Origin of the sequence: Lysinibacillus sp. NPDC093216 (assembly GCF_050280325.1) — a bacterium.
Taxonomy (GTDB): domain Bacteria; phylum Bacillota; class Bacilli; order Bacillales_A; family Planococcaceae; genus Lysinibacillus.
In genome coordinates, this window is the sequence record NZ_JBNNVB010000022.1 from 1 (window position 1) to 100,574 (window position 100,574).

Annotated in this window: 90 protein-coding genes, 1 rRNA gene, 1 pseudogene and 1 other annotated feature; of the genes and pseudogenes, 71 read left to right on the forward strand and 21 right to left on the reverse strand. The window is 36.5% G+C overall.

Going from position 1 to position 100,574, the window contains the following annotated elements; all coding sequences use genetic code 11:
* Positions 1 to 93 (forward strand): 5S ribosomal RNA (gene rrf, locus ACQKOG_RS19920); the annotation flags it as partial.
* 625 nt (positions 94 to 718) lie between these two features.
* Here the strand turns inward: rrf and ACQKOG_RS19925 are convergent.
* Both ACQKOG_RS19925 and ACQKOG_RS19930 read right to left on the reverse strand, forming a co-directional pair.
* On the reverse strand, positions 719 to 1,267 hold the full coding sequence (locus tag ACQKOG_RS19925; RefSeq protein ID WP_370077024.1) for a GNAT family N-acetyltransferase: 549 nt from the start codon (positions 1,265 to 1,267) through the stop codon (positions 719 to 721).
* A 220-nt stretch (positions 1,268 to 1,487) separates the two neighbouring features.
* Positions 1,488 to 2,201: a hypothetical protein gene (locus ACQKOG_RS19930; protein ID WP_402872918.1), complete on the reverse strand. Its 714-nt coding sequence runs from the start codon at positions 2,199 to 2,201 to the stop codon at positions 1,488 to 1,490.
* A 239-nt stretch (positions 2,202 to 2,440) separates the two neighbouring features.
* Between ACQKOG_RS19930 and ACQKOG_RS19935 the strand changes: the two genes are divergently transcribed.
* A complete protein-coding gene (locus ACQKOG_RS19935) occupies positions 2,441 to 3,622 on the forward strand; it encodes a PDZ domain-containing protein (protein ID WP_370076688.1) in 1,182 nt (393 codons plus the stop codon).
* The gene (locus ACQKOG_RS19940; protein ID WP_370077026.1) at positions 3,622 to 3,852 is read left to right on the forward strand and encodes a DUF2198 family protein; all 231 of its coding nucleotides are present in this window, start codon (positions 3,622 to 3,624) and stop codon (positions 3,850 to 3,852) included. Before ACQKOG_RS19935 ends, ACQKOG_RS19940 begins: the two co-directional genes overlap by 1 nt.
* A gap of 52 nt (positions 3,853 to 3,904) precedes the next feature.
* On the opposite strand, the gene ACQKOG_RS19945 is transcribed toward ACQKOG_RS19940, so the two are convergent.
* Positions 3,905 to 4,231, reverse strand: coding sequence for an AzlD domain-containing protein (locus ACQKOG_RS19945; RefSeq protein ID WP_370076690.1), 327 nt, complete (start codon positions 4,229 to 4,231; stop codon positions 3,905 to 3,907).
* Positions 4,228 to 4,959 (reverse strand): AzlC family ABC transporter permease, encoded by a 732-nt coding sequence (locus tag ACQKOG_RS19950; RefSeq protein WP_370076692.1) that lies wholly within the window; start codon positions 4,957 to 4,959, stop codon positions 4,228 to 4,230. The genes ACQKOG_RS19945 and ACQKOG_RS19950 overlap by 4 nt, the downstream gene beginning before the upstream one ends.
* Before the next feature lie 124 nt (positions 4,960 to 5,083).
* Between ACQKOG_RS19950 and ACQKOG_RS19955 the strand changes: the two genes are divergently transcribed.
* Complete coding sequence (locus ACQKOG_RS19955) at positions 5,084 to 5,635, forward strand: helix-turn-helix domain-containing protein (protein WP_370076694.1); 552 nt, start codon at positions 5,084 to 5,086, stop codon at positions 5,633 to 5,635.
* Between the two features lie 11 nt (positions 5,636 to 5,646).
* Positions 5,647 to 6,276: a TVP38/TMEM64 family protein gene (locus tag ACQKOG_RS19960; protein ID WP_370076696.1), complete on the forward strand. Its 630-nt coding sequence runs from the start codon at positions 5,647 to 5,649 to the stop codon at positions 6,274 to 6,276.
* 318 nt (positions 6,277 to 6,594) lie between these two features.
* Here the strand turns inward: ACQKOG_RS19960 and ACQKOG_RS19965 are convergent, their stop codons facing one another.
* On the reverse strand, positions 6,595 to 6,921 hold the full coding sequence (locus tag ACQKOG_RS19965; RefSeq protein ID WP_427448110.1) for a hypothetical protein: 327 nt from the start codon (positions 6,919 to 6,921) through the stop codon (positions 6,595 to 6,597).
* Positions 6,922 to 6,968: 47 nt separating this feature from the next.
* Between ACQKOG_RS19965 and addB the strand changes: the two genes are divergently transcribed.
* The 6 genes from addB (at position 6,969) to ACQKOG_RS19995 (ending at position 19,141) form a co-directional block, all read left to right on the forward strand.
* Positions 6,969 to 10,478, forward strand: coding sequence for a helicase-exonuclease AddAB subunit AddB (gene addB, locus ACQKOG_RS19970; protein WP_427448112.1), 3,510 nt, complete (start codon positions 6,969 to 6,971; stop codon positions 10,476 to 10,478).
* A 1-nt stretch (position 10,479) separates the two neighbouring features.
* Positions 10,480 to 14,196 (forward strand): helicase-exonuclease AddAB subunit AddA, encoded by a 3,717-nt coding sequence (gene addA / locus ACQKOG_RS19975; protein ID WP_427448114.1) that lies wholly within the window; start codon positions 10,480 to 10,482, stop codon positions 14,194 to 14,196.
* A gap of 99 nt (positions 14,197 to 14,295) precedes the next feature.
* Entirely contained in the window at positions 14,296 to 15,462 is a 1,167-nt protein-coding gene (locus ACQKOG_RS19980) for a DUF418 domain-containing protein (protein ID WP_415732745.1), read from the forward strand.
* Between the two features lie 303 nt (positions 15,463 to 15,765).
* Positions 15,766 to 16,668, forward strand: a complete 903-nt coding sequence (locus ACQKOG_RS19985) for a fumarylacetoacetate hydrolase family protein (RefSeq protein ID WP_427448116.1) — start codon at positions 15,766 to 15,768, stop codon at positions 16,666 to 16,668.
* A gap of 184 nt (positions 16,669 to 16,852) precedes the next feature.
* A complete protein-coding gene (locus ACQKOG_RS19990; RefSeq protein WP_370076708.1) occupies positions 16,853 to 17,218 on the forward strand; it encodes a YisL family protein in 366 nt (121 codons plus the stop codon).
* Between the two features lie 456 nt (positions 17,219 to 17,674).
* On the forward strand, positions 17,675 to 19,141 hold the full coding sequence (locus ACQKOG_RS19995; protein WP_427448118.1) for an alpha-amylase family glycosyl hydrolase: 1,467 nt from the start codon (positions 17,675 to 17,677) through the stop codon (positions 19,139 to 19,141).
* Between the two features lie 95 nt (positions 19,142 to 19,236).
* Here the strand turns inward: ACQKOG_RS19995 and ACQKOG_RS20000 are convergent, their stop codons facing one another.
* Complete coding sequence (locus ACQKOG_RS20000; RefSeq protein ID WP_370076712.1) at positions 19,237 to 20,094, reverse strand: DegV family protein; 858 nt, start codon at positions 20,092 to 20,094, stop codon at positions 19,237 to 19,239.
* A 679-nt stretch (positions 20,095 to 20,773) separates the two neighbouring features.
* On the reverse strand, positions 20,774 to 21,583 hold the full coding sequence (locus ACQKOG_RS20005; protein WP_402872939.1) for a Cof-type HAD-IIB family hydrolase: 810 nt from the start codon (positions 21,581 to 21,583) through the stop codon (positions 20,774 to 20,776).
* Between the two features lie 120 nt (positions 21,584 to 21,703).
* Between ACQKOG_RS20005 and ACQKOG_RS20010 the strand changes: the two genes are divergently transcribed.
* Entirely contained in the window at positions 21,704 to 22,468 is a 765-nt protein-coding gene (locus ACQKOG_RS20010; RefSeq protein WP_370076716.1) for a prolyl oligopeptidase family serine peptidase, read from the forward strand.
* A gap of 53 nt (positions 22,469 to 22,521) precedes the next feature.
* On the forward strand, positions 22,522 to 22,830 hold the full coding sequence (locus ACQKOG_RS20015; protein WP_370076718.1) for a metal-sulfur cluster assembly factor: 309 nt from the start codon (positions 22,522 to 22,524) through the stop codon (positions 22,828 to 22,830).
* Positions 22,831 to 23,384: 554 nt separating this feature from the next.
* Here ACQKOG_RS20015 and ACQKOG_RS20020 read toward each other — a convergent pair.
* The gene (locus tag ACQKOG_RS20020; RefSeq protein WP_370076720.1) at positions 23,385 to 24,071 is read right to left on the reverse strand and encodes a Crp/Fnr family transcriptional regulator; all 687 of its coding nucleotides are present in this window, start codon (positions 24,069 to 24,071) and stop codon (positions 23,385 to 23,387) included.
* A 267-nt stretch (positions 24,072 to 24,338) separates the two neighbouring features.
* On the opposite strand from ACQKOG_RS20020, the gene ACQKOG_RS20025 reads away from it, so the two are divergent.
* A complete protein-coding gene (locus ACQKOG_RS20025) occupies positions 24,339 to 26,465 on the forward strand; it encodes an ATP-dependent Clp protease ATP-binding subunit (protein ID WP_427448122.1) in 2,127 nt (708 codons plus the stop codon).
* A gap of 48 nt (positions 26,466 to 26,513) precedes the next feature.
* Here the strand turns inward: ACQKOG_RS20025 and ACQKOG_RS20030 are convergent, their stop codons facing one another.
* Complete coding sequence (locus ACQKOG_RS20030; protein ID WP_370076723.1) at positions 26,514 to 26,708, reverse strand: YjzD family protein; 195 nt, start codon at positions 26,706 to 26,708, stop codon at positions 26,514 to 26,516.
* Between the two features lie 1,076 nt (positions 26,709 to 27,784).
* Here ACQKOG_RS20030 and ACQKOG_RS20035 point away from each other — a divergent pair.
* Together ACQKOG_RS20035 and fabF are read left to right on the forward strand one after the other, a co-directional pair.
* On the forward strand, positions 27,785 to 28,723 hold the full coding sequence (locus tag ACQKOG_RS20035) for a beta-ketoacyl-ACP synthase III (RefSeq protein WP_370076725.1): 939 nt from the start codon (positions 27,785 to 27,787) through the stop codon (positions 28,721 to 28,723).
* Positions 28,724 to 28,754: 31 nt separating this feature from the next.
* Entirely contained in the window at positions 28,755 to 29,996 is a 1,242-nt protein-coding gene (fabF, locus tag ACQKOG_RS20040) for a beta-ketoacyl-ACP synthase II (protein WP_427448125.1), read from the forward strand.
* A gap of 855 nt (positions 29,997 to 30,851) precedes the next feature.
* Here fabF and trpS read toward each other — a convergent pair.
* On the reverse strand, positions 30,852 to 31,841 hold the full coding sequence (trpS, locus tag ACQKOG_RS20045; RefSeq protein ID WP_402872946.1) for a tryptophan--tRNA ligase: 990 nt from the start codon (positions 31,839 to 31,841) through the stop codon (positions 30,852 to 30,854).
* Between the two features lie 104 nt (positions 31,842 to 31,945).
* Positions 31,946 to 32,179 (reverse strand) — a binding site (T-box leader).
* A gap of 638 nt (positions 32,180 to 32,817) precedes the next feature.
* On the opposite strand from trpS, the gene spxA reads away from it, so the two are divergent.
* The 6 genes from spxA (at position 32,818) to ACQKOG_RS20075 (ending at position 40,438) form a co-directional block, all read left to right on the forward strand.
* Entirely contained in the window at positions 32,818 to 33,213 is a 396-nt protein-coding gene (gene spxA, locus ACQKOG_RS20050) for a transcriptional regulator SpxA (protein WP_024362527.1), read from the forward strand.
* 435 nt (positions 33,214 to 33,648) lie between these two features.
* Positions 33,649 to 34,317: an adaptor protein MecA gene (gene mecA / locus ACQKOG_RS20055; RefSeq protein WP_370076731.1), complete on the forward strand. Its 669-nt coding sequence runs from the start codon at positions 33,649 to 33,651 to the stop codon at positions 34,315 to 34,317.
* Positions 34,318 to 34,497: 180 nt separating this feature from the next.
* Positions 34,498 to 35,607 carry a competence protein CoiA gene (locus tag ACQKOG_RS20060; RefSeq protein WP_427448128.1) on the forward strand — a complete coding sequence of 370 codons (1,110 nt, stop codon included), beginning with the start codon at positions 34,498 to 34,500 and terminating at the stop codon, positions 35,605 to 35,607.
* Positions 35,608 to 35,655: 48 nt separating this feature from the next.
* A complete protein-coding gene (gene pepF, locus ACQKOG_RS20065; protein ID WP_427448130.1) occupies positions 35,656 to 37,467 on the forward strand; it encodes an oligoendopeptidase F in 1,812 nt (603 codons plus the stop codon).
* Positions 37,468 to 38,068: 601 nt separating this feature from the next.
* On the forward strand, positions 38,069 to 39,757 hold the full coding sequence (locus ACQKOG_RS20070; RefSeq protein WP_427448132.1) for an MFS transporter: 1,689 nt from the start codon (positions 38,069 to 38,071) through the stop codon (positions 39,755 to 39,757).
* Positions 39,758 to 39,847: 90 nt separating this feature from the next.
* On the forward strand, positions 39,848 to 40,438 hold the full coding sequence (locus tag ACQKOG_RS20075) for a TetR/AcrR family transcriptional regulator (protein ID WP_427448134.1): 591 nt from the start codon (positions 39,848 to 39,850) through the stop codon (positions 40,436 to 40,438).
* 257 nt (positions 40,439 to 40,695) lie between these two features.
* On the opposite strand, the gene ACQKOG_RS20080 is transcribed toward ACQKOG_RS20075, so the two are convergent.
* The 4 genes from ACQKOG_RS20080 to ACQKOG_RS20095 all read right to left on the reverse strand — a co-directional run bounded on the left by ACQKOG_RS20080 (position 40,696) and on the right by ACQKOG_RS20095 (position 43,534).
* A complete protein-coding gene (locus ACQKOG_RS20080; RefSeq protein ID WP_370076741.1) occupies positions 40,696 to 41,505 on the reverse strand; it encodes a DsbA family protein in 810 nt (269 codons plus the stop codon).
* The gene (locus tag ACQKOG_RS20085) at positions 41,498 to 41,905 is read right to left on the reverse strand and encodes a globin (RefSeq protein ID WP_132363931.1); all 408 of its coding nucleotides are present in this window, start codon (positions 41,903 to 41,905) and stop codon (positions 41,498 to 41,500) included. The genes ACQKOG_RS20080 and ACQKOG_RS20085 overlap by 8 nt, the downstream gene beginning before the upstream one ends.
* 216 nt (positions 41,906 to 42,121) lie before the next feature.
* The gene (locus tag ACQKOG_RS20090; RefSeq protein ID WP_415732759.1) at positions 42,122 to 42,910 is read right to left on the reverse strand and encodes a lytic transglycosylase domain-containing protein; all 789 of its coding nucleotides are present in this window, start codon (positions 42,908 to 42,910) and stop codon (positions 42,122 to 42,124) included.
* Between the two features lie 39 nt (positions 42,911 to 42,949).
* Positions 42,950 to 43,534: a CYTH domain-containing protein gene (locus tag ACQKOG_RS20095; RefSeq protein WP_370076745.1), complete on the reverse strand. Its 585-nt coding sequence runs from the start codon at positions 43,532 to 43,534 to the stop codon at positions 42,950 to 42,952.
* A gap of 611 nt (positions 43,535 to 44,145) precedes the next feature.
* On the opposite strand from ACQKOG_RS20095, the gene ACQKOG_RS20100 reads away from it, so the two are divergent.
* The 6 genes from ACQKOG_RS20100 (at position 44,146) to ACQKOG_RS20125 (ending at position 49,552) form a co-directional block, all read left to right on the forward strand.
* Positions 44,146 to 44,529: a hypothetical protein gene (locus ACQKOG_RS20100; protein WP_370076747.1), complete on the forward strand. Its 384-nt coding sequence runs from the start codon at positions 44,146 to 44,148 to the stop codon at positions 44,527 to 44,529.
* Between the two features lie 62 nt (positions 44,530 to 44,591).
* A complete protein-coding gene (locus ACQKOG_RS20105; protein ID WP_370076749.1) occupies positions 44,592 to 45,263 on the forward strand; it encodes a GTP pyrophosphokinase in 672 nt (223 codons plus the stop codon).
* Complete coding sequence (locus tag ACQKOG_RS20110; protein ID WP_132363921.1) at positions 45,260 to 46,054, forward strand: NAD kinase; 795 nt, start codon at positions 45,260 to 45,262, stop codon at positions 46,052 to 46,054. Before ACQKOG_RS20105 ends, ACQKOG_RS20110 begins: the two co-directional genes overlap by 4 nt.
* 1 nt (position 46,055) lies before the next feature.
* Complete coding sequence (locus ACQKOG_RS20115) at positions 46,056 to 46,964, forward strand: RluA family pseudouridine synthase (RefSeq protein WP_402873017.1); 909 nt, start codon at positions 46,056 to 46,058, stop codon at positions 46,962 to 46,964.
* Positions 46,965 to 47,720: 756 nt separating this feature from the next.
* The gene (gene mgtE / locus ACQKOG_RS20120) at positions 47,721 to 49,097 is read left to right on the forward strand and encodes a magnesium transporter (protein WP_370076751.1); all 1,377 of its coding nucleotides are present in this window, start codon (positions 47,721 to 47,723) and stop codon (positions 49,095 to 49,097) included.
* Positions 49,098 to 49,150: 53 nt separating this feature from the next.
* Positions 49,151 to 49,552: a hypothetical protein gene (locus ACQKOG_RS20125; RefSeq protein ID WP_370076753.1), complete on the forward strand. Its 402-nt coding sequence runs from the start codon at positions 49,151 to 49,153 to the stop codon at positions 49,550 to 49,552.
* Positions 49,553 to 49,616: 64 nt separating this feature from the next.
* Here the strand turns inward: ACQKOG_RS20125 and ACQKOG_RS20130 are convergent, their stop codons facing one another.
* Entirely contained in the window at positions 49,617 to 50,141 is a 525-nt protein-coding gene (locus ACQKOG_RS20130; RefSeq protein ID WP_132363913.1) for a CotY/CotZ family spore coat protein, read from the reverse strand.
* Between the two features lie 134 nt (positions 50,142 to 50,275).
* Here ACQKOG_RS20130 and ACQKOG_RS20135 point away from each other — a divergent pair, with 134 nt between their 5' ends.
* The 6 genes from ACQKOG_RS20135 to ACQKOG_RS20160 all read left to right on the forward strand — a co-directional run bounded on the left by ACQKOG_RS20135 (position 50,276) and on the right by ACQKOG_RS20160 (position 53,579).
* Positions 50,276 to 50,680 (forward strand): YhcN/YlaJ family sporulation lipoprotein, encoded by a 405-nt coding sequence (locus ACQKOG_RS20135; protein WP_370076756.1) that lies wholly within the window; start codon positions 50,276 to 50,278, stop codon positions 50,678 to 50,680.
* Complete coding sequence (spoVAC, locus tag ACQKOG_RS20140; protein ID WP_370076758.1) at positions 50,680 to 51,135, forward strand: stage V sporulation protein AC; 456 nt, start codon at positions 50,680 to 50,682, stop codon at positions 51,133 to 51,135. Before ACQKOG_RS20135 ends, spoVAC begins: the two co-directional genes overlap by 1 nt.
* Entirely contained in the window at positions 51,129 to 52,124 is a 996-nt protein-coding gene (locus tag ACQKOG_RS20145; RefSeq protein WP_370076760.1) for a stage V sporulation protein AD, read from the forward strand. The genes spoVAC and ACQKOG_RS20145 overlap by 7 nt, the downstream gene beginning before the upstream one ends.
* A 16-nt stretch (positions 52,125 to 52,140) precedes the next feature.
* Positions 52,141 to 52,500 (forward strand): stage V sporulation protein AE, encoded by a 360-nt coding sequence (gene spoVAE / locus ACQKOG_RS20150; protein ID WP_370077030.1) that lies wholly within the window; start codon positions 52,141 to 52,143, stop codon positions 52,498 to 52,500.
* Positions 52,501 to 52,565: 65 nt separating this feature from the next.
* Positions 52,566 to 52,769, forward strand: a complete 204-nt coding sequence (locus ACQKOG_RS20155) for a YjcZ family sporulation protein (RefSeq protein ID WP_427448140.1) — start codon at positions 52,566 to 52,568, stop codon at positions 52,767 to 52,769.
* 561 nt (positions 52,770 to 53,330) lie between these two features.
* Entirely contained in the window at positions 53,331 to 53,579 is a 249-nt protein-coding gene (locus ACQKOG_RS20160) for a stage VI sporulation protein F (protein ID WP_132363905.1), read from the forward strand.
* A 279-nt stretch (positions 53,580 to 53,858) separates the two neighbouring features.
* Here the strand turns inward: ACQKOG_RS20160 and ACQKOG_RS20165 are convergent, their stop codons facing one another.
* The 3 genes from ACQKOG_RS20165 to ACQKOG_RS20175 all read right to left on the reverse strand — a co-directional run bounded on the left by ACQKOG_RS20165 (position 53,859) and on the right by ACQKOG_RS20175 (position 55,605).
* Positions 53,859 to 54,287: a GNAT family N-acetyltransferase gene (locus ACQKOG_RS20165; RefSeq protein ID WP_370077032.1), complete on the reverse strand. Its 429-nt coding sequence runs from the start codon at positions 54,285 to 54,287 to the stop codon at positions 53,859 to 53,861.
* A gap of 1 nt (position 54,288) precedes the next feature.
* Entirely contained in the window at positions 54,289 to 54,804 is a 516-nt protein-coding gene (locus ACQKOG_RS20170) for a YjcG family protein (protein WP_370076764.1), read from the reverse strand.
* Between the two features lie 81 nt (positions 54,805 to 54,885).
* Positions 54,886 to 55,605 carry an alpha/beta hydrolase gene (locus tag ACQKOG_RS20175; protein WP_370076766.1) on the reverse strand — a complete coding sequence of 240 codons (720 nt, stop codon included), beginning with the start codon at positions 55,603 to 55,605 and terminating at the stop codon, positions 54,886 to 54,888.
* 112 nt (positions 55,606 to 55,717) lie between these two features.
* Here ACQKOG_RS20175 and ACQKOG_RS20180 point away from each other — a divergent pair, with 112 nt between their 5' ends.
* The 3 genes from ACQKOG_RS20180 to ACQKOG_RS20190 all read left to right on the forward strand — a co-directional run bounded on the left by ACQKOG_RS20180 (position 55,718) and on the right by ACQKOG_RS20190 (position 58,998).
* Positions 55,718 to 56,299, forward strand: a complete 582-nt coding sequence (locus tag ACQKOG_RS20180; protein ID WP_370076768.1) for a phosphatidylglycerophosphatase A family protein — start codon at positions 55,718 to 55,720, stop codon at positions 56,297 to 56,299.
* Positions 56,300 to 56,897: 598 nt separating this feature from the next.
* Complete coding sequence (locus ACQKOG_RS20185) at positions 56,898 to 57,515, forward strand: thermonuclease family protein (protein ID WP_370076770.1); 618 nt, start codon at positions 56,898 to 56,900, stop codon at positions 57,513 to 57,515.
* 952 nt (positions 57,516 to 58,467) lie between these two features.
* Positions 58,468 to 58,998 carry a hypothetical protein gene (locus tag ACQKOG_RS20190; RefSeq protein ID WP_370076772.1) on the forward strand — a complete coding sequence of 177 codons (531 nt, stop codon included), beginning with the start codon at positions 58,468 to 58,470 and terminating at the stop codon, positions 58,996 to 58,998.
* Between the two features lie 270 nt (positions 58,999 to 59,268).
* Here the strand turns inward: ACQKOG_RS20190 and ACQKOG_RS20195 are convergent, their stop codons facing one another.
* Positions 59,269 to 59,502, reverse strand: coding sequence for a hypothetical protein (locus ACQKOG_RS20195; protein ID WP_370076774.1), 234 nt, complete (start codon positions 59,500 to 59,502; stop codon positions 59,269 to 59,271).
* Positions 59,503 to 59,975: 473 nt separating this feature from the next.
* Between ACQKOG_RS20195 and ACQKOG_RS20200 the strand changes: the two genes are divergently transcribed.
* From ACQKOG_RS20200 to ACQKOG_RS20230, 7 genes and pseudogenes are all read left to right on the forward strand, one after another.
* On the forward strand, positions 59,976 to 60,653 hold the full coding sequence (locus ACQKOG_RS20200) for a response regulator transcription factor (protein WP_370076776.1): 678 nt from the start codon (positions 59,976 to 59,978) through the stop codon (positions 60,651 to 60,653).
* 400 nt (positions 60,654 to 61,053) lie between these two features.
* Complete coding sequence (locus ACQKOG_RS20205; RefSeq protein ID WP_370076778.1) at positions 61,054 to 62,085, forward strand: siderophore ABC transporter substrate-binding protein; 1,032 nt, start codon at positions 61,054 to 61,056, stop codon at positions 62,083 to 62,085.
* 19 nt (positions 62,086 to 62,104) lie between these two features.
* A complete protein-coding gene (locus ACQKOG_RS20210; RefSeq protein WP_370076780.1) occupies positions 62,105 to 63,121 on the forward strand; it encodes an ABC transporter permease in 1,017 nt (338 codons plus the stop codon).
* The gene (locus tag ACQKOG_RS20215; protein ID WP_370076782.1) at positions 63,118 to 64,182 is read left to right on the forward strand and encodes an iron chelate uptake ABC transporter family permease subunit; all 1,065 of its coding nucleotides are present in this window, start codon (positions 63,118 to 63,120) and stop codon (positions 64,180 to 64,182) included. The genes ACQKOG_RS20210 and ACQKOG_RS20215 overlap by 4 nt, the downstream gene beginning before the upstream one ends.
* The gene (locus tag ACQKOG_RS20220) at positions 64,179 to 64,931 is read left to right on the forward strand and encodes an ABC transporter ATP-binding protein (RefSeq protein WP_370076784.1); all 753 of its coding nucleotides are present in this window, start codon (positions 64,179 to 64,181) and stop codon (positions 64,929 to 64,931) included. The genes ACQKOG_RS20215 and ACQKOG_RS20220 overlap by 4 nt, the downstream gene beginning before the upstream one ends.
* Positions 64,932 to 65,242: 311 nt before the next feature.
* Positions 65,243 to 65,563 (forward strand): annotated as a pseudogene (locus ACQKOG_RS20225) (thermonuclease family protein); the annotation flags it as partial.
* A gap of 332 nt (positions 65,564 to 65,895) precedes the next feature.
* Entirely contained in the window at positions 65,896 to 66,660 is a 765-nt protein-coding gene (locus ACQKOG_RS20230) for an SDR family oxidoreductase (protein ID WP_370076786.1), read from the forward strand.
* A 249-nt stretch (positions 66,661 to 66,909) separates the two neighbouring features.
* Here the strand turns inward: ACQKOG_RS20230 and ACQKOG_RS20235 are convergent, their stop codons facing one another.
* A complete protein-coding gene (locus ACQKOG_RS20235) occupies positions 66,910 to 68,067 on the reverse strand; it encodes an MFS transporter (protein ID WP_370076788.1) in 1,158 nt (385 codons plus the stop codon).
* A gap of 93 nt (positions 68,068 to 68,160) precedes the next feature.
* Between ACQKOG_RS20235 and ACQKOG_RS20240 the strand changes: the two genes are divergently transcribed.
* The 3 genes from ACQKOG_RS20240 (at position 68,161) to ACQKOG_RS20250 (ending at position 71,092) form a co-directional block, all read left to right on the forward strand.
* Positions 68,161 to 68,535: a MerR family transcriptional regulator gene (locus ACQKOG_RS20240; protein WP_370076790.1), complete on the forward strand. Its 375-nt coding sequence runs from the start codon at positions 68,161 to 68,163 to the stop codon at positions 68,533 to 68,535.
* Positions 68,536 to 68,840: 305 nt separating this feature from the next.
* Positions 68,841 to 69,821 (forward strand): aldo/keto reductase, encoded by a 981-nt coding sequence (locus ACQKOG_RS20245; RefSeq protein ID WP_370076792.1) that lies wholly within the window; start codon positions 68,841 to 68,843, stop codon positions 69,819 to 69,821.
* A gap of 14 nt (positions 69,822 to 69,835) precedes the next feature.
* Complete coding sequence (locus tag ACQKOG_RS20250) at positions 69,836 to 71,092, forward strand: MFS transporter (RefSeq protein ID WP_370076794.1); 1,257 nt, start codon at positions 69,836 to 69,838, stop codon at positions 71,090 to 71,092.
* 185 nt (positions 71,093 to 71,277) lie between these two features.
* Here the strand turns inward: ACQKOG_RS20250 and ACQKOG_RS20255 are convergent, their stop codons facing one another.
* Positions 71,278 to 72,150 carry a glycine betaine ABC transporter substrate-binding protein gene (locus ACQKOG_RS20255; RefSeq protein ID WP_370076796.1) on the reverse strand — a complete coding sequence of 291 codons (873 nt, stop codon included), beginning with the start codon at positions 72,148 to 72,150 and terminating at the stop codon, positions 71,278 to 71,280.
* A gap of 1,314 nt (positions 72,151 to 73,464) precedes the next feature.
* On the opposite strand from ACQKOG_RS20255, the gene ACQKOG_RS20260 reads away from it, so the two are divergent.
* The 24 genes from ACQKOG_RS20260 (at position 73,465) to ACQKOG_RS20375 (ending at position 99,940) form a co-directional block, all read left to right on the forward strand.
* Positions 73,465 to 74,958 carry a helix-turn-helix domain-containing protein gene (locus ACQKOG_RS20260; protein WP_370076798.1) on the forward strand — a complete coding sequence of 498 codons (1,494 nt, stop codon included), beginning with the start codon at positions 73,465 to 73,467 and terminating at the stop codon, positions 74,956 to 74,958.
* Between the two features lie 36 nt (positions 74,959 to 74,994).
* Entirely contained in the window at positions 74,995 to 76,293 is a 1,299-nt protein-coding gene (locus tag ACQKOG_RS20265; RefSeq protein WP_370076800.1) for a protoglobin domain-containing protein, read from the forward strand.
* Between the two features lie 15 nt (positions 76,294 to 76,308).
* Positions 76,309 to 77,307, forward strand: coding sequence for an HD domain-containing phosphohydrolase (locus ACQKOG_RS20270; RefSeq protein ID WP_402873006.1), 999 nt, complete (start codon positions 76,309 to 76,311; stop codon positions 77,305 to 77,307).
* Between the two features lie 435 nt (positions 77,308 to 77,742).
* Positions 77,743 to 79,461 (forward strand): methyl-accepting chemotaxis protein, encoded by a 1,719-nt coding sequence (locus ACQKOG_RS20275; RefSeq protein WP_427448149.1) that lies wholly within the window; start codon positions 77,743 to 77,745, stop codon positions 79,459 to 79,461.
* A gap of 211 nt (positions 79,462 to 79,672) precedes the next feature.
* The gene (locus ACQKOG_RS20280) at positions 79,673 to 80,242 is read left to right on the forward strand and encodes a manganese efflux pump (RefSeq protein WP_370076806.1); all 570 of its coding nucleotides are present in this window, start codon (positions 79,673 to 79,675) and stop codon (positions 80,240 to 80,242) included.
* Positions 80,243 to 80,491: 249 nt separating this feature from the next.
* Positions 80,492 to 81,097, forward strand: coding sequence for a heme uptake protein IsdC (isdC, locus tag ACQKOG_RS20285; RefSeq protein WP_370076808.1), 606 nt, complete (start codon positions 80,492 to 80,494; stop codon positions 81,095 to 81,097).
* Positions 81,097 to 82,566: an NEAT domain-containing protein gene (locus tag ACQKOG_RS20290; protein ID WP_427448152.1), complete on the forward strand. Its 1,470-nt coding sequence runs from the start codon at positions 81,097 to 81,099 to the stop codon at positions 82,564 to 82,566. Before isdC ends, ACQKOG_RS20290 begins: the two co-directional genes overlap by 1 nt.
* A 265-nt stretch (positions 82,567 to 82,831) precedes the next feature.
* Entirely contained in the window at positions 82,832 to 84,106 is a 1,275-nt protein-coding gene (locus ACQKOG_RS20295) for an NEAT domain-containing protein (protein WP_370076812.1), read from the forward strand.
* Between the two features lie 15 nt (positions 84,107 to 84,121).
* The gene (isdE, locus tag ACQKOG_RS20300) at positions 84,122 to 85,039 is read left to right on the forward strand and encodes a heme ABC transporter substrate-binding protein IsdE (protein ID WP_427448154.1); all 918 of its coding nucleotides are present in this window, start codon (positions 84,122 to 84,124) and stop codon (positions 85,037 to 85,039) included.
* 132 nt (positions 85,040 to 85,171) lie between these two features.
* Positions 85,172 to 86,137: a FecCD family ABC transporter permease gene (locus tag ACQKOG_RS20305; RefSeq protein WP_427448156.1), complete on the forward strand. Its 966-nt coding sequence runs from the start codon at positions 85,172 to 85,174 to the stop codon at positions 86,135 to 86,137.
* Between the two features lie 6 nt (positions 86,138 to 86,143).
* Positions 86,144 to 86,914, forward strand: a complete 771-nt coding sequence (locus tag ACQKOG_RS20310) for an ABC transporter ATP-binding protein (protein ID WP_370076818.1) — start codon at positions 86,144 to 86,146, stop codon at positions 86,912 to 86,914.
* 12 nt (positions 86,915 to 86,926) lie between these two features.
* Positions 86,927 to 87,685, forward strand: coding sequence for a class B sortase (srtB, locus tag ACQKOG_RS20315; protein ID WP_402873014.1), 759 nt, complete (start codon positions 86,927 to 86,929; stop codon positions 87,683 to 87,685).
* 387 nt (positions 87,686 to 88,072) lie between these two features.
* On the forward strand, positions 88,073 to 88,600 hold the full coding sequence (locus ACQKOG_RS20320) for a YceI family protein (protein ID WP_370076822.1): 528 nt from the start codon (positions 88,073 to 88,075) through the stop codon (positions 88,598 to 88,600).
* A gap of 143 nt (positions 88,601 to 88,743) precedes the next feature.
* Positions 88,744 to 89,670 (forward strand): NAD-dependent epimerase/dehydratase family protein, encoded by a 927-nt coding sequence (locus ACQKOG_RS20325; RefSeq protein ID WP_427448159.1) that lies wholly within the window; start codon positions 88,744 to 88,746, stop codon positions 89,668 to 89,670.
* A gap of 377 nt (positions 89,671 to 90,047) precedes the next feature.
* Positions 90,048 to 91,331, forward strand: a complete 1,284-nt coding sequence (locus ACQKOG_RS20330; RefSeq protein ID WP_370076826.1) for an AAA family ATPase — start codon at positions 90,048 to 90,050, stop codon at positions 91,329 to 91,331.
* Positions 91,332 to 91,467: 136 nt separating this feature from the next.
* A complete protein-coding gene (locus tag ACQKOG_RS20335; protein ID WP_370076828.1) occupies positions 91,468 to 92,043 on the forward strand; it encodes an RloB family protein in 576 nt (191 codons plus the stop codon).
* A 672-nt stretch (positions 92,044 to 92,715) separates the two neighbouring features.
* Positions 92,716 to 94,359 (forward strand): glycerol-3-phosphate dehydrogenase/oxidase, encoded by a 1,644-nt coding sequence (locus ACQKOG_RS20340; RefSeq protein WP_427448162.1) that lies wholly within the window; start codon positions 92,716 to 92,718, stop codon positions 94,357 to 94,359.
* A 56-nt stretch (positions 94,360 to 94,415) separates the two neighbouring features.
* Positions 94,416 to 94,979, forward strand: coding sequence for a glycerol-3-phosphate responsive antiterminator (locus ACQKOG_RS20345; protein WP_370076832.1), 564 nt, complete (start codon positions 94,416 to 94,418; stop codon positions 94,977 to 94,979).
* Positions 94,980 to 95,135: 156 nt separating this feature from the next.
* Positions 95,136 to 95,939 carry an MIP/aquaporin family protein gene (locus tag ACQKOG_RS20350; RefSeq protein WP_370076834.1) on the forward strand — a complete coding sequence of 268 codons (804 nt, stop codon included), beginning with the start codon at positions 95,136 to 95,138 and terminating at the stop codon, positions 95,937 to 95,939.
* 130 nt (positions 95,940 to 96,069) lie between these two features.
* Entirely contained in the window at positions 96,070 to 97,566 is a 1,497-nt protein-coding gene (gene glpK / locus ACQKOG_RS20355) for a glycerol kinase GlpK (RefSeq protein ID WP_427448165.1), read from the forward strand.
* A gap of 576 nt (positions 97,567 to 98,142) precedes the next feature.
* Positions 98,143 to 98,409 carry a hypothetical protein gene (locus ACQKOG_RS20360; RefSeq protein ID WP_370076838.1) on the forward strand — a complete coding sequence of 89 codons (267 nt, stop codon included), beginning with the start codon at positions 98,143 to 98,145 and terminating at the stop codon, positions 98,407 to 98,409.
* 97 nt (positions 98,410 to 98,506) lie between these two features.
* Complete coding sequence (locus ACQKOG_RS20365) at positions 98,507 to 98,767, forward strand: hypothetical protein (protein ID WP_370076839.1); 261 nt, start codon at positions 98,507 to 98,509, stop codon at positions 98,765 to 98,767.
* A 128-nt stretch (positions 98,768 to 98,895) separates the two neighbouring features.
* Positions 98,896 to 99,177, forward strand: coding sequence for a hypothetical protein (locus ACQKOG_RS20370; protein WP_427448167.1), 282 nt, complete (start codon positions 98,896 to 98,898; stop codon positions 99,175 to 99,177).
* A 547-nt stretch (positions 99,178 to 99,724) separates the two neighbouring features.
* Positions 99,725 to 99,940, forward strand: a complete 216-nt coding sequence (locus ACQKOG_RS20375; protein ID WP_427448169.1) for a hypothetical protein — start codon at positions 99,725 to 99,727, stop codon at positions 99,938 to 99,940.
* Positions 99,941 to 100,574: the final 634 nt, after the last annotated feature.

Below are 100,574 nucleotides of genomic sequence, written 5' to 3' on the forward strand. Positions count from 1 at the left end.
CACACCCGTTCCCATACCGAACACGGAAGTTAAGCTCTTTAGCGCCGATGGTAGTTGGGGGCTTCCCCCTGTGAGAGTAGGACGTCGCTAGGCACCTGAAAAAGCCGAGGATTTATTCCTCGGCTTTTTTATTTGCAATTTTTCAGCAGATTAACCCAAATAATACCATGAAATGGTTGTGGTTTCTGCCGACTATCTAGCCGAAGGTGAAAAATAGACGATGGAGCAAAATATCAAGCACCAGCTGACGAAGATGCAGGACCTAGAGATTTGTTTGGAATAAAGTTTGATTAAAATGCTTTCTTTTCCGGTAATTTAGTATACGGATTTTATAAATAAGTTTGATTTTTATTTGTAGTTCTTGTTGGACTAAAGAGCGGCATAAGGATACTCTGCCTTTTTAACCTCAAGCGTGTGAAGAGCGCTAGCCCAACGGTAGGTGGGAGATGAATTTCGGTTTAGCATAGCCAAAAACTTTTGATAACTAGCTATATGAAGTTCTTGGATCACTCGATATATGAGGTTGCTGGAAAGAAAATAGAGTGCGAAAACCAAGCGATTCGGTTCCTGTGTAAAATATCTAACGTACCAAAAGAGCGTCCACACGTTGGACATCTAGGGTCAGAACACTCCGAAGTAACGCTCAGGGAGACAAAAGGTTGCTTTCGTCGTGGAACTGGGAAGCTCTCACTTTAAGCTTTGCTAAGTGGCGAGCAGTTCACATTCGTTTGAGGTCTCCTTTAATGATTGAGTACATATATAAATCATCAAATTTTCCACAAGTATATTCATAATGCCTCAATAAACCTTCTCTTTTAAAGCCCTGATTTTCTACTAATTTTTGTGATGATAAATTCGCAGGATCAATTAGCGCCTCAATTCGTTCCATTTCAAAATGTTTATAGCCATATTTAATAACAGCTTCTAAAGCTTCACCAGCTATTCCTTGGCCCCAATATTTTTTATTTAATTCAAACCCTATTTCAGCTCGATAATGTTTAGGGTGCATATTAAGAAAGCCGCAACTACCTATAACAACACCAATATTTTTCTGTGTAATTCCCCACCTTATACCTGTACCTTCTTCCAATATAGATTTATACCATCTTATTTCGCTCAAGACGTCATTTGGGGATTCGTATGGTTCTAACCCCATATATTTAACAACGTCTTTATCTGATAGGTATTTATACATATCGTTAGCATCCTCTGGTGTCACTTCTTTTAAAATTAACCTTTCTGTTTCTATGATCGGAAATTTACTCATCATACAGTCTCCCTTTATAAATATTGGATTTAATAATCTTATAATATATTCTATTCTAGAATTTCTCACTTACATTATGACCAAACTATGCCCTTACGCAGCTAAACTGCATCGTTAGTAAAAAGCATCTCAAGTTGTAGAAACAACTTTGATAGCGCAATATGAAAAATAGCGACTTCTACAACTCAAGATTGTAGGAATTTTTATTATATTACTGGTATTATTTTTTTAGATTTGATAATTCATAGTTAATAACTTCCTTTATCTTATCGTTTCCAATTGCTCCATTATGGAATGTATTAGAATCGCTCCAGTAAAGCTGTCTAAATGAAACACCATTATTAAGTTCAATCCCCAAAAATATACGTGTACCTTCTAGCTTACCTACATCAATTAATGATTGTACATCTTCTAATTTTAATTCATAAAATGCGGCTAGGAACGTATCCTTGGAAGACTGTGAGAATGTGTGTATTCTCTTGCCATCTTCAGTGCTTTCAAAATAGATATTCTTCACCAACTTATCCATAGGGTAAAGTTCTCCTGCTGTTTTTGCCATTTTATTTGTGTTGGCTACATAAACATCATCATTTGCAGCAACAATCAAGGAAGTTGGATATCCTTTTATTTCAGAAATGATTGTTCCTTCTTTTAAATATGTCGCATCACCATTTTGCATCTTGTGATTACTGCATGCACTGTCAGCCATCTTATATGTCACTTTACCAAGTTCTTTACCTTTTTCAATCGTTATAGGGAGATTTTCATTTGCTGGCTCTGGAAAATAATGGGCATACTCTATATCATTAATCATCAGCACATCCACCCATTCAATTATCGCATCAGGACATCCTTTATGAAAAGTGAAGTTACTGCAAGAAGATAACAACAAAGCAAATACAGAAATCAATAGCATATTTTTAAAAACTTTCAACATAACACCTCCTAGTTATTAGACACTTATCACAGATTTAAGTTACAATTAAAGTGGGAATATTCAGATTTAATCTTAGGGATGGAAATCGACACACCTGCAACGTTTTAACTTAAAATCCGCTGAATACGATAAAAAAATAAGAATAGAAAGCTTTCTACTAGATTGTACTACGCAAGAGTGTAGTCGTTTGATACAATAAAATCATAGTATTCAAGATAGAAACGGCGGGTGTTCGTATGGTTAGTGATATTTTAATAGAAATTGTAACAGCGATTGGCCGCTTTTTAATCAACCCATTAATGTATATCGCAATTTTATTTGCGGTTTTATTAGGTTATAGTCGTGTAAAGCAGGAGCGGAAATTTTTTAATAGACGTATTATTTGGGGTTGGACAGAGCTAATTGGTCAATGGAAATATGGGTGGCTAAATGCCCTCCTCATTTCACTAATAAGTGTTGGGTTAGGTTTAACAGTACCTAAAGCCTTTTTAATGATTTTAATCGCTATTTCTGCGTTGGCATTATTATTGTTCTTCATTAATGCACTTTCACCTATTTATACAATGGGGCTTGCGACATTAGCAATGTGGTTGATGTACCATTATAATTGGACATTTTCTTGGTGGAAAATCTCTTTAGAAGGTGTAAATTTACTTGATGGTTCCATTATAACGATTACGATTTTAGCAGGTCTATGTGTGATTGCTGAGGGTATGTTAATTCGCCGAACAGCAATGAAGATAACGACACCGAGAGTTGAAAAGACGAAGCGAGGTATGCAGGCAATTGTCTATCGTTCAAGAAATGTATGGGTATTGCCAATTTTCTTTGTAATACCTGGTGATATTATTCCGGTAGATTTCCCTTACTGGCCGCAATTTACATTAGGAGAGAGTACCTTTTCACTCGTACTATTTCCACTTGTTATAGGCTTTTCAAAGCTTACTAGAAAAGAATTACCGACTTTGCAATTGCCTAAAATTGGCAGAGTAGTGCTAATGCTAGGTCAGTTAATTTTAATAGGTGGACTTGCTGCAGCGCTGGAGCCATTTATTGGCATTATCACGTTGGCAATTGGTGCAGTGATTCGTATCATTATTTCGATCTTCTATGCTATGCAAGATAAAAAGGACATTTATGCGGTTGCACCAAATTCAAAGGGTGCTATTATTGCGGCTGTCTTACCTGATTCACCTGCTGAAAAAATGGGCTTACTGGCAGGAGAATGTATTCGTAAAGTAAACGGTCAGGCCATTTTTACAGAAAATGATTTATACGAGGCTTTGCAATTAAATGCTGCACATTGTCGCCTAGAAGTAATAGATCGTAACAATGAAATACGCTTAACACAGCATGTTATATATAGCAATGATCATTATCGTATTGGATTGTTATTAGCTGAGCCGAGGGATATATGATGGATGTTTTCGGGAAAATGATGTTAGCGTTATTTTTACCAGCATTACTCGTATTATTGTTTACTAGAATTACGTATAATCGGTATGTTGCATTAATATTGGCGATTGCGCTTATTGCGGCATCTATCTATGCAGGTTATACTTCGCCACCTATTATCTTCGTAATCGATGCATTTTCGTTAACAGTAGGCTTTTGGCTAGCAAGTAAAATGAAAAAAAACAAAAATTAATATAAAAGGTCAGTCAAAAGTGATAGCTTTCTCACTTTTAAGACTGACCTTTTTACATGAAAAACCTTACGGCTGCCATAATGATAACCCCTGCTACAACTGTAATAGATAAGCTTTTGGTAACAAGTGCAATCATAAGCGTTGGCACAAAGGTAATAAATACGGGCCAATTGAGTGTAACAATTTTTCCGCTTTCTGTATCCAATAAGTTTTCGATGACAAGAGCACTCAAAATACAAACTGGGATAAAGCTTAGCCATTTTAATACAACCTCAGGTAGCTTCACATTTCGGACGAATATAAACGGAATAATACGTGGTAGCCAGGTGACAAGTGCACAGCCAATGATGAGCCATACCATAGTAGCAGTTGTCGTCATTTATCTGTCACCACCCCTATAGTTGCTACAATAACTGTTGAAAGAAGAACAGCCACATGCGAAGGCATAATATAAGAAAGACCATACATAATAACAACCATATAGCCGATTAACATAAGATAATGCATTATTTTACTTTTACCTACACTGTTAAGCTGGAGAACAAGAAGTGCCACAAACATAGCAATCAATGCGAAATCTAAGCCCCATTTTTCAGGAGTTGCTACCCATTGTCCTAAATATGCACCAGTTACACAAGATAGAATCCAAAATGAGTAAGCAGTTATGTTCAGCCCATCCATCCATTTGCCATGTAATTTACCGGTTTGCATTTGCTTTGTAACGGCTACACCAAATGTTTCGTCCGTCAATAATGTGCCGAAACCAACATTTCTTAGCATGGAATAGCGTGTAAAATGAGGAGCTAATGTTAAACTCATTAATAAATGGCGTAGATTTACGACAAAAATGGTTACAATAATAGCAGAAGCAGGGCTATTCGTTAAAAGAAGTGCACAAAAAATAAATTGTGCGGAGCCTGCGTAAATGAGTATCGTTAAAAGCGCAATTTCGAGTACAGATAACCCAGAAGCGGAACCTACAACACCGAAAGCGAGTCCTATGCTAATATATCCGAGTAAAGTGGGGACACAATCTTTAACGCCTTGTAAAAAGCTATCGTCTGGCGTGTTTGCTGTTTCATTCTGAAAATCGGTTGTACTTGTCATAAATAGATCGTCCCTTCTTATAAATTTCCATGTATAATAATGGTGGAATAGTCTGATAGTTCGTGATGTTTATTAAAGTATACATATGTCTTATAAAATAAACAATAGAAATTGGTGAATAAAAATGGAGCAAATGAGTCGAAATTTGGCATTTCAATTAAAGAGGATCCGGCAGCAACGTCATTTAAGCTTAGATGATGTTGCCAAAGCTACAGGGGTAAGTAAAGCTCAACTTGCCCAAATTGAAAAAGGAGAGGCAAATCCTACAGTATCAACGATTTGGAAAATTGCTGCAGGAATGCGCACTTCATTTTCTTCATTATTACAAGCACCAACAGCACACTTTATGAAATATAGTAGTAAGGATGCGCCACGTGTAGATGAAGATGAGGGACGATATCGTGTGTATTCCATTATTCCTTATAATCCAGATCGTGGCTGGGAACTTTATAGGGTTGAAATGGAGCCCGGTGCTTTCAGGAGAAGTGAAGCCCATACAGAAGGGGTAGAAGAAACTGTGACTGTAATCCAAGGGCAGGCCATTATTTCTGCTGGTGAGATGCATGAATTACTAGAAGAAGGGGATACACTAGTATTCTCAGGACATCAGCCACATGAGTATAAAAATACTTCGGAAAAGTTAACGATTTTACATTTAATTTTGCAATATAAATAGAGGTGTCGATTTTGAGTGAATGGTTTACTGTAGATAATATTGAGCAAATTGCGGCACAATATCGAACGCTTGGCCCAATCATTGGTTTATTTTTAACGTTTATAGAGGCGTTTTTTCCGTTTTTACCTCTGGTCGTGTTCGTTGTCGCCAATGCGAGCGCATTTGGTTTATGGTTAGGTTTTTTATTATCATGGATAGGATCTGTAGCGGGGTCATATGCAGTATTTTTGCTTGTCCGACATTTTGGCAACCATCCAAGGCTTCGATTTGTAACAGGCAGTAAAAAAGTAGAGAAGCTAATTAAATGGGTAGATATGAATGGTATTAGCCCATTATTCGTGTTACTTTGTTTTCCTTTTACACCCTCAATCATTGTAAATATTGTAGCGGGGCTGTCCCATATTCATAAAAAGTATTATTTTGTAGTGTTATTGGCTGGGAAGTTCGTTATGATTTTAGGAATGAGCGTGCTTGGTTACGATTTGAAATCGCTCCTAACAAGTCCTGTAAGACTGATTATTGCTGCTGTTGCGATTGTCTTGCTTTGGTGGGTTGGCAAGTTTATGGAGAAACGATTAAATGCGCGTGTAGAGAAAGACTTAAAACATGCGAGAAAATTGACGAAAAATCATCAACGTTAAAAGTTGAATATGCACATCTTACCCCTTTTATCATGTAAAATGAGAGAAGGGGTTTTTTATCTTCATTAATAAAGGTAAGGCAATGCTCGAAAAACATTGAGTAGCGCTTAGATAAAATATTTTAAAATGCATAGGTAGAGTAGCAAAGTGATCAGGTCAGTGCGAAAAGTGATCAGGTCAGTGCGAAAAGTGATCAGGTAGAACAGCAAAGTGATCGGGTCAGTGCGAAAAGTGATCAGGTAGAACCGAAAAGTGATTGGGTCGGTGCGAAAAGTGATCAGGTAGAACCGAAAAGTGATCGGGTCAGTGCGAAAGTGATCAGGTAGAACCGAAAAGTGATCGGGTGAGTACGAAAGTGATCAGGTAGAACAGCAAAGTGATCGGGCCAGTGCGAAAAGTGATCAGGTAGAACAGCAAAGTGATCGGGTCAGTGCGAAAAGTGATCAGGTAGAACAGCAAAGTGATCGGGTCGGTGCGAAAAGTGATCAGGTAGAACAGCAAAGTGATCGGGTCAGTGCGAAAAGTGATCAGGTAGAACAGCAAAGTGATCGGGTCAGTGCGAAAGGTGATCAGGTAGAACAGCAAAGTGATCGGGTCAGTGCGAAAACAGCTCAGGTAGACCAGCAAAGGCCAGGTGTTCCACAACAACAATCACTTTTTAAAATAGATAATTAACAGGAGGGGAAAAGTACATGACATTGCGTATCGTATCAGGACGTTCAGGGACGGGTAAATCAACGTTTATTCATCAAGAGATTGTCGAGCAATTAAAAACAGAGCCGTTAGGTCATCCAATTTTTGTAATTGTCCCCGACCAAATGTCGTACTCAACGGAGTATGAGCTAACGAATAAGCATGGCTTGCAAGGCTTAATTCGTGCACAGGTCATGACATTTAAACGATTGGCATGGCTAGTGTTACAGGAAACGGGTGGTATTGCTCGAAAAGAAGTAAATGGCTATGGTTATCGAATGCTTATCCGTAAACTTTTAGAGGAACAAAAAAGTGAGTTTTCGTTATTTCGACAAGCAGCTGGGAAACGAGGCTTTACAGAAGAAATTGAAACGCTATTACGAGAGTTTAGTCGTTATAGTGTAAATAGTTCGGTGTTAGCTGAAGTGACAGCGTCTTTGCAGGCCATTGATGCGCCTAATACATTGCAAGCGAAGGCTAATGATTTACAAGTAGTTTTGCAAGCTTTGGAGGAACGACTTGGCACGACATATGTCGATAGTGAGGGGTATTATCCGATTTTAACCGAGCAACTAAAATGCTCCGAGACGATGAAGCAGGCGTCCATTTATATAGATGGTTTTACAGCATTTACGGTAAGAGAATTAGAGCTTGTAAAAGAGTTATTGAAGGTGACGAAACAGGTAACGGTAGTTCTTCCCTTTGACCATATCGATGAAGTTTATGATGAGCAATCTTTATTCCATGAAGCCGCTTCTACGAATCAACGTTTACACGACATTGCATCTGAAGAAGGCATTGAAGTTGAAGCACCACTGCACTTCTATAATACGTATCGTTTCCAGTCTAGTGATTTACAACATATGGAAACTCGATTTGCTGATATGGTGCCTCAAGCGAAAGAAACTTCAGGTGATGTAATGGTGCTTGAAGCATCTAATCGACGTGCGGAGATACATGCCATTGCCCGGGAAATAACAAAGCTGACGAGAGAGAAGGGGTATCGTTATCAAGATATAGTACTTCTTTATAGACAAGCAGAAGTTTATGACCCGCTCATTACAACGATTTTCCAACAATACGAAATTCCTATTTTTACAAATTCGAAAAAGACGATGCTGCATCACCCTTTAATTGAACTTAGTCGATCTGCTTTAGAGGTTATTACTTCTAATTGGAAATATGAACCGGTTTTTCGTAGCGTGAAAACAGATTTATTTTTCCCGTTACATGCTGAATTAAATGTTTGGCGTGAGCGAGCGGATCGTTTAGAAAACTACTGTTTAGCACAAGGCGTCTTTGGAGAGCGCTGGTTTGAGGAAGCTCGATGGTTTTTCAAAAAGTATCGCGGACTTGAATTCCATTCACGCGTACAAACGGACGAAGAACGTGCTATGCAGGCAGAAATCGAGGCTATTCGCGACGAAATTCGGCAGCCGCTTAAATCATTACAGGACAAGCTGGAAGTGGCGACAACAGGTAGAGAAGTAGCGACAGCTTTATTTGAGTTGATTGAGCATTTAAATGTTTATGAAAAGCTTCAAGCAATGAAAGATCGTGAACTAGATCGAGGCGATGCATTAGCTGCAAGTGAGCATGATCAAGCGTGGAAAGAATGGATTGCAGTGCTCGATCAGTTTGTGTATATGTTTGGTGAGCAGGAGATGTCCGTGGAGGAAGCGGCGAAAATTTTAGATGAGGGCTTTGATACATTAGAATTTTCGCGTATCCCGCCTACATTAGATGAGGTCATGGTAGCGACAGTTGATTTAGCTCGTTTATCGAATATAAAAGTCGCTTTTGTCTTAGGAATGAATGATGGAGTCTATCCAACTCGTATGGATTATGAGGGATTGCTGTCAGATAACGAACGTGAATGGTTTAGTCAAATTGGCTATGAGCTAGCGCCGACGTCTAAAAATCGTTTACTGCAGGAAAATTTCTTGCTATATCGAGCTTTAACTACGCCATCCGATAAATTATATATGTCCTATCCAACGGCAGATGAAGAGGGCAAGGCACTACTGTCTTCACTCTATATAAAGAAAATTATCGGCAATGATAAAACGGCTGGCCTTTTGAGTGGTGTCGAGGTCGAGCGAGTTGTAATCGATCCAATTGAACTACTGGATGAAAGTGCATTACCGTATTTACGCCATCCACGTACAGCTTTAGCACATTTAATGGTGCAAAAACGCCAAGCTGAACATAGTCGTGAGCTAGCGCCAGAGTGGCTTGCTTTACAAAAATTTTATAGACAGGACCCTTATTGGGCACTTATTTATGATCGAGTTTTACATCCAATCACTCATAAAAATGAAGCTGAGCCCTTAGAAAACTACATCACTCAGGAATTATATGGTCAAAAGCTAACATCTAGCGTGTCTCGTGTTGAGAAATATTTCCGTTGCCCATTCTCGCATTTTACAACGTATGGGCTTCATCTTGAAGAGCGGGCAGAGTACAGACTAGAAACATTTGCAATGGGCGATTTATTCCATGAGGCATTGAAATGGATTACGGAGGAGACACACCGTCTGCAACTATCATGGATACGTTTAACAAAGCAGCAAATTAAACAATTAGCACGTCAAGCCGTAGAGCAAATTGTGCCGGTATTTTCTCATCAAATCTTACTATCTAGTGCACGTTATCGTTACATTCAACGCAAGCTTATACGTATTGTCGAGCGAACAATGACGGCACTTACGCAGCATGCGAATGTATCCCACTTTAAGCCAATTGCCATTGAGGCATCATTTGGACCGGGACAAAATGAACAGCTTCCTCCACTTGAAATAGATTTAACAGGTGGTAAGAAAATGTTTATGCGGGGTCGTATTGATAGGGTAGATAGTGCGTCTATTGATGACCGCTCTTATTTACGGATCGTCGATTATAAATCATCCGCTCGTGATTTAGATTTGAATGAGGTTTATCACGGTTTGTCTCTACAGGTACTAACGTATCTAGATGTGGCGATGGAAAACGCTTCTTATTGGCTGCCAGGTGAGGCGGAGCCAGCTGGGGTTCTTTATGTACATGTCCACAATCCAATGCTAAAGCTTGATAAGGATTTAAGCGACAGTGAAATTGAAGAAGACCGTTTAAAACAATACAAAATGAAAGGTCTTTTGTCGGAAAATGCGGAGGCCATTTTATCGATGGACGAGCAATTAGAGGAATCGAGTGGGCATTCAAAAATTATTCCTGTCTATATGAAGAAAGATGGGACACCATCAGAATCTCAGTCACGGGTTGTACCTGTAAATGATATGAAAAATCTACAGCATTTTGTACGGCGCAAGCATCAAGAGGCTGGTGATGGAATTTTAGCAGGGGATACGTCCATTAGTCCTTATAAACTTAAAACAAAAACAGCATGTGATTACTGTCAATTTACGGCGGTTTGTCAATTTGACCCATCTGATGGCAAGCAAAGCTACCGTCAGTTACAGCAAGCAAAACCGAATGATATCGTTGAGATAATTCGGAAGGAGATGAAGTAAGTTGGTACAAAAAATACCTGAAAAGCCAGCGGAAGTGACATGGACTGATGACCAGTGGAAGGCCATCTATGCAAGCGGCCAGGATACACTTGTATCGGCTGCGGCAGGCTCTGGTAAAACGGCAGTTCTCATTAATCGTATGATTGAAAAGGTAGTGGCGACAGAGAATCCCATCAATGTCGACGAGCTACTTGTCGTAACATTTACAAATGCATCCGCTGCTGAGATGCGTTACCGTATGGCGGAGGCGCTTGAAAAGGCTATTGCAGAAAATCCAACTTCCAACCATTTGCGACGCCAGCTAAGTCTTGTCAATAAAGCACAAATTTCAACGCTGCATTCTTTCTGCTTAGCTATTGTGAAGCAGTACGCCTATATGCTAGATATTGATCCAGGCTTTCGTATAGCAAATGAGGCAGAGGTCGCTTTGTTAAGGGACGATATATTAGCAGAAGTATTAGAAGATGCTTACGATTCTGAGGATGAAGCACAGGTTCAAGCAATCTACCGTCTTGTTGATAGCTTTACATCGGATCGTGATGATCAGGCTATTGAAACATTAATAAGCAAGCTTTATGATACGTCTCGTGTTCATGCAGAGCCTCAAAAATGGCTTCGTAGTTTACCAGAGACATATGACTTAGCAGCGGACGTGACCATTGACGATTTAGAGCTGTCGAAATATGTAAAGTTAACCGTCAAGCATAGTCTTGAGGAGGCATTCGTCTTAATTTCTGAAATGCGTGCCATTACGCTACAGCCCGAGGGACCTGCACCATATGCTGAAACTGCAGAAATGGATTTTGCCATGATTCAGGAAGGCATTCGCATTAGTCGTGAAGGAACGTGGCAAGAACTCTTTGATTATTTTGGTACGGTGAAATGGTCAACTTTAAAGCGTGTATCAAAGGATGCTTTAGTGGATGTGGAGCTACAAGATCTTGCTAAGAAAAAACGTGAGGCAGCAAAAAAAATTGTGAACAAGCTTAAGGAGACTTTTTTCGTTCGGACTCCTGCACGCTTGTTAGAAGAGATTCGATTAATGGGTCCGACGATAGGAACATTAGTCGAATTGACGAATGTTTTTAGTGAACAGTTCCGCATGGCAAAATTAGAACGAGGAATTATCGATTTCTCGGATTTAGAGCATTTCGCATTGCAAATTTTAACTGTAGAAGTTGAAGGTGAATTACAGTCTTCACCGGTTGCACTAGATTTGAAAAAACGTTTTAAAGAAGTACTTGTTGATGAATACCAAGATACAAATATGCTTCAAGAAACAATATTGCAGCTTGTGAAAACAGGTAGTGAGCAAGAGGGAAATCTGTTTATGGTTGGGGACGTCAAACAAAGCATTTACCGTTTCCGTTTAGCAGAACCGAAGCTTTTTATGCGAAAATATAGCGAGTTTCTAGAGACCCCAGATTTAACGGGAATGCGTATAGATTTAAACGCTAATTTCCGTAGTCGACAAGAAGTGTTGAACGCTACAAACTATGTATTTGCACAAATTATGGGTGAGCGTGTAGGGGAAATTCTTTATGATGAAAATGCTTCATTAAAGCCAGCAGCGCCGTATGATGATAAAGAAGTTCCGGTAGAGCTAGTCATCATGCATCCTCCTGACGAAGAGGCGTTGGACGAAGAGGCGGAAGACATTGCAAGCGACGCCTCTGAACTAGAGGAATTAAAAAAATCACAGTATGAGGCACGTTTTATCATTGAGCGTATTCGGCAGATGATGGAGGATGGGACAACCGTATTCGATACAAAAACGAAGACAGAACGGCCATTAAAATATAGTGATATTGTGATTTTAATGCGTTCAATGACATGGTCAACTGATTTAGTTGAGGAATTTAAGCTTGCGGGAATCCCTCTCTATGCGGAGTCCTCTAAAGGATATTTTGATGCGCTTGAAGTTATGATTATGCTGAATGTACTAAAGGTTGTCGATAATCCATATCAGGATATTCCTTTAGCTTCAGTGCTACGCGCACCATTTGTTGGCTTAACAGAAAATGAGCTAGCAAAAATACGGTTAGCAGATAAAAAAGCGCCATTTTATGATGCATTAAGGCAATTTATTCGAAGTGATGGACATGGTGTGCAATCAGACACTTTTGTGAAGCTTCAACGATTTATGCTAGCATTTGAAAACTGGCGAGATTTAGCACGACGTGGTTCACTGTCAGATTTAATTTGGAAAATTTATTTAGACACGCATTATTATGAGATGGTTGGTGCTATGCCAAATGGTAAGCAGCGTCAGGCCAACTTACGCATTTTACATGACCGTGCTTTAATGTATGAGAAAACAGCCTTTCGAGGACTATTTCGCTTTTTACGTTTTATTGATCGTATGCGTACGCGTGGAGATGATTTAGGAACAGCTAAATCGATTGGAGAAAAGGATGATGTTGTGCGTCTTGTAACGATCCACTCTTCAAAAGGTTTGGAATACCCTGTTGTCTTTGTTGCAGGGATGGGGAGACCGTTTAATAAAATGGATTTCCACAATCCGTATTTATTCGATCAAGATTTTGGCCTTGCAGTGAAGGCAATTGATCCAGAAAATCGTATTACGTATACATCTCTACCATTTTTAGCGCTAAAGGAGAAAAAGGAGCTTGAAATGCGGGCTGAGGAAATGCGTGTATTGTACGTAGCGATGACACGTGCGAAGGAGCGACTTATTTTAGTAGGCTCCGTGAAAAATTGGAGTAAAACGCTCGATAACTGGCAGGATGCTCAAAGTTTACCGGTGGATGCCCCATTACAAGAGTATTTACGCGCGAGAGCTAATAGCTACTTTGATTGGCTTGGGCCTGCAGTTGCTAGACATGCAGATTTTGCAAAAATTGCTTCTTCTTCCTATAAGGCATCTGAAGATGTATCACATTGGTGGGTACGAGCTGTAGAAACAAGCCATTATGCGTATGACATACAGGCGTTAGAGGATGAGATACAGCCATTGCTAGAAACGCCAGAGGACGAAGCTTTGCTGTCGGAAATTACGATGCGTTTTCAAACACATTATGCATTTCAGAAATCAACACAAAAACGCTCTAAAACATCTGTAAGTGAAATTAAGCGTATAGAAAATCTACAGCGGCAGGAGGAGCCTGAATATTACTTTTCAGTACCTTCTAAGCAAAAAATGACGACTATTGCGCCCCGTCCAACCTTTTTACAGGACAAACAGATGACAGGTGCAGAAATAGGAACAGCTGTCCATACGGTCATGCAGCATGTACCTCAAAACGGCTTTACGGATGTACAGGAGGTTAAGGAGTTTGTCGCTCATTTAGTGGCAAGGCAGCTTCTGACCGAGGCTGAGGGCAAGGTTGTTCCATGGAAAAAAATATATAATTTCTTTACAACAGATATTGGACAACGCTTTAAAAAAGCAAAAACAATCCGAAGAGAACTGCCATTTACGATTAGTAGGGTAGATGAAGACGGCGACGCTCAAATTGTACAAGGGATTATTGATTGCTTATTTGAGGATGAGAATGGTGAATGGATTTTGCTTGATTATAAGACAGATCGTATCCAATCGCATTTTGCAGAGGAACCAGCGCTAACGAAGGAACTTTTAGACCGATATGGTGTTCAGCTCAGAGTTTATAGTGAGGCGATAGAATCTATCCTTCAAATCAAAGTGAGTGATAAAGTTCTATATTTATTCGATATTGAACGGTCTTTACATTCATAAGTGAACGAGGTGAAAACAGGGCTATCTGATATAGTTTCATAATAAGGGAATGAATTTAGAGAGCCCTGTTTTCGCCATATACATAGAGGAGGCTATTTTGTGGAGTTAAAACCGACAATGTTGCAGGAACGCATCGCAACATTAGATATTTTACGTGGTATTAGCTTACTAGGCATTTTACTCGTTAATATGTTTGCCTTTTATTTGCCAATGCCATATATTGATTTGGCATCATGGTTTACAACACCGTCAGATATGGTGTGGCAGCAAAATTTAGATATTTATGTACAAAGTAGCTTTTATCCACTGTTTGCCATGTTATTTGGCTATGGACTCGCTATGCAATGGCAGAAAGCACAAAGCCGTGAACAAAATTTTTATAAGATAGGACTGCGAAGACTTTCTGTATTGTTTGTATTTGGTTTAATACATGCTGTGCTCATTTGGTGGGGCGACATTTTGATGATGTATGCATTTTGCGGCGTTTTTTTATTGCTTTTACTACGTCTACATCCTATTTGGTTATTGTCAATCGGTATTATGATTAACGGTGTTATGCAAGTTTTTATGTTATTTATTGTAGGGTATATTAATTTTAATACGAAAATTGATGAGTATTTAGATATCACTTCGGTAGAGCAGGCGATAACTGCTTACGGGACGGGCAGTTGGATGGATGCATTTATGCAACGTTTAACCGATTTATCTGTTCAGGCGGGAATCGGCATGTGGTTTGTGGTATTATTTACAATTTTACCATTTATGTTAATTGGTGCTGCGGCTTCTAAATGGCGTTTAGTGGAACGAGCGAAGGAGCTAAAATGGCTTTGGCTGGCATTAGCAATAGCTGGATTAGCAGTTGGTATTTTCATCAAGAGCTTACCGATTATGTTTACACGTACGTATTTATTAGACTACATGAAAGTTTACATAGGTGGTCCAATTTTAGCAGTAGGCTACATTGGGCTCATCGTTTTACTTTGTTTATTTCCAACTGTATCAAAGTTGCTTAGTCCTTTTGCCAAAATGGGACGCATGTCGCTAACGATGTACATACTTCAATCGATCATTGGAACATGTTTATTTTATCAATTCGGATTTGGCTGGTATGGAAAAGTGAGCGTCGCAACAGGCGTGTTAATAGCAGTCAGTATTATTATTATCCAAATGATTGTGGCAGAAATTTGGCTAGCGAAATGGCAACAAGGTCCGTTAGAGGCTTTATGGCGCAAGTTAACGTATAAAGAGAAAACTAAAGTAAGTTAATTGTATTCAGCGTGTCGGCAACATATAGTTAATGAATACGTCTTGTATAATAAGAATAATTAATCGTGACTTGGCTCATTATTAAAAGTTGCGATAGCATTTGTTAAAACGTATGTTATGTATACAAGTTGATTGTAGTGGAGGATGGACGCCCCCAGGAAAGCGCCCATCCGGAACGGAAATCAACCCACGTTATGGTGATGAGCCCACGATTTAATAGGAATAAAAATAGTTATCGCAAAAGTAAGGCAATTCCTATAATATTGTTGTATCATGTAGAAAAAAGAAGGAGCTCTGAAAATCATGAAAATTTTATCATTTAAATTAGGTGGACATGTAAGCTTTGGACCAAAAGTAAAAAAAGAAGAAGCGGTATGGGATGTACTCGCTATTCAAAATGAACTTCAAGTTCTCCCTTCTTTTTCAAGTTCAATTGTAGATGGCATTGCACTAGGCTTTGATTTTGTTGAACAGATTCGTAAATTAGTAGAAGCCGCTGAAAAATCAGATCGCGCTAATAGCTTCAAACGTGAATTTACAGCGATCGAGTGGTTATCACCGATTCCACGTACACCAAAAAACATTATGTGTATAGGGAAAAACTATGATGAACATGCTAAAGAAATGGGTGCAGAGGCAGCTCCAACAGATTTAATGGTATTTACAAAATCTCCGACTGCTATTGCTGCTGATGGCCAAACAATATCTATCCATGCCAATCTTTCATCTAAAATGGATTATGAAGGCGAATTAGCTGTTGTCATTGGTAAACGCGGTAAAAATATTCCGAAAAACTTAGCATACGATTATGTATTTGGCTACACGATTGCCAATGATCTAACAGCTCGTGATTTACAAGAAAAACATAAGCAATTCTTCTTAGGAAAAAGCTTGGAAGGAACTTGTCCACTTGGACCTTACCTTGTAACAAAAGATGAAATTCCGAATCCACAAGATTTAACAGTGGTAACAAAAGTGAATGATGAAGTACGCCAAAACGGCTCAACAAAAGATATGATGTTCACTGTAGAATCATTAGTATCGATTTTATCTCAGCATGTAACATTAGAGCCAGGTGATGTTATTTTAACGGGTACTCCAGCGGGTGTTGGTAAAGGCTTGAATCCGCCACAATTTTTAAAAGCTGGGGATACTGTGAAAGTGTCCATTCAAGGCATCGGTACTTTAGTGAATCATTTTGAATAATTTTTTCAAATCCGCGTGAGTTTACCTCCGCGGATTTTTAACTTCTTTCAGTAGATTCCGGACACAATTATGCAGAGGCATAATTGATGTATATTATATGAACACTATTGTAATGTTTGAAACCCTTTCCATCACATGGTAGGATAGAGTTTGATAGAAAAAAGAATATGAGGTGGGGACAATAATGGATTTCTTAACTAGCCGAACGGATGCGCATATTACTACTTGGGTAGTTGCAATCGTAATCTTTTTAATTGCAGCATTAATGGGCAAGCAGTCAAAAGGCTTACATATGACATTACGTTTATTCTACATTTTAATTATTATTACTGGTGGGGCACTATTCTTTAAATACCAAGCTGGAGATCCAATGCTATATGGTCTTAAATTCTTAGGCGGTATTTTAGTCATTGGTATGATGGAAATGGTATTAGTTCGTCAAAAGAAAAATAAACCAACTGGCCTGTTTTGGATTTTATTTGCAGTATTCTTATTCATTACATTATTTTTAGGCTTCAAACTGCCAATGGGAATAAATTTCTTGGCATAATTATTTTGAAAAGTCGTGAAGATTTCGCTTCACGGCTTTTATTTTTGGGGGGAAGTTAAATCGCTCAGGTAGCTTGAAAAACTGCTCGGGTAAGCCGGAGAAGTGATCAGGTAGGTCGGAAAACTGCTCAGGTATGCCAGAAAAGTGAACGGGTAAGCCGAAGAAGTGATCAGGTAGCCCAGAAAAGTGAACGGGTAAGCCGAAGAAGTGATCAGGTATGCCAGAAAAGTGATCGGGTAAGCCGAAGAAGTGATCAGGTAAGCTGAAGAAATGCTCAGGTCCCCAAAAAAATGCTTGGCTCCCCCGACCAAGCCCCAAATGAATTGATTAGGAGAAGTTGACACCTTTTTGTCGTAATTAATTTTGCATTTTCGGAAAATATTTTTAAATGATAGCGACGTGACTATTTTATTTGGTAAAATGACGATGGATTGGTTTGAAAGAGAGGGAATAATAGTGAAATTCAAGAAGTGGATAAGTGCGACAGCTGCATCGCTTTTACTAGCAACTACATTAGTGAGTGCTACACCAGTTGCACATGCTGATGAAGCAACGACAAGAACGATTGCAGAAGAAAGCATCTATGATTTACTCGTTGACCGTTTCTTTAATGGTTCGGGCACTAACGATTTTGATACAAATACGCAAGACCCTACTAAGTTTGCAGGTGGCGATTTTGCAGGTTTACAGGATAAACTAAAATTTATCGGAGAGATGGGCTTTACAATTGTTTCGATTGGCCCTGTTTTTGCCACTGAAAAATATGATGGATCGATGCCGACGAGCTACTCTACAATTGAGCGTCATTTTGGGACATCTGAGGAGTTCCAAAGCGTCATTGAGACCTATAAAGCTAAAAATGTATCGATCATGGTTGATTTCCCGCTAAACAATGTAAGTCCGAATCATGAGTGGGCAAAAGATCCAGCGAAAAAGGATTGGATTACTTCAACAAATAATGGACAAGTACAATGGGACTTAAAAAACAAAGATGTACAAGAAGCACTTATTAAATCTGCAACAGATTTTGTCTCTACATATGATGTTGGTGGGGTGCGTTTAACAAATATTGCTGGTGCCGATACAGGATTTATCAATGCAGTGATTAAGGCATTAAAAGATTCGAAAAAATCGCTCTATGTGATTTCTAATGAAGAAAGTGATGCAAACTTTGATGCAAGCATTTCACCGGCTACAGCTGATATTTACCGTAATATATTTAAAAATGTTGATATGGATTCTTCTAAGTTGATGGACCCATTAAAAGGTGAAAAGCCAACTCAAATTATGGTGGATTCGCTAGAAACACGTCGTTTTACATTTGATTCTGCAGCTGAAAATATGTTCCCACCAACGCGTTTGAAAATGGCTATGGGTGCTTTATTTATGATGCCAGGGATTCCAGTTGTGCAATATGGTACAGAAATTGCGATGAACGGGGAAACAAAGCCAGATACGCACCAAATTTTCAACTTTAAAACAGATGATGAGTTAATCGAATATATTAAAAATGTTCAATCGTTACGTAATAAATCTGAGACATTACGAAATGGTGATTTTGAAGTTATTACAAATGAAAATGGCCTACTTGTATTTACACGAACATCTGATAAAGAGAAATGGGTCATCATGGTTAACAACACTAGTAAAACACAACGCGTTGATTTAACACCTGCTCAGCTTGGGGAAGGTAAAATGCTAAATGGTATTATACATGAAGAAAAAGTTCGTATTAATGAAAAAGATGTGTATCCGGTTATTTTAAATCGTGAAATGGTAGAGATTTATCAAGTTAGAGATGATGAAGGATTAAATGTACCTTATATGGTAGCACTAGGATTAGTATGGGTTATATTCATAGGATTTGTAGTTGTTATTATTAGACGAGGTAAAGTACGTCGTAAGGAGCAAGATGCTCAATAATTTTAATCAGGGAAGGTTTTTTCATCCCCACTGATTATTGTCTTCAACAATCGAGTAAACCCCCTCAACACTTTTAAGTGCGGAGGGGGTTTTTGTTAAGCTTGATAGCTTTTATTCGTAAAGAAGATGGCAATTGTACCTGGTCCAACGTGTGAGCCGATTGCTGAGCCAATCATTGTTACTTGAATGGCTTTTGGCGAAAATCTTTTTTGGATAGAAGCCTTTACTTCGTTGGCAAAGTCCACATCATCACTATGACTAATACCAATAATTTTCTCAGAAAAATCATCGCCGCGTTCTTGCATTAAATCTAACATGCGAGTGATGGCTTTTTTGCGTCCGCGAGATTTTTCAATCGGCACAAGTTTACCGTCCTCTACATTTAAAATTGGTTTAATGCTTAGGAGCCCTCCAAGAAATGCGCTTGCCTTTGATACACGCCCACCTTTAGCAAGGTAATCTAAATCCTCAACTGTAAATAAGTGTTCCATTTGTGGGGTAAGAGCTGTGATTTTTGCTTCGATTTCTTCCAATGAAGCACCTGTATTTCGAAGTCGAACCGCTTCTTCGACTACTAGACCAAAACCAAGTGAAGCACATTTAGAATCGATGATCGCTAATTTAAGGGAGGGATATTGCTCCTGCACTTGATTGCGAATCATGACTGCCGTATTATAGGTGCCTGATAATTCCGATGAAAAGGCAATATAGATCCCTTCCTCTTCATTCTTTGCTAGATTTTCGAAATGGTTGAGAAAAATCTCTGGTGATACTTGGGATGTTTTTGGGCGAGCTCCTTGACGAATAGCATCGTAAATTTCTTTGGAATCAATTGAAATGACATCATCATATTCATTATTGTTCAATTGCACTCGTAGTGGAAGAAGTTCAACATTGTTTTCTTCATAGTAAAACTTTGGTAAATCACATCCACTATCAGTAAAAATTTTCATCATTTGTCCCCCTAATTTAATATTCTATATGAGAAGTTTTCAAATACCTATACTACATAACAGGTGAACAAGTGTCGAGCTTTCACTTTCCACTTTATGTTTCTCTAAACTATTTCTAATGAAATATTATATAGATATATTATCATATCGAGTTTCAGTATAATTGCAACCCAGGATTTTTAACTTTATTCAATAAGTACCTATCGAATAAAGAGTACTTCTGAATAAAGTTAAAATGAAAAAATGACTCATTACCATAACGTGGTTGATTTCCGTTCCGACTGGGCGCTTTGTCGCTGACGCTTCGCTTTCGCGCAGATAAAACATTTGACGCTGACGCTTCGCTGACGCTTCGCTGACGCTTCGCTTTCGCGCAGATAAAACATTTGACGCTGACGCTTCGCTTTCGCACAGAGCAAAGCTTCCTCGGGGCGTCCGATGAGCCGCTTGGGCCAACAGATGTTTTTTGCACGAAAGCGTAGTGCTAACGTAGCGGTAGTAGCACCGATGTTGGTCACGAAGGCGTTATCATAGGACGTGATGGTTTTAGCCTTCGTTCCTCTGTTGCTAATCCCCAAGGAGTCGCCCAATCTCCACTCCAATCAACTTGGTATACGTTTCAACAGGTGTCATCCACAATTTTTGGTGATGATCCAGAAAATGGGGTATCACTACTTAACTAGGTTAATTTCAAGCGATCGATGAGTATTTTAGCAATGCCATCGTCATTATTGGTTGTGGTAATTTCATTAGCAATATTTTTTAAAGTAGGAATGCCATTGCCCATTGCTACACCGATGCCGGCGTAATCGATCATTTCTAAATCGTTATCTTCATCACCGAATGCAATAATACGCTCGCGTGGAATACCTAAATCTTTTGCTACATGAGCGATTCCCACTGCTTTATTTAAGCCACGGCGAACAATCTCAATTATGTGAAGTGGAGCACCCCAGCGACGATGTTCAATGACCTCTGCATGAACAGCCTGTAAATGATCACGGATAATCGTGGAATTTACTTCATTCGCTTGAATCAGTAAACTAGTTGGGTTATCAAGTAAATGGGTATAGAGGTCTCCAAGAGTAATTTTTGGATTCCCCATATTAAAAATGTTTAATATCCGTTCATTCTCTGTATGCACATAAATATCGTCCTTAACTTCTGCAATGATATTTTCGTATTGATAGCTATTGATGGAATCAACGACATCATGCACTACGCCTAAATCAATAGGAGTATGCTTAGTCTGCCAAGCAGCATTTTTCGGGTGGTGGACGTAAGCACCATTAAAATTCACGATGGGCGTTGTAAGGCCAAGTTCGTGATAGTATATATCACTCGCACGATAAGGACGACCTGTAGCAATCATCACTTGATGACCTTGTTCCTTTGCCTGCAATAATGTTTTTTTAGTTTTGGCTGAAATTTGTTGTTGGTCCGTTAATAACGTACCATCTAAGTCTAAAACGATTAAATGCGGTTTCATAGCTCATTGCCCCTTTCCTATAATTTGAATAGTATCTCTTTGTAAACCATACGTCAAAATTTTGTCACATAGAGAAAAGTTTGCTAACATAAAGATAGACAAAAGTTGGGAGTGACAAAGATGATTGTTGAAAAAGAATTGTGGGGAGATATTCCTTTATTACATATACATACAGAAAATATGAATGAAAAAACCCCAGTAGTTATTTTTTTACATGGTTTTATGAGCGCAAAAGAACATAACTTACATTATGCATACCAATTAGTAGGCAACGGGGTGCGTGTCCTATTACCAGATGCAAAATTACATGGCGACCGTAGTGAAGGACTATCTGAGATGAAAATGAGCTTACATTTTTGGGATATTGTTTTAAATTCTATTCATGAAGTTGAACAATTATATAATGAATTAAAGAATAAAAAATTATTAGTGGATGATAAAATTGGCGTTGCTGGTACATCGATGGGTGGAATTGTAACATCAGGCTGTTTAAAGCGTTATGACTGGATTAAAACAGCAGCAGTATGCATGGGTGCACCAGGGTTTCTTAAATTAGCGGAGTATCAATTACAGCAATTCGCTAAAAGCGGTGTGAATTGGCCAATGTCAGAAGAAGAAGTACAACAAACGAATGAACTTCTTGCTAAATATGATGTCAGCCTAACACCAGAAAAATTCGCAGGACGACCTGTGTTATTTTGGCATGGGGAATTAGATAAAACCGTTCCTTTTAATGAAACGTATAATTTTTATTTAACTTTACGCAATTATTATGAAACAAATCCAGAAGACTTAAAGTTCTTAGCTAATAAAAGAGCGGGCCATGCTGTGTCACGAGATGGTATGTTAGCAGCAACTGAATGGCTTGCACAGCATTTGGCATAATAAGATGCATCTGCTATGATTAAGTTAACACTGTGACGGAAGGAGAAATACAGATGGATCAAGATATGAAAGACAGCATGTTCGGTGCATTAGAAAATGTAATTGACCCTGAGCTTGGTATTGATATCGTCAACTTAGGTTTAGTATATGATGTAGAGTTAGATGAAGAAGGTGTAGCAACCGTTACAATGACGCTAACGTCTATGGGCTGCCCAATGGGACCTGTTATTGTTGATCAAGTGAACACAGCTTTAGGTGAGCTTCCTGAGGTAAAAAGTACAAATGTCAACATTGTATGGAATCCACCTTGGTCAAAAGATAGAATGTCACGCTATGCCAAAATGGCATTAGGTGTACGCTAAGTCCACTTAAAGCACGATAAAAAATCCCCGCTTATAACACATAAGCGGGGATTTTTTCTGTTTTTGAAATACAAAATAGTTAAAGTAATCTTTGTGACTGTGGCGTGCTTTAAATGAAGAAGATTTCTGTTCCAAGCTACTCATCATAAAACAACAGAAGAAACTTATAATAATGACGCTATTGTATATCTGGTGTTGCTGACGCTTTACTATCTGAAATACAACAATTGTTGCTGTCGCTTCGCTTTCGCACAGACAAAACATTGTTGCTAAAGTTTTTTGTTGTATCACTATGAATTTTAGTAACATGCAAGAAGATACACGCTATGTGATGTGGTTGATTGGAGTGGAGGCTGGGCGACTCCTCGGGGATCAGCGTCACAGATGAGACCCTGCAGCGCAGCGAAGCGGCTCATCGGACGCCCCCAGGAAAGCGCCCAGTCGGAACGGAAATCAACCCCTCGCTTTGCAGAAGAGTCTTACTTTATTTCTTTACATAATAGAACACAAAATCCCCACTTATAACTCATAAGCGGGGATTTTGCATGTTGCTATTAATCAATACGACATATTTGTAACGGACAATTTTCACAGGCGATTTCATCCTTTAAAAATTGTAAATCGTGAATGGTAATATAACCTTTTTCGAAGGATATGATATTTTGCTTCTTTAAGTCATTAAGCATGCGATTAATCATTTCTCGACTCGTCGCACATAAATTAGCGATTTCTGTATTTGTTAATGGGAGATCAATATAAATAGTGTCATTTTCTAAAGGCTTACCATAAGTATTTGAAAGGCGGATAAGTGTTGAAAATAAAGCGCCCTTTTTACCATTTAAAACTAAATCGCGCAAACGACTTTGATGTTTTAAATTTTCTGTTTGCAACCACTTCATATATTCCACCATTAAATTAGGTTGTTCCACTAGTAAAAGTTCCAATGATTCACGGCTTAGTACATATAAACTAGAGGGTTCTAAAACTTTAGCAGTCATAGAATTATACGTAAGGTTACAAAATAATGAGCTTTCTCCAATAATACTGTCTGGACCACAAATACGAATGGTTAATTCTTTCCCATTCTCTGTTTCCTGACTAATCGAGATTGCTCCTGTTTTTATATAATAAATTTCTTTCGCACGTTCGCCCTCTAAAAAAATTTTACTATCCTTATTCACTTTAATAAAAACACCGTGTTTTTGAAAAAGATCGTGAAATTTTTCTTGTATATTATCCATAATAGTCATATCTTCAACACATCTCTTTCTTTTTACGTAAAAATTGTTTAATTATTACAAAATAAGGTGAACAATTTACTAAATCTAAGAAATATACTTTTATTATAACGTAATTTTCCAGTTATAAGTGAAGAAATTTTAGGACTATTTCTTTGCTATGATTTGTAGTGTTGTAAAATAAAGTTAGTCAAAAAAGGTCAAACATTTTTAATGAAACAGAATGGCGAACGGGATTCCGCTTAACATTATTGAAAAGGAGTGCTAAATATGCAATTTCAACAAACAAATGACAAAAAACCATTAGAACAATTTGGACGTAATTTAATTGAAGAAGTAAAAAACGGTAAAATGGACCCGGTAATCGGTCGTGATGAAGAAATTCGGAATGTTATTCGGATTTTAACACGTAAAACGAAAAATAATCCTGTCTTAATAGGTGAGCCTGGGGTTGGTAAAACAGCTATTGTAGAAGGATTAGCCCAACGTATCGTAAAGGGCGATGTGCCTGAGGGGTTAAAGGATTGCATACTGTATGAGTTAGATATGAGTGCCTTAATAGCAGGTGCTAGTTATCGAGGACAATTTGAAGAGCGCTTAAAGGGTGTTTTAAAAGAGGTAAAAGACTCAGAGGGGCGCATTATTTTATTTATAGATGAAATTCATACGATTGTTGGCACTGGTAAAACGGAAGGTGCGATGGACGCTGGGAATATGCTAAAGCCAATGCTTGCACGAGGTGAGCTACATTGTATCGGAGCTACAACATTAGATGAATACCGTATGTATATTGAAAAAGATCCTGCTTTAGAGCGTCGTTTCCAACAAGTGCTTGTACGTGAGCCATCTATTGAAGATACAGTTTCCATTTTACGAGGCTTGAAAGAGCGCTTTGAGTTACATCATGCAGTACGCATTCATGACCGTGCGATTGTAGCGGCAGCAGAGCTTTCAGATCGCTATATTACAGAGCGTTTCCTGCCAGATAAGGCCATCGATTTAATCGATGAAGCATGTGCGATGATTCGAACAGAAATTGATTCCATGCCACAGGAATTGGATGCAGTAAAACGCCGTATTATGCAACTTGAAATTGAGGAACAAGCACTACGTAAAGAAAAGGACGAGGCAAGCAAAAAGCGACTAGAGCAACTCAGTGATGAATTAACAAAGCTGAAAGAATCTTCTGAGGGTATGCTTAAACAATGGGAAACCGAAAAAGAGGCGTTACATGGCATTCAGAAAAAACGTGAAAAACTAGATAAATACCGTCGTGACTTAGATGAAGCAGAAAGTAAATATGATTTAAATAAAGCGGCCGAACTACGTCATGGGAAAATTCCTACGCTTGAAAAGGAAATTCAAGAGATGGAAAAACAATTAGAGAATGGTACGGAATCACGTATTTTACGTGAAGAGGTAACAGCCGAAGAAATCGCCTCTATTGTTTCACGCTGGACAGGTATACCAGTGACGAAATTAGTAGAAGGTGAGCGTGAAAAATTATTGCGCTTAAAAGATACATTGCATGAGCGTGTAGTCGGACAAGATAATGCTGTACAACTTGTTACAGAAGCGGTATGGCGTGCTCGAGCTGGTATTAAAGACCCAAATCGACCAATTGGTAGCTTTTTATTCCTAGGGCCAACAGGTGTTGGTAAAACAGAGCTTGCGAAGGCACTAGCGGCACAGCTGTTTGATTCTGAGGATCATTTTATTCGCATTGATATGAGTGAATATATGGAGAAGCATAGTGTATCACGTCTTGTAGGGGCACCTCCAGGCTATATTGGTTATGAAGAAGGTGGACAATTAACAGAAGCTGTTCGCCGAAATCCATATTCAGTAGTATTATTAGATGAAATTGAAAAAGCTCACCCTGATGTTGCAAATATTTTACTGCAAATTTTAGATGATGGACGCATTACGGATAGCCAAGGTCGTATGGTCAACTTTACGAACACAGTGGTTATTTTAACTTCTAACATTGGCTCAAACTATTTAATGGAAGCAAAAGAAGAAGATGTAGCAGTTGAGGATTTAGTGATGGCTGCACTTCGTCAACACTTTAAACCAGAGCTGTTAAATCGAATGGATGATATCATTATGTTCCATGCACTATCGGATGAGCACTTCACAGCGATTGCTTGGAAATATGTCGAACAGCTTATCAAACGAGTTGCAGAGCAAGAAATTACTTTACAAGTAGAACAAAATGTAATTGACTGGGTTGTAGAACAAGGAGCAGATGCTCAGTTTGGCGCAAGACCACTAAAACGCTTCGTGCAACGTTATATTGAAACGGCAGTTGCAAAAGAATTACTTCGAGGTGAAGTATTGCCAGGAGAAACATTGCACATTAGAATGCATGATGGTCAATGCATCGTTGAAAAATAACAAAAAAACCTGTTCCGCATTGAGCGAAACAGGTTTTTTCTAGTTGAATTAATGATTGTCTGCAGCTTCTGGAGTTGACTCGTTTGGAATAACTGCACCGATGATGAAAACAAGAATTGTAAATACAACTGATGTGACAACAGCAGTTTGGAAATCAAAATCTGCACCAAGTACAGCGCTTACTACGTAGTTTACCATTGAAACTAGTAGGAATGACCATATGAATGTTACGATATATTGCATTAATTTCACCTCAACCGAACTTTTTTATATCATTATCATATCATAACATAAATCGAAAAAAAAAGAACCTTTTCTGTGAAACATGGCGAATTTGTAACAACGATAATCATCAATTGAGAACATTTTAGATGGCAAAATATTCGATTGGTTCATATCTATTTTCGATTTCCTGCTGTTTCCGGAAGTGTATCTTTTCTTAGCTACTACATTAATGTGGAAACATGATTTTTTCCATTATTGTTGGCAGGTATGAAATTATAGAGCAAAAAGGCTAATGTTGTAGTTCTAAGTTATCTCATACCGAGGTGGCTTATTTGGGTCATCTGTGATGCGTTGGTCATTATTAATTTGAAACTTTTCTACGTTCCATTCGTATTATAACTAGACAATTCTAATTTTATAGAACTGAATAAAAGGAGAAATGAATTTTTTGAACCATTGAATGAAACAATTACTTTTTGTGATTTACTTGATTACCATTGCGGATGCGTATTACTCAACGTTGTTTATTGAATCAAAAACACCACCGCAACACCAGACGATTAAAGCGTCAGCCATTACGTTGGCACAACTACGGTAGCAAACCTAACAAAAAGAAACGTACAACACGTCGTTTGAAACCTTCTGTGTTGCAACCCATCAAGCGATTTCTTCAGAGCCCTAAGTGTTCCAAAGAAAACGTGATCCTTAACGACCTATTAGAGAATAGTTTGGACGTACGCAGATTCATGCGAGAGCCACCTTTCATCTTTTTACGATATCGACTTTTACGATGTTGATAATAGCAATTGTTAGACTAAAGCTGCAGATCTATTTGCAGCTTTTTTCATTAACCACCATTATTAAATTTTTCAGCGTCACTTATCCTCAAAAATACGCTTTTTCCTGCATTAGTTCTAAAAGTTGTAGATGACATTTGTTAAATCGTATGGCATGTATATAAGTTGATTGGAGACCATTGATACTACTAGTTTTAAGACGTTAAATTTAATTCATCTTGCACCTCTCCTTCATTATGAGTTATAATTATGACCAGTTACTAATAATTGATAGTAAGAAAGCAGAGGGGTTGCTAAATGAACGCTGGTATTATAGGAATTGGCAAATACGTTCCGGAGAAGGTCGTTACAAATTTTGATTTAGAAAAAATGATGGACACTTCGGATGAATGGATTCGAACACGCACGGGGATTGAAGAACGTCGTTTTGCCGCAGATGATCAGGATACGTCAGATTTAGCAGTAGCTGCTGCTAAGGAGGCTATTGCAAAAGCAGGTATTACGCCAGAGGAAATAGGCTTAATCCTTGTTGCAACTGTAACACAAGATCAAAACTTTCCAAGTGTAGCATGTATGGTTCAGGAGCAAATCGGAGCAGTCAATGCAGCTGCGATGGATCAAGCGGCTGCTTGTGCAGGATTTATATATAGTTTAGTGACAGCAAAGCAATTTGTAGAATCAAATGCTTATAAATATGTCTTAGTAGTAGGTGTTGAAAAGCTGTCGAAAGTACTTGATTGGGAAGATCGCAATACTGCTGTATTATTCGGTGACGGTGCAAGTGCAGCGATTGTTGGTCCAGTATCAGAAGGTAGAGGTATTTTATCATTTGAGCTTGGAGCTGACGGCACAGGTGGAAAGAACTTGTATTTAACACAACAAGATACAATCGCTATGAATGGCCGTGAAGTATTTAAGTTTGCCGTTCGTCAAATGGGTGAATCTGCAGTAAACGTTTTAGAAAAAGTAGGTTTAACAAAAGAAGACGTAGATTTTTTAGTGCCGCATCAGGCGAATATTCGAATTATGGAATCAGCTCGTGAGCGTTTAGAGCTACCACCGGAAAAAATGTCAAAAACGATTCACAAATATGGGAATACGTCGGCAGCATCTATTGGTATTTCCTTGGTAGATGAGCTTGAGGCAGGCAAGATAAAAGATGATGATTTATTAGTACTTGTTGGATTTGGTGGTGGCTTAACATGGGGTGCCGTTACAATTAGATGGGGAAAATAAAAAACGAAAAATGCTTGAGGGGAGTAAGACAATGAGTAAACGACGAGTAGTAATTACAGGAATTGGCGCAGTTACACCACTAGGAAATAGCATCGAAGAAACATGGACTAACATTAAAGCAGGAAAATCTGGCGTTGGCGAGCTAACACGTTTAAATAAAGATCTTTTTGCAGCGAAAATTGCCGCTGAAGTAAAAGACTTCAATATTGAAAAGTATATTGAACGTAAAGAAGCCCGTAAAATGGATCGTTTTACACAGTATGCCTTAGCAGCGTCTATCATGGCGATGGAAGATGCACAATTAACAATCGATGAAGAACTAGCACCACGAGCAGGTGTCTGGATTGGCTCTGGAATCGGTGGGATGGAAACATATGAACAACAGTTTTTAACTTTCCAAGAGCGTGGAGCAAGACGTGTAAGTCCATTCTTTATTCCAATGATGATTCCAGATATGGCTTCAGGCCAAGTATCGATTCACTTTGGAGCAAAGGGTATTAACTCTTGTTCAGTAACTGCTTGTGCTTCAGGTACAAACTCCATTGGGGATGCTTTTAAAGTAATTGAGCGTGGCGATGCAGATGTTATGATTTCTGGTGGTGCAGAGTCGCCGATCGTTACGATGGCAGTAGCAGGCTTCTGCGCAAATACTGCATTATCTTTAAATACAGATCCGGAAACAGCTTGCCGTCCATTCGATAAGAATCGCGATGGTTTCATCATCGGTGAAGGTGCGGGTATTGTTATTTTGGAAGAGTATGAGCACGCAAAAGCCCGCGGTGCAAAAATCTATGCAGAAGTTCTTGGCTACGGTGCAACAGGAGATGCGCATCATATTACAGCTCCAGCTCCAGAAGGAGAAGGTGCTTCTCGTGCAATGATGCAAGCTTTAAATGATGGTGGCGTAGAAGCTTCTCAAGTAGACTATATTAACGCACATGGAACAAGCACACCATATAATGATTTATTTGAAACACAGGCAGTAAAAACAGTCTTTGGTGAACATGCCTATAAGCTTGCGATGAGTTCTACAAAATCAATGACAGGTCACTTATTAGGTGCAGCTGGTGGTGTTGAAGCTATTTTCACAGCGCTAGCACTGAAAGAAGGCATTTTACCACCGACAATTAATTTAACAGATCCAGATCCAGATTGTGATTTAGATTATGTACCGAATGAAGCTCGAAAAGCAGAGATTCAATATGCTATGAGTAATTCACTTGGGTTTGGTGGACACAACGCTAGTCTACTATTCAAAAAAATCGAGGAATAATAAAGTAAAACTTTAATCAGTGGGGTTTCATCTCCCACTGATTTTTATAGTTCACCATTCGGGCTTTAACAGGCAGTTAATTAAGGTGTCATCATATTAAATAAAGTAAGGCTTTTCCGCAAAACGAGGGGTTGATTTCCGTTCCGACTGGGCGCTTTGTTGCTGTCGCTTCGCTTTCGCACAGAGCAAAGCTTCCTGGGGGCGTCCGATGAGCCGCTTCACTCGCGGTGCTCGCTCCAGGGTCTCGGGCCAACACGATGTTGGTCACGAAGGCGTTATCACAGGATGTGATGCTTTTAGCCTTCGTTCCTCTATCGCTGATCCCCAAGGAGTCGCCCAGTCTCCACTCCAATCAACCGCTCTGCAGCAAAACGTCTTTATATGCGGAAAAATAGTGGCAGTAACAACAGATGTACAGTCGCTTCACTGCTATAAGTCTATTCTGTTTGATTAGTCTTTCAACAACATAAAAAAACGTCAGCCAATTTACGTGGCTGACGTCTTTTTTTATAGTTTTGTGAATAGATGATAATTAAGAAGAAATAGAAAGGATGCCCTTATATTGTTCCGACTCTTTTTATTTTTAATGAGCTATGGCTTATTGATTCTCTCAGTAGGGAATCTCATTTTGTATTTGAATTATCGGACACTCGGATATTCCTGGCTAGTAGTTTTTAAGTTCATGGCACAAACATCAGCATTTTATATGGCCATTGGTTCAGCCATTGTGTTATGCGCTGTTGTACTTGATCTTGGTTATGATAAAACTTTCAATGAAAAAGATAAAATGTAACTCTTATGTTGCTCTCTTTTTGGCCAAGCTCTTACAATCATCTTTATGATAAAGTCTTCTTTTTAGCGACGTGCACGACCAAGGCCCATTGCCTCTTCCATGCGTTTTAATGTAGCACTTGCAATTGCATTTGCCTTTTCAGCACCTGCGTCTAAAATAATATCTAATTCTGATGATTCTACCAAATTATAGAACTTCTCTTGAATTGGTGTCAGGTGATCAATAACAGCTGCTGCAACGCCTTGTTTGAAACCACCATAGCCAACGCCTTCGTATTTTTTTACAAGGTCGTCAATTGATACGCCTGAAATGGCAGATTCGATTGTTAGTAAATTAGAAACACCAGGTTTATTTTCTACATCAAATGCCACAATACCATCAGAGTCAGTAACAGCAGACTTAACTTTTTTCTCAATATCTTTCGCTGTATCTAAAAGCTTGATTGTCGCTTTTGTATTTGGATCAGATTTACTCATTTTCTTAGTTGGTTCCTGTAGTGATTTGATACGAGCTCCCGCTTTTGGTAATTGAATTTCAGGAATCGTTAAAACGTCACCATAACGTTTGTTAAAGCGCTCTGCTAGATCACGAGTAAGTTCAATATGCTGCTTCTGATCATCACCAACAGGGACAATGTTTGTATTATACAAAAGGATGTCTGCTGCCATTAATGGTGGATATGTTAGTAGAGCGGCAGATACGCTTTCCTTACCGTGAGATTTATCCTTGAACTGTGTCATACGTTCAAGCTCTCCAATCGATGCGACACATTGTAGCATCCAGCCTGCCTGTGCATGTGCTGACACTTCTGATTGAATAAATAATGTAGATTTTTTAGGATCTATTCCAGTAGCGATATACGTAGCTGCTAGGTTGCGAATATTTTGACGTAATTCCTTGGGATCTTGTGCCACTGTTATTGCATGCTGATCGACGATACAATAAACAGCATCTCCTTCATCTTGTAATGCAGGGAATTGCTTAAACGCACCTAAATAATTCCCTAGAGTTACAATACCTGTTGGCTGTACGCCTGAAAAAATAGTTGTCATTGTCATTTCCTCCTTGAATTTTGTTACCTCAGCTAGTCTTTACATAAGACCTGATCCGTTGATCCAAAATAAAAAAACATCATGCGTCCTCATTAGTTTTCTAATGAAGGGACGAATGATGTTTGAATCCGCGGTACCACCCAGCTTGCCTAAATCGGCCACTTTGCTTCGTAACGTGAAGGGACGAGCTTTGCTAATAGACTCCAGTAAGGAAACTAAGACGTTCACAAAGCTAACTCGGAAGTCCATTCCAAATGCTTACACGATCTGTTTGCAGCAACCACAGACTCTCTTAACGTGTAAAATGCATATGTACTACTCTTCGTCAGCGTTTTTTTATTTAGTTCAATAACCGTCTTCCATCTGTATAGATGAGGTGAACCCACCAAAGACATAATTGATTGATTGCAAAAAATTATATTATAAAGGATCGGTAAAAAGCAAGTGGGTAAAGTCAGACTTTTGGCGGTGTTCATTATTGGAAAAAAATTATATGCTATTTTCGCTGGTTTTTTATTTCCGTGCAGCAATAAATGTGTTCTGTCGAAAGCGAAGCGTCAGCGACAAAGCGCCCAGCCTGAACGGAGATCAACCACACGTTATGGTAACAAACTATTTATTTGAAAATGCAACCAATATTAGTAAATATACGTCTATATTGTACACACGGAACTGACAATATTCTCGTTTAAATTTTTTAAATGAGAACAAAAATAATCACGAAATGAGTGTTTAAAACGTGCTGCGAATGGGAATATTATTAGTAGTTCATTAGACATGCCAAGAAGTAACCTGCTTTGAAAAGTTATATAAATAGACAGAAAATTTCGTGTGATAGGGTTATTCTTTTTTTTATTGGAACTATATTCAAACATCACAGAGTACTGTATAATGGTATGTAGATTACATTACATTAATTCTAATTTAACACGCTGGTTTATAGATAATGATTAAAAGGAAAGGATGTGTCAGTATGATAGTAACTTTATTTACATCACCAAGTTGTACGTCTTGCCGAAAAGCGAAAGCATGGTTAGAGGAGCATGAAATCCCATATACAGAACGTAATATATTTTCCGAACCATTAAGCATTAGTGAAATTAAAGAGATTTTGCGTATGACAGAGGATGGTACGGACGAAATTATTTCAACTCGATCAAAGATTTTCCAGAAATTGAATGTTGATGTTGAAAGCTTACCATTACAACGTTTATATGAGTTAATTCAAGAGTATCCAGGTTTATTACGTCGTCCAATCATTTTAGATGAGAAACGTTTACAAGTTGGCTACAATGAGGATGAAATTCGTCGTTTCCTACCTCGTAAGGTTCGTGCGTATCAATTGCAAGAAGCACAGCGCATGGTGAACTAATATCTCCATATTCTGCATAGAATAAGTATTAGATGTTACATATGCATCAAGCATATAGTGACATCTATTTTTTTGTGTTTTACTTATGTAAAACCTTCTATATAAAGTATAATAAATAGTAGGGAAAAGTCATATATTTCCGTAAAGTATGTTAAACTTGATTTAAACTTAATAGTTTACTACAATTTCAATAATTCAAATATCTTCTGTGAAACGGTGTATATCCTTTTCATTTTATGACAGAACAGCATACAATATAATTAGAGACAACTGTGGACAATTAATTTTTGATTTCGGTTGCTCAACGGTTTTACTGTAGTGTGGTCAAAGGTTGAAAAACAAAAACGGGGTATGAGGTTAAAAACAATGAATAAAAGCATACTAATGAAACAAAACTGTTTTTCGACAAATGACAGTGAAGGGAGATGAGGTCTAGTGGACATCGAACGTGTAAACGAAAATACACTCAAGCTCTTTATTACGTACAATGATATAGAGGATCGCGGCTATAGTCGTGAAGAAATTTGGTACAATCGAGCAAAGGGTGAACAACTTTTTTGGGATATGATTGATGAAGTAAACACGGAGGATTACTTTGATGTAGAAGGTCCTATTTGGATTCATATCAATGCGTCTGAAGTGGGCTTAGAAATCATTGTCACACGTGCACATATTTTAAAAGACGGTGAAACCTTAGATGGTTCTTCGCAATTTGGCGAACACAAAGAGATGTTTGCCCCATTTGAGGACGTTGGAGAAGATCTTCTCAGTCAACTAACTCAGTTTGGTGACTTAGATGAATCAGAGTTATTTATGGATACAGATATTTATGTTTATAAATTTAAAGATATTGATGAGTTAATCCCTGTAGCGAAACGCATAACAGATGAATTAGTGGATTCCTCATTATTTAAATATGAAAATTGGTACTATTTGGTAGTTGATTTCGCGAACGCAGATGAAGAACTAAATCATCACGATAGAAATGCCGTTATTAAAGAATTTTTAATACCATCAAATTTCACAATCCATCGCTTAGAGGAATATGGCGAAAAAATTATGGAATATAATTGCTTTGAAACAGTGCGAAAATATTTTATTTAAAGTAATAAGTACTTGATTCAGTGGCTTAGACTGTAAACAAACTTGGTGATTATCAAGTTTGTTTACAGTCTTTTTATTTCGTTTTAAAAGATAACAATTTTTAAATTTCAAGAAAAAGCCGTTCTTTATTTGTTGCTTTAAAAACACTCCTTTACAATCAGTCAAAAAGGAGATGATTTTATGCTTATGGCCTATAACGAACTTCAGCAGATTTTCCTCCCATACCAGTATTCAAGGGAAGAATTACAACGATATAGGCGGCAGATGAAATTTTATTGTCCCCAATGCCAACAGCCTGTCCAATTAAAGATTGGCCAATATAATATCCCTCATTTCGCACATATTGCTAATAATAGCTGTGAGCAGTTATTTGCAGAGGGTGAATCAAAACTTCATTTACAAGGAAAAGTCCAATTATTTGAATGGCTAAGAAAACTTGGGCATACAGTAAGGCTGGAGCCTTATTTACAGAAACTTTCACAGCGACCAGATATGCTTCTAATAAAGGAGCAAAAGCAAATTGCTATTGAATTTCAATGTAGTACAATTTCCCATGAAAAGTGGCTATTGCGTACATCTGGATATGAGAAAAATTCTATACAGCCATTGTGGCTTTTTCAAACACCTCAAAAACAATCTACACAAGGTATTCAAAAAATTTCTATTTCCCCAATTATGCAAAAGATGATAATGGTCACAGCACAAGGCTTAACTTATTTGGTGACCTATGATGCAAACACATCGAGATTTATTTATTGGACGAATCTTCTTCATGTTCATGGGTATACTTTTATAGGTAAAGTACAGGAACTAACGATTAACAAGCAACATTTCCCTTTTTATGAGCCTAAGCCAATTACGAAAGAGGAATTTCATCTATATTGGCAGCTTTATAAAAAGCAGTGTAAGCAATTCGTATACCAACGTTTATTACATAGTAAAAATGGAGTACAAGATTCATTTTTACGAAGTAGTTATGAGTTACGCTTTACTTTAACTGCAATGCCTGATTACGTAGGTGTTCCGGTAAAAGATGCAGAAGCGATACCGATGTTTTCTATTGAGTGGCAAACGATTTTCCTCTATTTTTGTCGTCGATTACAATTAGAACCTCATGAACTAGAGGAGAGAACTATTCGATCGTTTTTAATCCAACAAAATGTAGGGGTAACAAATCAAGCAGTACAAGCAATTAAAAATTTTGGAATGGTGCTGGCGAAAAGTTATGAAGAAAAGGATATTTGTGAGCAAATATACGCACATTTATTTGCAATTGCCACAATATACTGAGAAAATATGAGAGTATAGGAAAAGATAACATATTAAGGGGGCTGGCACATGGCTAGTAATCAAATTTTAGTAAGAAATGAAGTTCCGGAAGAGTTAACTTGGCACTTGGAGGATATATTTGCAACTGACGCACTATGGGAAGAAGAGTATAAAGAAGTTGGAGAAATTGCAAAAAAGGCATCTAGCTATGCAGGTACTGTAAAAAATGGGGCAGATGCATTATTAGCAGTTCTAACTTATCACGATGATATTTATCAACGAGCAATGAAGCTTTACACGTATGCTCATATGCGTTATGACCAAGATACGACAAATAGCTTCTACCAGGATATGAATAGTCGTATTCAAACATTAGCGACTAGTATCTCAGCTGCCCTATCGTTTTTAACACCTGAGATTTTATCATTGAGTGAAGAAACAATAGAACATTACTTAGCAGAAAACAAAGACTTACAACTGTATAAGCAATCTTTAAAAGAAATAACGATGGCACGTCCGCACGTTTTACCAGCAGAACAGGAAGCATTACTTGCACAAATGTCTGAGGTTACAGGTACTGCTTCAAATACATTTAGTATGTTAAACAACGCAGATATAGTCTTCCCTAAGGTGAAAAATGAAGATGGAGAAGAAGTGCAACTAACACACGGTAACTATATTAAGTTTCTAGAAAGTAAAGATCGCACTGTTCGTGAAAATGCCTTTAAAGCAATGTATGAAACTTACGGTAACTTTAAAAATACGTTTTCGTCTACAATAACTGGCAATGTTAAAAAGCATAATGTCAGCGCACGTATTCGTAATTATGATTCTGCACGCCACGCAGCAATGTCTAACAACTTCATTCCAGAAAGTGTTTATGACCAATTAGTAGAAACAATCCATAAGCATTTACCAGCTATGCAGCGCTATATCTCATTACGTAAGAAACTTTTAGGTGTGGATGAACTGCATATGTGGGATTTATTTGCTCCACTTGTTAAGGAAGTCGATATGAAAGTCACTTACGACGAAGCGAAGGATATTTTAGTAAAGGCTTTAGCGCCATTAGGTGAGGAATATCAAGGCATTGTTCAAGGTGGTCTTGATAACCGTTGGGTGGATGTCCTAGAAAACAAAGGGAAACGTAGTGGTGCGTACTCTTCAGGTGCTTATGGAACGAATCCATACATTTTAATGAACTGGCAAGACAATGTTAATAATCTGTTTACACTTGCTCATGAATTTGGTCATAGTGTACACAGTTATTATTCACGTAAAACTCAGCCGTTTGTTTATGGTGATTATTCTATTTTCGTGGCTGAAGTAGCTTCGACATGTAATGAAGAACTGTTAAATGATTATTTACTAAAAACAATTGAAGATCCACAACAGAAAATTTATTTATTAAATCATTGGTTAGACGGCTTTAGAAGTACTGTTTTCAGACAAACAATGTTTGCTGAATTTGAACACCTAATCCACCAAATGGATAAGAATGGTGAATCTCTAACAGCGGAGCGTTTAACCGAGGTTTACTATAATTTAAATAAACAATACTTCGGTGAAGATATTGTTGTAGATGAGGAAATCGGCTTAGAATGGGCTCGTATTCCACACTTCTACTATAATTACTATGTGTATCAATATGCTACAGGTAAATCAGCTGCAACAGCATTAAGTAAACAGATTTTAGAAGAGGGTACACCAGCTGTGGAACGTTATATTAATAACTTCTTAAAAGCAGGTTGCTCTGATTTCCCAATTGAGGTATTAAAGGCAGCGGGTGTTGATATGAACGTTGCTAAACCGATTGATGATGCATGTAAAGTATTTGAAGAACGTTTAAATGAGTTAGAAAAATTATTGTTGAATAATTAATTTTGAAGGCTGTAGGTATTTCACTACAGCCTTTTTTCTATGATTAATTAAATAATAAAAATTTAAGGAATAATGTTTTTTTTTGATTTCTAAATGGTTTAAAAGTACGTATCTTGAAAAAATACTGTTTGTAATCGCTTTCTATTTGACAAATTTGTGAATCTATCATCGGACTTGTTGCTATATTTACTATTCCATGATAAATTGATTCATGTGAAATAAATCACAAAAACAAACATACACCCCTTTGTTTGAACGTGAACATTTCTCCCATCCCCTTTGTGAAAAAGAAGCGTCACTATCTGTCGAGGATAGTGGCGCTTCTTTGTTTTGTTTTAAATCTCAATCAAACAGTGAAGTATTCCGATAAATAATAGAGCCTAATCTAAAAATAAAATGAATGCAACCAGTTGCATTCATTTTATTTTTTATTTATAATGCAATCGAACGGTTGCATTTTATTTACATTCAATGGATGTTTAGACACCCATTGAATGTAGAAAAAAAGCCTCCGGCGGATGTCACGGATTGTTTATCTGTGCGAAAGCGAAGTGACAGCAACAATTACGCCAAGGAAAAATTGATGAAAAGAGGCTAGAAAGTGAAGAGTAAACAAAGTTATATGATGCCGGTAATTGCTGCGGCTCTTGGTTTTTTTATGGCTTTATTGGACACCACAATTGTGAATGTTTCTTTGCCAAAAATTACAGCATACTATGAAACTACAATTGATCAAATTTCTTGGGTGATTGATAGCTACAACATTGCATTTGGTGTTGTTTTGCTAACGGCGGTAAGATTTGCAGATCAATTTGGTAGGAAGAAAATATTTCAAATAGGGCTTATTTTGTTTGTAGTTTCGTCAGTTCTATGTGGATTATCACAATCTATTGGGTTATTAATTTTATTTCGGGCGATTCAAGGTTTGGCAGCAGCAATGATTGTTCCAGTATGTGTCCCTTTAGTACTTGTTCATACTCCAGCTGAAAAGGTTGGTGTTGTAACGGCACTATTTGGAATAATGGCTGGGGTATCGACAGCGTTGGGACCGACAATTGGAGGAGTCATCTCGGAGAACTTTTCATGGCAGTGGATATTTTATATTAATGTACCAATAGGGATTTTAGCGGTGAGTTTAATTCATTCTTTTGTACATGAATCGTATGATCCTACTGCCTCTAAGAAGATTGACTGGATGGGTATGATAACAATTAGTATTTCATTGTTTGCACTCATATATGGTCTTTTACAAGTGAAGGAAGTTGGGTGGTCATCACCACTTGTTCTAAGTTGTTTAATTGGCAGTGCTATAGGCTTACTAATGTTTGTAAAGTTTGAATCAAAAAATAAAGATCCAATGCTTCCAGTTCAGTTGTTTAAAAACTATCAATTCGCATGCGGGAATATCGCACTGTTATGTTTAGGAATCGGCATGATGTGTGTCTACTTTTTAATGGCATTTTATTTAACAACAGTAAACGGAATTTCTCAAATACAGGCGGGCTTAATTCTTAGCTCATCTTCTATAGCGACAATGCTCATTACACCTCTTGCAGCTAAAGCAAATAAATGGGGGACATTATGGTTTGGTGTCAGTGGTTATGTACTATTTAGTATAGGAACCTACTTGTTAGGTTTTATTTCATCAGATCAATCGGTTTGGGCTATTGTCGGAGTTTTAATGATTGTTGGTTTAGGATCGGGTTTAATATTTAGCCCATTATCAATAGCACTCATTTTGCAGGTTCCCGAAGAAAAGGCTGGGATTGCATCAGGGTTATTTCAAGTAAGTCGTGTAATTGGAGCTGCGGTTGGCGTGGCCATTTTAGTAGTGATGCTACAGCATATGATGCAGAACGAAATGAAAGCGGCAAAAAATGAAATGATCGAAAAGGTTGAGATAAGTAAACTTAGTGACAATACAAAGGAAAAGCTAAAGCTTCAATTCGAAAATAATAAAAATGAGCTAACAGAAAATAAATCGTCACTACAAGATGTTTTACATAAGCTAACGGACGAAGAGAAAAAAGTACTAAAATCTTCACCAGATAACGCACATGCTGAAATTAAGAAGAGATTTGACATTGAAATAAAGGAAATAAGAAATCTTTATCCAGCGTTAGAAAAAATAATGAAGGATCATATTTCTTTAGCCTATAAAGCAGTTTTTAGATTTGGAGCAATTGTCATGTTAATTGGTGCTGTTTTCGCTTATTTAAATGGCATAAATGCGAGAAGAATGAAGAAATATATAAGAGAACGAAACTTTGAGGTTGCAATGAAACGTTAATTGAATGCAACTGATTGCTATCAATTTCTAATTCCGATATAATATTGAGCAAATTATGTTCGGAGGAGGAAAGAGGGCATAATGGCAAAGTTGAAAACAAGAGAAAAAATTCTTAATGCTGCTTTGACACTTTTTGGTGAAAAAGGGTTTGCTGGAACTTCGACACGTGAAATTGCTGAACGTGCCGGTGTGAATCACATTACACTTTTTAGACACTTTGGAAATAAGGAGAATTTGTTTCGTGAGAGTGTTATTTCACATAAAACAGACAGAGATTATTTTCCTAAAATAGAAGAGGCGTTTACAGGTGATATAGAGCAGGATCTTAAAATCTTGGCGCAAGCTTATTTTGAAGAAAACATTCCTGTCAAGGAAACTATTTGGGTGCTTATGCGTGAAATTCAACAAGATAAAGAATTTGAAAAAATGTTTTTTGAATACCCAAATAAGCTATTTCATCATTTAGAGAATTATTTAATTAAATTACATGAGCAAGGGAAAATTCCAAAAGGGAACTTTAAATATACAGCGAATTTTTTCTATTCATTGCTGTCGTCAATTTTAGTTTTCCAATTGACGTTACCATATATAAATGAACATATTAATCCGGATATTGATGAGATGATAGATGAGGTTGTGCATTTATTTACTTTAAGTTTGTATAATCCGAAAGAAAGTTAACTTCTTTCTGCAGATGCTTTATGTAACGTAAGTGGAACGGCAGTTACAAGTGTTTTGGTAGCGAAAGCGAAGCGACAGGTACAGAAGTTTCCCACCTCTATGGGTGATGAGATGAATGCAGTTTTAAGTCACTTTTCAGCGGGTGTCCAAACATCCGCTGAAAGAAGTTAAAGAAGAGGCTATAAAGAAAAATAAAAGCAAGTGAAGTTTTCTTCACTTGCTTTTATTTTGGAGCTTAGAATAATAGTATAATTGCATTATTTAATACGCCACAGTGTAGCGTTATTTGTCTGAATTCGTTCAATTTTTTGTTGCAGCATACGCTTTTTTAATTCGCGTTCAGCGGTTTGTTCTGTTAATGAGTAGATGAAAGCTACTTCATTTGTTGAAAGTGTATGGAATTTTGTGAATAACTCTTCCATTGTTGGTAATGGTTGACGCACAAGCTGTTCATCCATCATTTCTTGTAAAATATGTTCATAAACTTCATAGGAATAGCTACCACTAACTTTTAGGCCCTCATCTTCAATACATTCATTGAAAAATACAATGCTAGGCACTTCATCAACTTCCATTTCACGTTTAATATATAAATCGCATTGGAAAGCACGTGCTGCTTCCTTTGAACCAAAGTCTGCTGAAAATTCATTCATGTCTAATTGAACATCTTCCGCAATTTTTAACAGAGTAGCATAAGAATTGACATCTTGCTGGTTTAATAATACATATTCTTGTAGTTTCGACAAATAGCGTGCTCCGACACGTTTGCCCTGTAATTCTGCAGCTTTAATAGCGATAGATGGTAGGACAGGGTGATTAATGTCGAGTTCAATACCTGATAAACAACCTTTTACACGTTTGCTTAAACAATTCAAAGAGGCAAGCTCTGTGCTTAGTACAAAGCGCCATGTAAAGTAATGATTGTACTCTAAATGTAACTTACGAAGAATGGCTTGCATATTATAAGCTTCTGGACAAAGTGGATCTACGAAAATATACAATTCAATAGGCTTATTAGCAGTAGAAATCTCAAGAGTTGGCTTCTGCAGCATTTGAATATTATTCACGTAACAATTCCCCCTCATCGTCATTTGGTGTATTAATCATGTGATGAGCTGTTAATACTAAACGTTGATAATATGTTTCTCGGAACTTCCCTTCCAACCCCACTTCATCCATCGCTTCGGACATACATTCAAGCCAAGCTTGGGCACGATCAGGTGTAATCGGAAAATTCATATGGCGTGCACGCATCATTGGATGCCCATGCTCCTCAGTAAAAAGATTTGGTCCACCTAAATACTGTGTTTGAAATTGAATTTGCTTGCGTGCTGTCTCTGTCAAATCTTTCGGAAAGATTGGAATAAGATCAGGATGCTGAGCAACTCTTTTATAGAATGCATGGATTAGCTCTGAAAGCTTTTCAGCCCCCAGCTCCTCATAAGGAACAGTGTATTTTCGATTCATAATTAAATGCCCCTTTAATTCTTTATATCGTAAAGTATATTTTTATACTTGGTCATCTTTACAAATGTGAATTTCTTGTGACTACCTTCATTCTATCAACGTCTTTTCGTTAACACAAACAAAGCGCTCTTCCGAAATGTTTTCGCTAAAAAAGCACAAATTTCACCACGTGGGTGAAATTTGCCGAAAAAGACTGTATTAACAATGTTTATGCGATTAAGCTGTATAGTAATTCATCACTTTTTGGACATAATTCTGTGTTTCTTTGAAAGGAGGAATGCCACCATACTTTGTAACGCGTGAAGCTCCTGCGTTATAAGCAGCTAACGCTAATGTAGGATCATTATCAAATTTATCTAGCAATTGACGTAAATATTTTGCGCCTGCCATAATATTTTGCTCAGGATCAAAGGCGTTTGTAACCCCTAAATATTGAGCTGTTTTTGGCATTAATTGCATTAATCCTTGTGCTCCAGCATGGCTAACCACGCTAGAATTAAAATTAGACTCTTGCTTAATCACTGCAGCGATTAGCTTCTCAGGTACATTATATGTAGTTGCTGCCTTTTGAATAATCGAAGCGTATTGGTTCGCACCAGCTAATGAATTGGCATACGCTGTTGAACCAATTACATTATCCGAAACATAGGAGTCGAGCTTTGTACTAGATTGTGTATTTGCTAATGCTGCCTGTACAGCAGATGGTATAAAGACGTCATTAGAACCATTATAAAGTAATGATTGATACGCACTATTTTGCATGTTTTCAGCTAACCCATTTAAACTACTAAACTGGTTCATCAATGACGAAGCGCTTGATACGCCCCCGAGCAAACTAGATAATTTTGCACTGTTAGTAGTAGTTGAGTCGCCTAGCAATTCGCTAATCATATCAGAAAACATAGAATTGCTGTCTGTAAGATTGTTTGACGATGAATTTTCTGAAGATCCTAGTGTTTGTAATGCTTGAATGTCAAGTAAAGTTCTGAGTGATTGAATATCCAAGGAGTTGCCACCCTTTCTTGTATACTAGTTAAGCTACTGTTATTTATTCATTTGTAATGCTTTCATGAAACGTGCGATTTTTTTATCTGTAGCCCGTTTTTCAATACCATATTGCTGTAGAAATTCGTCGAAGATTGCATTTCCTTTTTTTGCATCTTTTGATTCATATTCTACCTCATAATCGTCGCACTGCAAATAGAAAGAATGATCGAATACTAGAAGACCATCCCTATAAGGAATTTCGACACGATCGGTTGTAAGTGAACCAAATACTGCTAAATTTTCTAAAGAAATGTTGAAGAGAGCTAGTCTTTTTGCTACTTCTTGGGCATAAAAACCTTCTCCAACAAGCATTTTCTTAGCTTGCTCAGCAGTTAATTCGTCAGTTGTTTCTAAATGAGCATGCTCTGCATTTTTTTCTTTTAAAGTACATTCAAAATATTTGTCGATTTGTCGAATACGGAGCCCACTTTGTAGTTTTCGAATAGCTTGAGAAGGTGTGTCGAAATAATGATTTGTTTGACGATGAATAGCATTTTCGGGAATGTTAAATGCTTGCAATAAGTGTTCGTATTGTTGTTTTGTTAAAAGATTTTTAAATTCTATTTCAAGTTGTTGTGCCATTATGATCACCTGTTTATTTTAATTTTTTATGGGTGTTGATTAGGGAAAGGTTCCTCAGCATAGCGTGTGGTTGATTTCCGTTCCAGCTGGGCGCTTTGTTGTTGCTGTCGCTTCGCTTTCGCACAGATAAAACATTTGTTGCTGTCGCTTCGCTTTCGCACAGAGCAAAGCTTCCTGGGGGCGTCGGGCCAACAGGATGTTGGTCACGAAGGCGTTATCACAGGATGTGATGGTTGTAGCCTTCGTTCCTCTATCGCTGATCCCCAAGGGGTCGCCCAGCTTCCACTCCAATCAACTAATATGCATGGCATACATTTTGACGAAATATCATCCCTAATTTCCGATGAAGGACAATTGTTTTTTGTGCGAAAGCGAAGCATCAGCAACAGCATGATGTTGGTCACGAAGGCGTTATCACAGAAAGTGATGGTTGTAGCCTTCGTTCCTCTATTGCTGATCCCCAAGGAGTCGCCCAGTCGGAACGGAAATCAACTACACGCTATGATAAAAAGTTTAGTTCGTTTTTTCATTGATTTAGTATTTACACACTGCAACTATTTACCCTCTATGCTAAAATAAGAGGAAGAGTACGACGAAAAGGGGAACCGCATGTGCGTAAAATTTATACAATAGAAACATTGAATTTTGAAAACGAGCAACTTCATTTTAGTTTAAACGACATTGAAGCAAATTTACAGTTAAAACCTGCTGCACAATTAATAGCAGACTCTGATGACTTTGCGTTTATTTATTTACTTGATGCAGGAGAGAATTATCATTACTTGCGTTTTCCACCGAGTAGTTGGGATGAACTTGTACATATTTTACAAAAAAAACAAAATCCAAAGCTACAACTAGGTACGGAAGTTATTGAGCTTTCTAATTTTTACGATGAACTGGAAATGCTCGTGTATAATATTGAAGGAAATTACAATTATGGGGCGGAATTTGTCCAAGAGGTGGAACATCACTTCAAGACAATTCTTGCTGAATAAAAAGACAAAACGAACAGACGGTGTTGGTTTTGTTCGATACCGATTGTCGGGAGGTTTTTGCGATGGGACAATGGGAAATATTTTTAAGTCCTTATAAACAAGCAGTAGATGAGTTAAAAGTAAAATTAAAGGGTATGCGTTCACAGTTTGGTATTGTTAATGCAAATTCACCAATTGAATTTGTAACGGGACGTGTAAAACCTTTAGCAAGTATATACGATAAATCATTAGAAAAAGGACTCGCATTTGAGCCTTCTAAACAGCTAGGTGATGAGTTAGGAGATATCGCAGGCTTACGTATTATGTGTCAATTTGTCGATGATATTTCAACAGTTACTGAGCTAATACGTCAACGTAAAGATATGCGTGTAGTGGAAGAGCGTGACTATATTACACATAATAAGCCAAGTGGCTACCGATCATATCATATGATTGTCGAATATCCTGTTGAAACGATACAAGGGAAAAAAGTGGTATTAGCTGAAATTCAAATAAGAACACTAGCTATGAATTTCTGGGCATCTATTGAGCATTCTTTAAATTATAAATATAAAGGCATGTTCCCCGAGGAAATTAAAAATCGCCTTCAAAGTGCAGCAGAGGCCGCCTTCCGATTGGATGAGGAAATGTCGTCCATTCGTAGTGAAATACAAGAAGCGCAGGCCTATTTTAGTGAATACAAAGAAGCATCGAATCCTAATTTACTTTCGGAGAAGGAGCGTGACATAAAATGAAATTTTCCATTCAATCACGTAGAGATGCACAGTCGAACGAATTAATGGAGCTAGCTAAAACGTATTTGCAAGACTTTGGGTTAACTTATGATGAAGAGGCTCCTGAGATTGTCATCTCTATTGGAGGAGATGGCACTTTACTACATGCCTTTCATCGATATGCTCATATGCTACATCAGGTTGCCTTCGTAGGTATCCATACGGGACATTTAGGATTTTATGCGGATTGGAAGCCATCTGAATTAGAAAAGCTTGTTTTGTCCATTGCCAAAAAGGACTTTAATGTTGTGGAGTATCCACTACTAGAGGTAAAGGTGGAACATCATAATGCAGAATCCAATACGTATTTAGCGTTAAATGAAGCAACTATAAAATCACCTGATGTCACGCTTGTTATGGATGTTGAGTTAAATGGTAATCAGTTTGAACGTTTCCGTGGAGACGGTCTTTGTGTGTCAACTCCTTCTGGTAGTACAGCTTATAATAAAGCCCTCGGTGGAGCAATTATTCACCCAACTTTAGCGGCACTCCAAATTACTGAGATAGCATCGATCAATAACCGTGTCTTCCGTACAGTTGGTTCACCACTCATTTTACCAGCACATCATCACTGTGTTTTACGTCCAGTAAATGAACAAAACTTTAATATGACTGTTGATCATTTACAAGTTACGCAAGGCGATGTGAAGTCGATTGCTTTTAATGTAGCAACTGAAAGAGTACGTTTTGCTCGTTTCCGTCCATTCCCATTCTGGGAACGAGTACATGAGTCATTCGTAGCAAATGAGTAAAATGGATACAAGATTTACACTGCATTTTATAGCGGAAAAGGAAGGCCAACTACTAAGAGAGGCCTTAACTGAATGGCGAATCTCCAAGCGGGCTTTAACGGCAATTAAATTTGATGGAGGCTTGCTAACCGTGAATGATGTTGAACGCAATGTTCGACATCATCTTCGCGTTGGGGATCGAGTTGAAGTTAAATTCCCTCCTGAAGAAAAAAGTGAAGGGCTCGCTGTTGAACATGGTGAACTTTCAATTATTTATGAAGATGAAGCGATTTTAGTGCTTAATAAGCCAGCGCATCAGAGTACGATTCCTTCGCGCGAGCATCCAACATATAGCGTAGCTAATTTAGTGTGTGGTCATTTTCAGCAACAGGGTCTAGCATCTACTGCTCATATAGTAACGAGACTTGATCGTGATACTTCTGGCTTGCTGTGCATTGCCAAACATGCTCATATTCATCATTTAACGGGACTTGCACAGCGCAGTGGAGAGATTTCTAGACAATATGAAGCCATTGTACATGGACATGTGGCACCAGATGTACAATCAATTATCGCTCCTATTGGACGCAAGGAGACGAGTATTATTGAGCGAGAGGTACGTGAGGACGGTCAATTTGCACATACAGATGTGTCAATTTTAAGGCACTTTTATTTACAGAATGAACCGATGACACATATACAGCTAAAGTTGCATACAGGGCGCACACATCAAATTCGTGTGCATATGGCCTATGTAGGACATCCACTTGTTGGAGATGAACTTTATGGTGGAAGTCGCGAGCATATAAATAGACAAGCCCTACACTGTGTGTCCTTAAAGATGCTTCACCCGTTGACAGATGAGCGTTTACAATTCAAAAGTAACTTAAATGAAGATATGCAGCGATTATTAATTGACTCCTTAATTTGAAGTTCGGTACAAAACCTATCTATGAACGAAGACTTCATTAGTTCACTAAGAGTGAAAACTATTACTGGATATGTTATATATTTAAGGAGATGTTCGCACAAACGGGCATCTCTTTATCATTTTATAGCCCAGTAAAAGTAATAGGTTTTTCATAACAGCACGTTAACAGTAAAGAAAGTGTTTGTATGAGACCTTGGAGCGAAGCGGGAGGGGAACGAAGGCTAAAAGCATCACGTCCTGTGATAACGCCTTCGTGACCAACATCCTGTTGGTCCGACGCCCCCAGGAAGCTTTGCTCTGTGCGACAGCAACATTTTATCTGTGCGAAAGCGAAGCGACAGCAACAAAGCGCCAGTCGGGACGGAAATCAACCACGCGTTATGATAACAGGTGAAAAATAGCAACGTTTACCCGAAGATTTATCCAATTAGATAGTGGTAATGATGTAGGTTGTTATGTAGTAAAAAAAGGGTTTGCAGAAAAGGCACAATACACTCTATTATATATAAGGTAGATTTACGGCATTGCCCGTATCAATGATTTAACTTATTTCAGCAAATGTTTTCTGTACAGAAAGCAAAGCGACAGGTACAAATGAATTTACTTTTCGGCGGTTGGTCAAACACCCGCTGAAATAATTTAAAGCCTCCGGCGGATGTCACTGAATCGGAAAGGAGTTCTTTGTGCAAGCACAAAGCCGATTCTGGACGCAATTATGCCGAGGCATAATTGAATGCTCGGAAGGAGGGGACAAGCATGATAGAGGAAAGAAATGAAAAGGATGATGTGCAGTTCGACGAGGCACGTTTGCGAGAAATGCTCGAAGCACATGATATTAACGCATTCCGCGATGAGTTTTTAGAGCTTCATCCATATGATCAGGCAACGTTTTATGAGAAGGTGGAACCTGATATAAGGAAGATCATCTATTCGTACTTGTCTCCGACGGAAATGGCTGATATTTTTGAGGCAATCGAAATAGATGATGATGAATACACAGCGTATCTAGCTGAAATGGATCCGTCATATGGTGCAGAAATGCTTTCTCACATGTATGCAGATGATGCTGCAGACGTTTTAAATGAGTTGGATACGAAACAACGTGAAAGCTATTTAGGCATGATGGATGAGGAAATAGCTGAAGAGATCAATGAGTTATTAAGTTATGATGAAGGTACAGCTGGTTCTATCATGACGACTGAATATGTAGCGATACCAGAAAATTCTACTGTTCGTTCAGCAATGGCGATTTTACGGAAAGAGGCGCCAGATGCTGAAACCATTTATTATATATTTGTCGTTGATGAAGCACATCGATTAACTGGCGTTATTACGCTTCGTGATTTAATTATTGCTGATGAAGATACCCTTATACGTTCGATTATGAATGAACGTGTTGTGATGGTGCACGCAGGGGATGACCAAGAAGAGGTTGCTCAAATTATGAAGGACTATAACTTCTTAGCAACACCAGTTATTGACGATAAGGGTGAATTACTAGGGATTATTACAGTCGATGATATTATCGACGTTATTGATGAGGAAGCATCGGAAGATTACTCTAAATTAGCGGGTATTTCCGATATGGATAAATTTGATACAACCTCGTTCCAAGCAGCTAAAAAGCGTTTGCCATGGCTTGTCATATTATTATTTTTAGGGATGTTGACAGCAAATTTGATGGGACATTTTGAGGCAACATTAGAACAGGTTGCGTTACTCGCAGTGTTTATCCCTCTCATTTCAGGTACTTCAGGGAATAGTGGAACACAGGCACTAGCGGTAGCTATTCGAGGTATTGCAACAGGAGATGTCGAAGAGCATAGCAAGCTAAAATTACTACTTCGTGAAGCCGGTACAGGCTTAATGTCTGGAGTTGTTTGTGGGTTGATTGTGATTGGCATCATCTATGTTTGGAAACAAGAGTTGATTCTTGGAATGCTGGTAGGAGCAGCGCTTTGTGGTTCTATTTTAGTAGCAACACTTGCAGGTTCTTTTATTCCACTACTAATGCATCGTATGAAAATTGACCCGGCTGTCGCATCAGGTCCATTCATTACAACTTTAAATGATATAACAAGTATTTTAATTTACTTAGGTTTGGCGACAGTATTCTTAAGTCAAATAGGCTGAGAACCAAACTTCTTCCTTTTGCATATTGTATGAAAAAAAGGGAAGTGAGTAATGTGGGTCAAGAGCCACGCTTGTTTATAAAGTCACCATCATATTTTCTCAATATTTCTAAGATGCTACATGAGCTTGAATTGGATGAAAGTACGTCAGTGTATAGTAAGGACGGCTATTTCAATGAGCAAACTATTGAAGAAAAAGAAGAAGTAGTTGAAAAAGTACAAATAGATCCGTATTTACTAAAGCAGCTTCAATTTTTAGAGAAGCCTTTTCGGCAAAAAGCCTATCAACCGTTACTTATATGTTTAAAGGATGGTAGAGAATTACGTGGTAGTGCATCTGATGTACAGACCGATTCATTGATGCTTACTTCTTACGAATTAAAGACGCAAGAGATTATCTATTTTGAGGACATAGATCAAGTATTATGGCGAGGTAAACAATTACCTACCTTATGAAAAAAGTGTACAGCAGAGGATGCTGTACACTTTTTTTATGTGTAGTGTGTCAAAGGTGAAAAGACTATTCACAAATCCCTAAGTCAACATCAGCAATACATTGTACAGCGCAGAAGCATGATAAGTCTACAGTGATACAGCTCTCAGTTGAATTCCAATCATCTACTTTACATATTTTTTTCATGTTGACACAGCAGCCATCTCGACTTAATAGATCTACTGTACTTTCGCTGGAGTCAAATGAACATAAAGGCTCTAAAACACGCAAAGTAGCGCAGCACTCATCGAACATATCTTCTACACGGAAAAATACTGATGTACATATACATGGATCTGCTGTTGGTGAACTGAAAAATGCTTTAAAAGGAGTACCGTCTTTTGTAATTAACATGAATACACGTGTATCTGCATGAGAGCGTGCAGGACTTACTATGCCTCCAAGTGGTTCTAAGAAACAGTTAGCTGTACATGGTTGACATTCATCTCTCACCGCTTGATTCTGAATGTCTAAAATAGCGCGTACTACGTCACAAACGCAGCCTGCTGAATGGATTGGTCCAATAGGATTTGTTGGCTTGCCACAACCCATATTGTCACCTCCTTTCCTTGTTACTACTTCTACAATATGTGCTTCTGAAAAATGGACTCGGGCTTTCGTATATATAGTTAAATGAATAGTTTTTTTATGGTTGGAGAAACTTTAAAGAAAAGGAGGGTAAAAGCTTGAAGCTGTTAGGAATAATGTTACCTCTATTAGTCAGTTTATCGCTTTTAAGTGGTTGCGGTGAAAAAGAAAAAGTTATTGTCTATGGTTCACCGGAAAATGAAAGGGAAGTTGAAGCCATTTTAAAAGAACAGAAATATGTAGACAAAACAACGGTTATTCAATATGACAATAGTATGCTTGTGGCCGTGCAAATTAAACCATGGGATAAGTGGAAAAAGACTAAATTAGAGAAAAAGTTGCAAAAGAAATTTGATGAAAAATATCCAAACAAAGATGTTTTTGTTTCAGCTGATTATAAAATATTTTATGAAGCCAATAAAATAAAAAGGGAACAAGTTGAAGATAATAAACTGAAAGATAAAATTGTGAAATTGAAAAAGCTTGCAAAGGAGGAAACATAGTGGAAAAAGAACAATACCAGCAATTAGAGCAAAATGTCACGCCAAAACCGCCTTATTTTAAAAATGTTGCAAAGGCGTTTCTAATAGGTGGACTTATTTGTACAATCGGACAGGCCGTATCCCTTTTTTATATGATTTTCTTTGATTTTACCGAAGCAACAGTCGGAAATCCAACAGTTGCAACAATGATATTTTTCGCCATGATTTTAACTGGGTTTGGCTTATATAAAAAAATTGGTCAATTTGCTGGAGCTGGATCAGCTGTGCCTGTAACAGGGTTTGGTAATGCTGTTATTTCTGCAGCCATTGAGCATAGATCTGAAGGATTAGTACTTGGTGTCGGTGGGAATTTATTTAAATTAGCTGGATCAGTTGTATTATTTGGTGTTGTCTCCGCCTTTTTTATAGCACTTATTAAATTCATTCTTGTGACGATAGGAGTGGTTTCATGGTAATTGTCTTTCAATCGAAGCCGTCCTTAATAGCAGGTGGTGTGGTAGCAGGGCCGCTAGAGAAACGTAGTATATTTAGTCAACATTTTGATGCGACCTATGATGATGAGCGTTGGCAAATGAAAACAAATGAACAAGGTCATCGAAAAATGGTTGAAGAGGCCTGTGAATTTGCCATGAAAAAAGCGGGCGTGAAAAATACGGACATTGATTACTTTATGGGCGGCGATTTGGTTAACCAAATGACACCAACCAATTTTGCGGCCAGAGACTTAGACATTCCTTTTATCGGATTATTCTCAGCGTGTGCTACCTCTATATCCTCCGTAATTATTGCGAGCCTGTTAACAGAAGTAGGTGCCTCCAATTTATCGTTAGCCGGTGCATCTAGTCAACATAATGCGGTTGAACGACAATTCCGCTATCCAATCAATTATGGCTCACAAAAGCCCCAAACAGCTCAATGGACGGTAACGGCTGCTGGTTATGCTCTTGTTGGTAAACATCATGAGGAATACCCTTCTATTGAAGCAGCGACTATTGGAAAATCGGTTGATTATGGTATGGATGACCCTTTTCACATGGGTGCAGCGATGGCACCTGCCGCTTTTCAAACCATTCAATCACATTTAGAGCAGCGAAATCAAAAAATTTACCATTATGATCTAATTTTAACAGGTGATTTAGGTCAACTTGGCATAAAACTTTTAAAAGGAATGTTTGTTGAGAGTGGCATAAAGAGTGAAGAGTTAAAACCTTTACGTGATGCAGGTGCTGAGTTTTATGGACAGGATGAAACGTTCCAATCCGGTGCAAGTGGTGCAGGCTGTTCGGCAGCTGTTTTTTTTAGTTACGTGATCCAACAGATGCGAGCAGGTACCTATAAACGAGTACTTCTTGTGGCGACAGGAGCATTACTGTCTCCGCTTTCATTTCAACAGGGCGAGACAATTCCATGTACGGCACATGCGATTGAAATTACAATGAAATGAGGCAAAAGCTATGGTTATGACATTTGTGTTTGCATTTTTTGTAGGAGGCATTATTTGCGCTATAGGTCAATTATTAATGGATGTTGGTAAATTAACACCTGGACATACATTGAGCACTCTTGTAGTAGCTGGTTCGATTCTTGCCGGAATGGGCTTGTATGAGCCACTTATTAATTTTGCTGGTGCCGGTGCAACTGTTCCTATTACATCTTTTGGAAATTCCTTAACGCAGGGTGCAATTGTTGAAGCGGAAAAACATGGGCTTGTAGGTGTGTTAACTGGGATGTTTGAGGTGACAAGCTCAGGAATCAGTGCTGCCGTTGTTTTTGGCTTTATCGGAGCATTAATATTTAAACCTAAAGGAAATGTTAATTAGACGAATACCCCACCCATTTTTACAACGCTAACATATGATAGGTTGTAGAAGGGAGGGGTATTTTTATGGGATATCAAGGCTGGGGTGCGCATCCTTATGGAGGGCATGCTGATGGTTATTACGGAGGAGATTATGGAGGTTACTATGGCGGTCACCACGACAGTTGCCATGACGGTTACTATGGTTACGGACATGGACATAGTTCAACATTTATCTTAATTGTTGTCCTATTCATTCTTCTGATCATTGTAGGTGCCGCTTGCATATAATTTGAATAACTTCTTTCAGCATATCTCTTTTGTACCGAAAGCGAAGCGACAGGTACAGAAGTCTCCCACCTTTATAGGTGGTGAGATGAATGCGGGTTTAGCTATTTTTCAGCGGATGTCCAAACATTTGCTGAAATAGAGGAACTTAGTCTAAGAACGCCACGTCCTGTGGCAACGACTGAGTGACCAACCTCGTGTTGGCCTAAAGCCTCCGGCGGATGTTACGGAATCGGCAAGGAGTTAGTAAAGGATGTTGCCTAAAATCATCGCATCCATGCGATAACGGCTAACTAACCTGCATCGGTAAAAACGCCACGTCCTGTGGCATTACCGAAATGACCGACATCGTGTCGGCCCTCATGCAGGCCTAAGCACAAAGCCTATTCCGAACGTAATTATGCCGAGGCATAATCGATTGTGACAGTAGATAGAGGCTTTAGCTTTTCTTCAGAGTGCTTCATTTTCTGAATAAAGTTTAAAGCCTTCACTAGTTGTCATATGTTTCTTGCCTGAGAACAACAGTAGGAATAAATTTGAATTTTAACTGATAGGAGGGGGAACATGAATCGCTCGCTTTTTAATTCAATTGAACAAAAAACTGGAGTATCAATGGATGAAATCTTTGCACTAGCAAATGAAATTCAACATGCTGATTTTAAAAATGAAAAGCAAGTAAGAAAAATCGTACGACGCGTAAGTAAAATGTCCAAGAGACAAATTACGCAAGAGCTTGAAGATAAGTTAGTACAATCTATTATTCAAGATGGTAATTCACTAGATTTAGATAAAATTACTAAAATGATGAAATAACATGAATCTACTAGGCAAAGCAATATATCTAAAAGGTTGATTTAAATGGATTTTCATTTATAAATCAACCTTTAAAGCTTTGTATTGCAATAAAAAGGGTGTTACGATATGCTTCAGCATTTTCGTAACACCTATTTGATCAATTATGCCTCGGCTTAATTGCGTCCGTTTTTAGACTGAGTTTCGCTATTACAGCGGATGTTTGGACACCTGCTGAAATAAGCTTAAACTCGCATTTATCTCACCTATAGAGGTGGGATACTTCTGTTGCTGAAAGAGTTAAATCATTTTTTCCATAGCACGATGTGGGATACCAGCATCCATAAATTCAGGAGATGTTACCGTATAGCCAAGCTTTTCATAAAACGGAATAGCATAGCTTTGTGCATGAAGTTTTAGTTTTTTCTTATTAATTAAAATGGCGTGCTTCTCCATTTCCTTCATTATTAAAGCACCTAGTTTTTTACCACGCTGATCTTGTAAAATACAAACACGTTCAATTTTTGCAGCATCGTCCTCGATACTTCGTAAACGCGCAGCACCTACAGGGTCATTGTCTTCATACATAATGAAATGCGTTGCAGATGCATCCTCAGCATCACATTCTAGATGAAGTGGCACACCTTGCTCTTCAACAAAAACTTGCTTGCGGACTGCAAATGCATCCTCATGTTCTTTTGTTGTTTCAACAATCTTTACGTTATACAGATTACTCAGCTCCAGTCAATCGGAAAGTTTCATATGTTGTCCACGAGCCGTCTTCCAATTGATATAAAAGATGAATGCGATCAATTGTATCTTTTTCGTCAACACCTGTCATACGTAATTGCCCAAAGATATCATCGTGCTCGGAATCTGTCATTTTTTGAGCAATAGTAATATGTGGTACAAATACGTGTTTTGACTCACCAAAAGGTACTTTTTCTTCTAGAGCTTGGTGTAATGATGTTAATTGTTCAGTTGGTTCAATACGGAAATAAATCGCATTTGTTGTTGGGAAAAATGAACTTATGCGTAATGCATGAATGTTTAAAGGTGCATAGTTGGCAGCAAGCCCATCTAATTGTTTTACGACAGATTGAATATCTTCTTCCGTTGCATCGAAGCTGTCCTTTAATGTAATATGCGGAGTAATCTTCGCATAATGAGAATCGTAACGTTTTCGATAAGTATTCGCTAGATCTTGTAATTTTTTTGATGGAAATGCCACAATACCATATTTCATAGGCCATTACCTCCCGAAAATAAACAATTTTTTATTTAAGTATAACAGAAATTTCCGATTTCGTAATTTGAATCGTCTAAATTAATTAAAATTTTCAATTAATGCGCGGCGTAAATCAGGTTTCCAATATTTCCATGTATGATTGCCATTAAATTCTTCATAAAATGTAGAGAATCCTTTGTTTAACATGAGATGATGTAGCTGACGATTGGGTGTTAAAAAATCTTTAATTGTTTTATCCATCGTGACAACTTTATCTTCTTCTTTTCCGACAATATGATAAATGGAAATTGCGCCTGGATCTTTAAAATTCTCTACAGCTTGCAAAACATCTTCGTCAACATACGGTGATTGTAAAATGACCTTGCCAAAAATATTTGGGTATTTTAATGCGGCCATTAAGGAAGCGGTTGCAGCCATTGAGTCACCAATGACCCCACGACTCATTCCCACTTGATAGGTTGCATATTCAGCATCTAAATACGGCACAAGCTCATGAGCTAAAAAACGAAGATATGCTTCATGTTGCTCTCCGCTTGGAATATATTTATGACGTCGATCCTTAATGTCCTTATATGGAACGAAGGCAATGATCAAATTTTCGATTTCATAGTCATCGATAAGTTCATCAGCAAGTTTTGTAATACCTCCAAGTTGGAAATAATCTTTTCCGTCTGATGCAATTAAAATATTATATTTATATAGTGGAGAATAATTTGCAGGAACATATATAAATATCTGTAATTCCTCCTGCAATGCTTCACTATAGAACTTTAAATCCTGTACAGTTCCCTTATCCAATGATGACACTCCTTCTCGTGTTTGTAACGAAATTGTACCATATACCCAAAGTAAAGGTATAATAGGTTGGGCTAGCACTATTCTAGCAATAAAATCGAAGTGAGGGATAGTTATGCATGATAAAAATACTCGCATACACTCTGATGAAGTAGCGAAGGCAGCTCAGGCTGCACTTATTCGTCGTGGTGTATCGCTAGAGGATATTGCTAAAATCGTTTATGAAATGCAAAAATCCTATAATGAAGGCTTAACATTAGACCACTGTGTTCATTCTGTCGAGCGTGTATTACGTAAGCGTGAAGTTCAACATGCTTTATTAGTAGGTATTGAACTAGATGAACTTGCAGAGAAAAAGTTATTATCGGCACCGTTACAGCAAATAGTAGAATCCGATGAGGGTTTATTTGGTGTGGATGAAACAATAGCACTTGGATCTGTTTTTACATATGGTAGCATAGCGGTAACAACTTTCGGACACTTAGACAAGCAAAAAATCGGTATTATTAAGAAGTTAGATACAGAACCTGGTCATCATGTAAATACGTTTTTAGATGACCTAGTTGGCAGTATCGCAGCTTCTGCCGCATCCCGTATTGCACATCGTATGCGTGACTTGGAAGAAGAGGGCGGTACATTTGCTGATATTGAGCCCGAAGAGCTAGGACCAAAACCAAAATCACATAATGAGATTTAATAGTAATCATATATATAACAGAGCCTTCTCAATAATTTGAGGAGGCTCTGTTTAAGTTGTAATATGAGTATGGCGCTACGTCAAAACGAGGGTTGATTTCCGTTCCGACTGGGGACGATTCTTGGATGTTATCAGCGATCGGCATTCATCGCACGTTTCCTCCGCTTTTGTTGGTTGCTGACGCTAACGCTTTCGCACAGACAAAACCATGTGGTTGCTGTCGCTTCGTTAACACTCCGCATTAGCACAAAAAACATTTGTTGGCCAAAACGGATCATCGGACCACAATGAACAGAGCATCATCAATAATTTGAGGAGGCTCTGTTTTTTATTATGCTTAGCCGATTGTTTACTCATACACTTAATCAACAAAAATAGATACATAAAATAAGGATATGCAAAGATAGAAAATAGTCAGCTTGTTGAAGTATCTCCAAATCATTGGTTTGCTATTGCAACTACATAACTTGAATGTAGTAGCCTGATATTTTACAATAGAAACATCGTGAAACTTTTTAGGACTTTTGATGAATTATGGATTCTTTTAGAAGCTTCCTTAAAGTGTAATGAAGATGAATAGTTGTGAGGGACCTACTACATGAAAATGCAAGATATAAAAACGTTAATTACGAGTGGTACAATCATTCTTGCTGTTGCATTGTATATGATTTTTGGCAGATCACCAGCCCAAGAAAAAGATGCAACATCGACAAACCAGAATGGTACTATTTCTATTGAACAAGTTGAACAAAAAACAGGAAATAAACGCTTTGATGTAGATTATATTAAAGCATATGATGGTGATACAATTCAGGCGACAATAAATGGCAAGAAACAAAAAATTCGCCTATTGATGGTAGATACACCAGAGATGAATTATAACAAAGGTGAAGCTCAACCTTATGCTGAAGAGGCAAAGGACTATACGATTAAATTGTTAGAACACGCCAAAAAGGTTGAAGCGGTTTACGATGTTGGACCAGAGACAGATAACTATGATCGCTTATTAGCCTATGTCTTCATTAATGATGTAATGTTGCAGGAATCATTATTAAAAGAAGGACTTGCAGCAGTGCGCTTTATTCATAAACCAAACAATACGTTGGAGGATGAATTTAGAGAAATCCAGCAAGATGCGGAGAAAGAAAAATTAAATATTTGGTCACATCAAAATTACTTCCAAAAAGATGGTTTCCATCCAGAAGTATTAAAATAAAAGTGATCGATTAAGGGACTGTCCCAAAAGGCAATGAAAAATGCCTTTTGAGGACAGTCCTTTCTTTATTCAAAAAAAGTTGTAAATAAAGTGAAGCTAGTTAAGTTTGGCAAAAGGATTCACTTTATTCTTTTAAAAAGATAGATATGGGTTGATTGCTTATATATATCTAAAATCAGTGATTTGATGATATTTTTTATAAAACTTTATTACAAGTCTAAACTTATATATCAAACGCACCATTTTTTGTTTTCATTGTAAAAACTTCCATCGACAAACTTAATTTGAGGAGATAGTTGATAGAGTGACTGTATATGGGGGACAATCGTTGCTTGGTATATGAAAAGTACCCCCTTTGATTGATAGGTTCATCATCTAGGAGGTACTGCGTGATTAAATATGTTAATACAGGATTAAGGTGCTGGATGGATTTGAACCAACGATAAAAGAGTTGCAGTCTTTCAATTTATAATACCTATATTTTCCTTTACCGAAAGGGACTCACAGGATTTTCACAGAAGATATGGCTATACTTCTCCATAGAGCATTCAAACTGATATTGAAACTGGTACAAAGACAATTATTGAAAATGATGTCGTTCAGAAAAATGCAGATAATAATGGAAATAATATATTACTTAGATCTAGATGCTTAGTATCAAGTAGATGGTGGTATCCAATCTGAGAAAATGAAAATCGCAAAATAAATTAGAAGCGTTTAATTAATTCAACTTCACTTAAGTAGAAAATCCATGGGGTATTAACTCGTGGATTTTTTTCCAAAAACATTGATTTTATGAAGGCTCTATTAAATGCTCGCAGCATACTTTCGTTTATTTGAAAGTTTTGTATAGTTAAAAGTCAAATAAGTTATTTATATTTTGAAATTTTTACTGCTGTTCATTATAATTCGAAAGAGAACTAATGTTCTTGTTGTTTTAGGAGGATTGATTATGGGTGGTATAAAGTGGTTGTATATTTCTGAAGAAAATAAAATTTATAAGGTCCCTAATCCTAAAAATGGGAGATTCAAAGAAATAAAGGAGCTTTCAGAGCAGGATGTTTTAAAGGTTATGCTGTACTACAGAACAAAAAATAGAAAACCAGATAAACTAGTAATGGTTGAATTTGACCGAATTACTCTTGACTCACAAGGGGGGTATGAGGTGACTGATGAAAGGAATAGAAGGATGCTACAAAATGCCTTTCAGTTTATATATAATACTCCTCAACAATTGGCAGATAGCAAATCACCGTTCGAGTTGCCTCTAGCACCTAGCGTTCCATCCAATATTGAAAAAAAGGCTTTATATGAATTTTTAAATCAGAATTTCCCTAACTTAGGAAACGGTGCTCCGGCAATCATAGAAAATGCAATAAGCTCACTAAAAAAAATACATCAAAAAAAAATTGACTTAATTAAAGAGGCTAATAAATTAAGAAAAAGTAATTTAAAATTGTACTTTGAATCAAAAAAGGTTTAATGAAATTACGGATGATTTAGAAGTGGTTGATTTGGATTACAAAATATTCTAGAAGAGAAATTCGGGAAACCTTTAAAGAAAAATATAAAAGAACTATCCAGGCAGTTGGGACATGTCAGTAATAGAGATCATATGAAGAATTGGGATGTTAGAGTCATTTCTTAATTTTTGAAAGTGGTAAACTAAACGATCAATATACGTTTGAAGCAAGATATTTAAAGTGATTTATATTAAAATATAATTATATTAAATCGAACCCACTCATTTTGATTAGGCTAATTTCAAAACGGCGGGTTTTTTTAATTTTAAAAGTAAATTTCTACATTTTAAACTTAATGTGTTTGCAGTAAACAAACTCTGAAAAGGTGTACGCCATTCTAAACAATGGTCAAATATTACTGTAGAAGTTATTTGTTTAAAGGTTTCATTCAGAATTGAATGTGAAAAATCACCAATAAATAAATCTAGTTTTGCTTTACGCAATTCTTTTAATTGTAAAGCCAATCTTCTCTCATAATCGTCTTGTCCATCTCCTGGTGTTTATAACAATCAACTACTGCTACTAGATTATCTTGAAGTCTAAATCTTGGAGCAATACCAATTCTAAATCAGTTTCTTTTGGCATATACTATTGGCGGTATTCCGGTTACTTTATTAAACAATCTAGTAAAGTAAAATAAAATTCACTATTATAACTTATTGAAGTAACCCGATCTTTAATGGATAGTCCAGCTCCAAGCATATTGAAAGTCTAATAAACTTCTGTCAACGGATTCGCCAATATTTTGGTTAAATAACTGAAGTATTCTTCCGTTTAATTCCGTAATTTGTTATTTCATACATATTTATTGTAAATTTCCCCGAATATATCCCGATAAGTTGTTATAATAGTTCTTTTAGAAATTTAAGATTTATAAATTCGATATTCTTTTTTTGTGATAAATTATTTTATGTAATGAATTAGAGGTGAACCATAGGTGAAGCAGGTGTTGGTAATTAAGAATGAACGGTCTTTAGCAAAGAAAATCGTAAGCGGCCTAAAGCAAGAAGGCTATTTCATTTTAACACTTCACAATGAAAACAAAGGGTTAAATATAGTATATGAGCAAGATTGGGATATTATCATATTGGATTGGGATTCGTTAAGTATACCTGGACCGGAAATTTGCAGTCAAATACGGGCTGTTAAAACGACACCGATAATCATTGTGACCGATAATGTGTCCAGCAAGGATTGTATAGCAGGATTACAAGCAGGAGCAGATGATTATATAAGAAAACCATTTGTGAAAGAAGAATTAGTAGCAAGGATAAAAGTTATTTTAAGAAGAGGAGACGGTATCCAGCCAATCGAGACTACTTTCTTTCGGTTTAAAGATCTCTTCGTTGATGCATCCCGTAATATTGTGACAAAAGGTGGCGAAAATCTCCCGCTTACTAAGCGTGAGTATGACTTACTTTTATTTTTAACCAAGAATAAAAATAAAGTATTAAGCCGTGAAATGCTTTTGAATCAGGTTTGGGGATATGACGTAGCAGTCAATCCAAATGTAGTGGATTTATATATTGGGTATTTAAGAAAAAAGCTAAAGTGCGAGAAGAAAGACCGATATATTCAAACAATCCATGGTAGGGGCTATTCAATGATTGAATAGTAAAAATAAGATAATAGGTAAAGTACAATTTGTCACAATAATCAATATCTAACATAATCGAGAAAACACGAGTATAAACAGTTTCATCCTGTTTTGCTCGTTTTTTTTGTTCTATTAAATCTGATAATCAAACAGTTTCTGGTAGATATTTTAAAGAGACGGAAACTATAAAAAGAATACTTCACGTATTACTTTTTTGTAGCCAATTTATGCTTGAAAGCAACTTTCTTTATAAACTTATATCTTTCACAAGATTTTCACATAATTAAAGACTATACTGATTCACAGAACAACCAAATGAAAATGATTATCAATAGCAATTGAGATGGTTAGCGATTATTATCCAATTCAATCTATAGACATCATCGTTTTCAAAATAAATTACATAAGGAGTATATGTATGAAGAAATCTATGTTTTTAAAATTAGTTGGAATTTTGGCAGTTTTGACTTTGATGTTAGCAGCTTGTTCAAGTAATAAAACTAATGAAGAGTCAAAGTCTAATGAAGATAATGGAAGCGAAGAGGTTGCTAAGCCTACGACAGTTGAAATCACTGATGCCCATGGAACTGTTACTGTTCCTGTAAACCCAAAGAATGTAGTTGCTTTGGATAATAGAACTTTTGAAACTTTAGCTGATTGGAACATTGACTTAGTAGCTGTTCCAAAGGATGTAATGCCTGCGGATTCACCATATGTAAAGGACGATTCAGTTAAAAATATTGGAAATCACCGCGAACCAAATCTTGAAATTATTGCAGCTGCAAACCCTGAACTTGTAATCGTTGGTCAAAGATTTGCTGGTTATTACGAAGAGATCAAAAAATTAGTACCAAATGCAGTTGTTATTGATCTTAATGTAGATGTTTCTGAGGAAACTGCTACGCCTGGGGAAAACTTAGTAAATGGACTTAAAAATTCTACAATTGCTTTAGGAAAAATTTTCGATAAAAATGAAGAAGCTAAACAAGTGGTAGCTGATTTTGATAAAGTTATCGAAGATGCTAAATCTGCTTATAATGGAAAAGATAAAGTTATGAGTGTTATCGTTGGTGGTGGGGATATTGGTTTCTCAGCTCCTCATTCTGGACGTGTTTGGGGACCGATGTATGAAATTTTCGGTTGGGCTCCAGCATTAGAAGTTGCTGATTCTACATCAGATCATAAAGGTGATGAAGTTTCTGTTGAAGCTATTGCACAAAGTAATCCTGATTGGCTTTTCGTATTAGATCGTGATGCTGCAATATCTGGTGAAGAAGATTCAGTTCCTGCTCAGGATGTTATTGCTAACGCACCTGCTCTTCAAAAAACAACTGCTGTTTCTAAAAAACATATTGTTTATGCACCAGCAGATACTTACACAAATGAATCAATTCAAACTTATACAGAGTTGTTTGAAAACCTTGCAAATACTTTAGCTAAAGCTAAGTAATGTAAAGGGGTATAAAATAGTGCTGAAAAATGTAACTTCTAGGGTTGAGATAAATTCTCAACCCCAGTTTTATAACTACAATAAGATATGGACAAAACCTTTTATATTAGCGATTATAGTTGTTATTATTCTAGGCATTATATCACTGTTTACTGGAGTGTATGATATACGTGGACAAGAGGATGGAATGGAAATGTTTTTCATAACTCGTGTTCCGAGAACAGCTGCATTAATGCTTACTGGAGCTGCAATGTCAATGGCAGGACTCGTAATGCAACTGATCACACAGAATCGTTTTGTTGAACCTACTACAACAGGGACTATTGAATGGTCAGGTTTAGGGCTGCTTTTCGTTTATTTATTATTTCCTGCTCCGACTTTAGTGCTAAGAATGACTGGTGCAATCATTTTTTCTTTTATAGGAACTATGATTTTCTTTTTATTTTTAAGAAGAGTTAAACTTCGCTCGTCTTTAATTGTCCCGATTATTGGATTGATGCTTGGAGCTGTTATTTCTGCAGTGTCCACTTTTATGGGACTTCTTTTTCAAATGACACAAAGTATTGAAACTTGGTTTGTAGGTTCTTTTGCGCCTGTTCAGGTGGGAAGATATGAATATTTGTGGCTAATTGTTATCGTTACTTTGTTTATTTTTATTTATGCTAATAGATTGACTTTAGCTGGACTAGGAGAAGATGTCGCAACAAGCCTTGGCGTTAATTACAACAGGATTGTTCTTTTTGGTACTGTTCTCATTTCTTTTGCAGTTGGAATTGTTGCAGCTGTCATTGGAAACTTACCTTTCCTGGGTTTAATTGTCCCAAACATTGTTTCAATGTATAGAGGTGATGATCTTAGGAGTAATTTACCTTGGGTATGTTTGATAGGAATGGGGACTATAACTGCCTGTGACATAATTTCTCGAACAATTATAATGCCTTTTGAAGTACCTGTTTCTTTAATACTTGGAACAGTGGGGTCAGTCGTGTTTATTATTATCTTATTGAGACAAAGAAAACCAAGGAGGCTACGATGAGCACATTGGAATATAGAAATAAAGAAAATGTCGAAATCGATTCTAGCCTTCATAATAAAAATAGATCAGCTAGGGCTTTTCGTTCTAAGAAGGAAGAAAGGCGTTATTGGATTTTGCTAATAACATTGATTGCTTTTGGCATCCTTTCTTCATATGGACTTTTAGTTTATAACAATCCAGTTCCGATTGATTCACCTTCTTTTATCCCAGTTGTTAAGAGAAGGATAGTAGCTCTTGTTGCAATGATTATTGCTGCAGTTTGTCAGAGCTTGTCGACTGTTGCTTTCCAATCCATTACGCATAATAGGATTATAACTCCTTCGCTTTTAGGTTTCGAATCACTTTACTCAACAATTCAAACTAGTACTATATTTTTCTTTGGGGCTAGTGCATTGATAAATTTTACTGGGATTGGATCATTTTTATTTCAAGTTGTTGTTATGGTCTTAATGAGCTTGATCCTTTATGGATGGCTACTTTCTGGTAAATACGGGAATCTACAACTTATGCTTTTAGTTGGAATTATTATTGGCACTGGGCTAAATTCTGTGTCAACTTTCATGAGAAGACTACTTGCGCCTTCTGAATTTGATATTTTACAGGCAAGATTGTTTGGTTCTGTTAATAATGCAGATTCTGCATATTTTCCTATTGTAATTCCTATAGTAATAATTGTAGCAATATTACTTCTTGCTCATTCTAAGAATCTAAATATATTGTCACTAGGAAAGGATGTTTCTACTTCTTTTGGAGTTAAATATCAATCTAATGTAATTTATACTCTTGTATTAGTTGCTATTTTGATGTCTATTTCAACAGCTTTGATTGGACCACTTACTTTCTATGGCTTTTTAGTAGCAACTTTGAGCTATCAGGCGGCGTCAACTTATGATCATAGATATATTTTTCCAATGGCTCTTGCTATAGGATTTTTGATAATAACGAGTGCATACTTTTTGATGTATCATGTATTCCATGCTCAAGGTGTAGTATCAGTTATTATCGAATTATTTGGTGGAATAATATTTTTAACTGTAGTTTTAAGGAAGAGGGCTTTATGATAAAAATTGATAATGTTAAAAAGTTCTATACGGATGAGGTAAAAATAGGACCTTTGGATATTGAAATACCAAAAGCGGGTTTTACTTCTTTAATTGGCCCAAATGGCGCTGGAAAGTCTACGACACTTTTGATGATTGGAAGACTGTTGGATATGGAGGAAGGTCAAATTCAGGTGGCAAATATGGATGTTTCTGAATCCAAATCAAAAGACTTATCAAAAATTTTGACTATTTTGCGCCAAGAAAATCATTTTGTAACTAGGCTTACTATTAGACAACTAGTTGGATTTGGACGTTTTCCTTATTCAAAGGGAAGGTTAACTATAGAAGATGAAGTTATTATTTCTAAATATATCGATTTTTTAGACTTAACTGATTTAGAGAATAGATATTTAGATGAGCTTTCAGGTGGTCAAAGACAAAGAGCATATGTAGCGATGGTTTTGTGCCAAGAGACTGAATATGTACTTTTGGACGAGCCACTGAACAATCTTGATGTTGCTCGTTCTGTTCAAATGATGGAGCATTTGAGACGTGCGGCTAATGAATTTGGAAGAACAATTCTGACTGTGATGCATGATATAAATTTTGCAGCCAAATATTCTGATAGAATTTGTGCTATGAAAGATGGACAAATTGCCGCTTTTGGAACAGTAGAAGAGGTTATGAATTCGAAAATTTTGACAGATATTTTCGAAACAAAAATAGAAATTATCGAAGGTCCTTATGGGCCACTCGCTGTTTATTAGTTACGAAATTTTAAAAAAGAAGCATCTCAAAAAATGAGTATGCCAAAAAACTAATAGAGAATTAAATTATTCTAGTTGAAGTTGCTGTCTGTATTTTACAGGCGGCAGCTTTTTCGAATGCCATTGCTCACGATAATGAATTGAAGTATGTCATAACGAGAAGTTTAGTGATCTTAATATACTCTGACGTTTTTCAAGGAGTATTTCAAAAAAAGGATGAAAGATTACCCTCCCCCCAACATTTGAACTAGAAACAAAAAACAGCCTATGATTATAACACAACAAGCTGTTTCTATAACAAAGGTGAAGCTCAACCTTATGCTAAAGTGGCTAAGGATTATACGATTAAATTGTTAGAACACGCCAAAAAGGTTGAAGCAGTTTACGATGTTGGACCAGAGACAGATAACTATGATCGCTTATTAACCTATGTCTTCATTGATGATGTAATGTTGCAGGAATCATTATTAAAAGAAGGACTTGCAGCAGTGCGCTTTATTCATAAACCAAACAATACGTTGGAGGATGAATTTAGAGAAATCCAGCAAGATGCTGAGAAAGAAAAATTAAATATTTGGTCACATCAAAATTACTTCCAAAAAGATGGTTTCCATCCGGAAGTATTAAAATAAAAGTGATCGATTAAGGGACTGTCCCAAAAGGCAATGAAAAATGCCTTTTGAGGACAGTCCTTTCTTTATTCAAAATATATAATAGTAAATAAATGTTTTGGCGAAATGTATTAAAAGAAATAACTATGTTGAACAAGTATTTAAACAATATGATGCACATCGTCAAAAACGTATTCAAGATTTATATAAGCAATGCTGGCAACCAAGAGATGAACTAAGTTATCTGAAGCAATCGCCCCCTTGAAACCGAATAGGAGAGCAACATTTCAAATAATGTTCCATGATATAACTATCTATGTAATATAACTATGTTTGAACAAGGAGATGGAAGCATGAGTAAGTTAGCAGGCAAAATAGCTTTAGTTACAGGATCAAGTCGAGGAATTGGCCGCAGTATTGCATTGCGTCTGGCACAAGAGGGAGCCTTTGTCGTAGTTCATTACGGGAAAAGACGAAATGAGGCAGAAGCAGTTGTTCACCTGATCGAGCAAAGCGGAGGAAATGCTTGCGCGATTGGTGCTGACCTTAGTACTCTAGATGGCATTCAAGATTTATTTACAACTTTTGATGATACTATTCGGGAATATATGGGCGGTAACGGATTCGATATTCTTGTCAACAATGCTGGAATTGGTCAAATTATCAGTTTAGAAGAGACGACGGAAGAATCATTTGACGAGGTAATGAAGATTAATGTCAAAGCACCACTTTTTGTTACTCAACAAGCTTTGCCACGTTTAAAAGATGGAGGACGCATTATTAATATTTCATCTTTTGTGACACGTGCAGCTTCTCCAAGTGTCTTCACGTACAGTATGTCCAAAGGTGCTATCGACACATTTACGCGTCTTCTAGCCAAACAACTAGGGAGCCGTAATATTACGGTAAACGCCATCCAGCCTGGAATTATTAATACAGAGATGAATGCTGAGACTTTGGAAAACCTTGATGGACAAAAATATGCGGCTGGTCTTTCAATCTTCAACAGATGGGGAGAACCCGAGGATGTGGCAGATATTGCCGCCTTTCTCGCTTCCTCAGACAGCCGTTGGGTAACTGGTCAATTGCTCGATGCAAGTGGCGGATCTCATCTATAGAACCTGTAAGATAACGAATTTATAAGGATCTTCAAATGAAGTGACCCCAAAAAGTTAGACACATATTTTAAGCAGTTACTGAGGAATGAACTCTGTATTGGACAGGGTTCATTCCTTTTTATTTTCCTTTAATTAGTTTGTTATTGTAAATAGGGGTCCTGCAAAACACAAAATTTCCATTTAGGGGGTACTTTAAAATCTTAGCTTAATGGGCATGAGGGCGTCCTCCTATCCTTTTAGTTATAGCCCCTAAATTGAAGAATTTTCTCTACGGTTTATTGTTAGCGAATAAATAGCAGAGATTAAGGCTAAAACTACCATAATACCAGCTACCCACGTGTTGATAGTTACAGAATAGTAGTCTACAAGTAAGCCACCCAAACCAGAACCTAAAGCTACTCCAAGATGTAAAAATGAAGTATTTAAACCTAATTGGATATCTGAGGAATCGGGAGCAGACTCAGCTAGATAATTTTGTACAGCTGGACTAAGTGCCCAAACCATCACACCGTATAGTACGACAACGATCAATAAACTGATCATTGATCCTGTAGAATAAGGTAATAGGAACAAGGAAACTGCAAAAAGTATAAGAAATGTGAGTATAGTTTTTGCTCCGCCAAATTTATCGGATGTCCAGCCACCTATCCAACCACCTGTTATTCCAGCTATACCAAAAACAAGTAAGACCATGCTAATCATATTTGTTGATAAGCCCATTGTTGTTTTAAGAAAAAGCGTGAAATAAGTATAAACTATGAAATGACCAGTCAGCTCCAAAACTGATATGAGCTGGATTGATGCGATTTTTTTACTTTTTAATGTGGCTATTTGCTTAAGTAAAGGAATGGCTGGTTGTGGTGGAACCTTAGGTAAAAACTTAATGATTCCTACCATAGAAACAATACTTAAGACTGAAACTAATACAAATGTCATTCTCCAACCGAAATTTTCACCGATAATAGTTCCTAATGGTACACCTAACACTAATGATGCACTTAAACCCATAAAAATTAATCCAATAGCTCTTCCTCTTAATTCCGTTGCAACAGTATTGGCAGCCATTGTTACGGAAGTGACAACCACGATAGAGCAGCTAGCTGCAAGAATAATTCTAGCTATTAATAAGGTTGTAAAATTCGGACTAACTATAGATAAAATATTACCTCCTAGAAAAGTTAACATTGCTATGAGCAGTAATTTACGTTTTTCTACTTTAGAAGTTAAAGCAATAAGTACTGGAGCCCCAAAGGCAAAAACCAATGAAAAAACTGAAACTAACTGACCGACTGCTCCTACAGAAACATGTAAATCTTCTGCAATCATGTTGATTATCCCAGCGATCACCAACTCCACTGTACCAGCAACAAATGTGGCAAGTGCTAAAACAAAAATCCCTATATTCATTAAAAATTCCTCCTAAAAACTATTAAAAAATGAATCTAGAATCAAAGATACTCCTTAGAGTGCACTATAAAGCAAGTGTGTTATAATAAAAATATGGAAAAATTATTAACTATTCAGGATATATCCTCAATCACGGGTCTTAGTTCTTACACTCTACGCTACTATGAAAATATTGGTCTTTTATGTGAGATTGAAAGAGATGAAAATGGATATCGTAAATACTCAAAGAGCGATATTTTATGTATAGACTTTCTCATTATGTTACGTAACACAGAAATGCCTGTAAGAGATATGAAAAAATTTGCAGACCTAAGACGTCAAGGGGATTCTACCGTTACTGAAAGACGAGAACTATTAGAAGCTCATCAAGAGAACGTTCTTAACCAAATTAAGCAATTAGAAAATAGTTTAATTAAGGTTAATGAAAAAATTGACTACTATAAAAATTTGGAGGAAAAAGTTAAGTAATATAATCAGGCGTGTTGATTAGGATAATATAGGTTTATTATTGAGCGATAAAAGGATTTTTTTGCAGATTGTAGCGAAAGGGCTACTCGACTCCCGCAGGAAAGCGAGTAGCCCATAGCGGAAATCAGCGTCTTCTAAACAATTAAAGTGGATAAAAACGGTTAATCAACACATCTGTAATATAAGTTTCTAGAGACCTTTCTAAAAGGTCTTTTTTTTTATGAGAAATGGGAAAAAATACATTTGCCTTAGAGTGCACTCTAATCGATATAATTTCATGCTAAAGAAAGATTGGAGGAGAAAAAATGAAATATCGATCTATTGGAGATTTAAGTGTTTCATCCTTAGGATTAGGATGTATGGGAATGTCAGAATACTATGGAACTCAAAATGATGAGGAATCGATTGCTACATTGCATTACGCCTTAGAACTCGGTGTTAACTTTTTTGATACAGCTGATCAATATGGAGTGGGGAAAAACGAAGAATTAGTCGGTCAAGCATTAAAAAATGTCAGACAACAGATAAACATAGCTACCAAATTTGCTTTTGAAAGAGATGAGAGTGGGAAGGTAATTAAAATTAACGGTAGCCCGGAATATGTAAAAAAGGCCTGTGAAGCAAGCCTAAGACGGTTAAATACTGACTACATCGATATATATTATCTACACCGTGTAGATCCCAGCGTTCCTATAGAAGAGACAGTTGGTGCTATGAAGGAATTAGTTGAGGAAGGTAAAGTACGACATATTGGGCTTTCAGAAGTATCTTCTCAAACGATAAAACGAGCACAAAAAGTACATCCTATAGCTGCATTACAGACAGAGTATTCAATATGGACTAGAGATATTGAAGAGGAAATATTACCACTTTGCCGTAAACTAAATATCGCTGTTGTACCATATAGTCCTCTGGGACGAGGTTTTTTATCTGGAAAAATTAAGTCAGTCGATAAATTCGTAGAGAACGATTTTAGAAGGAACGCACCTCGATTTCAGGGAGGCAACTTCAATCAAAACCTTGCTTTGATTCGACAGCTAGAAGAGATAGCAAACCAACTAAATATTAGTCCGGCACAACTAGCATTAACATGGTTAATGTCTAATGGATTAGATATCGTCCCTATACCAGGGACAAAAAGGAGATCCTACTTAAAAGAAAATATTGCTGCAATAGATTTTGAATTGCCAAAGGATGTAAAGGATTTCATAGATAAAGCTATACCGGTAGGTTCAGCAGCTGGTGATAGATATCCTGTACATTCTATGAAACTATTAAATCAGTGAGAGAAGGTATATAATTGGAAGTTTGGAAAAAGAATATGTATATTTTGAGCATTGCACAATTTTTAGTCATGTCTGCATTTAGCTTAATAATACCTTTTATTCCAGTGTATCTTAAAAGTGATTTGGATGTTCACTCTCAAGCAGATATTCAGCTTTGGACAGGGATGATTTTTGGAGCTACTTTTTTATCCGCTTTTCTTTTTCAGCCGATATGGGGAAAGATTGCAGATCGAACGAGTAGGAAAACTATACTAATCCGTTCAGCAATTGGAATGGCATTTGCCACATTCTTAATGACCTATAGCACAACAGCTTGGCACTTATTAGTTCTACGTTTTATCTTAGGGATTTTTGGTGGTTTTATCCCTGCCTCTTCTCCATTCATCACAATGAATACGCCTAAAGAAAAAATAGGTTATGCACTCGGTATAGCTCAATCTGGTGCTTATACCGGGAATATTTTTGGGCCGTTAATAGGTGGAGTTTTGGGACAGTGGATAGGATTTTATAAAATCCTTTATGTGTCTAGCGCTATGTTACTGATTTCAGGGGCACTTATATTATTTTTTTTAACAGAAATTAATAAACCTGAACCAAGTACATTGAAAATTCCGACGCCTAAGAGAGGACGTATTAATTTTTTCTCCGAATTACGGGAAATTACGAAAGGACCTCTAATTGGAACTTTGTTTCTAGTTGGATTTCTTATTCAGTTTTCAACGATGAGTACTTCACCATTTTTGGCCACATATGTAGAAAGTATGTGGAACAATGATGTCTTTTTAACAACGATGGTAGGTTTAGCGGTTTCTATCTCGGGTTTCTCTATTATAATCTTTTCTCCCATTTTAGGAAGGAAAGCAGATCAAGTGGGTTCTGAAATTATTTTGTTAATTTCGTTGTTAGGTAATTTTATTTGTTATGTTACCCAAGCTTTAGTTTCTTCTATATGGCTATTTCTGCTCGCTCGGTTCTTAATGGGAATATTTATAGGTGGTCTGCTTCCATCGGTCATAAGTTTAATACGAAAAAATGCACCTGAAAAAATGGAAAGTTTAACATTTGGTTATTATCATAGTGCTCTATTTTTAGGAAATCTAATTGGTCCTTTACTTGGGGGATATTTAAGTGGAATAATCCATATAAAAGGGGTTATTTTTTTGGCTGGTCTCCTCTTTTTAGTAAATAGTTTAATTTTAAAATTTCATTTGTTTAGACAAGAGTCCTATGTATCTTTACTTAAGAGAGTCATTTCCATCCGGAGGTATTAACATAACATAAAAAGCTCCATTTACTGATTGCTCAGTGAATGGAGCTTTTTATGTTAATTACGTGCATCGCTAGTGTACTCCAACTTTTTGCGTGAGCTTTTGTACGATATTATATGTAGGGCCTGAAATTCATATATCTCAAAGTCGAATTGTTGGACAGAGTATATAAAAGTCTATCATGTGTATTATTTTACATCTTTTGTCCACTCTGAAACTTTATCCTCATTATCTTTAATCCATTTTTTTGCGGCCTCTTTAGGATCAGCGCCTTTCATAATATCAAACATTACACTTTCAATATCTTCCGGAGTCCAATGGAAGTTATTAAGAACACTATACGCTCCCGGATTATCCTCTTTTAATCCTTTACGTGCAAATGTACCAATATATTCTTCGGCTCCGTATATGCCTTTAGGATCGTCTAAATATTTTAAATCAAAAGCGTTAAATTTCCAGTGTGGAGACCAACCTGTAACGATGATTTCTTCATTTTTCGCAATAGCTTGAGTAAGGGCTGCTGTCATTGCACCTGCTGATGAGGTAACTACATTCCAACCTTCAAGGTTACTATATTCTTTATAAGCATTTTCCGTTGTAGCTGTCATATTTGCTCCTGGATCAATACCAGTTATCGTTTTACCAGCTTCATCTGTTAAATCTGCGATAGAATTTACATCCATATAACTAGGGACAACTAAGCCAATTTTTGCACCTTCAAGGTTTTTACCTAAATCTACTATTCTATCTTTGTACTTTTCAACTTGTGGGGCATGTGTTTGTGGTAACCAGGCTGACACCATACCATCAACTTCTCCTTTTGCAAGAGCTTCCCACATAATTCCGTTATCTAGTGGTGTTAGTGTTACATCATACCCTAAATCCTCTAGAACTTGTCCTACTACGTTTGTTGAGGCAATTTCAGTATCCCATTCAACATAGGCTAAGTTCACGTCCTTTTTTTCTTTGTTTTTCGTGCCTTCATCATCTGAGCTACAAGCAGTTAATACGAACATTAATGCTAAAGCCAATCCTATCTTTAATAATTTACCGACTTTCATAAAATCTCCCTCTCTTTATTATAGGATGAGATATATCTAAATATTAACAAGTAACAACTTAAAGTTATCAAAAGGTTGTTACTTTTGTCAAATCGGCTTCAATAGAAAAATTGTTTAAACTCTCATTATGAAGAGGGAAAATTATCCAAACCTACCTCGAATCTATGGGAAATGCGGAAATATATTAGGTTGCTTTACAGGTGAATTCAGATGAGTAAAGCGAGTATTTAATGTTTATTGCTATGGTTGATACATTTCGAGGTTACTAAAGTAAATAAAATATCATTGGGCTTTAGTTAGTGAAAGGCCCAAATGGCGCTGATTCTGACGAAACTTAATATTGCAACAAAAAAGATTATCAAAATTTGCTCGAAAACTAACAAATTTTGATTTTATCAATTTTATAATTAGTGATAGTTGAGTAAAATCTCATATGTGTAGTTTCAAAAGATATAACGCTATGCGATAAATGATTGGAAGCAGTTTCATCGTTACTTTTGATTCAAACGACAGCAGTAAAATTCCGATACCAACAAATGCTCATAAAACACGTGCCCAAATGGCAAAAATGATGTTGCTCGCATTTGGTGTAACGCCAGGAAGTTAGTAGAGTTTAGAAATCAAGACATTGCATTAGGCGATGTAAACGATACTTTTTTGACCAAACGAAAACGTAACACGCGCACAGATTTACAGTGTTTATGTACAGAGCACTTGGTTTATAAGTATTACCATGATGGGAGATGTATCATAATTTGATACATCTCTTTTCTGTTTGACAACGTGTTCAATTCTATATTTAACCTTGAAAGTCTATGGACGAAATTTCAGGAAAAAGCGTAAAGAAACACCCCCCTTTCACGATAGAAATCCAATAGATGAGCTCAAAAAATGAAGTCTTAAGATGAAAAACTAGAATTGAAACTCCCCCAAAAGATAGATGTTTTGAATGGAAATATAGGATTATCAAGTTTTGCTTGAAATCGAACAAAAAGTGATTTTGTTTGTTGTAAAATGCTTGTTATAGTGTAAATAACCTTGAAAACATGAGGCTATATTCACAGTTTCCCAAAATGAGTGAATATGATGAAAATAAGCTGTAATTGTTGTTTAAAAGAGTATTAATGAAGTGTTTATTGGCAATATGTAGTAACTAAAGTAGTTATAAAGTATCGAGAATATTGCTTTTTAATGTTTAGTGTCTTAAAAAACGGGGAATAGAATGTATTGATAAAAGATATATAAGTTAATCTAATACAAACTGTTAGTATGACACAGCTGGGTTTTACTGGTGGAAGACATTGAGGTGTTTTTATGTATAATTTTTTGGATCGTTCATCTTTACAAAAGGTGAATATTCTACATCATATTTATAAAGAACAAAGGCTATATTCAAGTTTAGAGTTATCTCAAATGATGGATTTGTCTGAAAGAACAATTTTGAAAATAGTAGATGAAATAGCTATTGATTTAGAATTTATTACAAAATCTGCTGTTATCCAAAAAGAAGAGCTTAAGTGTTTTCAATTAATTTATAAAGATAATTTTTCTATGAAGACTATAGAAAGATATTATTTACAAAACTCATTAACATATAAAGCTTTTGATGAGATGTTTTACAATAAATTTTTTGATATTAACATGTTTGTTTTGGATAATTTCACAAGCCCTGCATCCGTGTATCGACGAATAAAAAAAGTTAAGCCTTTGTTAGATCAATTTCACTTGAAGTATACATCTTATGCGGAAGTCAGTCTTGAAGGGACAGAAAAGCAATTTCGTTATTTTTATTTCTTGTTCTACTGGAATTCGTGTTGGGGAGAGGAATGGCCATTTGCTCTAGTTTCTAGAGAAGAAATACTAGAATTAGTGGAGGAAGTAGACATCGCCTATTCCGAACAACTTTTATATTGGCTCGCCATTTGCTTATCACGCGCAAAACTAGGTTGCTTAATTGAATATCATCCAATGTATGCAAACTTTACGAAACATCATTATAACTATGAGTCATTATCGGAAAAAATCAAGTATATATTTAGAGAATGTACTGATTTATCAGATGAAGAAATTGAATTAGAAACAATGTTTTCATTTTCCATCATTAGTTGCATGCGTCATTATCAAAAAAAAGATAGTGCAGTAAGTTTATTGATGAACTTTGCACAGCATCATAATCAAGAATTATTTATACAAGCGACTATATATTGGATGGAGATATTCATGGAGCATTTTTCAGTTACTTTAGATTTAGAAGAATATGGGGCACTCTTTGTAAACTTACTGCATCTTCATTATGGTATTTTATCTTTTTCTGGTCCAGCTAATTTATTTAAAGAAGATCTTTATAAAAAGCGATTAGAAATGCATGAAACGGCTCAAATAGAAATCATGAATCAGTTTTATAATCGACTATTGGAAAATAAGTCTTTCGCCATCGTATTTAAACGCAAAGAAATATTAATTGGTCGATATCATAAATTACTCAAACAAACAATTGATTTTGTAGATAGAGACAAGATCAAATTAAAAATATTTTCAATGATAAATGATGTTCCTTATCTATTCAGTCAAATAAAACGTGTTTTTATTCATGTAGAATTATGTGCTGAAGATGAAGAGGCGGATTTAATTATAACAGATCGCTTATATTTAAATATTAACAAAGACATAGAAGATATATTTGTTTGGAATTCAGTTCCGGACAGAGAAGACTATGATAGATTAGCAAGAAATCTACAGGAAATCTATTTCGATAAATACCAACAGCCAAATAAGCTATTATTGAAAACTTTATTAAGTGAAGTTTAAAGAAATTAATCGATATTTTGGGGATGGAGGTTATTCATGTTTTGGAAAAGTAAAGAGAAAGAGATAGGTAACGGCCATTTATTACTCGACAGTAATATAAAAATGAATATTCAATATGGCAGTGATATAGAGAAACAAATAAAAATGATTAATTTTTCAATGGCAGAGTTACAAGTAATAAAAAGCTTGCAGCCATTTATTAAAGAAGAAATAGATGACATTGTTGATCGTTTTTACAGGAATCTCAGCCTGGAAGAATCACTACAAATACTAATAAATAAAAATAGTTCAGTAGATGCTTTAAAGAGAACTTTAAAATCACATATTTTAGAAATGTTTTCAGGAATAATTGATGATGAATATTTTTTAAAAAGGGCTAGAATAGCACAAATGCATGTGAAAATTGGTCTACAGACAAAATGGTATTTATGTGCTTTTCAAAATTTGTTTATAACAATTATGGAGATTACCGAAAAGAATCTTTCTGAAAAGGAGCTTTATTCTACTAGTGTAAAGGCACTCTCAAAATTATTTAACTTAGAACAACAAGTCGTTCTTGAAGAATACGATAAAGAGATAAGTAGAATTAAAGAAAAGTTAGACGAACAGGCAGAAAAAACTAAAATTCAAGTGATGAATTCAACTGAAAATTTAGCAGCAATTTCAGAGCAAACTAATGCAGCATTCCAGGAATTACATATTCATTGCACAGAAATGGTAGAAAACGTGAATGCCGGAAAAGAGTTATCTGCGTTAGCAGAGGAGAGAGCGGAACATGGGAAGTTTCAAATAAGTGAACAGGATCGTAATATGAGGAATGTTCATGAGGCAGTTCAAATAATCTCCAATGATATAGAAGACTTGTTAAAGATAACAAAGGAAGTTCAAGGCATTATTGATATTGTAACGAAAATAGCGGATCAAACTAATTTATTATCTTTAAACGCAGCAATTGAAGCTGCAAGGGCAGGTGAACATGGAAGAGGATTTGCAGTTGTAGCAGACGAAGTTAAAAAATTATCAGAAGTAACAAAAAAATCAGTCTCGAATGTAGCTCATTTAATTTTATCTACTGTATCTAAGGTAGAAAAGTTAGCTGCCTCACTTGACTTGATTAATCAATCTGTTCAAGACGGAAAACAAACAATGGAGCAAACTGACATATATTTTGAGCAAATTTTACAATCTATGAAAGAAACACAAGAACATAATGAACATTCACAAGAAAAAATTGATATTTTCGCTAATGTTGTCAATGAGTTAGGTAAAGCATTTGAAGAAGTTGCATTGTCGGCTGACCGGCTTGCTAGTTTTGCTAATGAATTAAACAATTGATGAGGAGTTGTTTAAATGTGTAAAAATATACCAAAGGAATTAACGTATTATTTAAAATTGGGTGATGCTGTTGTAATCGTTGATGAAGATCAATTAATTATCGATGTAAATCAACAATATGAAACGATCACCGGCTATAAAAGAGAATTTCTTATCGGATTACCGGTAGAGTGTTTAAAATCGAGTGTAACACCATTCGTTATGTATAAATCGTTAAATAGTACATTAAAAAAAGGACAACCATGGTCTGGGACAATGGTGAATGTCAACAAATCATTAGAGCTAAGGTACTCATTTATAACGATTACGCCAATTGAAATAAAAGAAATTGTTTATTATGTAGGAGTAATGCGCTTAGCGGAACAATTATTGATAGAAGAAGTGAAGCAGAACCAAATAGACAAAAAGGAGCTATTTAAGTTGTTAGCTCTATCAAGTGAAATGCGCGATGTAAGTATAGCAGAACACCTTTTAAATGTGCAAAAGTTATTAGAGGAATTCTTACTAAGCCTCTTTGAAGATAGAACATATAATTTATCGTTAGAGTATATTAATAAAGTTATAGAATACAGCGTTTTACATGATATTGGAAAAACAAGTATACCAGAATCGATACTGTATAAAACTGGGCCACTAACAGTCTATGAAAAGAAAATTATGAAGATGCATCCTCTTATGGGGGTGGATGTATTGAATAAACTATCTGATGAAATGAACAATAAAGTTTTTAATGACAAAAAAATAGCTGAAAATATTATTAAATATCATCATGAGAATTGGGATGGAACAGGATATCCAATGGGTTTAAAAGGAGAAGAAATTCCTTTTGAGGCGAGAGTCATATCAATAGTAGATGTATACGACGCTTTAATAAGTAATAGAGCTTATAAAAAAGCTTGGACAATAGAAGAAGCTCTTTCTTATTTAAAAGAACATAAGGGTATTAAGTTTGATCCTAATTTAGTAGAAGTGTTTGTCGAAAAAATTATTCATAAAAATAGTATTGTTCTATAAGCCCAAAACTTTGAGTTATAGGGGAAACTATAATACTTAATTTCCATAATTAATCTATATTGTAAAAAAGATGTCATCATCATAACGTGTGGGATTGATTCCCGGGCGCTAGGGGCGTCCGATGAGCTGCTTGGGGCAACAAATGTTTTCTGTGCGAAAGCGAAGCGGCAGCAACAAATGTTTTCTGTGCGAAAGCGGAGCGGCAGCAACAAAAGTTTTCTGTGCGAAAGTGTAGTGCTAACGTAGCGGTAGCAACAGGATGTAGGTCACGAAGGCGTTTATCAGAGGACATGATGGTTTAACCTTCGTTCTCCTCCCCCCCAAGGAGTCGTCCAGTCTTCACTCCAATCAACTTATTTATGGCACGTTTAAACAATTGTTATCCACAACTTTTGGTGATGAGCCAAAATAATAATAAATATAACGGAGGATCATATGAAGTTTTTTAAAAATTCATCATTGGTTGGGAAATTCGGAATATTGAACACTGTTATGTTGATTGCAATTGTCATCATAGGGTTTACTGGAATCTATGGCGTTAAAGAAATGAATGATAATGCAAAGCATATTTATGAAGAAAATTTAACATCTGTCTATTTATTAAGCAATCTTTCAATTAACCAGCAAAAAATAACTAATTTAAAGTTCAAAATTTTTTATAATTCACAAGATAACGACGAGAAAATGGAATATTACGAAAAAATAGCTGCTTTAGAAGAAGAAAATAGTCGCACATTTCAAGATTTAAAAAATACAAAAATGAGTAGCGAGGAAGAAAAGTTAAGTAAGAATTTAGAACAAGTACTTGAAAGTTATAAAGGTACATTAGAATCCATTTTTCAACAAGTTATCTCTGATGCAGATATAGAAGATGCTGATTCATTACTAACACCTCTATTAGAAATAGAGAAGCAAAGAGATGCTCTTATGGAACAAATAGAAAAAATTAATATTAAAAGTGCTGAAATAAAAAGCGAAGAAAATAATACAGCATATTCTAAAACTCTTTATAGAAACATCGTTATTATGGCTATTGTTTTAATATTTAGTGTAAGTTTCTTAATTTATTTAAGCAGATATGTTAAAAAGGCAATCTCCAATATTAAGGATGTTATATCTGCACTTGAAAATGGTGATTTATCACAACATGCCCCGGTGATATTTTCTGATGACCTTGGGAAAATTACTGAAGGGTTGAACAATTCTGTTTCGCATATTCAGGAACTTGTTTCTAGTGTTAGTAGCACATCAGCACAAATGAGTATTTTAAGCGAAGATTTAACTGCAACTATTGAGGAAATTACTGCTTCAATGGATGAAATTGATACAACTACAAAGGATGTTGCTATGGGTAGTACTACACTAGGTGCAACAACCGAGCAATTAAATGCTACTGCAATTGAGGTACTAGATAGTGCGGAAAAATTAAATGAGAAAACAGAATATAGTCTTGGTTTCTCGCAAAAAGTAAAAGAGAGAGCAATTGATATTAAGGAAACAGCTGTTCAAGCATACAGTACAGCTCGTAATCTATATGATGAAAAACAAAGGTTAGTTTTAGAGGCAATTCAAGCCGGAAAAATCGTATCCGAAGTAAAAGTAATGTCTGACACAATAGCAGATATTGCAGATCAAACCAATTTATTAGCATTAAATGCAGCTATTGAGGCTGCGAGAGCAGGGGAGCAGGGTAAAGGTTTTGCTGTTGTAGCTGATGAAGTACGGAAATTAGCTGAACAATCATCTGAGACTGTTCAAAAAATACAAACTGTTACTAGTGAAGTAGAAGAAGCATTTACGAATGTGTCTATTAATGCGCAAGAGCTTTTACACTTTATAGATAATAAAGTAACACCTGATTATGAGCTTTTCCAAAACAGTGGAATTCAATATGAAGAAGATGCTATGTACTTTAATAAATTAATAACTGAAGTGACAACATTTGTTGGAACGATGAAATATTCTATGCTAGAAATACAAAATGCAATTGAAAATGTATCAAATGTCGCAATAGAGTCATCTGATCAGTCGAATGATATAGCAAAGAGTATTTCAGAAACTTTACAAGCAATACAGCATGTAGCAGAGTCATCCGTTGAAACCGCAAATATTGCTGAAAAGATTTCCAAACAATTGAATAAGTTCAAACTATAGGATAACAGTACCCGCGGGTAAAAGACGAAAAAACGTAAGTAATATCAAGTCTTCCGCGGGTTAAAAGTGTTAAAGCATGTGAAATAGTCATTGTATCAATGGCAATCCTAATTTCTCAGCAATTAACTCTGTTCAAAACATAGATGAACAAAAATTTTATTCCTTCATATCCTATGTGAGAATGGATTTTACGTTATTGAGGAGGAAAAGAATGCATTGGATAGCCATCATTCTTATTGGGATAGCTGCCAACTTAGATAATTTAGGAATTGGTCTCGCCTATGGTATTAAGCGAGTGAAAATACCCATATTATCCAATGCGGTTATTGCCCTTATTTCAATGATCGTCACTTACGCAGCAGTAACAGCTGGAAGTGTAGTTATTAATTATATCTCTCCAGATTTCGCAAATTTAATAGGAAGTCTTTTACTTTGTGCCATAGGGATATGGACGTTATTATCTAGTCGCTTTTCTAAACAAGGAATATTGGGAAACCCGGAAGTATTTGATGAGGATAAAAATTATATAATTTCAATTCGAGAAGCAATGACGCTCGGCTTTGTCTTATCAGCCAACTGTTTAGCTGGAGGAATAGCGCTTGGAGCCAATGGTATTTCTGCGATCTGGACAGTTATTTCTATCGGTTTTTTTTCGTTCATCACAGTAGGCGCTGGTGTTCATTTTGGAGTCTTACTTACCAAGACTTTTATTGGAAAACACTCAACCGCTATTTCTGGTTGGTTGCTTATACTTATAGGGGTCATTGAAATAATTTCTTAAATTCAGTAGATGTCTAGTTGAGATGAATAAATAGAAAGAGGCTATTCTATATAATAGGAAATATCACATGTTTTTTTCGTGATATTTTCTTTTTTTGAGGCAATTTTGACATGTTGAGGACAAATTTGATTTTGTTATTGACATACACTGGCAATAACGATTATTCTTGGTAACAGAAGTATAATTGAGAATGATTTTCGTTTTCAATAAAATACTTTCAATTATGTTTTCAGAGGAGGCGTACAACACATGAAGAAATTGATGATGCTCGTTATGCTTATAACTTTGCTTGTATTTAACATTGCGCTACCGCAAGCATCGGCTCAACTAGCTGACGGCACTCATTCGATAAAATATCAGGTCAATAAACCAGAGAACAACTCTGTATCCATTGCAAACGATTATTTTATAAAACCAGCAAAGGTCACATTGAAGAATGGGACAGCTACTGTTCAAATTACATTAAAAAATAGTGCATGGATCACAAAGTTCCAACCACCAGGTGGAGCAACTGTAGTAAGTGAAGATAAAGCAGCAGATACACGTACTGTGCAATTTACTGTTAAAGATTTAACGAAACCAGTTGTGACTTCTATGAAAATTGATATTGACGATATTAATTATCATCACGAATACAGCGTTTCACTAGTATTTGATGCAGCATCTGTAGGAAGCACAACCATAACGGAAGCATCTGATTCGAAAACTACTAATGCTCCAGCAAATTCTTCTGAAAGTCATGCGCCAAATCCACAAACAAGTGATGCGACTCCATATTTATTAATTGGAGCATTAGTTGGATCAGCATTTTTACTTTATAGAAAAAAACTACAAACAAAAACGGAGGGTCAATAATGGCTAAAAAACGACAATCACGCGCAACAAAAATAGTACTAGCTTCATTGCTAGTAGCATCACTTTCAGCACCATTATTTGCGTCTGCAAAGGCTGAAGTAACGACTACAAATACTGCAATAAAAGTAGAGGCTGTTAAATCAGAGAATACTAGCACTATTGTTGATTTTCAAATCTTTAAGCCTGGTACAACAGAACCACAACCTGCAATTAGCTCTCATCTTGTAACCCAAGGCACAATCGTTGAGAAGGATGGAAAATTTGAGGCGAAATTAACGGTAGCAGCAAAATCTGCCCCAATGATTGCAGGCTTAGAAACAAAGCAAGGTGATAAGTTTGTAGATGCTACTGAAGTGAAAAATGCAGATGGAACAATTACATACAGTTTCCCAGTAGTAGCTGGTGAAATATTACAAGCAAAAATTCACGTTGTCGTAGCTTCAGCTAATATGGACAAGTGGTATGATTTTGATTTAAAAGCAGTAGAAAATAAGGAAGTAACTACTACAGAGGGAAATGGTAAATCTGAAGAGGTTAAAGAAGAAGTTAAAGTAAATGAAGTAGCTGTCACTGTTTACAAAAACGGTACTTCTGAAGAATCTATGATGAAGCAATATATTAACCCAAAAGTAGACGTATCAGTAGTAGATGGTAAAAACATAGTTACTATGACATTCCCTCAAGGTCAATATGTTAAAGGATTCTCAGTAGTGGGAAAAGAAGCAACTTTAGTAAGTAAAGACGATGCAACAAATATAAGTAAGTATTCATTTGAAGTGGCAGACTTAAAAAAACTTGTGAATGCCCAACTGCATATTGTTGTGAATGAACCGGGCAAAGGCGTGAACTATGACTCGAACCACCAAGTGCAATTTAGTTTTGCTGTGGAAGGCGCAGTGAGACCAGTGGTGAATCCATTTAAAGATATTAGCAATGATGCTAATAAAGAAGCAATCTTAGCATTATACAGTAAGGGAATTGTTAAGGGGCAAGATAATTTTAAACCATATGACAATATTACACGCTCTCAATTTGCGTTAATGATTGCACGTTCATTAAATTTATCTACTACAACAGATGCTGGATTTAAAGATACAGCGAAACTTGACACAGAACGTGTACAAGCAATCAATGCTTTAGCTAATGCTGGAATTGTTGTGAAAGCAGAGAACTTTAATCCAAATGGAACACTTACTCGACAACAAGCTGCAGTGATGATTTATCGTGCAGTAGCACATGTTGCAGGAAAAGAAATGAACTATGGTGATCCAAGCTTATCTTATTATGCAGATGGTGCAACTGTCACAAGTGAAGAAGCTAAAAAAGCTTTTGCGTTTCTATACGCAGGTAAAATCATGACTGGATCTGTAAATGCTGAAGGTAAAACTGTTATTAATGCAAGTAGCCCATTGAAACGCACACAAATGGCAAAAATTTTAAATGGTTCATTACAATACATGAATAAATAGCGCGGTTACAGCAACTTCCTTTCTCGCTTATTTGAGGAAGGAAGTTACTGTTATGTTAACTTCTTTCAGCAAGTGTTTTATGTAATGAAAGTGAAACGGCAGTTACAAGTGTTTTATGTAACGAAAGCGAAGCGACAGGTACAGTAGTCTCCCACCTCTATGATGGTGAGATGAATGCGGTTTTAAGTCACTTTTTAGCTCTTGTCCATACATCCACTGAACTTATGCCGAGGCATAATTGATAGATATTGGAGGGATTTACACAGTGAATAGAAAAATATTTCGAGGATTCATTTTCAGCACTATCTTACTGATGTTTTTTTCTCCATGTTTTTCGTTTAAGGCAAAAGCTGAAGAATCTGTATTAGTAAATGGGAGCTATCAAGTTGAACTAAGTTTTTCATCTCTAGATGGAGCAAAAGACAATATTTTTAGCGAATTGGCGACAGTTGATGTAAAGAATAGTCAGTATAAATTAAATTTAGCTATAAATAAGCCATTGAGTATAAGAGATATACATATCGAACAGTTGGAAAATGAGCTTTCGTTAAACATTCAGACTGAAAATTTAGTTCAATTTGATGTCAAGGATTTACAACAGCCTATTATCATTAAAGGCGAGATGGCACTTTCATCCTCCGAGGAATATTTCTTTTTTTCACAGGAGATTCAATTACAGTTAACAACCCTTTCAACAATTGTGCCAAAGGATGAGGAAGCTATTCCAGAAAGTGAAACCAAAGAATCTACTTCAGAAGAAACCTATGATAAGGAATGGTCATTGAATTACATATTGTTAGTAGATGGAAAAGACGAACAATCTATTATGAATACATATGTAAATCCTGTTGCAAAAATAAAAGGAAAAAACGGCAAATATTATGCCCATATGACAATTTTAAAATCTATGTGGATAACAGGCTTAACCGTAGATCAACAAGGAAAACAGGTAGAGCCAAAGCTTATTTCACCTGAAGACAATGTCCGAATTGTCGAATTTGAAATTCACAATTTTGAACAGCCAATACGAATGTGGGTGAAGGTAGATATTCCTGAGATTTCTTATCATCATCAATATTTCGTAAATTTAAAATTCGATCAACAGCAGGTAGCAAAGTTTTTAAATACGCCTGCTGTGACAGCACCCGCTAAGCAAGTAACGAGTGAAAAGCCTTCCGTTATTGTTAAAGAAGAAGTGAAAAAGGCACCAGTGGTAGCACAACATGAGACGGTGGTAAAACCAACTCAGCTGACACGGCCAATTCCATCATTTCAGACTACTTTAACTGTGCCAAAGGAGGAACCGTTAGCATTTGATCGTACACTTGACGCGTCTATTGAGGATGCTGTTAAAGATGAAGCCAAGAAATCTGATGTTAAAGAGGAAACTACTGAAAAAGTGGTGAAGAATACTAAAGTCGATCAGCAGCTTGCTCAGCTGAATATCATAAAGATAGTTTTGCTTGTAGTAATCTGTCTTTTGTCGGGCTGGTTGCTCGTTCGTCGTATCAGAAATTCTAAAAAAGATGTGACTGAATAAGTAGGAGATGACTTTATGCAAAAGAATTGGAAATGGTGGTTGCTTATGATGGTGCTTATGTCATTACTTTTAGTAGTTGCTGGCTGTAATAATGGAGATAAGCGAGAAGAAACAGAGACATCTACTGAAAAGCAATCAGTTAAAACAGCTGAAGAGAATGAACATCGTATTATTGCAGGTACAGTTGTTATTGCAGAAATTTTAGATAAGCTTGATTTAGATGCTATAGCAGTACCTGAAACAGAAAAAACATTAGCAAAACGCTTTGATGGTCTCCCTACTATCGGTAATGCAATGGAGCCGGATATGGAGATTGTTAAATCATTAAATCCAACAGATGTGTTATCGGTGTCAACGTTAGAATATGACTTACAGGATAAATTTGAGCAGTTAAAAATTCCAGTTAATTTTTTAAACTTTCAAAGTGTAGATGCTATGCTTTCCGAAATTAGAACTCTCGGTGAACGTTATGATCGCGAAGCACAAGCCGAGGAGTTAGTGAATGGCCTGCAAAAAAATATTGATGCTGTACAAACAGTTGCTGGTAACAAAAAGGGACCTCGTGTACTAATTTTACTTGGCATTCCAGGTAGTTATTTAGTTGCAACTGAAAACTCCTATGCAGGTGATCTTGTGAAACGGGCAGGCGGTATTAATGTAATGGAAGGGCAGGATGCTGAATATTTGGCTTCAAATACTGAGTATCTGCACAACAGCAACCCTGATATAATTTTACGTTTATCACACGGTATGCCAGATGAAGTTGTAAAAATGTTTGACGAGGAATTTAAAACGAATGATATTTGGAAACATTTTGACGCAGTAAAAAACGGTAAAGTGTATGATTTAGAGGAAGAGTTGTTTGGTACTACAGCGTCCTTAAAAGTGCCACAGGCTTTAGGACAGCTAATGGAAATCTTTTATCGTGAATAGTCATTAGAAAATGTCGCTCATATCGCAAGCATAGTCTTGCTATAGAGCGATCTTCTATTTAGTAGGGGATCACTTTGGGAGTGAATTGTACAAATAACATGACGGAATTTGAAAAGAAAAAGGAAATCTAATATGACAAAAAAAATTATAAGCTTTTCAATTGTAATTGTATTATTACTAGCTTCAACAGTTTATGCAGCAACAACAGGTAGCATTAAAATGGGGTTCTTTGAATTTATTGGTGCATTATTTGATAAAGAAAATAGTCAAATGGATGCTATCCGCGATTTGAGATTTCCAAGGATCATTGTTGCGCTATTTGCTGGTGCAGCACTTTCTGTTTCAGGGGTCCTGTTACAATCTGTGATGCGTAACCCGTTAGCGGATGCAGGTGTTATGGGTATATCTTCAGGAGCGGCATTTGTACAGCTCTTAATTATTTCTTTCTTTCCAACATTATTTTTTATGACACCTGTATTAGCATTTATAGGTGGAGCATTTGCCTGCGCACTCGTCTTTGCGTTGTCATGGAAGTCAGGCTTAAGTCCATTGAAGCTTATTTTAGTCGGAATTGCTATTAATGCAATATTCACTGGGTTAACAGAGGCTTTCATTAGTTTAGGTGGCTCATTGAATACTTCAGCTGCCAGCGTTGTAGGTTCAAACTTAACGATGCGTACATGGAAGGATGTATCAACAATCGTTACTTATGGTACTGTCGGATTAATAGCTGCCTTTGCGTTATATAGCTGGTGTAATCTCCTAGTATTACAAGATAAAACAGCGAAAAGCCTAGGCTTTCATGTAGCTCGTGCTCGTCTATTAATAGCTGCTGTTGCGGTATTATTATCGGCTGTTTCTGTTGTCGTAGCAGGGGTTATCTCGTTCGTTGGTCTGTTAGTGTCACATATTTCTCGTCGTTTAGTTGGGCACGATCATAAGGTACTCATACCTTTTACAGCTTTAGCTGGAGCATTATTAATATTAGTGGCAGATACGATTGGTCGCACAATTGCTACACCGATTGAAATACCAGCTTCAACCATTATGGCGATTATCGGTGGACCATTCTTAATATTCCTATTACGAAAAGAGTGAGGAGACATGGAAATACAAGATATTATCGTATCGCATGATAATACTCGAAATCATTTAGATGGAGTATCGACAATAATTCAAAAGGGCAAAATCACAACGATTATTGGTCCAAACGGCTGTGGAAAATCAACATTATTAAGTGTTATGTCCCGTAACAATAGGCCGATTTCGGGGAATGTATCATTAGAAAACAAGGATTTGGTGCACTACAAGCCAAAAGAGTTTGCAAAAAAACTAGCAATTGTCTACCAACAAAATGATGTACCAAAGGATTTAACAATAGAAAAATTGGTGAGCTTAGGACGTTTACCGCATCATACAATGCTAAAAAGAAATGAAGAGGAAGATGCCAAAGCTATTGAATGGGCACTTGCTTGTACGAATTTACTAGAAAAACGAGATACCGATTTAGAAGCTTTATCAGGTGGGGAACGTCAGCGAGTGTGGATTGCTATGGCTTTAGCCCAACAATCAGAAATTTTATGTTTGGATGAGCCGACAACATATTTGGATATTTATTATCAAATTGAGTTATTGGAGCTTGTAAAATCATTAAATGAGGAGCATGGCTTAACAATCGTTATGGTGCTTCACGATATAAATCAGGCGATTCGCTATAGCGATCAGATCATTTTGATGAAAACAGGACAAATAATAGCTGAGGGAGCACCACGCGACGTCATTACTAGGGAAGTTATTAAAGAAGTCTATGGAGTAGAAGCAGTTTTCAATGAGGATGAGCTGCTTGGATTTTACATGGTCCCCCTTGGAATATAAATAGGTGATATGATGAAAAAATGGACATCTAAGTTTTTAACATTTATATATTTAGCTATATTCTTATACTCAGGATTTTCATTAGCCAAATACTTATACACGTACTATGAGACTTCAAAATCACTGGAAGAAGTACAAATAATTTATCAATCAACATTGGCTACTCTAGAAGATGAAGCTGTGGAAACCTCATCAACGCCTTTTACGATCCGTCCACAATTCAAAGATTTACTAACTGTCAATAACAATATTGTTGGATGGATTTCTACAGACGGGACAAAGCTCAATAATCCAATCCTGCAAGCTGAAAATAATGATTTTTATTTGAATCATAATTTTAAAGATCGAGAAAGCCGTGCAGGCAGTGTATTTATGGATTATCGTAATAATGTGCAGGATATAAACCGAAATACTATTTTGTACGGCCATGCCATGAAGAATAGTACGATGTTTGGGAGTCTTAAAAATTACTTAAATCAGCAATACGCAGATGAGCATCCTATCATTTATTTAGACACACTGTATGAAGGCTATGACGTTGAAGTCTTTGCTGCTTATGAAACTACAATTGATTTTTATTACATTGAAACAGAATTTAAGGGCAATGATGCTTTCCTAAAATTTTTGGACGAAATCCAAGCACGCTCTGCAATCGAAATGAATGTAGAGATTGGACCAGAAGATAAAATTCTTACACTATCCACTTGTAAGGATTCTGTCATGAGTAACGACCATCGTTTTGTCGTCCAAGGTAAATTAGTGAAACGTTAATAAGATAGGCAGTATCCTATTTCATTGGAGAGCTTCTTTTTATATAGCCAAAAGTAGTTAGTGTATTTCTGTAGTCGAGAGAAATCAGTCGGGTAGCCTATAGAACTGCTAAAGTAGAACTCGCTACCTGTGAAGAAAACGCTTGGTATTATTGATTTTAAAAAAACTTATTAAAAATTACTTGACGCAATAAACTTATTAATATATAGTAAGTTACATAAAGTAATCAATTACTTTTCGTAACTGTTATTAACTAAGATGTACGTAAGAAGTAACTACGAATGTTTAACCCTTTAAATTTTAGGGGACATAATTAATGTAGTTACTTCATATTTTAAAATATGTCTCGAATTCGAGATAAAAACAACCTAATTGGAGGAATTTAAAATGACAAAATGGAACATTGATTTAGGACACTCAGCAATTAATTTTCAAGTAAAACACATGATGGTATCAAAAGTAAAAGGTGTATTCGATACTTATTCAGCAGATATTGAAGCGGCAGATCTTGCAGATTTAACAACAGCAAACATTAGCTTTACAATCGATCCAGCTAGCATTAATACACGTAGTGAAGATCGTGATAATCACTTAAAAGCAGCAGATTTCTTCGATGCTGAAAAATATCCGACAATTACATTCAAGTCTACAAACATTGCAAAAAAATCAGATGATGAATATGCGGTTACAGGTGATTTAACAATTAAAGACGTAACGAAATCAGTAACATTTGATACTGAATTTAATGGTAAGGGTACAAATCCATGGGGCCAAGAAGTTTATGGCTTTGAATCTACAACATCAATCAATCGTGAAGATTTTGGCTTAACTTGGAACGCTGCATTGGAAACTGGCGGTGTTCTAGTTGGGAAAGATATTAAAATTACAGTTGAATTGGAAGTAAACCCAGCTTAATTTTGTAAATGTGCTCGTTTTCATTTCGAGCACATTTTTTTAAGTTAAAAAATTGTTAAAAAATTCCACCTAAAAATAAGTTGCTTGCATAATTTTAGTAATTACTGCATATAAAACATCATATTGTTTTTGGGGGCGATGGGATGAATGTATTAGTGACAGGTGGTTATGGTTTTATTGGTAGTGCAGTGGCGAGGCGTTTTTTTAAAGAGGGTGCAAATGTTTATATTATTGATAATTTAAGTACAGGTCATTTACGCAATGTCGACTTTGAGCATAAATCTTATCTATTGAATGTGGAAGATGAAGTTTGTGAGCATCTCTTTAAAGAAACATCATTTGATGTAGTCATCCATTGTGCAGCGCAAACGAGTGTTCAAAAATCGATGCAGGAGCCAGTGAAGGATGTTTTAACGAATATTGTAGGGCTTAGTCAGATGCTCTTCTTATCGTCAAAATATAAGATAAAGCATTTCGTTTTTGCTTCGTCAGCAGCTGTTTATGGAGATAGTCACTATCCACCATTAGAAGAAACAGATGTTAGTGAGCCGATTTCGATGTATGGATTAAACAAAAGTATAGGTGAGACATACTGTGAAAAATGGCAAAAAGATTATCGTTTACCAACATTAATTTATAGATTTGCTAATGTATTCGGTCCAAGGCAATGTATGCAGGGGGAAGCGGCGGTTATTCCTAGCATGCTAAGAAGTAGTATTGAAGGAAAGCCCTTTACGATTTATGGAGATGGAGAGCAAACACGAGATTTCATATATGTAGATGACATTGCAGATGCTATTTACGCTGGTGTACAGGCTAGATTACAGGGCATTTATAACGTATCAACGAATGAGGCATGGTCGATTCATCAAGTTATTTTATTATTACAGCATTTAAATCATCCTTTAGAAATTCAATATGCTCCTGCGAGAGAGGGAGATATTGAGCATTCATTTTTAAATAACGCTAAGTTGGCGAAGGTGATAGGATGGAGACCAAAAACTACTTTTGCGGAAGGCATAGAGCGTACATTGCAAGCATTTCAAAATGAAAAGATAGTGGGAATATAATTAAATTGTAAAAGTATGTCCGTGTTGTCAAAATGTAAGTTTATCATTTAGCGACACAGATGAGATCCTGGAGAAGCGTAACGAAGGGAAATCAACCCCAAGTTATAGTGATGAATTCATTATACCTTGAAGATTTATCGGAACAAAATCTCATTTTATTGGAACAATTTTAGCTTTTATCAATATGGGCAAAATATGTAGATGGCTATTTGACGATTTACCCTACTGTAAAGGGAAAATCGTCTTTTTATATTTTCGATTACGTATCATTCATCAGCAAATGCTCCGCATTATTGGTATTACGCGGAGTAATAGGTGTTTTTTTACGCCTATAGTATAATTAAAGGAATGTTGCGGAATTGAACGGAGGCTTACAAATGCTGGTAGATTTCAGAGTGAAAAATTGTTTAAGTTATAAGGATGAAACACTATTTTCAATGGTGGCGGGAAGCCGTATTCGAAAATTAAAGGATACACATACGATGAAATTCGACTCATTTCACCTTGTAAAAAGTGCCTTTATTTTCGGACCAAATGGAAGTGGAAAATCAAACTTATTCACTGCTATTAAAATTTTACGTTCTTTATTGTTTAACTTTGAAAATCTAAATAATGTTAAACAACTACGCTTGCCCTACCAGCCGTTTAAGTTAGGAGGTCAGCAGGAACAACCGACAGAATTTATGATTTCGTTATTACTAGATGGGGTACTGTACGATTATGAGGTACAGTATAATGCGTCACAGGTTCTTTATGAAAGTCTAACTAAAACGACAAAGTCTATGAAAGAGCAGCTTTTTAATAGACAATGGGATGGAACAGAATATTTGTATGAAACTGCCCACAGCACATCGCTAGAATTGACAAAATATACGCGTAATAATACAGCTTTCTTATCGGTATTAAATGTCTTTAATGATCCAGATGCTAGGAAAATATTTGATTGGTTTTTACATAAAATAATGTTTTTAGATGAAGCAAATCGGTTATCAAGTCATCCACTTATTCGTAAACTTGAAGAGGAGCACTTTAAGAAAGAAGTTATAAAGTTACTAAAGATTGCAGACTTTTCTATTCAAGATGTGACGGCAAGACGCGTTGAACGAAGAGAGAAAAATACTATTGGCTATGACTTTGACACTCCAGAGGTTATTCAAGAGGTGGATATCGATTTGCACTATTTATCGTTCGATGAAGCAGGCGCGCCAATCGGAACAGAAACGATCAATTGGACCATGGATTCAAAGGGGACAGTCCGTATGCTGCATTTAGCATGTGTCATGGTCGATGCATACAATAAAGGGAAGACGATCTTTATAGATGAATTTGACACAGCATTTCATGTGTCCATCTGCGAATTTTTAATGGCCATTATGAACAGCAAGCGTAATGTTACGAATCAATTTGTTGTCACAAGTCATGAAATTGATTTATTAGATCAGCCACTACGTTCCGATCAAATTTGGTTTGTGAATAAAAGCTTTAAAAATGAATCCGAGTTATACTCCTTATTTGATTTTGCAGATTTACAGAAGAAACGTGGGGATATTTCCTATGCCAAGCGTTACTTAAAAGGAGAATTTGGAGCTACACCGGTTATTAATGAATATTTATCAGATCAATATTTAACTTATTTCAGCGGGAATCCAAACACCCGCTGAAATAAAGGAACTTAGTCTAAGACGCCACGTCCTGTGATAATTTATCTGCAAAAACATCTGCCGGCCTAAGTACAAAGCCGATTCCGGAGGCAATTATGCTGAGGCAAAATTGATAGGAAATGGAGGTATCTGAACAGTGAGAGTGCGTCAACAAGGAAATCGAACACTGCGTAAAACCGTTTTAATTTATTGTGAAGGTGAAACCGAACGTATTTATTTTGAGCAAATGCGTATTTTAAAGCGCTCAAAAATGGTAAGTGTCAAAATAAAAAACGTCAAGCGTTCAGCAATTAAGCTAGCCCAGCATGCCTATCGAGATTCAAGCTATCAATATTTTGACGAGGTATGGATTGTTTTTGATAAGGATGATTTAACCGAAAAGCAATTAGAGGAAGTGAATGACTTTTGCGAGGAAAATAATATTCATATCGCCTATTCAAATGAAGCGTTCGAATTATGGCTACTGTTGCATTTTGAAGAAGTCGATATTTCCGAAAAGTATCCTCGAGCTGTATTAAATGACAAGATGGAGCAGCATCTTGGGGTAATACGTTATTTTCGTCATAAAGCGGATGAGTCAGTCATTGCACCTATCGCACTTCGACATGAGGTCGCTATTAAAAATTGCACAGATATGATGGCACTTCGCAAGTCGGAAAGTCGTGATAATCCTTATTGCAACATACATGAAATGATAAAATACATATTTTAACTTCTTTCGGCAAAAAAGTCGTTCTTAGAGGATGTTAGCCTAAAATCATCGCATCCATCCGATAACGGCTAACTGACCTGCATCGGTGCTGCTGTCGCTGCGTTAGCACTACGCTTTCGCGCAAAAAACATCTGCAGGGCTAAGTACAAAGCCGATTCCGGACGCGTTGTTTATCTGCGCGAAAGCGAAGCGTCAGCTACAGTTATGCCGAGATATAATTGATTGCCATCAGCAGGTTTTCCGTCACTTAATGGAGGACCTGCTGTTTTTATATCTCAAAAGATGGGGATAACAATTATTAAAAGTATGACATATATTAAGTTGATTGGAGTGGAACTTTTTCTATACGACGATTACAACTAAATTTATTTTATTCTCCACTCAAAAATGAAGATAAATAAATTTTTCGTATTTGGGAATAATATCTGAAGCCATGACAATTGAACAGTACATATGATACGCCCTTAAACCTATAAATGATTGAAAAGTGTATGTTGTATTCGTAATTTTTCCAGACGGTCTACCTTGCCTTTTCTTTCTAAACAGATTACAATGGAATTAAGTTAATATACTAGGTTTGAGCGATTGAGAGACCATTAAAAACATATGTACAGTTGTACATGTGCTTTTAATGGTCTCTTTTTTTCGCTTTAAATAAGGAGGAAATTCATTATGAGCACAGCTTCAGCAATACAACGTCAACAAACGATTGAAGAATTACAAAGTAAAGAATACGATTTATTGGTGATCGGTGGTGGGATTACAGGTTGTGGTATCGCACTTGATGCAATTGCTCGTGGACTATCTGTAGCGTTAGTTGAAATGCAAGACTTCGCAGCTGGTACTTCAAGTCGTTCGACAAAATTAGTGCACGGTGGACTTCGCTATTTAAAACAATTTGAAATAAAAGAGGTTGCAGATTTAGGAAAAGAGCGTGCGATCGTTTATGAAAATGGACCGCATGTAACAACTCCTGTTTGGATGCTACTACCATTTCATAAAGGTGGCACATTCGGTAAATTTTCAACGAATATTGGTTTACGTGTCTATGATTTTTTAGCAGGGGTTAAACGTTCTGAACGTCGATATATGTTAAATGCTACAAAAACAATGGAAAAAGAACCTTTAGTCAAAGGTGAGGATTTACGCGGCGGTGGTGTATATGTAGAATATCGTACAGATGATGCACGTCTGACAGTCGAAGTTGCCAAAGCTGCCATTGAAAAAGGTGCTACACTCATTAACTATACAAAGGCAGAAAACTTTTTATACAATGACCAAAAGAAAATTAATGGTATCGTAGCACAAGATTTAATTGCTCATAATACGTTTAATATTCGTGCAAAAAAAGTTGTGAATGCTGCAGGCCCATGGGTAGATGAGGTTCGTAATATTGAAGGGGAACAAAATGGTAAGCACTTAATTTTATCAAAAGGTGTGCACATCGTTTTTGATGAATCTAAATTCCCATTACGTCAAGCAGTCTATTTTGATACCCCTGATGGTCGTATGGTGTTTGCGATTCCTCGAAATGGGAAAACATATGTTGGAACGACAGATACATTTTACGAAGGCGATGCCAAGGACATGAATATCCAACAAGAAGATCGTGATTATATAATGAAGGCAATTCATTACATGTTTCCAAAAGTTAACGTCACTGATGCAGATATCGAATCAAGCTGGGCAGGCGTTCGTCCATTAATTCATGAGGAAGGTAAAAATCCATCTGAAATTTCTCGTAAGGATGAAGTGTGGGAATCTGCTTCGGGACTTGTGACAATCGCTGGCGGTAAATTAACAGGTTATCGTAAAATGGCTGAAACGGTTTTAAATATGATTGCGCAAGATTTAGAACAACGATTTGGCATTGCATCAAAACCATGTTATACAAAGAATATTCATATTTCTGGTGGAGATGTTGGGGGCTCTCAAAACTTACATGCCTTCGTGTCAAAACGAACAAAAATGGGTGTTGATATCGGATTATCAGAAGAGGAAGCAAAACATTTAGCACATCATTATGGTTCTAATGTGGATACTGTTTTTGAATATGCTAAAGAAGAACATCCTGTTTTACCACAAGGGCTATATGCTCAGCTACAGTACGGTATTCATCATGAAATGGTTGTTCATCCAAACGACTTTATGATTCGTCGTACAGCGTATATGTTCTTTAATATCGCCCTTGTAATACAATATAAAGAAGCGATATTAGATGAAATGGCAAAACAATTACAATGGTCTACTGAACAACGTACGCAATATGAAAAAGATTTAAATTTAGAAATAACAAGAGCTACAACTGCATTATAATAAAAAGGAAGGTCGTCTTAATGGCGACCTGACTTTTTGAATAAAGGGGAAATCAAATGAATTTCAATGATCAACAAATTATTCCCGCAGCACGAACAGTAAAGCAATTTGATGAAATATTAAATAGTCGATTCGAATACATTGTTCTATTAGAAGTGCATATTAGTTTGCTCATGTCCATAAAACGAGAAGCAGATCGTAACGGTAAAAAATTAATTATTCATGCAGATTTAATTCATGGCTTAAAAACGGATAACTTTGCAGCAGATTTTTTATGTAATGATATCCGTCCAGCAGGTATAATTTCCACTCGATCTAATATGTTAATAAAAGCAAAATCTCGTGGGATTATTGCCATTCAGCGCGTCTTTTTAATTGATACGATTGCACTTGAAAAAAGCTTTTCAATGATTGAGTCAGCAAAGCCTGATTATATTGAATTATTACCAGGCATCATTCCTTCAATGATTTCAGAAGTACACCAGCGAACAAAAATTCCAGTTATTACAGGTGGACTAGTTCGCACTGTTGAAAGCATAGAGGAAGCGTTATCGGCTGGAGCAATAGCGATTACAACATCAAATAAGAATTTGTGGGAAAATTTCCAAAAATATCGTTGACTATGTATATTATTTTCTCTACAATGTACATAAGTTAAAAAGCGCGTGGTTAGGAAAAGGAACCCACATTTATTCATCTGCATTACAACATGCAGTTTGTTTAAGTGTGGGTTTATTTTTTTACTAAGTGCAATATTACAAAGGGGGGCTTTTTGTATGTCAACATTTACAGCTGAACTTGTCGGCACGATGATTCTTATTTTATTCGGTGGTGGCGTTGTTGCAGGTGTATCACTGCACAAATCGAAAGGTTTTGGCGGTGGGTGGGTAGTGATTACATTCGCTTGGGGTCTAGGTGTGGCGATGGCTGCATATGCTGTTGGTGGTATTAGTGGGGCTCATTTAAATCCTGCTTTAACGATCGCGCTTGCTACAATCGGTAATTTCCCGTGGGAAGACGTACCTACTTACATTGCTGCACAATTGATTGGTGCATTTTTAGGTGGGGTACTCGTTTATTTTATGTATTTACCACATTGGAAAGGTACGAAAGATCCGGAAGCGAAACTGGCTGTATTTTCTACGATGCCTGCTATTAAACATCCATTATCAAATTTAATCTCAGAAATGATTGGTACATTTATACTTGTTTTAGGTATTCTAGCATTAGGAACAAATACAATTACGGATGGTTTAAATCCATTTCTAGTTGGTATGCTAATTGTAGTCATTGGGATGGCATTAGGGGGTCCTACTGGTTATGCAATTAACCCTGCACGTGACCTAGGTCCACGTATTGCTCACTTCTTCTTACCAATCCCAGGTAAACGTGACTCAGGGTGGTCATATGCATGGATTCCAGTTGTAGGTCCAATTATTGGTGGTACATTTGGTGCCCTATTTTTCCAACAAATTTTTGAAGGGGAAAATAGTATCGCATTTTGGGTATTTGCTATTATCGTAGTTATTATTTTTATCAGTGCTCAAATGACAGTGAACAATGTTAAAAGTGAAGAGTAAATCAATTATACCTCGGCATAATTGTAGCTGTCGCTTCGCTTTCACACAGAAACAATGAGTCTGGAATCGGCTTTGTGCTTGCACAAAGAAGACGCTGAAAGAAATTAAAAAATTATTGGAGGTATGACCGATGTCAGAAAAAAAATATATTTTAGCTTTGGACCAAGGTACAACAAGCTCACGTGCTATTTTGTTTGATGAAAAAGGGAGCATTCTCCACGTTGCACAACAAGAATTTCCGCAATATTTCCCACAATCAGGATGGGTTGAACATCATGCAGAAGAAATTTGGTCTTCTATTCTCTCTTGTATCGCTACAGTGCTTTCTGCAAAAAATATTGAATCACATCAAATTGCTGGGATCGGTATTACAAACCAACGCGAAACTACTGTTGTTTGGGATAAACATTCGGGGAAACCAATTTATAATGCGATTGTCTGGCAATCACGTCAAACGAACGCTATTTGTGAGGAATTGAAAGAAAACGGTTACAATGATTTATTCCGTGATAAAACAGGTTTATTAATCGATGCATACTTCTCAGGTACAAAAGTAAAATGGATTTTAGACAATGTTGAAGGTGCTCGTGAAAAAGCAGAAGCAGGCGATTTATTATTCGGTACGATTGATACGTGGTTAATATGGAAGTTAACAGGTGGTAAAGTCCATGTAACAGATTATTCAAATGCTTCTCGTACGTTAATGTACAATATTTATGATTTAAAATGGGATGAAGAAATATTAGACATTTTAGGCGTTCCAGCTTCTATGCTTCCTGAGGTTCGTCCTTCTTCAGAAGTGTATGGATATACGGAGGAAGCTCTGTTCTTTGGTTCTGCTGTCCCAATTGCAGGGGCTGCGGGTGATCAACAAGCTGCTCTATTCGGTCAGGCTTGCTTTGAAGAAGGTATGGTTAAAAACACTTACGGTACGGGCTGCTTTATGTTGATGAATACTGGTGAAAAGGCAGTAAAATCAGAGAATGGTTTATTAACTACGCTTGCATGGGGCTTAAATGGTAAGGTTACTTACGCTTTAGAAGGAAGTATTTTCGTAGCTGGTTCTGCTATTCAATGGTTACGCGACGGCTTACGAATGTTCCGTTCTGCTTCAGAATCTGAGCAATATGCTGCGCGTGTAGAGTCGGCTGACGGCGTTTATGTAGTTCCTGCATTCGTTGGTCTAGGTACACCTTATTGGGATTCAGATGTACGAGGTGCAGTCTTCGGTTTAACGCGCGGTACTTCTAAAGAACATTTTGTACGTGCAACATTAGAATCGTTAGCGTATCAAACAAAAGACGTACTTGGTGCAATGGAAGCGGATGCCAATATTCCACTAACGAAATTACGTGTAGATGGTGGTGCAGTTGCAAACAATTTCTTAATGCAATTCCAATCAGATTTATTAAACGTTCCTGTTGATCGTCCGGTCATTAACGAAACAACAGCTTTAGGTGCTGCGTATTTGGCGGGCTTAGCAGTTGGCTTCTGGAAATCACCAGATGAAATTAGTGAGTATTGGAATTTAGATCGCCAATTCACACCTAATATGGATGACTCACATCGTGAAGAAATCTATGCAGGCTGGAAAAAAGCTGTAGCAGCTGCTCAAGCATTTAAATAATAGTAGTAACTAGTGAAGATAGCTAAATAGTGATGAAAAAAACCTTGATAGGCAAATTTGAAGCGGATCCGGTTGTTAGACAAAAATCTAACTGGGGTCACTTCAGTTGCCGATCAAGGTTTTGTTTTAGATAAACGATTTAGAGTTGCATTATGAAATGAATTTGGTTAGAGCCAGTTGTTCGCGATTTAACGATTACGGTAATTTTTTAGACTTATTATACCCAATGTCAGAAATGAAATCTCAGAAATATCCCACTTCCAATAGGTCCAATTTGAGATTTGAAAAAAGTCTGATACATTGCATAGATACATATAAGCAATATCGATGATCCTGACATAATTAAAAACCAAGGTTTCTTCATATCTCACCACGCAAACTTCGTTTTGGATAAATTAAATCTTTAAATTAGGCCGTTTTCTAAAAGAGTGTTGCTATTCAACTAACGGTGCAGTTTAGTTCAATAAGCAGTAATGGATTCTGTATATTTTAAATGGTAAAATTAATTAAAATTGGAACTGATGTTCATTTCGTTCGTCCTTATAGTAATTGTAGAAATTAAGGAGGCGGTAAACAATGCTCAGAAAAAAAGGGATATTATCAACATTATTTTCAGTAGTAGGACTTATTTGTGTAGCGTGTTTTTATTACTTTCAACTTAATACTGCTTGGCTATTCTTCGTTGGGGCTATTATGTTCGTCATAGGAATAATATTTAGTGTTCAGAGCTTTAAAAAAAGAGAAAAAGGATTTTGGAAGTATTCCCCTATGATTGTTTTTGGGATTTATGTCATTGGCGTTTCATTGTCAATCGTACTACTTGTGTTTATGGGCGAAACTTGAACTACTCACACTTATAGAAGTGGGAGTTTTCTGTCGGAAAATGATAAAAGGTTATATTATTTTTTTAATTTTCCTCTTAAACTAATGGGGTGCTTTAGTGAAAAGTATAGAAAAGATTAGAAAGTTTTCTATTTTTGAGAGAAAGGCAAGCAACGGGATTACCATGGTAATCCCCGAAAACGCTGTTTTTGGCTTGGTAGGAGATTCCTACGACCTTTACAAATATTTAGCTTTTATTTTCCAAAATAAGCAGCTATATTTGTTGTCGCTTCGCTCGAGTTTTAAATTAAAAAACAGGAAAGAATTGTTACCAAACGGCGCTTTGGGAACTAATGTTATACTTAAAAGTGTTTCGTGATATTAAAGTTGTTTAATTCATAAAGTCATTTGAAATTACAATGTATTAAGTTGTTCCGCAAACGGGTCATTTAACGGAGTAAGGATTATTTTACTCATGATCGAGATTGGAGAGGGCAGGTGGTTTAATTGTTTAAGGCAGCAGTATACTTGGTACACGGATTGATATTCATATTAGTAACTCTTATTGGTTTAGGCCCAGCATTTAGCGTTGCTGCACCAGACCCAGATCAAACTTATGGGGTTTGGGTTTCAATGATTGTGATTTTTAATATTCTTGTGTTGGTATCTGCTTTTGTACAGTTAAGGATAAAAAAAGTTTGGGTGTTTTTAATATCCACAATATGCTTGATTGTTCTTTTTATTCTGACTTTACAATACATATACCCTAACGTTTTGGATTTGTTTTAGAATGAATAAGGTAACAAATGTTTAATTAACGGGCCGCGATTGTTGAATATGTTTAACTTTTCTTTTTCAACTAATGGAGGATTTAGTGCAACCAGGATTTATAACGTATACATAACTAAACCTAATAACGTTTCCAAATGGAAGTTTGGGCACACATTAAAAAGTCATGAATGTTGTTAAATCAACGTTTTGGGCTTTTTGTATGAACATTAATTATGCAGCATTTTATGGAAAGGTATATAAACATAGCTACAATAAGACTTTTCAAAAATTTGCAGAAAATTCTACAGATATGCTATATGAATAAAAACGTGCATATATAGACAATATATAACGCTGTAAATCATTATTTTTTAATCGGTACTTCAATTTAAACTAACAAGAACTTTAGTTGAAGAAGCGTCGCTGTTCTTATTGAACTAACGGAGAAGGTTAGTTCAATAATGGGAGTTTTGCTTTTTTTGAAAAAAATGGAAATTCTATTACTTTTAAGCGTAATAAGGTAAAGGAATAGATTAGTTCAATTAAAATTTAGGAGGGGATGAAAATGAGTATCTTTAAAAAAAAGGATTTAAAAGGCATTTTATGGCTTTTCGTTATCGCTTTATTTGGAGTGTCTTTTATAACGCATACCTATAGTTATTTCAATACTAAAGAAATAAATTTACTCATCACTGGCTGTTATGAAAATGGTAGAGAAGTCATATTAGAAATTCGTACTAATCTCACAAGTAATTATTCTTTTGAGTGTAAGCCGAAATAGATTTAATTGTAAATATTCATAGTAACGGGGGAACTTAATTTAATTGAGTTCCTCCATTTCTTATTAAACTAACGGGTGCAAGAGTTAAACAAGATGTTGCTGCGGTAGCATCTTTTTTCTTATTGAGCTAACGGGGCAGGGTAGTTGAATAAGAAATCTGTTGACAATAATTACAATTTTAGATAAAGTATTGAAAAATTCTAAATATATCAAGCGTTGATGAGAAGTAATTAAGAGTTGATTATTTACAGAGAGCTCCTATTTTCTGAAAAGGAGTAATAGTGATAAATCTTAATAAAAAAGACTCTGAGTATCTTACCAATCTAATGAAAAATCAGGGATTGTGAGACGGGTTCAAAGATAGGATATGAACGTACCTGAAGAGGTTGATATGTTGACATATCAACAAACTGAGGTGGTACCACGAAGTTATAACTCTCGTCCTCAAGACGAATGTCTTGGGAGGGATAGTTTTTATATAATTTTTTAGTAATCAAAAATTTAAAAGGGGAAAATGAAATGCATAATCCTTTACTATTTATAAATGTCAACACCAATATGTACATTTTCGCTCGTTTAAGGATGTACAAAATCACTCGTTTTCCGATGTTAAATGATGCTTTAATCGGTATGA

Excerpts from the sequence above, each read along its gene's own strand:
- ACQKOG_RS19925 (WP_370077024.1), bottom strand. The coding sequence starts at position 1,267 with ATGAGTAAATTTCCGATCATAGAAACAGAAAGGTTAATTTTAAAAGAA.
- ACQKOG_RS19935 (WP_370076688.1), top strand. The coding sequence starts at position 2,441 with ATGGTTAGTGATATTTTAATAGAAATTGTAACAGCGATTGGCCGCTTT.
- ACQKOG_RS19940 (WP_370077026.1), top strand. The coding sequence starts at position 3,622 with ATGGATGTTTTCGGGAAAATGATGTTAGCGTTATTTTTACCAGCATTA.
- ACQKOG_RS19945 (WP_370076690.1), bottom strand. The coding sequence starts at position 4,231 with ATGACGACAACTGCTACTATGGTATGGCTCATCATTGGCTGTGCACTT.
- ACQKOG_RS19950 (WP_370076692.1), bottom strand. The coding sequence starts at position 4,959 with ATGACAAGTACAACCGATTTTCAGAATGAAACAGCAAACACGCCAGAC.
- ACQKOG_RS19955 (WP_370076694.1), top strand. The coding sequence starts at position 5,084 with ATGGAGCAAATGAGTCGAAATTTGGCATTTCAATTAAAGAGGATCCGG.
- addB (WP_427448112.1), top strand. The coding sequence starts at position 6,969 with ATGACATTGCGTATCGTATCAGGACGTTCAGGGACGGGTAAATCAACG.
- ACQKOG_RS19985 (WP_427448116.1), top strand. The coding sequence starts at position 15,766 with ATGAAAATTTTATCATTTAAATTAGGTGGACATGTAAGCTTTGGACCA.
- ACQKOG_RS19990 (WP_370076708.1), top strand. The coding sequence starts at position 16,853 with ATGGATTTCTTAACTAGCCGAACGGATGCGCATATTACTACTTGGGTA.
- ACQKOG_RS20000 (WP_370076712.1), bottom strand. The coding sequence starts at position 20,094 with ATGAAAATTTTTACTGATAGTGGATGTGATTTACCAAAGTTTTACTAT.
- ACQKOG_RS20005 (WP_402872939.1), bottom strand. The coding sequence starts at position 21,583 with ATGAAACCGCATTTAATCGTTTTAGACTTAGATGGTACGTTATTAACG.
- ACQKOG_RS20010 (WP_370076716.1), top strand. The coding sequence starts at position 21,704 with ATGATTGTTGAAAAAGAATTGTGGGGAGATATTCCTTTATTACATATA.
- ACQKOG_RS20015 (WP_370076718.1), top strand. The coding sequence starts at position 22,522 with ATGGATCAAGATATGAAAGACAGCATGTTCGGTGCATTAGAAAATGTA.
- ACQKOG_RS20020 (WP_370076720.1), bottom strand. The coding sequence starts at position 24,071 with ATGGATAATATACAAGAAAAATTTCACGATCTTTTTCAAAAACACGGT.
- ACQKOG_RS20025 (WP_427448122.1), top strand. The coding sequence starts at position 24,339 with ATGCAATTTCAACAAACAAATGACAAAAAACCATTAGAACAATTTGGA.
- ACQKOG_RS20030 (WP_370076723.1), bottom strand. The coding sequence starts at position 26,708 with ATGCAATATATCGTAACATTCATATGGTCATTCCTACTAGTTTCAATG.
- ACQKOG_RS20035 (WP_370076725.1), top strand. The coding sequence starts at position 27,785 with ATGAACGCTGGTATTATAGGAATTGGCAAATACGTTCCGGAGAAGGTC.
- fabF (WP_427448125.1), top strand. The coding sequence starts at position 28,755 with ATGAGTAAACGACGAGTAGTAATTACAGGAATTGGCGCAGTTACACCA.
- trpS (WP_402872946.1), bottom strand. The coding sequence starts at position 31,841 with ATGACAACTATTTTTTCAGGCGTACAGCCAACAGGTATTGTAACTCTA.
- ACQKOG_RS20060 (WP_427448128.1), top strand. The coding sequence starts at position 34,498 with ATGCTTATGGCCTATAACGAACTTCAGCAGATTTTCCTCCCATACCAG.
- pepF (WP_427448130.1), top strand. The coding sequence starts at position 35,656 with ATGGCTAGTAATCAAATTTTAGTAAGAAATGAAGTTCCGGAAGAGTTA.
- ACQKOG_RS20085 (WP_132363931.1), bottom strand. The coding sequence starts at position 41,905 with ATGAATCGAAAATACACTGTTCCTTATGAGGAGCTGGGGGCTGAAAAG.
- ACQKOG_RS20095 (WP_370076745.1), bottom strand. The coding sequence starts at position 43,534 with ATGGCACAACAACTTGAAATAGAATTTAAAAATCTTTTAACAAAACAA.
- ACQKOG_RS20105 (WP_370076749.1), top strand. The coding sequence starts at position 44,592 with ATGGGACAATGGGAAATATTTTTAAGTCCTTATAAACAAGCAGTAGAT.
- ACQKOG_RS20110 (WP_132363921.1), top strand. The coding sequence starts at position 45,260 with ATGAAATTTTCCATTCAATCACGTAGAGATGCACAGTCGAACGAATTA.
- ACQKOG_RS20115 (WP_402873017.1), top strand. The coding sequence starts at position 46,056 with ATGGATACAAGATTTACACTGCATTTTATAGCGGAAAAGGAAGGCCAA.
- mgtE (WP_370076751.1), top strand. The coding sequence starts at position 47,721 with ATGATAGAGGAAAGAAATGAAAAGGATGATGTGCAGTTCGACGAGGCA.
- ACQKOG_RS20130 (WP_132363913.1), bottom strand. The coding sequence starts at position 50,141 with ATGGGTTGTGGCAAGCCAACAAATCCTATTGGACCAATCCATTCAGCA.
- ACQKOG_RS20145 (WP_370076760.1), top strand. The coding sequence starts at position 51,129 with ATGGTAATTGTCTTTCAATCGAAGCCGTCCTTAATAGCAGGTGGTGTG.
- spoVAE (WP_370077030.1), top strand. The coding sequence starts at position 52,141 with ATGACATTTGTGTTTGCATTTTTTGTAGGAGGCATTATTTGCGCTATA.
- ACQKOG_RS20155 (WP_427448140.1), top strand. The coding sequence starts at position 52,566 with ATGGGATATCAAGGCTGGGGTGCGCATCCTTATGGAGGGCATGCTGAT.
- ACQKOG_RS20160 (WP_132363905.1), top strand. The coding sequence starts at position 53,331 with ATGAATCGCTCGCTTTTTAATTCAATTGAACAAAAAACTGGAGTATCA.
- ACQKOG_RS20170 (WP_370076764.1), bottom strand. The coding sequence starts at position 54,804 with ATGAAATATGGTATTGTGGCATTTCCATCAAAAAAATTACAAGATCTA.
- ACQKOG_RS20180 (WP_370076768.1), top strand. The coding sequence starts at position 55,718 with ATGCATGATAAAAATACTCGCATACACTCTGATGAAGTAGCGAAGGCA.
- ACQKOG_RS20185 (WP_370076770.1), top strand. The coding sequence starts at position 56,898 with ATGAAAATGCAAGATATAAAAACGTTAATTACGAGTGGTACAATCATT.
- ACQKOG_RS20190 (WP_370076772.1), top strand. The coding sequence starts at position 58,468 with ATGGGTGGTATAAAGTGGTTGTATATTTCTGAAGAAAATAAAATTTAT.
- ACQKOG_RS20205 (WP_370076778.1), top strand. The coding sequence starts at position 61,054 with ATGAAGAAATCTATGTTTTTAAAATTAGTTGGAATTTTGGCAGTTTTG.
- ACQKOG_RS20215 (WP_370076782.1), top strand. The coding sequence starts at position 63,118 with ATGAGCACATTGGAATATAGAAATAAAGAAAATGTCGAAATCGATTCT.
- ACQKOG_RS20220 (WP_370076784.1), top strand. The coding sequence starts at position 64,179 with ATGATAAAAATTGATAATGTTAAAAAGTTCTATACGGATGAGGTAAAA.
- ACQKOG_RS20230 (WP_370076786.1), top strand. The coding sequence starts at position 65,896 with ATGAGTAAGTTAGCAGGCAAAATAGCTTTAGTTACAGGATCAAGTCGA.
- ACQKOG_RS20235 (WP_370076788.1), bottom strand. The coding sequence starts at position 68,067 with ATGAATATAGGGATTTTTGTTTTAGCACTTGCCACATTTGTTGCTGGT.
- ACQKOG_RS20240 (WP_370076790.1), top strand. The coding sequence starts at position 68,161 with ATGGAAAAATTATTAACTATTCAGGATATATCCTCAATCACGGGTCTT.
- ACQKOG_RS20245 (WP_370076792.1), top strand. The coding sequence starts at position 68,841 with ATGAAATATCGATCTATTGGAGATTTAAGTGTTTCATCCTTAGGATTA.
- ACQKOG_RS20255 (WP_370076796.1), bottom strand. The coding sequence starts at position 72,150 with ATGAAAGTCGGTAAATTATTAAAGATAGGATTGGCTTTAGCATTAATG.
- ACQKOG_RS20260 (WP_370076798.1), top strand. The coding sequence starts at position 73,465 with ATGTATAATTTTTTGGATCGTTCATCTTTACAAAAGGTGAATATTCTA.
- ACQKOG_RS20265 (WP_370076800.1), top strand. The coding sequence starts at position 74,995 with ATGTTTTGGAAAAGTAAAGAGAAAGAGATAGGTAACGGCCATTTATTA.
- ACQKOG_RS20270 (WP_402873006.1), top strand. The coding sequence starts at position 76,309 with ATGTGTAAAAATATACCAAAGGAATTAACGTATTATTTAAAATTGGGT.
- ACQKOG_RS20275 (WP_427448149.1), top strand. The coding sequence starts at position 77,743 with ATGAAGTTTTTTAAAAATTCATCATTGGTTGGGAAATTCGGAATATTG.
- ACQKOG_RS20280 (WP_370076806.1), top strand. The coding sequence starts at position 79,673 with ATGCATTGGATAGCCATCATTCTTATTGGGATAGCTGCCAACTTAGAT.
- isdC (WP_370076808.1), top strand. The coding sequence starts at position 80,492 with ATGAAGAAATTGATGATGCTCGTTATGCTTATAACTTTGCTTGTATTT.
- ACQKOG_RS20290 (WP_427448152.1), top strand. The coding sequence starts at position 81,097 with ATGGCTAAAAAACGACAATCACGCGCAACAAAAATAGTACTAGCTTCA.
- isdE (WP_427448154.1), top strand. The coding sequence starts at position 84,122 with ATGCAAAAGAATTGGAAATGGTGGTTGCTTATGATGGTGCTTATGTCA.
- ACQKOG_RS20305 (WP_427448156.1), top strand. The coding sequence starts at position 85,172 with ATGACAAAAAAAATTATAAGCTTTTCAATTGTAATTGTATTATTACTA.
- ACQKOG_RS20310 (WP_370076818.1), top strand. The coding sequence starts at position 86,144 with ATGGAAATACAAGATATTATCGTATCGCATGATAATACTCGAAATCAT.
- srtB (WP_402873014.1), top strand. The coding sequence starts at position 86,927 with ATGAAAAAATGGACATCTAAGTTTTTAACATTTATATATTTAGCTATA.
- ACQKOG_RS20320 (WP_370076822.1), top strand. The coding sequence starts at position 88,073 with ATGACAAAATGGAACATTGATTTAGGACACTCAGCAATTAATTTTCAA.
- ACQKOG_RS20325 (WP_427448159.1), top strand. The coding sequence starts at position 88,744 with ATGAATGTATTAGTGACAGGTGGTTATGGTTTTATTGGTAGTGCAGTG.
- ACQKOG_RS20330 (WP_370076826.1), top strand. The coding sequence starts at position 90,048 with ATGCTGGTAGATTTCAGAGTGAAAAATTGTTTAAGTTATAAGGATGAA.
- ACQKOG_RS20340 (WP_427448162.1), top strand. The coding sequence starts at position 92,716 with ATGAGCACAGCTTCAGCAATACAACGTCAACAAACGATTGAAGAATTA.
- ACQKOG_RS20345 (WP_370076832.1), top strand. The coding sequence starts at position 94,416 with ATGAATTTCAATGATCAACAAATTATTCCCGCAGCACGAACAGTAAAG.
- ACQKOG_RS20350 (WP_370076834.1), top strand. The coding sequence starts at position 95,136 with ATGTCAACATTTACAGCTGAACTTGTCGGCACGATGATTCTTATTTTA.
- glpK (WP_427448165.1), top strand. The coding sequence starts at position 96,070 with ATGTCAGAAAAAAAATATATTTTAGCTTTGGACCAAGGTACAACAAGC.
- ACQKOG_RS20360 (WP_370076838.1), top strand. The coding sequence starts at position 98,143 with ATGCTCAGAAAAAAAGGGATATTATCAACATTATTTTCAGTAGTAGGA.
- ACQKOG_RS20375 (WP_427448169.1), top strand. The coding sequence starts at position 99,725 with ATGAGTATCTTTAAAAAAAAGGATTTAAAAGGCATTTTATGGCTTTTC.